Annotated in this window: 113 protein-coding genes, 3 tRNA genes and 1 pseudogene (2 of these 117 running past the window's edge); 46 read left to right on the top strand and 71 right to left on the bottom strand. The window is 61.8% G+C overall.

Features of this window, described 5'->3' with window-relative positions:
* A tRNA-Val gene (locus NKJ09_RS22540) sits at position 1 on the bottom strand (it extends 75 nt beyond the left edge of the window).
* Between the two features lie 217 nt (positions 2-218).
* On the opposite strand from NKJ09_RS22540, the gene NKJ09_RS22535 reads away from it, so the two are divergent.
* A tRNA-Asp gene (locus NKJ09_RS22535) sits at positions 219-295 on the top strand.
* A 135-nt stretch (positions 296-430) separates the two neighbouring features.
* On the opposite strand, the gene NKJ09_RS22530 is transcribed toward NKJ09_RS22535, so the two are convergent.
* From NKJ09_RS22530 to NKJ09_RS22505, 6 genes are all read right to left on the bottom strand, one after another.
* Complete coding sequence (locus NKJ09_RS22530; protein ID WP_352495333.1) at positions 431-1,636, bottom strand: GmrSD restriction endonuclease domain-containing protein; 1,206 nt, start codon at positions 1,634-1,636, stop codon at positions 431-433.
* Positions 1,633-2,280 (bottom strand): hypothetical protein, encoded by a 648-nt coding sequence (locus NKJ09_RS22525; protein WP_352495332.1) that lies wholly within the window; start codon positions 2,278-2,280, stop codon positions 1,633-1,635. Before NKJ09_RS22525 ends, NKJ09_RS22530 begins: the two co-directional genes overlap by 4 nt.
* Positions 2,281-2,463: 183 nt before the next feature.
* Positions 2,464-3,084, bottom strand: a complete 621-nt coding sequence (locus NKJ09_RS22520) for a hypothetical protein (RefSeq protein WP_352495331.1) — start codon at positions 3,082-3,084, stop codon at positions 2,464-2,466.
* Positions 3,085-3,312: 228 nt separating this feature from the next.
* Complete coding sequence (gene rbsK, locus NKJ09_RS22515) at positions 3,313-4,254, bottom strand: ribokinase (protein WP_352495330.1); 942 nt, start codon at positions 4,252-4,254, stop codon at positions 3,313-3,315.
* A gap of 4 nt (positions 4,255-4,258) precedes the next feature.
* Positions 4,259-4,711 (bottom strand): RbsD/FucU family protein, encoded by a 453-nt coding sequence (locus tag NKJ09_RS22510; protein WP_352495329.1) that lies wholly within the window; start codon positions 4,709-4,711, stop codon positions 4,259-4,261.
* A 31-nt stretch (positions 4,712-4,742) separates the two neighbouring features.
* A complete protein-coding gene (locus NKJ09_RS22505) occupies positions 4,743-5,801 on the bottom strand; it encodes an ABC transporter ATP-binding protein (protein ID WP_352495328.1) in 1,059 nt (352 codons plus the stop codon).
* Positions 5,802-6,094: 293 nt separating this feature from the next.
* Here NKJ09_RS22505 and NKJ09_RS22500 point away from each other — a divergent pair, with 293 nt between their 5' ends.
* The 4 genes from NKJ09_RS22500 to NKJ09_RS22485 all read left to right on the top strand — a co-directional run bounded on the left by NKJ09_RS22500 (position 6,095) and on the right by NKJ09_RS22485 (position 10,251).
* Positions 6,095-7,759, top strand: a complete 1,665-nt coding sequence (locus NKJ09_RS22500) for an ABC transporter substrate-binding protein (protein WP_352495327.1) — start codon at positions 6,095-6,097, stop codon at positions 7,757-7,759.
* A 127-nt stretch (positions 7,760-7,886) separates the two neighbouring features.
* Entirely contained in the window at positions 7,887-9,008 is a 1,122-nt protein-coding gene (locus tag NKJ09_RS22495; protein WP_352495349.1) for a carbohydrate ABC transporter permease, read from the top strand.
* A 13-nt stretch (positions 9,009-9,021) separates the two neighbouring features.
* Positions 9,022-9,939: a carbohydrate ABC transporter permease gene (locus tag NKJ09_RS22490; protein ID WP_023717333.1), complete on the top strand. Its 918-nt coding sequence runs from the start codon at positions 9,022-9,024 to the stop codon at positions 9,937-9,939.
* 3 nt (positions 9,940-9,942) lie between these two features.
* Positions 9,943-10,251, top strand: coding sequence for a hypothetical protein (locus NKJ09_RS22485; RefSeq protein WP_023717332.1), 309 nt, complete (start codon positions 9,943-9,945; stop codon positions 10,249-10,251).
* A 7-nt stretch (positions 10,252-10,258) separates the two neighbouring features.
* Here NKJ09_RS22485 and NKJ09_RS22480 read toward each other — a convergent pair whose 3' ends face one another.
* Both NKJ09_RS22480 and NKJ09_RS22475 read right to left on the bottom strand, forming a co-directional pair.
* Positions 10,259-11,002 (bottom strand): creatininase family protein, encoded by a 744-nt coding sequence (locus NKJ09_RS22480; protein ID WP_023717331.1) that lies wholly within the window; start codon positions 11,000-11,002, stop codon positions 10,259-10,261.
* Between the two features lie 5 nt (positions 11,003-11,007).
* Complete coding sequence (locus tag NKJ09_RS22475; protein WP_023717330.1) at positions 11,008-11,574, bottom strand: SIS domain-containing protein; 567 nt, start codon at positions 11,572-11,574, stop codon at positions 11,008-11,010.
* 184 nt (positions 11,575-11,758) lie between these two features.
* Here NKJ09_RS22475 and NKJ09_RS22470 point away from each other — a divergent pair, with 184 nt between their 5' ends.
* Positions 11,759-12,781 (top strand): aldo/keto reductase, encoded by a 1,023-nt coding sequence (locus tag NKJ09_RS22470; RefSeq protein WP_352495326.1) that lies wholly within the window; start codon positions 11,759-11,761, stop codon positions 12,779-12,781.
* 87 nt (positions 12,782-12,868) lie between these two features.
* On the opposite strand, the gene NKJ09_RS22465 is transcribed toward NKJ09_RS22470, so the two are convergent.
* The 4 genes from NKJ09_RS22465 to NKJ09_RS22450 form a co-directional block, all read right to left on the bottom strand.
* A complete protein-coding gene (locus NKJ09_RS22465; protein WP_006201846.1) occupies positions 12,869-13,141 on the bottom strand; it encodes an HU family DNA-binding protein in 273 nt (90 codons plus the stop codon).
* Positions 13,142-13,337: 196 nt separating this feature from the next.
* The gene (lon, locus tag NKJ09_RS22460) at positions 13,338-15,749 is read right to left on the bottom strand and encodes an endopeptidase La (protein WP_023674656.1); all 2,412 of its coding nucleotides are present in this window, start codon (positions 15,747-15,749) and stop codon (positions 13,338-13,340) included.
* Between the two features lie 280 nt (positions 15,750-16,029).
* Positions 16,030-17,304, bottom strand: coding sequence for an ATP-dependent Clp protease ATP-binding subunit ClpX (gene clpX / locus NKJ09_RS22455; protein ID WP_006332719.1), 1,275 nt, complete (start codon positions 17,302-17,304; stop codon positions 16,030-16,032).
* 304 nt (positions 17,305-17,608) lie between these two features.
* On the bottom strand, positions 17,609-18,238 hold the full coding sequence (locus NKJ09_RS22450; protein ID WP_023674655.1) for an ATP-dependent Clp protease proteolytic subunit: 630 nt from the start codon (positions 18,236-18,238) through the stop codon (positions 17,609-17,611).
* Positions 18,239-18,585: 347 nt separating this feature from the next.
* On the opposite strand from NKJ09_RS22450, the gene NKJ09_RS22445 reads away from it, so the two are divergent.
* Positions 18,586-19,170 (top strand): hypothetical protein, encoded by a 585-nt coding sequence (locus NKJ09_RS22445; RefSeq protein WP_352495325.1) that lies wholly within the window; start codon positions 18,586-18,588, stop codon positions 19,168-19,170.
* Positions 19,171-19,174: 4 nt separating this feature from the next.
* Here NKJ09_RS22445 and NKJ09_RS22440 read toward each other — a convergent pair whose 3' ends face one another.
* A complete protein-coding gene (locus NKJ09_RS22440; protein ID WP_352495324.1) occupies positions 19,175-20,278 on the bottom strand; it encodes an NAD(P)/FAD-dependent oxidoreductase in 1,104 nt (367 codons plus the stop codon).
* Positions 20,279-20,471: 193 nt separating this feature from the next.
* Between NKJ09_RS22440 and NKJ09_RS22435 the strand changes: the two genes are divergently transcribed.
* Entirely contained in the window at positions 20,472-21,719 is a 1,248-nt protein-coding gene (locus NKJ09_RS22435) for a cytochrome P450 (protein ID WP_352495323.1), read from the top strand.
* Positions 21,720-21,753: 34 nt separating this feature from the next.
* Here NKJ09_RS22435 and NKJ09_RS22430 read toward each other — a convergent pair whose 3' ends face one another.
* Together NKJ09_RS22430 and NKJ09_RS22425 are read right to left on the bottom strand one after the other, a co-directional pair.
* Positions 21,754-22,104, bottom strand: coding sequence for a cupin domain-containing protein (locus tag NKJ09_RS22430; protein ID WP_352495322.1), 351 nt, complete (start codon positions 22,102-22,104; stop codon positions 21,754-21,756).
* Positions 22,105-22,109: 5 nt separating this feature from the next.
* Entirely contained in the window at positions 22,110-23,393 is a 1,284-nt protein-coding gene (locus NKJ09_RS22425; RefSeq protein ID WP_352495321.1) for an O-acetylhomoserine aminocarboxypropyltransferase, read from the bottom strand.
* A gap of 360 nt (positions 23,394-23,753) precedes the next feature.
* Between NKJ09_RS22425 and NKJ09_RS22420 the strand changes: the two genes are divergently transcribed.
* Positions 23,754-25,373 carry a PLL family lectin gene (locus NKJ09_RS22420; RefSeq protein ID WP_352495320.1) on the top strand — a complete coding sequence of 540 codons (1,620 nt, stop codon included), beginning with the start codon at positions 23,754-23,756 and terminating at the stop codon, positions 25,371-25,373.
* Between the two features lie 55 nt (positions 25,374-25,428).
* On the opposite strand, the gene NKJ09_RS22415 is transcribed toward NKJ09_RS22420, so the two are convergent.
* From NKJ09_RS22415 to NKJ09_RS22400, 4 genes are read right to left on the bottom strand one after another with little or no spacing between them, the layout of a single operon-like run.
* The gene (locus NKJ09_RS22415) at positions 25,429-25,950 is read right to left on the bottom strand and encodes a CoA-binding protein (RefSeq protein WP_023717322.1); all 522 of its coding nucleotides are present in this window, start codon (positions 25,948-25,950) and stop codon (positions 25,429-25,431) included.
* A complete protein-coding gene (locus tag NKJ09_RS22410) occupies positions 25,947-26,723 on the bottom strand; it encodes an AAA family ATPase (RefSeq protein ID WP_352495348.1) in 777 nt (258 codons plus the stop codon). Before NKJ09_RS22410 ends, NKJ09_RS22415 begins: the two co-directional genes overlap by 4 nt.
* A gap of 12 nt (positions 26,724-26,735) precedes the next feature.
* Positions 26,736-27,158 carry a VOC family protein gene (locus tag NKJ09_RS22405; protein ID WP_023717320.1) on the bottom strand — a complete coding sequence of 141 codons (423 nt, stop codon included), beginning with the start codon at positions 27,156-27,158 and terminating at the stop codon, positions 26,736-26,738.
* A 9-nt stretch (positions 27,159-27,167) separates the two neighbouring features.
* Positions 27,168-27,989 (bottom strand): enoyl-CoA hydratase, encoded by an 822-nt coding sequence (locus NKJ09_RS22400; RefSeq protein ID WP_352495319.1) that lies wholly within the window; start codon positions 27,987-27,989, stop codon positions 27,168-27,170.
* 149 nt (positions 27,990-28,138) lie between these two features.
* On the opposite strand from NKJ09_RS22400, the gene NKJ09_RS22395 reads away from it, so the two are divergent.
* The 3 genes from NKJ09_RS22395 to rpsI all read left to right on the top strand — a co-directional run bounded on the left by NKJ09_RS22395 (position 28,139) and on the right by rpsI (position 29,766).
* The gene (locus NKJ09_RS22395; protein WP_023717318.1) at positions 28,139-28,603 is read left to right on the top strand and encodes a PaaI family thioesterase; all 465 of its coding nucleotides are present in this window, start codon (positions 28,139-28,141) and stop codon (positions 28,601-28,603) included.
* Between the two features lie 214 nt (positions 28,604-28,817).
* A complete protein-coding gene (rplM, locus tag NKJ09_RS22390) occupies positions 28,818-29,282 on the top strand; it encodes a 50S ribosomal protein L13 (RefSeq protein ID WP_023674645.1) in 465 nt (154 codons plus the stop codon).
* A gap of 1 nt (position 29,283) precedes the next feature.
* Entirely contained in the window at positions 29,284-29,766 is a 483-nt protein-coding gene (rpsI, locus tag NKJ09_RS22385) for a 30S ribosomal protein S9 (protein WP_023717316.1), read from the top strand.
* A 22-nt stretch (positions 29,767-29,788) separates the two neighbouring features.
* Here rpsI and NKJ09_RS22380 read toward each other — a convergent pair whose 3' ends face one another.
* Positions 29,789-30,745 carry a LysR family transcriptional regulator gene (locus tag NKJ09_RS22380; protein ID WP_023717315.1) on the bottom strand — a complete coding sequence of 319 codons (957 nt, stop codon included), beginning with the start codon at positions 30,743-30,745 and terminating at the stop codon, positions 29,789-29,791.
* 95 nt (positions 30,746-30,840) lie between these two features.
* On the opposite strand from NKJ09_RS22380, the gene NKJ09_RS22375 reads away from it, so the two are divergent.
* Positions 30,841-31,713 carry an aldo/keto reductase family oxidoreductase gene (locus NKJ09_RS22375; protein ID WP_023717314.1) on the top strand — a complete coding sequence of 291 codons (873 nt, stop codon included), beginning with the start codon at positions 30,841-30,843 and terminating at the stop codon, positions 31,711-31,713.
* Positions 31,714-31,976: 263 nt separating this feature from the next.
* On the opposite strand, the gene NKJ09_RS22370 is transcribed toward NKJ09_RS22375, so the two are convergent.
* Positions 31,977-33,026, bottom strand: a complete 1,050-nt coding sequence (locus tag NKJ09_RS22370; protein ID WP_023717313.1) for a glycerophosphodiester phosphodiesterase family protein — start codon at positions 33,024-33,026, stop codon at positions 31,977-31,979.
* 303 nt (positions 33,027-33,329) lie between these two features.
* Here NKJ09_RS22370 and speB point away from each other — a divergent pair, with 303 nt between their 5' ends.
* Genes speB through NKJ09_RS22355 form a run of 3 tightly spaced genes read left to right on the top strand, consistent with a single transcriptional unit; the run spans position 33,330 to position 36,126 of the window.
* Positions 33,330-34,337, top strand: coding sequence for an agmatinase (gene speB / locus NKJ09_RS22365; RefSeq protein WP_352481211.1), 1,008 nt, complete (start codon positions 33,330-33,332; stop codon positions 34,335-34,337).
* 22 nt (positions 34,338-34,359) lie between these two features.
* Positions 34,360-35,286 (top strand): N-acetyl-gamma-glutamyl-phosphate reductase, encoded by a 927-nt coding sequence (argC, locus tag NKJ09_RS22360; protein WP_352495318.1) that lies wholly within the window; start codon positions 34,360-34,362, stop codon positions 35,284-35,286.
* The gene (locus tag NKJ09_RS22355) at positions 35,287-36,126 is read left to right on the top strand and encodes an aminoglycoside phosphotransferase family protein (protein WP_023717310.1); all 840 of its coding nucleotides are present in this window, start codon (positions 35,287-35,289) and stop codon (positions 36,124-36,126) included.
* Here NKJ09_RS22355 and NKJ09_RS22350 read toward each other — a convergent pair.
* A complete protein-coding gene (locus NKJ09_RS22350) occupies positions 36,116-37,210 on the bottom strand; it encodes a COX15/CtaA family protein (protein WP_352495317.1) in 1,095 nt (364 codons plus the stop codon). The genes NKJ09_RS22355 and NKJ09_RS22350 overlap by 11 nt on opposite strands.
* A gap of 151 nt (positions 37,211-37,361) precedes the next feature.
* Between NKJ09_RS22350 and NKJ09_RS22345 the strand changes: the two genes are divergently transcribed.
* Entirely contained in the window at positions 37,362-37,589 is a 228-nt protein-coding gene (locus NKJ09_RS22345) for a DUF2842 domain-containing protein (protein WP_023717309.1), read from the top strand.
* Here NKJ09_RS22345 and NKJ09_RS22340 read toward each other — a convergent pair.
* Positions 37,586-38,644 (bottom strand): polysaccharide deacetylase family protein, encoded by a 1,059-nt coding sequence (locus NKJ09_RS22340; protein WP_352495316.1) that lies wholly within the window; start codon positions 38,642-38,644, stop codon positions 37,586-37,588. The genes NKJ09_RS22345 and NKJ09_RS22340 overlap by 4 nt on opposite strands.
* 89 nt (positions 38,645-38,733) lie before the next feature.
* On the opposite strand from NKJ09_RS22340, the gene NKJ09_RS22335 reads away from it, so the two are divergent.
* Entirely contained in the window at positions 38,734-39,963 is a 1,230-nt protein-coding gene (locus NKJ09_RS22335; protein ID WP_352481216.1) for a GNAT family N-acetyltransferase, read from the top strand.
* Between the two features lie 21 nt (positions 39,964-39,984).
* On the opposite strand, the gene NKJ09_RS22330 is transcribed toward NKJ09_RS22335, so the two are convergent.
* Complete coding sequence (locus tag NKJ09_RS22330) at positions 39,985-42,240, bottom strand: GumC family protein (RefSeq protein WP_352495315.1); 2,256 nt, start codon at positions 42,238-42,240, stop codon at positions 39,985-39,987.
* 255 nt (positions 42,241-42,495) lie between these two features.
* Between NKJ09_RS22330 and NKJ09_RS22325 the strand changes: the two genes are divergently transcribed.
* From NKJ09_RS22325 to NKJ09_RS22305, 5 genes are all read left to right on the top strand, one after another.
* Positions 42,496-43,059 (top strand): polysaccharide biosynthesis/export family protein, encoded by a 564-nt coding sequence (locus tag NKJ09_RS22325; protein ID WP_023717305.1) that lies wholly within the window; start codon positions 42,496-42,498, stop codon positions 43,057-43,059.
* Positions 43,060-43,071: 12 nt separating this feature from the next.
* On the top strand, positions 43,072-44,196 hold the full coding sequence (locus tag NKJ09_RS22320) for a glycosyltransferase family 4 protein (RefSeq protein ID WP_352481218.1): 1,125 nt from the start codon (positions 43,072-43,074) through the stop codon (positions 44,194-44,196).
* Between the two features lie 123 nt (positions 44,197-44,319).
* On the top strand, positions 44,320-45,855 hold the full coding sequence (locus NKJ09_RS22315) for an undecaprenyl-phosphate glucose phosphotransferase (protein ID WP_352481219.1): 1,536 nt from the start codon (positions 44,320-44,322) through the stop codon (positions 45,853-45,855).
* On the top strand, positions 45,852-47,186 hold the full coding sequence (locus tag NKJ09_RS22310) for an O-antigen ligase family protein (protein ID WP_352481220.1): 1,335 nt from the start codon (positions 45,852-45,854) through the stop codon (positions 47,184-47,186). The genes NKJ09_RS22315 and NKJ09_RS22310 overlap by 4 nt, the downstream gene beginning before the upstream one ends.
* Positions 47,177-47,253, top strand: a tRNA-Pro gene (locus NKJ09_RS22305). The genes NKJ09_RS22310 and NKJ09_RS22305 overlap by 10 nt, the downstream gene beginning before the upstream one ends.
* Positions 47,254-47,966: 713 nt before the next feature.
* Here the strand turns inward: NKJ09_RS22305 and NKJ09_RS22300 are convergent.
* The gene (locus NKJ09_RS22300) at positions 47,967-48,266 is read right to left on the bottom strand and encodes a DUF1236 domain-containing protein (RefSeq protein ID WP_023717301.1); all 300 of its coding nucleotides are present in this window, start codon (positions 48,264-48,266) and stop codon (positions 47,967-47,969) included.
* A gap of 499 nt (positions 48,267-48,765) precedes the next feature.
* Here NKJ09_RS22300 and NKJ09_RS22295 point away from each other — a divergent pair, with 499 nt between their 5' ends.
* Positions 48,766-48,999 carry a hypothetical protein gene (locus NKJ09_RS22295; RefSeq protein ID WP_031193496.1) on the top strand — a complete coding sequence of 78 codons (234 nt, stop codon included), beginning with the start codon at positions 48,766-48,768 and terminating at the stop codon, positions 48,997-48,999.
* Between the two features lie 153 nt (positions 49,000-49,152).
* A complete protein-coding gene (locus NKJ09_RS22290; protein ID WP_023717300.1) occupies positions 49,153-49,347 on the top strand; it encodes a hypothetical protein in 195 nt (64 codons plus the stop codon).
* Between the two features lie 38 nt (positions 49,348-49,385).
* Here NKJ09_RS22290 and NKJ09_RS22285 read toward each other — a convergent pair whose 3' ends face one another.
* Together NKJ09_RS22285 and NKJ09_RS22280 are read right to left on the bottom strand one after the other, a co-directional pair.
* Positions 49,386-49,844, bottom strand: coding sequence for a YbaK/EbsC family protein (locus tag NKJ09_RS22285; RefSeq protein ID WP_023717299.1), 459 nt, complete (start codon positions 49,842-49,844; stop codon positions 49,386-49,388).
* A gap of 119 nt (positions 49,845-49,963) precedes the next feature.
* Positions 49,964-50,242 (bottom strand): helix-turn-helix domain-containing protein, encoded by a 279-nt coding sequence (locus tag NKJ09_RS22280; RefSeq protein WP_352481221.1) that lies wholly within the window; start codon positions 50,240-50,242, stop codon positions 49,964-49,966.
* 316 nt (positions 50,243-50,558) lie between these two features.
* On the opposite strand from NKJ09_RS22280, the gene NKJ09_RS22275 reads away from it, so the two are divergent.
* The gene (locus NKJ09_RS22275; protein ID WP_352495314.1) at positions 50,559-50,750 is read left to right on the top strand and encodes a hypothetical protein; all 192 of its coding nucleotides are present in this window, start codon (positions 50,559-50,561) and stop codon (positions 50,748-50,750) included.
* 122 nt (positions 50,751-50,872) lie between these two features.
* Here NKJ09_RS22275 and NKJ09_RS22270 read toward each other — a convergent pair whose 3' ends face one another.
* From NKJ09_RS22270 to NKJ09_RS22240, 7 genes are all read right to left on the bottom strand, one after another.
* Positions 50,873-51,205 carry a hypothetical protein gene (locus NKJ09_RS22270; RefSeq protein ID WP_023717294.1) on the bottom strand — a complete coding sequence of 111 codons (333 nt, stop codon included), beginning with the start codon at positions 51,203-51,205 and terminating at the stop codon, positions 50,873-50,875.
* A 75-nt stretch (positions 51,206-51,280) separates the two neighbouring features.
* Positions 51,281-51,823, bottom strand: coding sequence for a MerR family transcriptional regulator (locus NKJ09_RS22265; RefSeq protein ID WP_352481223.1), 543 nt, complete (start codon positions 51,821-51,823; stop codon positions 51,281-51,283).
* Between the two features lie 246 nt (positions 51,824-52,069).
* Positions 52,070-52,393: an integration host factor subunit alpha gene (locus tag NKJ09_RS22260; RefSeq protein ID WP_023717292.1), complete on the bottom strand. Its 324-nt coding sequence runs from the start codon at positions 52,391-52,393 to the stop codon at positions 52,070-52,072.
* 104 nt (positions 52,394-52,497) lie between these two features.
* Complete coding sequence (locus NKJ09_RS22255; protein WP_023717291.1) at positions 52,498-53,469, bottom strand: beta-ketoacyl-ACP synthase III; 972 nt, start codon at positions 53,467-53,469, stop codon at positions 52,498-52,500.
* Positions 53,470-53,478: 9 nt separating this feature from the next.
* Positions 53,479-54,549, bottom strand: coding sequence for a phosphate acyltransferase PlsX (gene plsX, locus NKJ09_RS22250; protein WP_352495312.1), 1,071 nt, complete (start codon positions 54,547-54,549; stop codon positions 53,479-53,481).
* Positions 54,550-54,672: 123 nt separating this feature from the next.
* The gene (locus NKJ09_RS22245) at positions 54,673-55,221 is read right to left on the bottom strand and encodes a YceD family protein (protein WP_023717289.1); all 549 of its coding nucleotides are present in this window, start codon (positions 55,219-55,221) and stop codon (positions 54,673-54,675) included.
* A gap of 22 nt (positions 55,222-55,243) precedes the next feature.
* Positions 55,244-55,801: a ubiquinol-cytochrome C chaperone family protein gene (locus NKJ09_RS22240; RefSeq protein ID WP_023717288.1), complete on the bottom strand. Its 558-nt coding sequence runs from the start codon at positions 55,799-55,801 to the stop codon at positions 55,244-55,246.
* 114 nt (positions 55,802-55,915) lie between these two features.
* On the opposite strand from NKJ09_RS22240, the gene NKJ09_RS22235 reads away from it, so the two are divergent.
* Complete coding sequence (locus NKJ09_RS22235; RefSeq protein WP_023717287.1) at positions 55,916-56,449, top strand: outer membrane protein assembly factor BamE; 534 nt, start codon at positions 55,916-55,918, stop codon at positions 56,447-56,449.
* Positions 56,450-56,570: 121 nt separating this feature from the next.
* On the opposite strand, the gene NKJ09_RS22230 is transcribed toward NKJ09_RS22235, so the two are convergent.
* Both NKJ09_RS22230 and NKJ09_RS22225 read right to left on the bottom strand, forming a co-directional pair.
* Positions 56,571-58,712 (bottom strand): sodium-translocating pyrophosphatase, encoded by a 2,142-nt coding sequence (locus tag NKJ09_RS22230; RefSeq protein ID WP_023717286.1) that lies wholly within the window; start codon positions 58,710-58,712, stop codon positions 56,571-56,573.
* Positions 58,713-58,965: 253 nt separating this feature from the next.
* On the bottom strand, positions 58,966-59,466 hold the full coding sequence (locus tag NKJ09_RS22225; protein ID WP_352481225.1) for a DUF2165 family protein: 501 nt from the start codon (positions 59,464-59,466) through the stop codon (positions 58,966-58,968).
* 79 nt (positions 59,467-59,545) lie between these two features.
* On the opposite strand from NKJ09_RS22225, the gene NKJ09_RS22220 reads away from it, so the two are divergent.
* Positions 59,546-59,779 (top strand): hypothetical protein, encoded by a 234-nt coding sequence (locus NKJ09_RS22220; RefSeq protein ID WP_352481226.1) that lies wholly within the window; start codon positions 59,546-59,548, stop codon positions 59,777-59,779.
* Positions 59,780-59,804: 25 nt separating this feature from the next.
* Here NKJ09_RS22220 and NKJ09_RS22215 read toward each other — a convergent pair whose 3' ends face one another.
* The 13 genes from NKJ09_RS22215 to NKJ09_RS22155 form a co-directional block, all read right to left on the bottom strand.
* Entirely contained in the window at positions 59,805-60,554 is a 750-nt protein-coding gene (locus tag NKJ09_RS22215; RefSeq protein ID WP_352481227.1) for an ABC transporter permease, read from the bottom strand.
* The gene (locus tag NKJ09_RS22210) at positions 60,551-61,489 is read right to left on the bottom strand and encodes an ABC transporter ATP-binding protein (RefSeq protein WP_352481228.1); all 939 of its coding nucleotides are present in this window, start codon (positions 61,487-61,489) and stop codon (positions 60,551-60,553) included. The genes NKJ09_RS22215 and NKJ09_RS22210 overlap by 4 nt, the downstream gene beginning before the upstream one ends.
* Positions 61,490-61,494: 5 nt before the next feature.
* On the bottom strand, positions 61,495-62,661 hold the full coding sequence (locus NKJ09_RS22205) for an ABC transporter permease (protein WP_352481229.1): 1,167 nt from the start codon (positions 62,659-62,661) through the stop codon (positions 61,495-61,497).
* 42 nt (positions 62,662-62,703) lie between these two features.
* Positions 62,704-63,615 carry a glycine betaine ABC transporter substrate-binding protein OsmF gene (gene osmF, locus NKJ09_RS22200; RefSeq protein ID WP_352481230.1) on the bottom strand — a complete coding sequence of 304 codons (912 nt, stop codon included), beginning with the start codon at positions 63,613-63,615 and terminating at the stop codon, positions 62,704-62,706.
* 159 nt (positions 63,616-63,774) lie between these two features.
* Entirely contained in the window at positions 63,775-64,992 is a 1,218-nt protein-coding gene (locus NKJ09_RS22195; protein ID WP_023717280.1) for an MFS transporter, read from the bottom strand.
* On the bottom strand, positions 64,989-65,489 hold the full coding sequence (gene nusB / locus NKJ09_RS22190; RefSeq protein WP_023717279.1) for a transcription antitermination factor NusB: 501 nt from the start codon (positions 65,487-65,489) through the stop codon (positions 64,989-64,991). Before nusB ends, NKJ09_RS22195 begins: the two co-directional genes overlap by 4 nt.
* On the bottom strand, positions 65,486-65,980 hold the full coding sequence (gene ribH / locus NKJ09_RS22185; RefSeq protein ID WP_023717278.1) for a 6,7-dimethyl-8-ribityllumazine synthase: 495 nt from the start codon (positions 65,978-65,980) through the stop codon (positions 65,486-65,488). Before ribH ends, nusB begins: the two co-directional genes overlap by 4 nt.
* Before the next feature lie 130 nt (positions 65,981-66,110).
* A complete protein-coding gene (locus tag NKJ09_RS22180) occupies positions 66,111-66,728 on the bottom strand; it encodes a riboflavin synthase (protein ID WP_023717277.1) in 618 nt (205 codons plus the stop codon).
* A 30-nt stretch (positions 66,729-66,758) separates the two neighbouring features.
* The gene (gene ribD, locus NKJ09_RS22175) at positions 66,759-67,889 is read right to left on the bottom strand and encodes a bifunctional diaminohydroxyphosphoribosylaminopyrimidine deaminase/5-amino-6-(5-phosphoribosylamino)uracil reductase RibD (protein ID WP_023717276.1); all 1,131 of its coding nucleotides are present in this window, start codon (positions 67,887-67,889) and stop codon (positions 66,759-66,761) included.
* A 2-nt stretch (positions 67,890-67,891) separates the two neighbouring features.
* Positions 67,892-68,401: a transcriptional regulator NrdR gene (gene nrdR / locus NKJ09_RS22170; protein ID WP_023717275.1), complete on the bottom strand. Its 510-nt coding sequence runs from the start codon at positions 68,399-68,401 to the stop codon at positions 67,892-67,894.
* Positions 68,402-68,554: 153 nt separating this feature from the next.
* Complete coding sequence (locus NKJ09_RS22165) at positions 68,555-69,133, bottom strand: invasion associated locus B family protein (RefSeq protein WP_352481232.1); 579 nt, start codon at positions 69,131-69,133, stop codon at positions 68,555-68,557.
* Positions 69,134-69,201: 68 nt separating this feature from the next.
* The gene (glyA, locus tag NKJ09_RS22160) at positions 69,202-70,515 is read right to left on the bottom strand and encodes a serine hydroxymethyltransferase (protein WP_352495309.1); all 1,314 of its coding nucleotides are present in this window, start codon (positions 70,513-70,515) and stop codon (positions 69,202-69,204) included.
* 302 nt (positions 70,516-70,817) lie between these two features.
* Complete coding sequence (locus NKJ09_RS22155; protein ID WP_023717271.1) at positions 70,818-72,071, bottom strand: L,D-transpeptidase family protein; 1,254 nt, start codon at positions 72,069-72,071, stop codon at positions 70,818-70,820.
* A 543-nt stretch (positions 72,072-72,614) separates the two neighbouring features.
* Here NKJ09_RS22155 and NKJ09_RS22150 point away from each other — a divergent pair.
* Both NKJ09_RS22150 and NKJ09_RS22145 read left to right on the top strand, forming a co-directional pair.
* On the top strand, positions 72,615-73,295 hold the full coding sequence (locus NKJ09_RS22150) for a hypothetical protein (protein ID WP_352495308.1): 681 nt from the start codon (positions 72,615-72,617) through the stop codon (positions 73,293-73,295).
* Positions 73,296-73,391: 96 nt separating this feature from the next.
* Complete coding sequence (locus NKJ09_RS22145; protein ID WP_352495307.1) at positions 73,392-74,183, top strand: hypothetical protein; 792 nt, start codon at positions 73,392-73,394, stop codon at positions 74,181-74,183.
* 102 nt (positions 74,184-74,285) lie between these two features.
* Here the strand turns inward: NKJ09_RS22145 and NKJ09_RS22140 are convergent, their stop codons facing one another.
* From NKJ09_RS22140 to NKJ09_RS22120, 5 genes are all read right to left on the bottom strand, one after another.
* On the bottom strand, positions 74,286-74,876 hold the full coding sequence (locus NKJ09_RS22140) for a hypothetical protein (protein ID WP_352495306.1): 591 nt from the start codon (positions 74,874-74,876) through the stop codon (positions 74,286-74,288).
* Position 74,877: 1 nt separating this feature from the next.
* Entirely contained in the window at positions 74,878-75,450 is a 573-nt protein-coding gene (locus NKJ09_RS22135) for a HEPN domain-containing protein (RefSeq protein ID WP_352495305.1), read from the bottom strand.
* Positions 75,451-75,762: 312 nt separating this feature from the next.
* A complete protein-coding gene (gene ldtR, locus NKJ09_RS22130; protein ID WP_023674486.1) occupies positions 75,763-76,278 on the bottom strand; it encodes a transcriptional regulator LdtR in 516 nt (171 codons plus the stop codon).
* A gap of 203 nt (positions 76,279-76,481) precedes the next feature.
* Positions 76,482-76,904: a DUF6163 family protein gene (locus NKJ09_RS22125; RefSeq protein WP_352495304.1), complete on the bottom strand. Its 423-nt coding sequence runs from the start codon at positions 76,902-76,904 to the stop codon at positions 76,482-76,484.
* Positions 76,901-77,944, bottom strand: coding sequence for an enoyl-CoA hydratase/isomerase family protein (locus tag NKJ09_RS22120; protein WP_352495303.1), 1,044 nt, complete (start codon positions 77,942-77,944; stop codon positions 76,901-76,903). The genes NKJ09_RS22125 and NKJ09_RS22120 overlap by 4 nt, the downstream gene beginning before the upstream one ends.
* A 194-nt stretch (positions 77,945-78,138) precedes the next feature.
* Here NKJ09_RS22120 and NKJ09_RS22115 point away from each other — a divergent pair, with 194 nt between their 5' ends.
* The 3 genes from NKJ09_RS22115 (at position 78,139) to NKJ09_RS22105 (ending at position 81,125) form a co-directional block, all read left to right on the top strand.
* Positions 78,139-78,960, top strand: a complete 822-nt coding sequence (locus tag NKJ09_RS22115) for a DUF2066 domain-containing protein (RefSeq protein WP_352495302.1) — start codon at positions 78,139-78,141, stop codon at positions 78,958-78,960.
* A gap of 87 nt (positions 78,961-79,047) precedes the next feature.
* Positions 79,048-80,079 carry a porphobilinogen synthase gene (gene hemB / locus NKJ09_RS22110; protein ID WP_023717267.1) on the top strand — a complete coding sequence of 344 codons (1,032 nt, stop codon included), beginning with the start codon at positions 79,048-79,050 and terminating at the stop codon, positions 80,077-80,079.
* Positions 80,080-80,477: 398 nt separating this feature from the next.
* The gene (locus tag NKJ09_RS22105) at positions 80,478-81,125 is read left to right on the top strand and encodes a dihydrofolate reductase family protein (RefSeq protein WP_023717266.1); all 648 of its coding nucleotides are present in this window, start codon (positions 80,478-80,480) and stop codon (positions 81,123-81,125) included.
* A gap of 51 nt (positions 81,126-81,176) precedes the next feature.
* Here the strand turns inward: NKJ09_RS22105 and ppk2 are convergent.
* Positions 81,177-82,096: pseudogene (gene ppk2 / locus NKJ09_RS22100) on the bottom strand (polyphosphate kinase 2).
* A gap of 280 nt (positions 82,097-82,376) precedes the next feature.
* Between ppk2 and NKJ09_RS22095 the strand changes: the two are divergent.
* Both NKJ09_RS22095 and NKJ09_RS22090 read left to right on the top strand, forming a co-directional pair.
* Positions 82,377-83,420, top strand: a complete 1,044-nt coding sequence (locus NKJ09_RS22095; RefSeq protein WP_023717264.1) for an aldo/keto reductase — start codon at positions 82,377-82,379, stop codon at positions 83,418-83,420.
* A 123-nt stretch (positions 83,421-83,543) separates the two neighbouring features.
* Positions 83,544-83,702: a hypothetical protein gene (locus NKJ09_RS22090; RefSeq protein ID WP_023717263.1), complete on the top strand. Its 159-nt coding sequence runs from the start codon at positions 83,544-83,546 to the stop codon at positions 83,700-83,702.
* 34 nt (positions 83,703-83,736) lie between these two features.
* On the opposite strand, the gene NKJ09_RS22085 is transcribed toward NKJ09_RS22090, so the two are convergent.
* Both NKJ09_RS22085 and NKJ09_RS22080 read right to left on the bottom strand, forming a co-directional pair.
* A complete protein-coding gene (locus tag NKJ09_RS22085; RefSeq protein WP_352495301.1) occupies positions 83,737-84,012 on the bottom strand; it encodes a DUF982 domain-containing protein in 276 nt (91 codons plus the stop codon).
* A 96-nt stretch (positions 84,013-84,108) separates the two neighbouring features.
* Positions 84,109-84,771: a GntR family transcriptional regulator gene (locus NKJ09_RS22080; RefSeq protein ID WP_352495300.1), complete on the bottom strand. Its 663-nt coding sequence runs from the start codon at positions 84,769-84,771 to the stop codon at positions 84,109-84,111.
* Between the two features lie 168 nt (positions 84,772-84,939).
* Here NKJ09_RS22080 and NKJ09_RS22075 point away from each other — a divergent pair, with 168 nt between their 5' ends.
* Complete coding sequence (locus tag NKJ09_RS22075; protein ID WP_352495299.1) at positions 84,940-86,199, top strand: multidrug efflux MFS transporter; 1,260 nt, start codon at positions 84,940-84,942, stop codon at positions 86,197-86,199.
* Between the two features lie 56 nt (positions 86,200-86,255).
* On the top strand, positions 86,256-86,627 hold the full coding sequence (locus NKJ09_RS22070; RefSeq protein WP_023717260.1) for a DUF423 domain-containing protein: 372 nt from the start codon (positions 86,256-86,258) through the stop codon (positions 86,625-86,627).
* A gap of 69 nt (positions 86,628-86,696) precedes the next feature.
* Here NKJ09_RS22070 and NKJ09_RS22065 read toward each other — a convergent pair whose 3' ends face one another.
* Together NKJ09_RS22065 and NKJ09_RS22060 are read right to left on the bottom strand one after the other, a co-directional pair.
* A complete protein-coding gene (locus NKJ09_RS22065; RefSeq protein WP_023717259.1) occupies positions 86,697-86,840 on the bottom strand; it encodes a hypothetical protein in 144 nt (47 codons plus the stop codon).
* Between the two features lie 63 nt (positions 86,841-86,903).
* The gene (locus NKJ09_RS22060; protein ID WP_023717258.1) at positions 86,904-87,047 is read right to left on the bottom strand and encodes a hypothetical protein; all 144 of its coding nucleotides are present in this window, start codon (positions 87,045-87,047) and stop codon (positions 86,904-86,906) included.
* A 166-nt stretch (positions 87,048-87,213) separates the two neighbouring features.
* Between NKJ09_RS22060 and NKJ09_RS22055 the strand changes: the two genes are divergently transcribed.
* The gene (locus tag NKJ09_RS22055) at positions 87,214-88,296 is read left to right on the top strand and encodes a LacI family DNA-binding transcriptional regulator (RefSeq protein ID WP_023717257.1); all 1,083 of its coding nucleotides are present in this window, start codon (positions 87,214-87,216) and stop codon (positions 88,294-88,296) included.
* A 22-nt stretch (positions 88,297-88,318) separates the two neighbouring features.
* Here NKJ09_RS22055 and NKJ09_RS22050 read toward each other — a convergent pair whose 3' ends face one another.
* Complete coding sequence (locus NKJ09_RS22050; protein WP_023717256.1) at positions 88,319-89,491, bottom strand: OpgC family protein; 1,173 nt, start codon at positions 89,489-89,491, stop codon at positions 88,319-88,321.
* 203 nt (positions 89,492-89,694) lie between these two features.
* Here NKJ09_RS22050 and NKJ09_RS22045 point away from each other — a divergent pair, with 203 nt between their 5' ends.
* Positions 89,695-90,369, top strand: a complete 675-nt coding sequence (locus tag NKJ09_RS22045; protein WP_352495298.1) for an alpha/beta hydrolase — start codon at positions 89,695-89,697, stop codon at positions 90,367-90,369.
* 9 nt (positions 90,370-90,378) lie between these two features.
* On the opposite strand, the gene sthA is transcribed toward NKJ09_RS22045, so the two are convergent.
* Positions 90,379-91,767 (bottom strand): Si-specific NAD(P)(+) transhydrogenase, encoded by a 1,389-nt coding sequence (gene sthA / locus NKJ09_RS22040; RefSeq protein ID WP_023717254.1) that lies wholly within the window; start codon positions 91,765-91,767, stop codon positions 90,379-90,381.
* A 209-nt stretch (positions 91,768-91,976) separates the two neighbouring features.
* Between sthA and NKJ09_RS22035 the strand changes: the two genes are divergently transcribed.
* The 3 genes from NKJ09_RS22035 (at position 91,977) to NKJ09_RS22025 (ending at position 94,367) form a co-directional block, all read left to right on the top strand.
* A complete protein-coding gene (locus NKJ09_RS22035) occupies positions 91,977-92,447 on the top strand; it encodes an RDD family protein (RefSeq protein WP_023674465.1) in 471 nt (156 codons plus the stop codon).
* Positions 92,448-92,583: 136 nt separating this feature from the next.
* On the top strand, positions 92,584-93,348 hold the full coding sequence (locus tag NKJ09_RS22030; protein ID WP_352495297.1) for an arginyltransferase: 765 nt from the start codon (positions 92,584-92,586) through the stop codon (positions 93,346-93,348).
* Positions 93,349-93,470: 122 nt separating this feature from the next.
* Positions 93,471-94,367, top strand: a complete 897-nt coding sequence (locus NKJ09_RS22025; protein WP_352495296.1) for a DMT family transporter — start codon at positions 93,471-93,473, stop codon at positions 94,365-94,367.
* On the opposite strand, the gene NKJ09_RS22020 is transcribed toward NKJ09_RS22025, so the two are convergent.
* Together NKJ09_RS22020 and parC are read right to left on the bottom strand one after the other, a co-directional pair.
* A complete protein-coding gene (locus NKJ09_RS22020; protein WP_023717250.1) occupies positions 94,355-95,575 on the bottom strand; it encodes an AI-2E family transporter in 1,221 nt (406 codons plus the stop codon). The two genes, NKJ09_RS22025 and NKJ09_RS22020, sit on opposite strands and share 13 nt — an antisense overlap.
* A 308-nt stretch (positions 95,576-95,883) precedes the next feature.
* Positions 95,884-98,136, bottom strand: a complete 2,253-nt coding sequence (parC, locus tag NKJ09_RS22015) for a DNA topoisomerase IV subunit A (protein WP_352495295.1) — start codon at positions 98,134-98,136, stop codon at positions 95,884-95,886.
* A 367-nt stretch (positions 98,137-98,503) separates the two neighbouring features.
* Here parC and NKJ09_RS22010 point away from each other — a divergent pair, with 367 nt between their 5' ends.
* Positions 98,504-99,697 (top strand): aq_1923 C-terminal domain, encoded by a 1,194-nt coding sequence (locus tag NKJ09_RS22010; RefSeq protein ID WP_023717248.1) that lies wholly within the window; start codon positions 98,504-98,506, stop codon positions 99,695-99,697.
* Between the two features lie 80 nt (positions 99,698-99,777).
* Here the strand turns inward: NKJ09_RS22010 and aspS are convergent, their stop codons facing one another.
* From aspS to NKJ09_RS21990, 4 genes are all read right to left on the bottom strand, one after another.
* Positions 99,778-101,568, bottom strand: coding sequence for an aspartate--tRNA ligase (gene aspS / locus NKJ09_RS22005; RefSeq protein ID WP_352495347.1), 1,791 nt, complete (start codon positions 101,566-101,568; stop codon positions 99,778-99,780).
* A gap of 212 nt (positions 101,569-101,780) precedes the next feature.
* Positions 101,781-102,605, bottom strand: a complete 825-nt coding sequence (locus NKJ09_RS22000; protein WP_352495346.1) for a carbohydrate ABC transporter permease — start codon at positions 102,603-102,605, stop codon at positions 101,781-101,783.
* A 19-nt stretch (positions 102,606-102,624) separates the two neighbouring features.
* Positions 102,625-103,497 (bottom strand): carbohydrate ABC transporter permease, encoded by an 873-nt coding sequence (locus NKJ09_RS21995; protein WP_352495345.1) that lies wholly within the window; start codon positions 103,495-103,497, stop codon positions 102,625-102,627.
* A gap of 68 nt (positions 103,498-103,565) precedes the next feature.
* Positions 103,566-104,834, bottom strand: a complete 1,269-nt coding sequence (locus NKJ09_RS21990) for an ABC transporter substrate-binding protein (RefSeq protein ID WP_352495294.1) — start codon at positions 104,832-104,834, stop codon at positions 103,566-103,568.
* 257 nt (positions 104,835-105,091) lie between these two features.
* Between NKJ09_RS21990 and NKJ09_RS21985 the strand changes: the two genes are divergently transcribed.
* On the top strand, positions 105,092-106,354 hold the full coding sequence (locus NKJ09_RS21985) for an MFS transporter (protein ID WP_023717242.1): 1,263 nt from the start codon (positions 105,092-105,094) through the stop codon (positions 106,352-106,354).
* A gap of 57 nt (positions 106,355-106,411) precedes the next feature.
* Complete coding sequence (rnd, locus tag NKJ09_RS21980) at positions 106,412-107,563, top strand: ribonuclease D (RefSeq protein WP_023717241.1); 1,152 nt, start codon at positions 106,412-106,414, stop codon at positions 107,561-107,563.
* 11 nt (positions 107,564-107,574) lie between these two features.
* Here the strand turns inward: rnd and NKJ09_RS21975 are convergent, their stop codons facing one another.
* Genes NKJ09_RS21975 through guaB form a run of 3 tightly spaced genes read right to left on the bottom strand, consistent with a single transcriptional unit; the run spans position 107,575 to position 110,096 of the window.
* Entirely contained in the window at positions 107,575-107,994 is a 420-nt protein-coding gene (locus tag NKJ09_RS21975) for an MAPEG family protein (protein WP_023717240.1), read from the bottom strand.
* A 28-nt stretch (positions 107,995-108,022) separates the two neighbouring features.
* On the bottom strand, positions 108,023-108,562 hold the full coding sequence (locus tag NKJ09_RS21970) for a hypothetical protein (protein ID WP_031193481.1): 540 nt from the start codon (positions 108,560-108,562) through the stop codon (positions 108,023-108,025).
* Between the two features lie 31 nt (positions 108,563-108,593).
* The gene (gene guaB / locus NKJ09_RS21965; protein ID WP_352458563.1) at positions 108,594-110,096 is read right to left on the bottom strand and encodes an IMP dehydrogenase; all 1,503 of its coding nucleotides are present in this window, start codon (positions 110,094-110,096) and stop codon (positions 108,594-108,596) included.
* Positions 110,097-110,392: 296 nt separating this feature from the next.
* On the opposite strand from guaB, the gene NKJ09_RS21960 reads away from it, so the two are divergent.
* Positions 110,393-111,414, top strand: partial view of an MFS transporter gene (locus NKJ09_RS21960; protein WP_352495293.1) — the 5' portion only. 400 nt of this gene lie beyond the right edge of the window; 1,022 of the gene's 1,422 nt are visible here — the first part of the coding sequence; its start codon is at positions 110,393-110,395; the stop codon falls past the right edge of the window.

Below are 111,414 nucleotides of genomic sequence, written 5' to 3'. Positions count from 1 at the left end.
CGCCCCGGGCCGGACCTTTAAGCAGTTAGGGCCGGCTTCGCAAGGCCAAATGAGCGGCGAGTGGCTTGGCCGGGAGCCGGTTTCGGCAACAAAGTTCGGCTTGTCAAAAAACCTTCTCCTGTTTGCTGTTATGCTGTCCGGGTCCGCTTGACACCCGGTGGGTTACCCCTTATCCACCGCCCCAACGACGAACACGGCTGACACGTGCTCGTCCATGCGCGGGTGTAGCTCAGTTGGTTAGAGTGCCGGCCTGTCACGCCGGAGGTCGCGGGTTCGAGCCCCGTCACTCGCGCCATTTCTCAGTCAATTGCTGATTGAGAAGTGGCCAGTAGTCTGAATGCCAAACCGGCAATTCAGACTTTTCACGGATTCGGTCCAGCGAACCGCCTTCCTGACTTGAGAAAACGTCAAAGAGTCTGCGATCCCATTCCTATCGGCCAGAGGCTTCTGACGATCCAGAGGCTTCAGAAGATGTGGTGCCCTCTACCTCATAGTCTCCATCTTGATCCTCTGGCGGGCTAAGGCCTATGAAAATCTCTACTGCGTCAGACGCCTCGCTTGCCTCCGGCAGAGTGTGAACTGGCTCTTCCTTAAACACGAAGTGCGAGAACGCCGCCGAGCGAGCGATGCGATTTGCGCGATCAGAGGCTGCTCGGGCGACATTCCTCGCATAAGAAATCACATTGGCGTCCTGAGAACCCCAATCCTTTTCTTCCAATCGGAGCAGACTATCAACTCTATGACCGAAGGTGATGAGGTTGTTTGAGATTTCCAGCAACTTGTCCTCATTGAACGGAATCCTATCTTTTCGTCCGGCCAATTCCAAAAACATCGTGTAAAAGTCCGATTTTTTCTTCCATCGAGTCCCTGCTAATTTGGGTATTATTCTCCCCACTTCAGACGTGACCGCGCTAAAAGATTTTACAAGGTTATCTCGATCTTCAAACTGCTCTTCATAGAGCTGATAATAATGGTCGAGCCGATCTTTTTTGTTTTGAGGACCATGTAAATATGCAATAGCCAATTCGCTAATATACTCGTGATCGTTCATACGTCGGTGATCGTTTGCGGAGAAAATTCCACAGTCGGCCCAGAACGAATCCTCATCAGCCATATGTTGTATTGCCTTGATGAACGGCCCCCAATAGGTCGCGTTCCGAAGCTCTTGGTCCGTCAGTGCAACAACATTCTTATTCAACCTTGCGAAAATCCGGCGGATGTCCTCCTCTTTTAGTTCCGGTGGCAAAATACGAACGACAAACTTATAGTTAAAGATAGTTTTTTTGTCGTCGACAGACAGGTCGTCAAATTTTAAGCCGCGCCAATTTTTGGCAACATCGTTCCCCTCGAGCGAGAATGTGGCTAGAACATACTCAAGGACCGCTCGTATACGCTGCTGCCCATCGACGACGATATGCTTCTCTTCGCCGGTCTCATTTACAAGATCCTGCATATAAAGCTCAGGTATCGGCAACCCGTTCAGAACAGTGTCAAGCAAATATGATTTCTGAAGGTTCGTCCAAACCGGATTCCGTTGGAAAGGGGCGGCAAGAACAAGCTCATTGTTCGCGAACGCCTTTTTAAACCACGTAATTGTTCGATGTGTCGTATGGAGAAAGTTATCAGGCTGGGTCATTCGCCGTCCTCAATCAATATGTCGTCGCTGTCGTTATTTCCGATTGGTTCGGACTCAGCCTGCCCGCCGAGCGAATCTCGCAAACGCTCAACATTGCTAGCTTGGTAGTATCGCAAAGAATCAAAGTCCTTATAGAGACGCAGCTTGACGTCTCGCCCTTTTGTCGGATCGATCTGACTCATTGTATCAAGCGCCGCCTGCCACGTCTGGCCAAACGGAAGTATTCCAAGCATCTTATCGGCAGCAATGGTCCCTGCAAACACGTAAGTCTTACGATGGCTTGTAATTGCATTTCTAGTCGGCTGCGGGAGCGAAAGCCATGAGACTCTCAACTGCCTCAAATACCGCCAGGCTATATCAAAGTAGTAGCTGCTAACTACACCGCAATCAAAATCTGAACCGTTATCAAATGCCTTGAAATCGTTGTGCGGGTTCAGGCTGTAACCAACTGCCGCGCTTCCCGTCATCACGATATCTTGCGGATCGACGTCAAGTGCGTCCGCAAGTTTGCGTTTCCATTCAATCCACAGGGCGAGGTCATCTTTGAAAGCAAAAGGGATTGGTTCGAAAATGTGGTGCGAGACGAACGACTTCGGCTCTTTATTAAGTAAGGCAGCCTGCAAGGCTGCGACATCAGAAAACACGCAAGCTCCCCCAAGCGTTTGCAACGTTCTGTTCTACGGGATCCATATCCCAATTCTGTCGTCAGGGGCAGCTGCGAAATCGAACCAGTGAATCTTTCCGAGACGTCGTCGCCCTTAATTCTCGCTAGGCCTCTGTCGTCGCCGCTCTTAATTGTCGCTAGGCTTCTGTCGACGCGTCGGTTCCTATCCACCTATGATTTCAAACCCTTCTTCCTGCGGGAAGAGTTTCGCACGCAACAACACCTGTTTGTGGCTTTCGCCAAAAAGCTGAACGAGCACAGCTACCTGGGTGGTCATAGGAAAAGAGCTTACGATTTCGTCTCCAGCCGAAGCGGCAAGCTTGAATTGTGCGACTCTAGGTCCTCGACTTCTGTCTTCCCATCCTCGCAGGTAGTATTCACTAGGGTTCTCGATCACGTTCCCATCGATTTTGTATTCCATTACTCCTGTTGTCGAACCGTCGATCCCCTGAATTTCGAGGTCCCAGATTACCAGTCCGCGTCTATTCCAATTCACGATGCGAACTACAATCTGCTCATGGTCCTCAAGATCCAGCGTGATATCCATGGTAGGGGATGCGTCGCCGAGCTGAAACTCAGTCTGTTTCCTTTGCTCTTCAATCTGCCGGTAAAGCGGATAAATTGTGAGCGCGCCTACCAGAACAGCCAAATACCCCGCCGAAGATCCATACCATTCGCGGAAACACTCGCCAGCCGTTTCGTCGGCGCCGCAGAGATCTGCGAAATCCCAGTGGTACGTGAACCACATCGCCAGTAGGATTGCGGCAAACATCGCAATCGCCACGGCGACTGCCCAAGTCCCGTCCTTCCAAAACCCACCCATCATTCCGCAATATCACGACGGGCGATCACTTGTGAACAGGGTCAAGTGCTTACTGACCAGTTCAAAGTTCTTTCGGCTTGTCCGCATCTGTTTGAAGTAGGAGGAAATTCCAACCCGGCTTTGCATAGCCTGTCACGCGGGAGATCGCAGGTTCTAGCCGTATGAGCTTCGGCACTGACGAATCGAACTTCAACCTCTCGCCAGCAGCGCCTCGACCTCCTGCAGCGTTGGCATGGACGGCGCGGTGCCCCGGCGCGTCACCGAGATGCCGGCGACGGCGCAGGCGAAGCGCACCGCCTGCAGGGGTTCCATCGCCCTCGACAGCGCCGCAGCCAGGCCGCCATTGAAGGCGTCGCCCGCACCCGTGGTCTCGATGACCGGGCCGGCGGCGACCGCTGCGACATGCTCGGAACGGTCGGCCGTGTGCAGCAGTGCGCCCTTTTCGCCGAGCGTCACGATGACAGCGCCCACGCCCTTCTCGAGCAGGCTGTCGGCGGCACGGCGGGCATCGTCGATGGAGGATACCTTGATGCCGGTCAGTTCCTCGGCCTCAGTCTCGTTCGGCGTGACATAGTCGCAAAGCGTGTAGATACGGTCCGGAAGCCTGGCCGCCGGCGCCGGGTTGAGGATGGTGGTCACCCCTGCCCCGCGCGCGATCTCCAGCGCCCCCAGCGCCGCCTCGATCGGCTGTTCGAGCTGGGTGACGAAAACGCCGGCCGCGCGGATCAGGCCGGCATTTGCCTCGATATCGGCGGGCGAGATCAGCATCGCCGCACCAGGGCTGACGATGATCGCGTTGTTGCCGCTCGTCTCCTCGATGAAGATATAGGCGGCACCGGTGTAGCTTTCCGGCGTGTCGATGACGGCGCTCTTCACGCCGGCGTGCGACCAGGTCTGTCTCGCCATATCGGCAAAGGGATCGACGCCGAGGCGGGTAAGGAAGGTGACATCGGCGCCGAGCCGGCCGGCTGCCACCGCCTGGTTCGAGCCCTTGCCGCCTGGGCCGAGCGTGAAGGACGTGCCCAGGATCGTCTCGCCCATGCGCGGCTGGCGGGCGGCGCGGTAGGCCGTATCGGCGACGAAGACGCCCAATATGACAACCGGCTTCATGACGATCGGTTTCGCCGGCATGCCGCTACTCCGCATCCGGCGGCACGACGCCCTTGCGGAACGCAAAACAGCCATAGAAGCGGCGCTCGCCGGTCTGGATGACGCAATAGGCCTTCTTGGCGCGTTCGTAGAAGGCGTAGCGCTCGACCGAGATCATCGGCCAGGCCTTGCTCTCGGCGGCATCGATCTCTTTTTGCACTTCCTGCTGCACGGCGGGAATGTCGTCCGGCTTGCCGACGATCTCCATGCGCGCGGCCGCGTCGTCGACGAAGGTGTCCAGCGGATAGAGCGACAGTACCGCTTTGACCACGTCGGCCGCCGACGCATCGATGCGCAGCAGCCGGCCAAGCACGGTCTGGCGCGCCACCGAATCGGACGGGAAATTGGTGTCGGCGATAATCAGATCGTCACCGTGGCCCATCGCCCGCAGCGCCTGCAGCACATCGGCATTGAGCAGCGGATTGATTCCTTTGAGCATGGTATTCCTCGCGAAGTTTGCTGGGGCGAAATCAGAGACGCTTGCCGGTCTCTGCGTCGAAGAGATGCACCTGGTCGAGCCGCGGTTTCAGGTGCAGTGTGTCGCCCGGCTTGAAGTCGTGGCGCTCACGGAACAGCGCCACCATCTCGCCCTCGCCGAAGCGCAGGAACACCAAAGTCTCGGAACCGGTCGGCTCGACCACCGAAATCTTCGCTGGGACACCATCTGGATGGATTTCGAGATGCTCGGGCCGCACGCCGTAGACGACATTGCGGCCATCTTCCACGGTATTGCTCGATGCGATCGGGAACGGCGTCCCGGCGATCTCGACGACGGGCTTGTCGCCCTTGCGCACGACGCCCTTGAGCAGGTTCATCGAGGGCGAGCCGATGAAGCCGGCGACAAACAGATTGGCCGGCCGGTCGAACAATTCCAGCGGCGCGCCGACCTGTTCGATGCGACCGTCGCGCATCACCACGATCTTGTCGGCCATGGTCATGGCCTCGATCTGGTCGTGGGTGACGTAGATGGTGGTGGTCTTCAGTCGTTGGTGCAGTTCCTTGATCTCGGTGCGCATCTGGACACGCAGCTTGGCATCGAGATTGGAGAGCGGCTCGTCGAACAGGAACACCTGCGGGTTGCGCACGATGGCGCGACCCATGGCGACGCGCTGGCGCTGGCCGCCCGAGAGCTGGCGCGGATAGCGCTTGAGGTAGGGGTTGAGGTCGAGGATGTCGGCGGCGCGCTTGACCCGCTCAGTGACCACCGCCGGATCAGTTTTGCGCAGCTTGAGAGCAAAGGCCATGTTCTGCTCGACCGTCTTGTGCGGATAGAGCGCGTAGTTCTGGAACACCATGGCGATGTCGCGCTTGGCCGGCGGCAAATGGTTGACGACGCGCTCGCCGATGGCGATGGTGCCGCCGGAAACCGTTTCCAGCCCGGCCACCATCCTCAGCAGCGTGGACTTGCCGCAGCCGGAAGGCCCGACCAGCACCACGAACTGTCCGTCGGCGATGTCGACGCTGACATCGTGCAGAACCTTGACGGTTCCGAACGCCTTGGCCACATTGCGGATCGCGACTTGAGCCATCATTCCCCCTTCAGTTGCCGTGAAGCTAAACAACGCAAACGGCGAGGGCAAGTCGGTCTCTTATAGATAAAAAACCCATTCACGTTGACACCGCACTTCGTTGTGCGAATAGTGACAGTGCCCGGCTTATGACCCTGTTCCGGGCGCACCGGTACGCTTGTCCGGCACTCAATGCGAGGCGTCGCGGGAGGGAGAATTCGGGCCGCTATTTACGGGAGTCGCTGTCGTTGGGGAACATAATCGGCGCTCCATCATCTGAACCAATTCACGATTGATCTTCTGGGAGGAACGAGATGAAAGTCAGCCTTTATAACCAACTTGTCCGCGCCGGGGCCACCCGCCGCGACGTGCTGAAGGGAGCGGCCAGCATGGCCGCCGTCGCCGCGGCCTCAAGCGCCGGACTTGGTGCCCTGACGCGCCCGGCTGCGGCCGCCGATGACCTGCGCGCGCAGATCCTGCAGATCCCGGGCGTCGGCAAGGGTCAGCCGACCGATGCCGACTTCCAGCAGGTCGGCGAGCTTTGCCTGGGCGCCACCAAGGCCAATGTCAAGGAAGGCGAATTCGCCGGTGTCGAACTCACCTTCATGGGCCTCAACAATCAGAACCTGCACAATGTGCTGTTTCGCGGCTTCCTGAAGCCGTGGGAGACCTATACCGGCGCTAAGATCAACTGGATCGACCTGGCGCAGGCTGACTACAATCCGCGTCTGCAGCAAGCGATCGCTACCAACACTATCGACTTCGATATCGTCGAAATGGGCGCACCGTTCGAAGGCGACGTCTGCGGCAAGGGTCTGACTTCAGAGATGCCCGACTGGGTCAGGACGCAGATCGACATGGACGATCTGGTGGCCTATCTGAAACCCCCCGTCGGCACGTGGAACGGCAAGCAGTATCGTGTGACCGTTGACGGCGACGCGCACAACTTCAATTACCGCACCGATGTGTTCGCCGATGCCGATCTCGCCAAGGCGTGGAAGGATGGGGGCGGCGAAGGCGAATGGGGCGTGCCGAAGACCTGGCAGCAAGTGCAGGCGGTGACCAAGTTCCTAAAGGGCAAGCAAGTGAACGGCCAGGACGTCTATGGCTATCTCGATGCGCCCAAGCCCTGGGGCGGTTTCGGCTTCTACTTCCTTGGCAGCCGCGCCAGCGCTTACGCCAAACATCCCGACGACAAAGCCTGGCTGTTCGATCCGGACACAATGAAACCGCGCGTCAACAACCCGGCCTGGGTCCGCGCGATCCAGGACGTGATCGATGCATTACCTTCCGAACCGCAAGATCAGATCAATGCCGACCCGAACCAGACCTGTTTCTCTCAATTCCTCGGCGGCACCGGGTCGATGCTGGTTTGGTGGGGAGACGCTGGCTCGAACGTCAAAACCAACGACTCGTCGGTTGTAGGCGACGTCACCGGCTTCTCGATTCTGCCGGGCTCGGACGATGTCTATAACTCCAAGACCGGTCAGTGGGACAAGCTCGCCAGCGGCCCGAACCATGCGCCGAACTGCGCCTATCTCGGCTGGGGGGTCTACGTCATGGCGCGCGTTGACAGCGACGAAAAGAAGAAGAAGGCGGCCTGGTCGGCCGCCGCTCATCTCGGCGGCAAGGACCTGTCGCTCTGGTGCGCGGCCTATCCGTCGGGTTTCCAGCCCTACCGCAACTCCCATTTCAACATTCCGGAATGGGTGACGGCCGGCTACGACGAAGCGTTCATAAGCTCATATCTCAAGTCGGAAGCCGACAGTTACAACCATCCGAACGCGGCGATCGAGCCACGTATCCCCGGCATCTTCCAGTACTACAGCGCCGCCGAGGACATTCTGGCCAACACCTTTGCCGGCAAGATGAAGGCACAGGAAGGTGCCGACGCCATCGCCGCCGCCTGGGAGAAGATCACCGACCAGATCGGTCGCGACAACCAGATCAAGCTCTACAAGGCCTCGCTCGGCATGTAGGCTGAGATCGTGAAACTGGTTCGGCGGCGCACAGCCGCCGGACCTCACCTTGATCGGCCTGGCCTCGACCGGCTCGGCCGGTCATCGAGCCTCCTGTGAACGGGCAAGACGCGTGGCTGACCGGACCCTGGCTGACCAGACTCTGTCGACAAGTGAATGGCCGGCAGGCGCCGTGCCATCCGACCTGATACCGCGGAGCCGCAAACGGCTTGGCTGGGCGCTGATGGCTGCCGCGACGCTCGGCCTTCTGGCGGTGATCGCGTTGCAAATCCTCTACAAGAGCGAGGTCGGTACCATCGGCTTCGAGACCTGGCGGCCGGTCGTTTACGCCTATGTGCTGTGGGGTGTCGCACTCGGCATCGGCCAGGTGCTGACGCGCGGCGAGGACGGCCAGCGCGCGCTGTTCTTGCTGCCGGCGCTGCTGTTCACCATTGCCATGGTGATCTTCCCGACGCTGTTCGGCTTCTACATCGCGCTGACCGATTGGAACCTCAGTTCTTTCAGCGGCCGGACGTTCAACGGGCTCGACAATTTCTGGCAGATGCTGAACGACGCCTATTATCGCAACGCGCTGTTCAACATGGTGCTCTACGTGCTGGCGGTGTTGGTCGAATATGTCATCGCCTTCGGCCTGGCGCTGCTGCTCAACGCGCAGATCCGGGCGCGAAAATTCTTCCGCGTCGTCTTCCTGCTGCCGTTGATGCTGTCGCCAGTCGCGGTGTCGTGGATGATCGGCAAGTCGTTGATGGAATACCGCTTCGGGCCTGCCGCAACGCTGGCGCGGCAACTCGGCTGGGAAAACCCGGCCTTCTTCTCCAACCCGATCACCGCCCGCATCTCGATCATGGTGCTCGACGCGTGGACCTTCATCCCGTTCATGATGATCATGCTGCTCGCCGGCCTGCAGGCGATGTCGCGCGAGGTGCTCGAGGCGGCGCGTGTCGATGGCGCCACCGCCTGGCAGACTTTCTGGCAAGTCACCTTCCCGCTGATGCTGCCGGTGTCGGTGACGGCGGTCATCCTGCGCATCATCTTCAAGCTGAAGCTCGCCGATATCATCATCACTGTCACCTCCGGCGGCCCGGGCGGCGCGACTGATTCGGTGTCGAGCTTCATCTACCGCGAATATCGCGACCGCTCGAATGTCGGCTACGGCACGATGCTGGCGATGGCCTATTTGGTCATCATCATTGTCTTCGTGACCTGGCTACTGAAATTCGCCAGCCGCTTCGTGCGCAACGTCAACTGATCGGGCCGGCAAGATGAGCGTTCAAACCACCGACTTTGCCGCCTCCGAAATCCGCTCGCCGGCGGCGTTCTTCGCCAACCGCGCCTTCATCTACGGTGCCCTCATCTTCTGGGCCTTCATCTGCCTGTTTCCAATCTATTGGACGATAACCACCTCGTTCAAGACCGCGGTCGACGTCACCCAGGGCCATCTGATCCCGTTCGTCGATTTCAAACCCGACTGGAAGGGCTGGCGTTCGCTTGGCCTGTCGCCGGACTCGATCTTTCGGACGTCGACGGTGCGCGACGAATTCATCAAGCGCTTCATGAATTCGGTCATCACTTCGGTCGGCGCGTCGACCCTCGCCATCGTCATCGGCAGCCTCGCCGCCTATGGGCTGACCCGCTATCGTTACAAGTTCGCCTGGTTCAGGAACGAGGACATTTCCTTCTTCTTCCTGTCGCAGTTGATCCTGCCGCCGGTGGTATTGGCCCTGCCCTTCCTCGTGCTCTACCGGGAAGTCGGCCTGCTCGACACGCGCGTCGGGCTGATCCTGCTCTACACGCTGATGGTACTGCCGATCGTCATCTGGATCATGCGCGACCAGTTCAATTCGATCCCTGTCGAGCTGGAGGAGGCAGCACTCGTCGATGGCCTGTCGATCTGGGGTGCCTTCTTGCGCATCGTCATGCCGATCGCGCTGCCGGGCATGGTCGCGGCCTTCATCCTGGCGATGGTGCTGTGCTGGAACGAGTATTTCTTCGCCGCGCTTTTGACCTCGACCGATGCCAAGACCATTCCTGTCATGGTGGCGAGCCAGACCGGCTCACAAGGCATCAACTGGTGGTCGATGGCAGCGCTTGCCACCGCGGCCATCACACCGCTCGCCGTCATCGGCATTGCGCTCGAGCGTTACCTGATCATGGGCATGACGGCGGGCGCGGTGAAATAGGCGATGGCCAACAAATACTGGTTCGCACGCAACAGGCGCGGCAGCGGCTACGCCAAAGGCGTGATGCCGATCAGTTGGGAAGGCCGGGCCGTAGTCGCCGGTTTTGTGATGGCGATGATTGCCGGCGGCTTGATCATGCTGCTTCTCGGCCTCTACGCGAACCTGATGGCACTCGGCATCGTGATTTACGTCCTGCTGGCTATCTGCGGCGCCGGCACGTTCATCTGGGCTGCGGCGACCAAGGTCGATCCCGAAAAGACCATGGCCGACTATCAGGCGGAAAGGCTAAGAGCCCGGTCGTCCGGGATCTAGACAGCACCTAACCCAAAAGTGTTGCCCGCAAATGATCGAGGATCATGGCAACCCCTTTTTGCCCCAGTTCCGCCGAGGCTTCGGGCGCACTTGCCGTGTACCAGCCGGTGTTGTCGGCGAAGCGGCCCGCATCCACCGCTTCCGGGCACAGCGCCAGCATCAGTGACGTCTCGCCGGTGCCGGCATGGTCGAACGGGTACTGGCTGTGCATTGAAGCCGGCATCAGCGGATGCACCTGTACCCAGTTGAAGAAATTGCTGCCCTCGGCGTGCTCGGCATAATAGTCAGCCATCGCCGCAGAGCCCCACCAGCCTTCGCCGCGTTCTTTCTCCAGGAAGCGGAAGATCGCTTGTCGGCCGGCGGCCTTGAAGGCGAGATCGGTTGGCATGCCGGCAGCAAAATTCTCGGTTTGGTGGTGAATGATGGCGTGGATGTTGCGGAAGCCAATGCGCAGCAAGCTGTAGAACAATTCTTCCGCAAATGGCGCCAGCACATTGCCGCCGACCTGCACCGAGCCGCTGCCTTCCGGCGCCGCAACGGCATAGCTTGCCGCGCCGTAATAGAAGGGCGGCAGAATGACGATTTCGGCCTCCGTTTCGAACAGTTCCAGGCTCTTGACCACGGCCAGCGTGTCCATGCCGACGGCCATGTGCTCGCCGTGATATTCGAGCACACCGAGCGGCAACACGACCGGCCGGTTCTCGGCGATCGCCTTGCGGATCTGGTGCGGCAGCATCAGTTCGTAGCGCATGACACCTACTCCATATTGGTGTGGCGGGCGCGCATCGCTTCCGGCGAGACGCCGGTCAGATCCCTGAGCTTCAGCACCATCACTTCGAAGAGGACGAACAGCGCGCCTTCGAACACCGAGCCCATCGGCAGGACGGATGTCTTTTCCGGACCCTGGTCGTCGGCCATGGTCTGAGCCGGGATAAGCAGCGTGAAGTCGGCCAGCTTCGCGGCAGTGCTGTCGGCTTGCGCGGTGAGCAGCAGGACGACGGCACCGGCCTCGCGCGCGACCCGCATCAAGGTCAGCACCGTCGATGTCTCGCCCGGGCCGGAGCTGGCGAGGAAGACATCGCCCGCGCCCAGCGGCGGCGTGGTCATGTCGCCGACGACCGACACCGGCAGACCGAGATGGTAGAGCCGCATGGCAAAACCCTGGACCTGCAGCGCCTCGCGGCCGCAGCCATAGGTGACGATCTTTTTCGCGCCGGCCAAGATGGCGCAAGCCGCGTCAATGCGGCTTTCGTTGATACGCTCCAGCACGGTGCCAAGCTCGCTCAGCGCAATCCCAAACAGGTTTTCGCCGTCGTCCGTCATGACATTTGCACCAGCTTGCAGGTACCGGAGAACCACATGAACATCTCAGTCACATTTGCCCCGAACAGCTTGTTTTCATTCATGCTATCACCGCGAAAATTGGTGTCCAACGACACGCAGTGCTTTTGATGCGCTACAGCCGTGATAGTGTCACGGCAAATCGTAAATGAGGAAACGACAGCATATGAAGACACGGCATTTCGACCGCATCGGCAATGGCGGCATCAACTTCACCGAGCTCGGCTTCGGCACCGCGCCGCTCGGCAATCTCTATCGCGCCGTGTCCGATGAGGATGCCAATGCCACGCTGGAGGCGGCATGGCGGGTCGGCTGCCGCTACTACGACACAGCACCGCTCTATGGGCTCGGCCTCGCAGAAACGCGGCTTAATCCGTTCCTGCGTTCGAAGAGGCGCGACGACTACGTGCTGTCGAGCAAGGTCGGGCGCATCATGCGCGCCTGCCCGCCGGAACAGCGCACCGGCATCGGCAAGTTCTTCGACACGCCGTCGCGCCGCGAGGTCTACGACTACAGCTATGACGGCATCATGCGCTCGTTCGAAGCCTCGCTGGAACGGCTCGGCGTCGACCGCATCGACATCCTCTTCGTGCACGATGTCGACATCTTCACCCATGGCAGCAAGGAAGCCTCGGACCAGCGCATCCAGGAATTCATGAGCTCGGGCTACTATGGATTGCTGGCACTGCGCGACCAGGGCGTGATCAAGGCGTTCGGCGGCGGCATCAATGAGTGGCCGGTTGCCCAGACGCTGGCCGAGCGCGGCGATTTCGACCTGTTCCTGCTTGCCGGGCGCTATACGCTGCTGGAGCAGGAGGCGCTGCAGTCTTTCCTGCCTCTATGCCAGCAACGCGGCATCGGCATCGTTCTCGGCGGGCCGTACAATTCCGGCATCCTGGCAACCGGGCCGAAGCCCGGCGCCTACTACAATTATTCGGAGGCGCCGCAGGATATCATCGACCGCGTCACCCGCATCGAGGCCGTCTGCAAGCGCCACGGCGTGCGCCTGATCGAGGCGGCACTGCAGTTCCCGCTGCTGCATCCTTCGGTCGTGTCGGTAGTCCCGGGCGGCCAGCGGCCGGGCGAAGTCGAAAGCAATCGCTCGCTGCTCGACACAAAACTGCCATCGGCGCTGTGGGCCGATCTCAAGAAAGAAGGCTTGATGCGCACGGATGCGCCGACGGCATAGCGCCGCCTTTCCAACGACCTGCGGGCACAGAAAAGAAAAACCGGATATGCCGGCTTTTCTTTTCTCTGAAAGACTTTAGGAGGGCGCTTAGTTGACCGCGTCCTTGAGGCCCTTGCCGGCCGAGAACTTCGGCACGGTGCGCGCCGGGATCTTCACTTCCGCACCGGTCTGCGGATTGCGGCCGGTCGACGCGGCGCGTTTTGACACGGTGAAATTTCCGAAGCCGACAAGCCGGACATCGCCGCCCTTTTTCAGTTCGCCGGTGATGACGGAAAACACCGCATCAACCGCCGACTGCGCGTCACCCTTCGAAATACTCGCGGCATCGGCGACAGCGGACACCAGTTCGTTCTTGTTCATAAAAATTCCCTTCCATGAGAAAACCGGAACACTCGACTCATCCGGCAGGAAACGGACTTTAGAAAGAAGCGCTCCGCCAACCAAGTCGAAAAGCGCCAAGAAAGTCGAAAAAAGCCCGGAAATCCGGGGTTCTTCACATGAAAAAGCCGGGCTCAAGGCCCGGCTCTCTCTTTGTGCATTGCAACTTTAGCAAGAACTAATGCGCCAGCGATTTACCAGCCTCGTCTCCGACATCGACCACGGCCGGCGCATTGACGGGTTCGACCCACTGGATCGGTTCCGGCATGCGCACCAGCGCATGGCGCAACACTTCGCCAACGCGTGAGACCGGAATGATCTCCATGCCGCTCTTCACGTTCTCCGGAATCTCCGCCAGATCCTTGGCGTTCTCTTCCGGGATCAGCACCTTCTTGATGCCGCCGCGCAGTGCGGCAAGCAGCTTTTCCTTAAGGCCGCCGATCGGCAGCACCCTGCCGCGCAGCGTGATCTCGCCGGTCATCGCCACATCGGCCTTGACCGGGATACCGGTCAACACCGAGACGATCGCCGTCGCCATCGCCACGCCAGCCGACGGTCCGTCCTTAGGCGTTGCGCCTTCTGGCACGTGCACGTGGATATCGCGCTTGTCGAACAGCGGCGGCTCGACGCCGAAATCGATGGCCCGCGAGCGGACGTAAGAGGCCGCCGCCGAGATCGATTCCTTCATCACGTCGCGCAGATTGCCGGTCACCGTCATGCGGCCCTTGCCGGGCATCATGACGCCTTCCACCGTCAACAGCTCGCCGCCGACTTCCGTCCAGGCGAGCCCGGTGACCACGCCGACCTGATCGTCGCTCTCGACCTGGCCGAAGCGAAAGCGCGGAACACCAAGGTAATCGGCAAGATTGTCCGCCGTGATGTTGATCGTCTTCTTCTTTGTCTTCAGGATCTCGGTCACCGCCTTGCGCCCGAGCTTCATCAGCTCGCGCTCCAGGCTCCTGACGCCCGCTTCACGGGTGTAGGTCTGGATGATGCCGCGGATCGCGTCCTCGCCGACGGAGAACTCCTTCGGCTGCAACGCGTGATCGCGGATCACCTTGGGCATCAGGTGACGCTTGGCGATTTCGATCTTCTCGTCCTCGGTGTAACCGGCGATACGGATGATCTCCATGCGGTCCATCAAGGGCGCAGGGATGTTCAGCGTGTTCGCCGTCGTCACGAACATCACGCTCGACAGGTCGTATTCGACCTCGAGGTAATGGTCCATGAACGTCGAGTTCTGCTCGGGATCGAGCACCTCGAGCAAAGCCGATGACGGATCGCCGCGGAAATCCTGGCCCATCTTGTCGATCTCGTCGAGCAGGAAGAGCGGGTTGGATTTCTTCGCCTTCTTCATCGACTGGATGACCTTGCCGGGCATCGAGCCGATATAGGTGCGGCGGTGACCACGGATCTCGGCCTCGTCGCGCACGCCGCCCAGCGCCATGCGGATGAACTCACGACCGGTCGCCTTGGCGATCGACTTGCCGAGCGAGGTCTTGCCGACGCCGGGAGGTCCGACGAGGCACAGGATCGGCCCCTTCAGCTTCTTCTGGCGGCTCTGCACGGCGAGGTATTCGACGATGCGGTCCTTGACCTTGTCGAGGCCGAAATGATCCGTATCGAGCACGTTCTGGGCAAAGGCCAGATCCTGCTTGACCTTGGAGTTCCTGCCCCACGGGATCGACAGCAGCCAGTCGAGATAGTTGCGCACGACGGTCGATTCAGCCGACATCGGCGACATCGTCCGCAGCTTCTTCAGTTCGGCTTCCGCCTTTTCGCGGGCCTCCTTGGAGAGCTTGGTCTTCTTGATGCGCGCCTCGATCTCGGCGGCCTCGTCGCGGCCGTCCTCGCCTTCGCCGAGCTCCTTCTGGATCGCCTTCATCTGCTCGTTGAGGTAGTATTCGCGCTGCGTCTTCTCCATCTGGCGCTTGACGCGCGAGCGGATGCGCTTCTCGACCTGGAGCACCGAGATTTCGGCTTCCATGAAGCCCATCGCCTTCTCCAGCCGTTCCTTGACGGAAAGCGTGGCGAGCATCTCCTGCTTCTCGGGGATCTTGATGGCAAGATGCGAAGCGACCGTGTCGGCGAGCTTGGAATAGTCGTCGATCTGGCTGGCGGCACCCACCACTTCGGGCGAGATCTTCTTGTTCAGCTTGACGTAGTTCTCGAAGTCGGTGACGACGGAACGGGCCAGCGCCTCGACCTCGACCTCTTCCTCTTCCGGTTCGACCAGCGCCGCAGCACGGGCCTCATGGAAGTCGGGACGGTCGGTGAACGCGACGATTTTCGCGCGCGAGGCGCCTTCGACCAGCACCTTCACGGTGCCGTCCGGCAGTTTCAGCAACTGCAGCACATTGGCGAGCGTGCCGATGTCAAAGATGGCATCGGGCTCCGGATCGTCGTCGGCGGCATTCATCTGGGTCGCAAGCAGGATCTGCTTTTCCTGACCCATCACTTCTTCCAGCGCCTTGATCGACTTTTCACGCCCGACGAAGAGCGGAACGATCATGTGCGGGAACACCACGATGTCGCGCAGTGGGAGGACTGCGAAGACGCCGTCGCTGGGAGCCTTGGATAATTTGGCCATTGTCCAACCTTTCATGTCGCGGCCGCCAATCGGCCAACCGCGAATCTCATATTAACGACCGGGGATCGTTCCGCCTACCACCGTTTGTGACGGGAGTTTTACAGCACAGAATTCGGCACCACGGCCTTCTGCCTTTAGTTGGAGGCACGGCGGGTAAAGATCAAGGGTCAACACGGTCCGTCCCTCCAATCCGCAGCCATTACGCGGCGCCGTACGCAGTGTGCGACAGCAAAACGGCGCCCTGCGGCGCCGTTTCAGAAAAATCCATTGCCGGCTCACGTCAGGCGCTGACGTTGCCCTTCTTTTCCTTCTGCTCGGAATAGATGTAGAGCGGCCTGGCGTTGCCTGACACCACCTCTTCCGAAATAACCACTTCGCGCACGCCTTCGAGCGCCGGCAGCTCGAACATGGTGTCGAGCAGAATCGCTTCCATGATCGAACGCAGGCCGCGCGCGCCGGTCTTGCGCTCGATGGCGCGCTTGGCGATCGCCGACAGCGCGTTCTCGTGGAAGGTCAGGTCAACATTCTCCATCTCGAACAGCCGCTGATACTGCTTGACCAGCGCGTTCTTCGGTTCGGTCAGGATCTGGATCAGTGCCGGCTCGTCGAGATCCTCCAGCGTCGCCAAGACAGGCAGACGGCCTACGAACTCGGGAATGAGGCCGAACTTCAACAGATCCTCAGGCTCGACCAGGCGGAAAACATCGCCGGTGCGGCGATCCTCGGGCGAAGCGACGATGGCGCCGAAACCGATCGAGGTCTTCCTGCCACGATCCGAGATGATCTTGTCCAGGCCGGCGAAAGCGCCGCCGCAGATGAACAGGATGTTGGCGGTGTCGACCTGCAGGAATTCCTGCTGCGGATGCTTCCGGCCGCCCTGCGGCGGCACGGAGGCGACAGTGCCTTCCATGATCTTCAAAAGTGCCTGCTGCACGCCCTCGCCCGACACATCGCGGGTGATCGAGGGATTGTCCGACTTGCGCGAGATCTTGTCGATCTCGTCGATATAGACAATGCCGCGCTGGGCTCGCTCGACATTGTAGTCGGCCGACTGCAACAGCTTCAGGATGATGTTCTCGACGTCCTCGCCGACATAGCCGGCCTCGGTCAGCGTCGTCGCGTCAGCCATGGTGAAGGGAACGTCGATGATGCGGGCCAGCGTCTGCGCCAGCAGCGTCTTGCCGCAACCGGTAGGGCCGATCAGCAGGATGTTCGACTTCGCCAGCTCGACGTCGTTGTTCTTGCCGGCATGGGCGAGGCGCTTGTAGTGGTTGTGGACGGCCACCGATAGCACACGCTTGGCGTAGGGCTGGCCGATGACGTAGTCGTCGAGAACCTTGAGGATTTCCTGCGGGGTCGGCACACCCTCGCGCGACTTCACCATCGAGGTCTTGTTCTCCTCGCGGATGATGTCCATGCACAGTTCGACGCATTCGTCGCAGATGAACACCGTCGGCCCGGCGATCAGCTTGCGCACTTCATGCTGGCTTTTGCCGCAAAACGAGCAATAAAGCGTGTTCTTGGAATCACCGCTGTTGTTGCCGACCTTGCTCATTTTCATGTCCTTTCATGGCCGCCCGCCGATGGTCTGGTTGAAAGGGCGCATATTCAATCTATCGCGGGAATCCGCCGCCGCCAGTGCCCCGGCTCCCGCAACGCATTCCGTACGAAACACAAATCGGAAAACGGGGCAATGATTCGAACAACCCCACGCAAAGCTAAGCCGTCGAAAATCAACATAGCCTTAACGTAGGCAATTGCACCCGTCGAGGGAACAGCCAATTGTGGCCGAAATGCCGCAAGCTGCGCCAAAAGCGCGTGATCCCGCCACTCACTGCCACCGCGGGGCCACCGCGTGCCTATAAGGCAATACCTTCGACCGGCTCACGTGACGAAATGACCTTGTCGATGAGGCCGAAATCCCTGGCCTCGTCGGCAGTCATGAAATGGTCACGGTCGAGCGTTTTTTCAATCTCATCGTAGCTCTTGCCGGTGTGCTTGACGTAAACCTCGTTGAGGCGGCGCTTCAGCTTGATGATGTCCTGGGCATGGCGCTCGATATCGGAGGCCTGGCCCTGGAAGCCGCCGGACGGCTGGTGGACCATGATGCGGGCGTTCGGCGTCGCAAAGCGCATGTCCTTGTGGCCCGCCGTCAAGAGCAGCGATCCCATCGATGCGGCCTGGCCGATGCACAGCGTCGACACGGCAGGCTTGATGAACTGCATGGTGTCGTAGATCGCCATGCCGGAGGTGACGACGCCGCCGGGCGAGTTGATATAAAGGTTGATTTCCTTCTTCGGATTCTCCGCCTCGAGGAACAGCAGCTGCGCGCAGACCAGCGTCGCCATGCCGTCCTCGACCGGGCCGGTGATGAAAATGATGCGCTCCTTGAGGAGCCGCGAGAAAATGTCATAGGCCCGCTCGCCGCGATTGGTCTGTTCGACCACCATCGGAACGAGGTTCATGTAGGTTTCGACGGGGTTCTTCATGGACTATCCCTTTTTGAGGATGGGATTCCGGCGCCGGAGATTTGCAATCGGGCAGAATCGGTTCTGGATCGTTATTGTGTAAATAGGATGCCGGCTCACCCTAGCGCAAGGCCGCCTCTCCTAGCCATCCGGTTAAGTCGAATCAAGGTTTCCAAACCAAGTTTCGCCCGTCGCCGTGCCGGCAGCCCTCTCCTGCCGCCGGAAGGGACGCTCATGCTTGGCCGTTGTTTAGCAGTTTCTTAACCGCATCGCTTAACGAAAAGCGGTGAAACCGCTTTTTCCAGCCGCGGCTTGCCCTACAATCCAACGTTGAACCCGCTTCACGCAGTTCAAACAGGGGGAGTGCGATGATCAGGAAAACTGCTTCCTTGGCTCTTACCGGCATCGCCGTACTCGGCATGGCATCCGAAACGGCTGCCAGCGGACGCGCGGTTGAATGCTACGAGAAGGTCAACCGGCCGGCCGTCTACGACACGGTCTATGAGGACGTGCTCGTCAGTCCGGCCGGCCAGCAGGTGGAATACGAGGCGCCAATCTACGGGACGCGCGAGCGCGTGGTGCAGATCGCGCCGGCGCGCGTCAGCTACGAGATCGTGCCCGCCATCACCCGCACCATCTACCGGTCCGTGAAGGTAGACGATGGCGGCTATTCCTGGGGCATCATTCATGGCCGCAAGGTGCTGTGCAAGGTCAGGCACAAGGCGCGCTATGAACGCGTGGCCGAGGTCGTCGTGGTTGAGCCGGAACGCCGGCGGCGCGTTGTCCTCCCCGCCGAATACGAGAGCGTCGCCGAAGAGGTGCTCGTGCGGCCGGAGCAACGGCGCATCATCGACATTCCGGCGTCTTATCAGACAGTGGCGCGCCGCGTGGTGGTCAGGGAGGGCTCATCCAGCTGGCGGCGCGTGCATATTCCGAGGCATTGCCGATACTAGGCGCTCAGGCCGCCTCCGCCCTGAGCCATTTCTTCAGGCCGTCGACATCGCCATTGCCGACGCAGGCCGCAACCCTTCTGCCAACTGCCGCGCCGAACTTGTAGCCGTGGCCGGAGCAGGCCGAGACGACCAGGCATCTGCCTTTCTGGTGGGCCAGAAATTTCTCGTCGGCGGTGAAGGTGTAGGCGCAGGTGACCACTTCGGTGACCTTGTACTCCTCGATACGGGCAATCGGCGGCGAAAACAGATTGCGGATCGCCTCACCCTCGCCCGGTACCGGTTGACGGTTCCAGTCGGCATCGCTGGTCGGTACTCGGTGCAGGCCTGAGCCGAACTTCATGCCGGCGCCGCCGGAGGGCGGGATCACGTAGCCGTCGACGGAGCCACCGACGTCGAGCACAACCGGTGCTGCCTGCCAGGCTGCCTTCAGGTCCACTGGCGGTTCGACATAGGCGAGCGCGGTGCGCCAGGTTTTCAGCTCGCCATCCAGCTCCGGGAACAGTTTTAGCACCCAGGCGCCGGCGGCGACGACGATCCGGTCGGCCTGCATCGTCTCGCCGCTCGCAAGCACGACATGTCCGGCGTCGGCGTCGATCTCGACCACCTTGCTGTTTTCGTAGACATTGGCGCCGTTCGCGCGCAGCCATCTGGCGAGGCCCGAGGCGATCTTGCGGCAGTGCAAGGCGCCACCGTCCGGTGAAAAATACGCATAGCGAAATGAACCTGGTTCCAGGAACGGCCAGCGTTCGACCGCGGCATCCGGCTCGAACAATTCGAACGGGTAGTTCCCGGTTTCCATGCCTTCGCGGTATTCCTCGGCCTCATCTCCCGGCTCGCGCGAAATACAGATGAAACCGCGTGGATCGAGATGGCTTTCACCGAGATCGGACCACATCTCGTCCCAAGCTTGATAGGCTTCGGTGATCAGCCGGCCGTAGCCCGTCCTGGCCCGATAGGCGCGGCGAATGATGCGATGGTGGTCGCCGGAGGCGGCGAGCGGATTGGGGATCGGTTCCTGCTCGACGATCGAGACGAGGTGACCGGCCTTGACCAGCGACCACGCCGTGGAAAGCCCGGCAATGCCTGCACCGACCACGATCACATTCATGAAAACCGTCCTTCCACAACCGCTTTGGTGGCTCACCTCACGGGAGGGCCAACATACGGTCTGGCACCAGACTGGCAAGCCTTGGAGCGCGCGCGTCCTTCGACGCGCAAAGGACGCTCCAACACTTGAATCTGCGCATGATCCTTTCCGAAAACCGATTCCGGTTTTCGGGGTCATGCGCTAATGGTCTGGCATGACCGAATTGAAGCCGCCGTACCTTGCCTTTGATCCAGCCACCCGCCGACTGCGGCTCGATCCGCACGAGCCGGCTTTTTTTCAGGACCCTTACGAAGCCTACGCTTACCTGCACGGTGCATCGAGCGCCATCTTCTGGGAAGAATTTGGTTTCTGGTGCTTTGGCGGCTTCGACGACGTCAACCGTCTGCTGCGCGATCGCCGCTTCGGCCGGCAGAACCCGGCCGGCATTCCGGACAGCCGGGGCATCGGCCAGGATCGCACGCATCTCAGCGCCTTCGACGGCATCGAGGCCAATTCGATGCTGGAGCTGGAACCGCCCGTCCACACACGGCTCAGAACGCTGGTCAACCGCGCCTTCGTCTCGCGCCAGGTCGAGCGGCTCAGGCCGCGCGTCGAGGCGCTGGCCAACGAACTGATCGACCGTTTCGAACCAGGGGAAGTCGACCTGCTGCCGGCGTTCGCAGCTCCCTTGCCGATCACCATCATTGCCGAGATGCTCGGCGTACGGGTCGACATGGGTCCGCAGCTGCTCGACTGGTCGCATCGGATGGTCGCCATGTACATGCATGGCCGCACCCGCGAGACGGAGGACACGGCCAATCGCGCCGCGCGCGACTTTTCGAATTTTTTGCGCGGCTACGTCGCCGAGCGGCGAAAGAGGCCGGGCGAGGATCTTCTGTCGCTGCTGATTGCGGCACAGGAGGATGGCCAGAAACTGTCGGAGGACGAACTGGTGTCCTCAGCAATCCTTTTGCTCAATGCCGGCCATGAGGCAACTGTCCACCAAACCGGCAATGCGGTGCACTCGATCCTTGCGCAAGGCGGCGACCCACGCCGCTTCTTCGCCTCGCCGGAAGCAACAGCCGCGACAGTCGAAGAGTGCCTGCGGTACGACGCGCCACTGCACATGTTCACGCGCTACGCCTATCAGGAGGTCGAGGCCGGGCCTGGGATCATCGTTCAGCCGGGCGAGACAATCGGTCTGCTGCTCGGCATGGCCAATCACGACCCGGTGGCCTTTGCCGAGCCCTTCGCCTTCAGGCCGGACCGCGCCGACCAGAAGAACGTATCGTTCGGCGCCGGCATCCATTTCTGCATCGGCGCGCCGCTCGCCCGGCTCGAATTGCAGGTGTCGCTGAAAACCTTGTTCGAGCGCTTGCCGCGGTTGCATCTTGCCGAACAGCCGCGCTTCCAAGACAGCTATCATTTCCATGGGCTGGAAACGCTCGCCGTGCGCTTTTGAGCATTCGGTCCGGCAGGCTCAGCCGCAAGGGTGATCAAAGCTTGATCACATACTCCTTGCGAGTCGTTTCAAGCACTTCCCAGCTGCCCTTAAAGCCCGGCCTCAGCACGAAACTATCGCCGGCCCCGACAGTGCGCGCATCGCCGCCGTCTTCGGCGATCACCGAGACCCCTGACAGGATGTGGCAGAACTCCCATTCATCATACTCGATGCGCCATTTGCCTGGCGTCGCTTCCCAAATGCCGGCATAGAGGCCGCCGTCCTGTTCCTCGACATTCCAGGTGCGGAATTTCGGATCGCCCGAAATCAGGCGATCCGGCGCCGGTGCGCCAAGTTCCGGTGCGACGGTGTCGACGCCGACGGAAAGAAATCTCGGCGTGGTCATGGCGATCAGACCTTGGCGAGAGCCTGTTCCAGATCGGCGACGATGTCGTTGACGTCCTCGATGCCGACCGAAAGCCTGACCGTGTCCGGCCCTGCTCCCGCGTTGATCTTCTGCTCGTCGGAAAGCTGGCGATGCGTGGTCGACGCTGGGTGGATGACCAGCGACTTGGTGTCGCCGACATTGGCCAGGTGCGAGAACAGTTCGAGCGCTTCGACGAACTTGATGCCCGCCGCGTAGCCGCCCTTCAACCCGAAGGTGAACACCGCGCCGGCGCCGAGCGGCGAGTACTTCTTCTGCAACGCATTGTTCTTGTCGTCGGGCAGGCCGGGATAGGACACCCAAGCAACCTTGGGGTGGTTGGAGAGCCACCCGGCGACCGCCACCGCATTGTCGCAGTGGCGCTGCATCCTGAGCGGCAAGGTTTCCAGACCGGTCAGGATAAGGAATGCATTGAACGGCGAAATCGCCGCGCCGATGTCGCGCAGGCCGAGCACGCGCGCGGCGATGGCGAAGGCGAAATTGCCGAAGGTCTCATGCAGGACGAGGCCGCCATATTCGGGGCGCGGCACCGACAGCATCGGATATTTGCCCGACTTCGACCAGTCGAACGTGCCGCCGTCGACAATGGCGCCGCCGATCGAATTGCCATGGCCGCCGATGAACTTCGTCAGCGAATGCACGACGATGTCGGCGCCATGCTCGATTGGCCGCAGCAGGTAGGGCGAGGCCAGCGTGTTGTCGACAATCAGCGGCAGGCCGTGCTTGCGGGCAATGTCGCCGATCTTCTCGATATCGACGAAGACGCCGCCCGGATTGGCCAGGCTTTCGATGAAGATCGCCTTGGTCCTGTCGTCGATCTGGCTCTCGAAGGTCGAGATGTCATTGGTGTCGGCCCAGCGCACCTGCCAACCGAAATTCTTGAAGGCGTGGCCGAACTGGTTGATCGAGCCGCCGTAAAGCTTTGTCGCTGAAACGAAATTGTCGCCGGGCTGCATCAGATTGTGGAAGACCAGCACCTGCGCGGCATGGCCGGAGGCGACCGCAAGGCCTGCCGTGCCGCCTTCGAGTGCCGCGATGCGCTCTTCCAGCACCGCCTGTGTCGGGTTCATGATGCGGGTGTAGATGTTGCCGAACGCCTTCAGCCCGAACAGCGAGGCGGCATGGTCGGCATCGTCGAAGACGAAGGAGGTCGTCTGGTAGATCGGCGTCGCTCGCGCCCCAGTCGCCGGATCCGGCTTGGCGCCGGCATGGACGGCGAGCGTGTTGAACCCGGGCGTGCGCTGAACCATGTCGATATTCCTCTCCTGCCCACTGATACGGCCGGCATTGTTGGCCGATCATTGGCGCGAATGCAAAGGAGAAAAATTCCAGCCGACTTGTTCCTTCGGTGCAACCGGCTCGGGCATCGCGGGCTGAGGAGAATGGATTTGCGCCTCGCAAAAGATTGGGCCGGCGTGGCTCCCCGCCACAAGCCTGCTTCGCCGGCTCGCCACCCCGCGAAGCCGCCGCCTTCTTCCATAAGCCATCCGTAAGTCCGGCTCTGTCAGCCTGCGCGTCGGCAGCAATTTACTGCCTCCGACCATGGCAACAACCATGGGACTCCCAAGCATCCGCTGATGGACAAAGGCGATTATTCAAGGAGTATCTCAATGACGCTGCTGATCAATCTGCAAAGCATCAAGTGCCTCAACGAGACCAACGAGCTTTCGGCTTCCGACGAAGTCTACGTCCTGGTGAGCGTGGCGAACATGCGCCCCACCGCGCCGGGACTGCCCGCCGTGCCGGACCTCCAGGTCTTCAGCTTCGGCATCTTCGAGGACATGGACGACGATGACGAGCATCCCGTCACCGTGAACGGGCAACCGTTCTGGGGCACGAACGGAACCCCTCAGCCCATCCAGAATCCGGCCGACGTGGCAATTGTCGTCTCGCTGATGGAGCAGGACAACGGCTCGCCAAATCAATACCGGAACCTGGTGAGCATCAGGGGGGCGGCCTCGCTTACGGCGTCGCTCGGTGACCCCGACCCGCGCAATCGCGCGGCGCGGCTAACCAGCGACATCGGCAGCGTGTTGAACGGCATCGACCTGCCGATCCCCTTCGCGCTCGACGACGACCATCTCGGCACGCAGGAGCTCAGGCTGGAGGGGGCAGACCTGATAGATTTCGGCGTCAGGGACCGGCGCATGATCATCGAAGGCGACGGCGGAACCTACGAGCTGATCTTCCGGATCACCTTCGTCGGGACGTTGCGCGACGTGCCCGGCGTCAAGGGCATCGCATCGCTGGCCCGCATTCCGGGAAGCATGGAAATCTGGTGGGCCAGCCCCAGCGGGTCGATCGAGGTCGGCTTCTGGTACGACGGTGGCCGTTGGAACCGCTATCGCCTGGCACCGGACGGAAGTGCCGCGCCTGGCACCGCCATCGCCGCCGTCTCACGTATCCCGCAAAGCATGGAGGAATGGTGGATCGGCCCAGCTGGATCGGTCGAAGCCAACTTCTGGTACGAGGGGGGCCAGCCGACCCGCTATCAGCTGGCGCCGAACGGCAGCGCCGCTCCCGATGGCGGCATCGTAGCGGTATCGCGCATCCCGAACAGCATGGAGGTCTGGTGGATCGGTCCCAACGGCTCGATCGAGGCGGCCTTCTGGTACGAAGGGGGCCAGTGGACACGTTATCAGCTGGCACCGGACGGCAGCGCGGCGCGCGGCGGCAGTATCGCAGCCGTCTCGCGCATCCCGAACAGCATGGAGGTCTGGTGGATCGGGCCCAACGGCTCGATCGAAGTCGCCTTCTGGTATGAGGGCGGCCAATGGACGCGGTATCAGCTTTCACCGGACGGCAGCGCCGCCGTCGGCGGCACCATCGCCACGCTGTCGCGCATCCCGAACAGCCTCGAGCTCTGGTGGATCGGGCCGCACGGATCGGTCGAAGCCAACTTCTGGTATGAAGGCGGCCAGCCCACCCGCTATCAGCTCGCGCCGAACGGCAGCGCCGCGATCAATGGCGGCATTGCCGCAGTTTCCCGCATCCCTGGCAGTATGGAAGTGTGGTGGACGGGGCCGAATGGGTCGATGGAGGCCGCGTTCTGGTACGAGGGCGGACAGTGGACCCGTTATCAGCTCGCGCCGGACGGCAGCGCCGCGACCAATGGCGGTATTGCCGCGGTCTCCCGTATCCCGACTAGCATGGAGCTGTGGTGGGTCGACGGCGGCGGACGGATCTCGGCCGCCTTCTGGTACGAAGGCGGACAGTGGACCCGGTACTAGCGATCGGCGGGCGGCACGATGAGGTTCCCGCTCTCCCAGATGGGGATGCGGGAACCTACTTCTGGCGAACGCCGAAACTCTGGAATCCCGGCCGCATAAGCGGCTTCTTCGACGACAGCACGCCGGAATTGACGCCGGTCCAGCCGATCTCGCCCGACAGCTTGCCATATTCGATCTTGGGGCAACGGTTCATCACCACCTTGATGCCGGCGGCTTCGGCGCGTGTGGCCGCCTCGTCATGGCGTATGCCAAGCTGCATCCAGATGACCTTCGGCAGCGGATCGAGCCGCAGCACCTCGTCGACAATGCCCGGCACGGCAGCGGACGCGCGAAACACGTCGACCATGTCGACAGGTCCCGGAACGTCGGCGAGCCTGGCAAAGGTCATCTGGCCTAGGATCTCCTTGCCGGCCTGGCCGGGATTGATCGGGAACACCGAAAAGCCCTTGCCGAGCAGATATTTCAGCACGAAATAGCTCGGCCGCACGTCATTAGCCGACGCGCCGACCATGGCGATGGTCTTCACCGAATTGAGGATGCCGGCGATATAGGCGTTGTCGTAAGCGTCGTGGTTCATGCCTCGTCCTCATACAGCGCTTCGGCGAGAAAACCATCTGGATCGTTGCAAAAATTGCGCATCATGCGGAAATGATGGGTGTCGTGAAAATCGGTCGGGTCGAGCCCGGACCGGCTGATGCGGAACAGCCGCGCGCCGGGACAGGCCATCAGCAGCGGCGAATGTGTCGCCATGATCACTTGCGCCGTGCCGGACTGGTCCATCCGCCGCAGCATCTTGAGAAGTTCGATCTGGCGCGTCGGCGACAAGGCGCTTTCGGGCTCGTCGAGGATGTAAATGCCTTGCCGGCGGCAGCGCTCCTCGAAGAATCTGATGAAACCCTCGCCATGCGACCAGGAAAGGAAGTCGGGCGGCGCCTCATGGGCGTCGATGGCAGCCTGATCTAGATAGCGGGCAACCGAATAGAAGGATTCGGCGCGAAAGAACCAGCCGGCGGTGACCTTCGGCAGCCAGTGGCCGCGCAACGTCGCCGCCAGCGCTGCGCCGCTCTTGTCGACGGCGCGGGAGTGATCGACCGGCATGTAGCCCTTGCCGCCGCCAGCCTCGTCGTAGCCGGCCAGCGCGCCGATCGCTTCGAGCAGCGTCGATTTACCGGTGCCGTTCTCGCCGACGATGATGGTGATCGGCGTGGTGAATTCGAGCTCGAATTCATGGCCGTGAAAGATCGGCAGGTCCCAGGGATATTTTTCCCAATCGACGACCCGGCTGGGCTCGATCAGGATGCGTTTCAGATAGGGCGCCTTCAGCCGCGTCAGTTGCTTGCGATGAGCCAGAGGGGAACCTCGTCAGGCCGGCAGCGAAATCGATCCGTCTTCCGCGATCGGAAAAGCCGGATTGTGCGCCACTTCCCAGACATGCCCGTCCGCATCGGCGAAATAGCCGTACCAGCCACCCCAGAAGGCCCGTTGCGCCGGCTTGACGATACGGCCGCCGGCCTTCTTGGCCAGCGCCAACACTGCATCGACCTCGGCGTCGGAGCGGGTGTTGTAGGCGAGGTAGACGGCCGACGGCGCGTTGCCGAAGGTCACGCCTGAATCCTCCTCGGCGCTTGGGCGCGGAAACAGGGCAAGGATGGCGCCACCCATCTGGAAGAAAGCAACGCCCTCGGTGATCCCGGCATGGCGGGTCAGGCCCATCGCCTCATAAAAGCGCGTGGCGCGGTCGAGATCGTCGGTGGCGATGGTGATGATGGAGATGCGCGGTTCCATATCCGCCTCCTATTCCTCCGGCCATTCCGGCTTGCGTTTGCCAATGAAGGCGCCAATGCCCTCTTCCGAATCGCGCGCCAGCATGTTCTCGACCATAACGCGCCCGGTGTAATCATAGGCCTCGGCCAGCCCCATTTCCGCTTGCTCATAAAAGGCTTCCTTGCCGATCTTGACGACCAAGGACGATTTGGACGCAATGGTTTGCGCGTATTTGGTGACAATCTGATTCAGATATTCGCGCGGCACGACGCGGTTGACCAAGCCGAATTCCTTAGCGGTTGCCGCTTCGATCGTTTCGCCGGTCAAAAGCATCTCCATGGCGTGCTTGCGCGAGACATTGCGCGACAGCGCCACCATCGGCGTCGAGCAGAACAGTCCAATATTGACGCCCGGCGTGCAGAAGGTCGCCTCGTGCGAAGCGATGGCGAGATCGCAGCTGGCGACCAGCTGCAATCCGGCCGCCGTCGCCAGGCCGTCGACTTCGGCGATCACCGGCTTGGGATGGCGAACGATCGCCTGCATCAGTGAAGCGCAGGCGGAAAACGTCTTTTCGAAGAAGGCCCTGCCGTGATCGGCATCGGCGCGGTGCGTGCTTAACTCCTTGAGGTCGTGCCCGGCGCAGAACACTTTGCCGGCCGCCCCAAGGACGATGACGCGGACGGACTTGTCGGCCTTGGCGCGGTCGAGTTCCGCCATCAGCGCCGCCATCACTGAAAGCGAAAGAGCATTGGCCGGCGGATTGGCGAGCGTCAGGCGCAACACGCCCTTATCCAGCCGGGCGGCGACCGGCCCTTCAGCAACGGCAGGCTTGATGGCGACGATTTCGGCCATGGGTCATTCCTCCGCGATTCCGGATCGGTGATGGACTAATCTAGTATGCGGGTCTCGCTTCGTCCAACACTCCGCCTCTGCCATAATGAATGGCTGTTGCCAGAAACGGCACGCTGCGCTCAAACAGGCAGGCACAACGAGAGACCGCCATGCCTGCTCAAAGCAATCTCAAGCCGGTGCTGACGGCTGCTGACGTCAACGCGCTTGTGGCGACTGTTTTCCCGCAGCTCAACGACCAGTTCACCTTCTACGAGGCGTTGGAGGTGTTTCCAGGCGGCTGTGTTGTGCGGCTCAATGCTGACGAGCGCCATCTGCGTCCCGGCGGCACCGTATCGGGTTCGGCGCTGTTCACGCTGGCCGACATAGGCGGTTATGTCTGCGTGCTCTCGCATGCCGGACCGGATGCACTTTCGGTCACCACCAGTCTCAACATCAATTTTGTCCGCAAGGCCGAGGCCGGGCCGATCGACGGCCATTGCCGCATCCTCAAGCTCGGCAAGAGCCTGATGGTGTTCGATATCGACATCGTCGCCGGCCCGGAGGGACACACGGTAGCGCACGCAACGGGCACCTATTCGATCCCGCCAAAGCGGATTGGAGATGTGGTAAAATAATACCTTGTGCTCAAATCATTGTTTTTGCTTGATTTTACCCCAGAGATGGCTTTTCACGCGCCTTGACGTGGTCGCCGCTCTCTCCTATAAGCCCTCACGGAACAGCGGCCCGCAAAGGCCGCCGTTTTGTTATTGGCGGCGGGCAAGTGCCTTTCGCCAATCCAAGCAACAAGAAACGCCTTCTTTTGAAGGTCCGAACCGAAAGCAACAATCCATGGCAACCTTTTCGCAGAAGCCTGCGGATGTGGTGAAGAAGTGGGTGCTGATCGACGCCGAGGGTCTCGTCGTCGGCCGTCTCGCCACTGTCATCGCCAATCATCTTCGCGGCAAGCACAAGCCCACTTTCACCCCGCATGTTGACGACGGCGACAATGTCATCGTCATCAATGCCGACAAGGTGGTGTTCACCGGCAAGAAGTTCACCGACAAGGTCTATTACTGGCACACCGGTCACCCCGGCGGCGTCAAGGAACGCACCGCGCGGCAGCTGCTCGAGGGCCGCTTTCCCGAGCGTGTCGTTGAGAAGGCCGTCGAACGCATGATCCCGCGCGGCCCGCTCGGCCGTCGCCAGATGAAGAATCTCCGCGTCTATGCAGGCACGGAACATCCGCATGTCGCCCAGCAGCCCGTCGTCCTCGACGTGGCCAAGCTGAACGCCAAGAACAAGAAGGTTTCGTAAGATGGCTGAGCTTTCCTCGCTCGCAGAACTCGGAACTGCCACCGGCAACACCAACACCCAGCCGGCAGCACCCGTCCATGTCCAGAAGCTCGACAAATCGGGCCGCGCCTATGCCACCGGCAAGCGCAAGAACGCCATCGCGCGCGTCTGGGTGAAGCCCGGCTCCGGCAAGATCGTCGTCAACGACAAGGTGTTCGCCGAATATTTCGCGCGCCCGGTTCTGCAGATGATCCTCAACCAGCCGATCATCGCTGCCAACCGCGCCGGCCAGTACGACATCGTTGCCACCGTCATCGGCGGCGGCCTCTCCGGCCAGGCCGGTGCCGTGCGCCACGGCATCTCCAAGGCGCTGACCTATTACGAGCCGGCGCTGCGCGCCGTGCTCAAGAAGGGCGGCTTCCTGACCCGTGACAGCCGCGTGGTCGAGCGCAAGAAGTACGGCAAGGCGAAGGCCCGCCGGAGCTTCCAGTTCTCCAAGCGCTAAGCGCTGCGAAGCTACACAGAGTTCAAAGGCCGCCTTCGGGTGGCCTTTTTCTTTGTGCCGTGCCCGTGATGTCAGAGTTCATCGGCAATGCCTTGATGAAGTCGACGAACGCCCGCAGCGGCGCCGGTACGAGGCGCCGGCCGGGATAGTAGAGGAACGGCCCGGAGAAGCTCTGCCACCAGGGTTCGAGGACGGGTTCGAGTGCACCGCTCTCGAAATGCGGGCGAAGCCAGTCCTCGAACAGCTTCACGATTCCGGTGCCGGCGATCGCTGCATCAACGGCTAAATCGGCTGCTCCGCCGATCCCCACAATCAGTGGCCCCGTCGGATCGACCCGCACCACCTCGTCGTCGCGCTCGAACTCCCATGGCGTTATCGCACCGCTGGGAAAGCGGCCGCGCAGGCAGGCGTGGCCGAGCAGGTCGCGCGGGTGTTGCGGCCGGCCATGACGATCCAGGTAGGCCGGGCTGGCGGCGGTGGCGAAGCGCTGCACGCGCGGCCCGATCGGCACGGCGATCATGTCCTGTTCCAGCCGCTCGTCGTAACGGATGCCGGCATCGCAGCCGGCCGCCAGCACGTCGACAAAGCTCTCCTCGGCGATCACCTCCAGCCGGATACCGGGATAGGCGGCAAGGAACCGCGGCACGATGCTGGGCAGGACCAGTCGCGCCGCGCTGACCGGCACATTGAGGCGCAGCGAGCCGGCCGGCCTGTCGCGAAAGCCGTTCACCACGTCCAGCGCCGACTCCACCTCGGTCAAGGCTGGACCGAGCCGCGCCAGCAAGCCTTGGCCGGCCTCCGTCAGGACGACGCTGCGCGTCGTCCGGTTGAGCAGCCTGACACCGAGCTGCGTCTCCAGGCGGCGCACCGCCTCGCTCAAGCCGGACGCACTGCCGCCGCTGGCGCGTGCCGCATCCCGAAAACCTTTGGCGCGCGCTACGGCCACGAAGGCGTTCAGATCCCCGAGATCAATCTGCATTGTTCGTCATTCCGCACAGCCCGTGCGAATTGTACCCAATTATCGCGAGATCGGACACCGTCTATCTGTGCACCATTCCCTGAAGGAGAAAGACTATGTCCAGCGTCGACCAGTCCGGCACATTCATCCTCGGCGACCGCAAAGTCAGACGGCTCGGCTACGGCGCCATGCAGCTCGCAGGGTCCGGCGTCTTCGGCCCACCAAAGGACCACGATGCGGCATTGGCCGTGCTGCGCGAAGCCGTTGCGCAGGGCGTTAATCACATCGACACCAGCGACTTCTATGGCCCACACGTCACCAATTTGTTGATCCGCGAAGCGCTCGCACCCTATCGCGACGACCTCGTTATCGTCACCAAGATCGGCGCCCGGCGCGGCCGGGACGGAGCATGGCTGCCGGCCTTCTCGGCCGACGAGCTGACCAAGGCGGTGCACGACAATCTGCGCAATCTCGGGCTCGACGTGCTGGAGGTGGTCAACCTTCGAGTCATGTTCGACGCGCATGGCCCCGCCGAAGGGTCGATCGAGGCCCCGCTTGCAACGCTTACCGAGCTTCAGCGACAGGGCCTTGTGCGTCACATCGGGCTGAGCAACGTCACCGCTGCACAAATCGCCGAAGGCCGCAGGATTTGCAAGATCGTCTGCGTGCAGAACCAGTACAATCTGGCGCATCGGGGCGACGATGCGTTGATCGACGATCTGGCCCACGGCGGCATCGCCTATGTGCCGTTCTTCCCGCTTGGCGGCTTCAACCCGCTGCAGTCGTCGACCTTGTCCAAGGTCACCGCACGCCTCGGCGCCACGCGCATGCAGGTCGCGCTCGCCTGGCTGCTTCGCCGCGCGCCCAACATTCTTCTGATCCCCGGCACGTCTTCAGTTGCGCATCTCAGGGAGAACCTCGCCGCAGGCGATCTCGCGCTGCCGGAGGATGCGCTCGAGGCGCTAGAGGGCGTGGCGATGGCCGCTTGACCTGCGCACGAGGCGCGAGGTGCCGCCAGCCGGTGTTGGAGACTAGCGAAGGCGGTGATGAGCCAATCTCCCCCCTCGTGGGGGAGATGTCCGGCAGGACAGAGGGGGGCGCGAAGGATCGCCTGCCTCTTGTTGAACCCTGCGTGACAATTGACGCCAATTGCAATCTCAATCGACCCGATAGGCTGGAGGGACAGCGCCCCCCTCTGCCCTGCCGGGCATCTCCCCCACAAGGGGGGAGATTGGCAGCGCGACCGCCGCTCCTAGTTAATGCTGGCCGTATTCGCCGGCTCGGCCGGGCCGGCATAGGGCACGCGAAAACCGTTCGCCGCCAGCCAATCGATGGCGGCCTTCGGTTCGTCGGTCTGGATGATGGTGGCGCCGCGCTCGACCCAGAAGCCATAAGTCTCGCGCGGCAGGCTGGCCGCGACCGCCAGCTCGTCGCCGCGGCCACCGGCGAGGAAGCCACCCGGCTTGTTGACGATGGCATAGGTGTCGGCCCAGATGTGCCAGTCACCCCTCACCGCCAGCGCGCGCATGCGCGGGCTGAACAGCGGGCCGCCGGTCTCGGTCAGTGTCTCGGCGCCAGCCCGCCAATTGATCAGTTCGATCGCCCGCACCGGGAACGCCCGGCTGACTTTTTCGGCAAACATGGCGTCGTGAACCGCATCGTCGGCAATGATCGGCATGAACTGGAAGCCGCCGTCGATCGCGTCCATGGCGGCCGCAACCGTGGCGATCCTCTCCGCATCCCACAGGTTCTCCTTGACGATCACCTGTTCGGCCATGCCGAGGTCGCGCGCGACCGCGACCATGCCGGCGAGGCTTTCGGTATCGAGCTTATTGTCGAGATTGATGAGGATCCTGTCCCTGGTCGCCATCAACATTTCGCGCAACGTCGAGACTGTCTCGCCCGTAAAGGCGCCGGTGCCTTCGATCACCAACCGGCACGTCTTGAGTTCGGCCAGCGTGCGCTTGACCACCTCGCCCTTGCAGTTCGTGGTGCGGTCGAGCCAGCTGTCATGCATGACGACGAACTGTCCGTCCTTCGAGCGCCTGATATCGACCTCGACGATTTCGGCGCCCATTGCAATCGACGCCTCGACGGCGGCGATCGAATTTTCGGGATAGAGCGTCTTGCCGGCCTGCATGCCGCCGGCGCGGTGCGCGGCCACCATCACATGGTCGCGCCATTGGTTGGCGTGCTCGAACCGGTCGAGAATCTGCCTGGCGCGCGTTTCGCCTGCCGATGCATGGCCAAGGGAGGCCGCCAGCGCCGCGGAAAGCAGAAGGCTCAGCCAAGTCGTTCGCATGAGACAGGTCGTTCGCATGAGAATCGCTCCGTACCGGATCGACACCCGGTTAAGCGACGCTCGTGACAGCCTAGTGAACGAAGCCGGCTTCGCAAACGCTGGAAAATCAGGTTAATGCCGGCCGAAACGGCCGTAGCGGCTACTTTCGGTTGCTAACTAGGCAATCTCCGGGCCAGCCATGCGGGGCTCTCCTGGCAAGCAAGGATTTGTGACCGGGCCGAATAGCCATGTTCTTCCGAAGGGGTCGCAATTCTGAGAATTATGGCCAATAAGGTTGCGCGTCGACGCACAGGAGATCGCTTCATGCCGCCAAGGACCATCGATCACGCCTTCACCACCCGCTCCAGGACGGGCGCGTCGTTCGAGCCGACCTATGCCGGCGCGCTGTCGTTCATGCGGCGCAAATATTCGAAGGACGTGAAGGGCGCCGATGCGGTGGTGTGGGGCATTCCCTTCGACGCGGCGGTCACCAATCGGCCGGGCGCGCGTTTCGGACCGCAGGCGATTCGCCGCGCGTCGGCCATCCTCGACAACGATCCGCAATATCCGTTTTCGCGCGACCTGTTCGAACAGCTTGCCGTGGTCGATTTTGGCGATTGCCTGCTCGACAGCGGCAATCACCAGAAGACCCCTGCCACGATCGAACGCGAAGCGGCGAGGATCCTGAAATCCGGCGCCTTTCTGCTATCGCTCGGCGGTGACCATTTCGTCACCTGGCCGCTGCTCAAGGCGCATGCCGCCATCTACGGCCCGCTGGCCCTGGTGCAGTTCGACGCTCATCAGGACACCTGGCCCGACGACGGCAAGCGCATCGATCACGGCTCCTTCGTCGGCCGTGCGGTCAAGGAGGGCATCATCGACCCCGACCGGTCGATCCAGATCGGCATCCGCACCCACGCGCCCGATACGTTCGGCATCAAGATCCTGTATGGCCATGAAGTGGAGGAAATGCGGGCGTCCGACATCGCCTATGCCATCGTCGACCGTACGGGCGGCAAGAAGACCTACGTCACTTTCGACATCGATTGCCTGGATCCGGCTTTTGCGCCCGGCACCGGAACGCCGGTAGCGGGAGGCCCGTCTTCGGCAAAGATCCTGTCGGTGCTGCGCCAGATCAACCAGGTCGATATCGTCGGCGCCGACGTCGTCGAGGTTGCGCCAGCCTATGATCACGCCGATATAACGGCAATTGCCGGCTCGATGGTGGCCATGCACTATCTCGGGCTGCTGGCGGAACGAAAGGCCCGGCTCGAGGAAATGAACCAGGGCAATCACAGCGTTGCCGGATTGAATCAGGCAAGCGGCATATAGCTAACAGGAATTTTGGCAGGCAATGAAACCGAAAATCTTCATCGACGGCGAGCACGGCACCACCGGTCTGCAGATCAGGGCGCTGCTTGCCGAGCGCGGCGACCTGGAAATCATCTCCATCCCGACTGAGCGCCGCAAGGAAACGGCAGCGCGCGCCGAGTTCCTCAATGCCGCCGATGTCGCGATCCTCTGCCTACCGGACGCGGCAGCCAAGGAAAGCGTTTCGCTGATCGCCAATGACACCACCAAGGTGATCGACGCCTCGACGGCACATCGCGTCGCCGAGGGCTGGGAATATGGTTTCGCCGAAATGGACAAGGACCAGGCGAAGAAGATCGCTTCGGCGAAGCGCGTCGCCAATCCGGGCTGCTGGCCGCAAGGACCGATCGCGACGCTGCGGCCGCTGGTTGCGGCGGGGCTGTTGCCAGCCGATTTTCCGGTCACCGTCAACGGCATTTCTGGCTATTCCGGCGGCGGCCGGCCGATGATCGAGGATTATGTCGCCAAGGGCGAGGATGCGTCGGAATTCCTGCCCTACGGGCTGACGCTGCAGCACAAGCACGTGCCGGAGCTCAGGACCTATGCCAGGCTTTCGCAGGATCCGATCATGCAGCCGGCAGTCGGCAATTTCGCGCAAGGCATGATCACGGTAGTGCCGCTGCAACTCGGCGGTCTCGACCATGTACCGACCGGCGCTGAGCTTCACGCGGCGATCGCCGACCATTTTGCTTCCATTGATCGTGGCGTGGTCGAGGTGGCGCCGTATCTGCATCAGGAACGCATGCCTGAGATCGATCCGGAGATCTACAACGGCACCAACCGGATGAAGCTCTATGTCTTTGCCAATGACGACAGGGCGCAGGCGCTGCTGCTTGCCGTCTACGACAATCTCGGCAAGGGTGCCTCGGGTGCAGCCGTGCAGAACATGGATCTGATGCTCGGCCTCTGAATGGATGCGCCGGCATTTCCGAAGCGCTGGAAGGTCGGCGCGCCCGAACTCATCGCCGAAACCTTCAGCAGCCGCATCTGGAAGGTTGCTCGCGAGGACGACTCACCGGCAATCGTCAAGGATCTAAAGCCTTTCGACGATGTCGAGGACGAGTTGCGTGGCGAGCATTTCCTCGCCTGGCGACGCGGCGAAGGCGCGGTGCGGCTGCTCGGCCGCGACGGCCACCGCATGCTGCTCGAATACGCCGGCGACAGGATGCTGTCACACCATCTTGCCGAACAAGGCGACAATGCCGCCACCGCGATCGCGGCCGAGGTAATGGCAAGACTGGTCTCGCCGTCGAAGCACCCTGCCCCGCCGGATCTCCAGCCGTTGCGGACCCGGTTCTCCAGCCTGTTCAAAAAGGCCAAGGCCGATCGCGCCGCCGGCGAAAAGAGCCTGTATGTCGAAGCAGCCGAAATCGCGGAACGGCTGCTGTCCAATCCGCATGACGTGCGGCCGCTGCATGGCGACCTGCACCACGACAACGTCATGCACGGTCCGCGCGGCTGGCTGGCGATCGACCCGAAGGGCGTTCTCGGCGACCCCGGCTTCGACGCGGCCAACATGTTCTACAACCCACTCGACCGAGACGATCTTTGCCTCGATACGCGGCGGATCGGCCATATGGCGCAAGTCTTTGCCGCAACGCTCGGCCAGTCGCCGCCCGCGATACTGGACCACGCCATCGCCTATGGCTGCCTGTCGGCTGCATGGCATCATGAAGATCGCAATGCGGTCGACGAGGACCGCGAGCTGGCGATCGCCATGGCGATCCGGACGGTGCGGCTCAGCCTCTGAGAGCAATCTCGTGGGGCAGCGGATAAGCGCCCTTGGTGCCGCGCCAGTGCGCGGCGGCAAAACCCAGCAGGAACAGCGCGAATGCCTGATGCGTCAGGGCCATGTGCAGCGGCACATGCATCAATAGGGTGCCGATGCCGATCGACGCCTGCACCACGACAATCAGGAACAGCAGCGTCGCGCGTCGGGCATGCGTCGTGCCCGGCAGACGCCGGCGTGTCGCAATCATGTGCCAGAGCGCGACCGCGAAGATCGTGTAGGCGCCGACCCGGTGGATGAACTGCACCGTCTTCGGGTTTTCGAAGAAATTGCGCCATGCCGGCTCGAGCAGCAGCAGGTCGCCGGGGACCAGTTTGCCGTCCATCAGCGGCCAGGTGTTGTAGCTCAAGCCGGCATCGAGCCCTGCGACCAGCCCGCCGAGATAGATCTGGACCAGCGCCAGCAGCACCAGAAAGCCGGCCAGACGTTGCGTCGATCGGTCGGCGGCCGGTTCGGAGTGTGGGGCCAGTCCGCGCGCGACCACCATGGTCGCCGTGAAGATCAGCGCCGCCAGCGTCAGATGCGTCGCCAGCCGGTATTGGCTGACCGAAACCCGGTCGGCCAACCCGGACGCCACCATCCACCAGCCTATCGCGCCCTGCAGGGCGCCGAGAAGGAGGATGCCCGACAATTTCGTGCCGAGGCCGCGCTCGATGCGGCGCGTCGCCCAGAAGAACAGCAACGGCAGGGCGAAGACCACGCCGACACTACGCGCCAGGATGCGGTGCACCCACTCCCACCAGAAGATCGACTTGAACGCCTCGATGCTCATGCCCTTGTTGAGTTCGGCATATTGCGGGATCTGCTGGTAGCGCAGGAACTCCTCCTGCCACTCGGCATCATTGAGTGGCGGGATGACGCCGTGAATCGGCTGCCATTCGGTGATCGACAGGCCCGAATCGGTGAGCCTCGTAGCGCCGCCGACCACCACCAGCGCAAACAGCACGAGGAGCACGACATAGAGCCAACCACGTACCAGCGCGCGGTTGCGAAGGTCGCGATCGCGGGCTGCGAAAGGCACAGCATCGGATATGGCAGCAGCCATGGCTTTGTCCCGGCAGTTGAAGTCGCGGATTGGTGAACCATCGCAACCCGGCTTGCAAGACCGGACAGCGCGGCACGCCGTCGCGCCGTTTCTGGCGGGTTGCGCGTATTGGCTGTTCGGCTTAAGCGATAGCGATCAACGAGATCGCGTTATGCCCATTCGCCTGAAAAAGCTGATCGGAAGCTTCCTGCTGGTACTGCTGGTCGTCGTCTATGCGATGGTCGCCTCGATCGTGGCAGTCGCCCAATTGTCACAGTCCGGGCCGCTGGCGCACTTCATCTTCTTCCTGCTGAGCGGGCTTTTGTGGGTGCTGCCGGCGATGGGCATCATCAAATGGCTGATCCTGGAGCCGCGGCCGAAGGGCCGAGGCAACAGTTAGATCGTCACCACCGTCTTGCCGGCATTGGCCAGCGGCGTCGTCACGCCCGACAACATTGTTCGGATGTGGGCGACGCTCTGATAGCGGCCATTGACCGAAATGCGCGGCAGGGCATGCAGGAACCCGGCATGCTCGGCGCGGAGTATGCCGTGGCGGGTCGTCACGGCCGAGGCATAGCCGGCATCGCGGACAAGGCCCACTTCGCGACGGCCGACGGCGCTGGCATAACCGTAGGGATAGGCGAAATGGCGCGGCTCCTCGCCGAGTTTGGCCTGCAATATGCGCTTGACGTCGCCGATCTCATGCCGCGCGTCGCTCTCGGAAAGCCGCTTCAGATTGCAATGATTGACGCTATGCGCTCCGATCGTCACCAGCGGGTGCGCGGCCATGGTGCGGAGCTCGTCCCAGTTCATCAGCGTGTTCGGGCGCGAACCGCCCAACTCGATGCCGTTCGAACGCGCCAGATCGCGCAATACCGCACGCTGGTCCTGCTCGCGCACCTTCAGCGTCAGATGAGCGTGCAGGCGCGCATTGGCCTGGACCTTTTTTCCTGGGTTCGAGCAATCGATCGTCACCGGGCCGTCCGGCGTCGTCAGCGTCAGGCGATCGCGCGCATTGACGATGTCCTCGACCACGTCCCACCACAAATCGGCAGCGCCATCAATCAGTCCCGGCGCGACGTAGATGGTGATCGGCGCGCCGTGCTTCTCCAGCACGGGCAGCGCCTCGGTCATGTTGTCTCGATAGGCGTCGTCGGCGGTGATCGTCGCGAACTGGCCGTCCTTGTCGCCAGCCTTGATGCGCTCGATTGCCTCGTCCAGAGTAACGAACGTGTAGCCGTTCGCCTTCATGTCGGCGATCACGATGTCGAGGAACCCAGGCGCGATGTTCAAGTGGCGGTTGACGCCGTTCGGCTTTTCCGGCGTCGCGGTGACCCGATGCAGCATCAGGATGGCGCCAAGGCCGCCGATGAACGGCTTGGCCAGCGGCGCAAGACCGGAATAGCGGGCGAGATTGAGCGCCAGTTTGCGGATTGCCTCGCCCCCGTCGATCATTCATTCACCTTTTGCGCCTAAGCTCATCAAGCATGGAATGCGCCTGCGCGGACCCCCAATCGCGACGAATACGCCCTAAGGATTGAGGTATGGTTGACGCCACCGCGTCATTTGACGGCAATCGGCTGGCAAGCAGCGAGGCGTCGCCGTGTGCCTTGCCGGCCGGCAAAGCCGGCCTGTCGACCTCGGTTGCCGATAGTGCGGCGCTGGCGGCGTACGCCGAATTCTGCCGTTCGGCGCTTTTTGCCCCGGCGCAGAGCGCAGGCTGGATCCTGAACTGGGCCGCACATACCGGCGCCGACGTTGTCGTTGCGACGCTGCGCGCCGACGACAGGCCGGTTTTCTCGCTGGCGCTGGAGGTCACCCGCAGCGGAGCATTCCGCGTTGCGCGCTTCATGGGCGGGCGGCATGCCAACGGCAATTTTGCCGCTGCCGACCTGCAATGGCTGGCGAATGCCGATATCGCGGCGATCCGTTCGATGCTGGCCGCGATTGCCAAGGCGCGGCGCGACATCGATCTTGTCGCGCTAGAGCGGCTGCTGCCTGATCTCGACGGCGTTGCCAACCCGCTCTCCGCCTTGCCGCATTTTTCGAGCCCCAATCTGTCGCTGGCCGCCGGTCTTGTCGGAGGGTTTGATGCACTGCTCACCCGCGTGAGCGGCAAGCGCAGGCGCAAGAAGCATCGCTCGCAGGCGCGCAAGTTCGAGGCCGTCGGCAGCTATCGTCGCATCGAGGCGAGGACTGCGGACGAGGTGAACAGGCTGCTCGACGCCTTTTTCGAGATGAAGGAATTCCGCTTCCGCAAGATGGGCATCGTCAATGTTTTCGGTGAAGCGGAGGTGCGCGCCTTTTTCCGCTCGCTGTTTGCCGAAGCGCTTCAAGAGGAAAACCCGTGCTTCGTGCTGCATGGGCTGGAAGTCGCCGGCAAGCTTCGTGCGGTCACCGGGTCGAGCCGCTCGGGCAAGCGGCTGATCTGCGAATTCGGGGCGATCGCCGAGGACGACCTCGCACACACCAGCCCCGGCGACTTCCTGTTCTTCGAGAACATCCAGGAAGCCTGCGAGACGGGTTTTGAAATCTATGATTTCTCAGTCGGCGACGAACCCTATAAGCGATTGTGGTGCGATGTCGAAACGCAGCATTTCGAGGTGCTGGTTCCGCTGACGCTGAAGGGCCGCGCGCTTGCGCTTGCGCTCAGGCACGGCGCAAGCCTGAAAGCATTCATCAAGCACAGCCCAATGGTCTGGAAGCTGACCAAGCTGCTGCGCCGCAAGGCTGTGGGACAGACAGCACCGGCCGCAGGCGAAGACGACAGCTGATTTCGATTTGAGAAAACTGTCTCAGGCGGCCGAGCGCCGCCCCGGCATTGGCCCCGGCGCCACATGGCCGATTGGCGTGACCAGCGTCAGGTCGGGATAGCCGCTCTCGATGAGCGCGACTGCGGCTTGCGTCACCTCGTCGTCCGGCTCCAGCATGGAGAGCAGCACCTCGGTGCCCTCGCCCACTAGGCGGCTGATGCCTTGCGCGTCCGCTGGCCCGCATTCGACAACGACCAGGTCATAGGCGGTGGTCAGCGACTGCATGATGATCGGCAGCCGGTCGGCGGCGCGCATGGCACGGACCGGATCGGCTGTGCCGACGGGAATCACGTGGCAGTCCGAATAGAGATCGGGGTGGATCACATCGCTGAACTGCGCTTGCGAGGCGAGCAGATCGGTGATGCCCGGAAACAGCCCGCTGTCCAGCATCGGCCGCGAGGCAGCACCCGAAGCGGTGAGATCAAGCAGCAGCACGCGTAGCCCGGCGTCAGAGACTGCGCGCGCCACCAGCACCGCCGAGGCAGCCGCCTCGTCGCCTTCCGGCGACACGAATATGGCGCGGGCGGCACCGGTGGCGATCAGTTTTTCCGCGGCCTTGTCGATGTCGACCTCACCGAGGGTGGAACGTGCCGGTTCAATGTCTGCAGCAGCCATCTCAGAGTACTCCGGTTCGATTTTCTCGGCAGCCGCTTCCGCCACCGCGACGGGTTCCGGCTCCAGTTTGGTTTCAGTGACACTGTTGTCGGACTCACCGAGCCGGTCGATCACGGCGACTGCCGGTTCGGGCCGGGCAACCGGCGGGCCGGGCTCGGCCACTACGCGTTCGGCCTGGACAGCCGGCATCGCAACCTGCTCGATGCGTTCGAAATGGGCACCGGCGGCCGGACGCATGGCGCGGCCGGAAAACAGTTCCTGCAGCAACGTGACGATCGCCATGAGGAGCAACGAGCCGACAAAGGCCGCACCGACAATCGGACCAATCTTGGGGAAATAGGGTTCGGTCGGCGCCCGGGCCTCCGAAAATAGGCGAGCGTCGACAGGCAGGTAGTTACGATCCTTGCGTGCGGCCGCCTGGAGATAGCTGGACGAGTAGAGATCGAGTTGCTGGCGCTTGGTCGCGGCATCGCGCTGCAGGGCATCGAGTTCCACCTGCTCTTCGCCGGCGCGGGCGGACGCCGCCTTCAGGGTGTTGACGTCGGCCACGAGTTGAGCCTCTCGTGCCTTCGCCGTCTCGGCCTGCGCCATCAGACCCTTCATGATCTTTTCCGCTTCGTTGCGGATCTGGCGGTCGAGATCGGCGAGCTGCGACTTCAGCGCACGGATGCGCGGATGATTGTCGAGCAAGGTGGTGGAAAGGTCGGCGATGTTGTTCTTGAGTTCGACTTGCCGCTCGCGCAGGCGCTGGATCAGGTCGGAAGACAACACCTCTGGAACGGCATCCAGCGAGCCGCCATTGCGCAACGCCCTGCGCACACTGTCGGCGGTCGCTTCCGCCGAAGCGCGGTTGGCGCGTACCCGTGACAGTTCGCTCGACAATTCGGACAGCTGCTGGGTGGCAAGCACCGAATTGTTGCCGCCCATCAAAAGATCGGACTGCGCACGGAATGCGGCAACCTTGGCCTCCGCCTCCTTCACCCGGTTCTGCAGGTCCGCGATTTCCGGCGCCAGAAAGTCGGTGGCGGCGGAATTCGATTCGAGCTTGGCGTTGCCCTTGGAGGCGATATAGGCGTTTGCGATGGCGTTCGGGATTGCGGCGGCAAGCTGTGGATCCTCTGACGAGAACTCGATAGCGATCGCGCGGGTTTTTTCAACGCCATAGACGTTGAGCTTGTCATGCATTGCGTCCAGCACGCGCTCTTCCAGCGGAATCTCGAAGGGATCGCTTTTCAAGCCAACGAGGACAAGGGTGCGGCTCAGCGCCGACATCTTCAGCGCCTCGTCGAATTCGGGCAATTTCGCGAGGTTGAGCTTCGCCGCCACCTGTTTGAGGATGTCAGGGGACGAAATGATCTGGACCTCGGTGGCCACAGCCTCTTCGTCGGGAATCGACCGCTCGTTGCCGTTGGCACCGGCTGGCCGCGTGAACTCCGATTCTCGAGGCCCGATCTCCAGCTTGGCTGCCGCCTTGTATTCGGGCGTTGCAAGCCAGGCGAGCGCAAAGGCCAGGCCGGTTACAGCCAGCGCGACGACAAGGATGCGCAGCCAGTTTCGCGCCAGGCTGGCGAAAAGCTGCCTGAGATCGACGTCGACATCTGCGGCCGCGGATTGAACGGACATGCATCCCTGCTCCGGTACTGAGTCAGCATGCACCGTAAACAACTATGGTAACTCAGCCGTTAATAACGCGGTAAGCACCTGTTAGGCTCTGCTAACAAGCCGCAAACAAGAGGCTGAAAACCATCTGCATTTGTCGATCGGGCCCGCATCGGCCGCGCGCCTTTACCGGCCATTAACCCTAACAGGATGATAACCGAGCTCGATCGTTAAGGTTTGCCGCAGAGTCGCCGGCTATTCAAAGGTACGTGTCCGCTCATGAAAAGCACTGCTCCCCTTTTCCGCGCGCTGCTTGCCGTATCGATGCTTTCGGGCTGCTCAAGCTACCGGCCGACGCCGGCCGCCTTCCATGAAGTGCTCGACCAGCCCTATCGCCTCGGTGCCGGCGACCGCGTCCGCGTCACCGTGTTCGAGCAGGAAGGATTGACCAACACCTACAGCGTCGACCAATCCGGCTATCTCTCGCTGCCGCTCGTCGGCAACGTGCCGGCGCGCGGCCACACCGCCCAGCAACTCGAGGGCGAGATCGCCGAGAAACTGCGCCAGGGCTATTTGCGCGATCCTGACGTTTCGGTCGAAATCGATCGCTACCGGCCGATCTTCGTCATGGGTGAAGTGGGCGCGGCGGGCCAATATTCCTACGTTCCGGGCCTGACCGTGCAGAAAGCCATCGCCATCGCCGGCGGCTTCACGCCACGCGCCAACCAGGAAAGCGTCGACATTACCCGCGACATCAACGGCAAGGTTATAACCGGACGCGTGGTGACCTCCGACCCGCTGTTGCCCGGCGACACAGTCTATGTTCGCGAACGCCTGTTTTGATGTGCTGACCAAGTGGCGGACACACTCAGGATCGTCCACTGCTTTCGCTCACCCGTCGGAGGCATCTTCCGGCATGTGCGCGACCTGACCGAGGCTCAGGTCGCCGCCGGCCATGCCGTCGGCATCGTCTGCGATTCGACGACTGGCGGCGATTTCGAGGAACGGCTGTTCGAACAGATGAAAGGCAGCCTGGCGCTCGGCATTCATCGCACACCGATGCAGCGGCATGTCGGGCCAGGCGATCTCGCTTCGGCCCGACGCACCTATAGGATCATAAAAGAATTGCGGCCGGACGTGCTGCACGGGCATGGCGCCAAAGGTGGCGCCTATGCCCGTCTGTTCGGCTCATTGTTGCGGGTATCCAGGTCTCGCGTAGCCCGCCTTTATTCGCCGCATGGCGGCTCACTGCACTATGACGAAACCACGGCGATGGGGAAGCTGTTCTTCGCGCTCGAACGCTTCATGGCTCGCTTCACCGATTGCCTGCTATTTGTTTCCGATTATGAGCGGCGGACTTATCGCAGGAAGGTCGGCGAGCCGCCCATTCCGAACGCTCTCGTACACAACGGCCTGCGCGCCGCCGAGTTCGAGCCGGTGCAGACCGAGCACAATGCCGTCGACCTCCTCTATATCGGCATGATGCGCGACCTCAAGGGCCCGGACATCTTCATCGATGCGCTGGGGCGAGCCGCAACACGGCTCGGTCGCCCATTGAAAGCGCTGATGGTCGGCGACGGCGACGACCTGCCGCGCTATCGCGCCAAGGTAGATCAGCTCGGCCTCGAGGTCAGCTTCCTGCCGCCGATGCCAGCCAGGCTCGCCTTCACGCTGGCCAAGCTGGTCGTCGTTCCCTCGCGCGCGGAAGCCATGCCTTATATCGTTCTGGAAACGCTTGCCGCCGGCAAGCCGCTAATCGCGACGTCGGTCGGGGGCATACCGGAAATCTTCGACACCGGCTCCCCTGCCCTGATCCGGCCCGACCCGCGCGAACTTGGCGACAAGATAAGCGCCGCTCTGGCCGATCTCGACGCCTACAAAGGCCTGATGCCCGGTGCCGCCGAACTCAAGGCACGGTTCGGCGCGGATGTAATGGCCGCCGAAATCGAAAAGGCCTATTTCGCCGCGCTCAAACAGTAGAGCAACTGATATCCACTCGGCTGCAAAAGGCCCCCGGTGAAAGCGTCTCCAAAGCCATCTGTTGTTTCAAGGGTTTCTTAGCTCTCTTTTGCTATTCACCTGAGGGAAACCTACGGACGCCCCATGAACGAAATCGACCCCGCGCGCCGTTTTTCGCTAGACGCGGTGCGCAAATTCGACGCCCCTGCCGAGAACAACACGGCCGGCGGCATGAACGACGTTGCCCGCCAGGTCGCCTCGCAATACCGGCGCGATACGATGTCGCCGATCATGGTCAGCGGCGTCCTGCGCATGGCGGAATTCGCGCTGCTGTTGGTGTCGGGTCTTGCCGTCTATTTCTACTATGTCGGCTTTTTCAGCTATCTTGCCTGGCAATACTCGCTGACGATCGCCGCCACCTCGTTCCTCGCGGTCGTTTTGCTCGACGTCACCGACTGCTACCAGATCGTCGCGCTGATGCGGCCGATCGCCAATTTCGGCCGCCTCCTGCTGGTCTGGGCTGGAACCTTCGCCTTGATGGCGCTCACCGCCTTCACCATGAAAATGTCGGAAGACTATTCGCGCCTGCTCTTCGGCACGTGGTTCGTTATTGGCTTCGTGCTGATCCTGGGTCTCCGGCTGGTGATGTCGAAGCTGATCCGGCGCTGGGCGCGCGACGGGCGGATGGAGCGCCGCGCCGTCATCGTCGGCGGCGGCAAGGCGGCGGAGGTGCTGATCCGCTCGGTCGAAAAGCAGCCCTACAACGACATCCGCATCTGCGGCATCTTCGACGATCGTGGTGACAAGCGTTCGCCGCCGGTTGTCGCCGGCTATCCCAAGCTCGGCACGATTTCCGAGCTCATTGAATTTGCCCGCATCGCACGCATCGACATGCTGATCGTTTCGCTGCCCCTGACCGCCGAATCGCGCGTGCTGCAACTGTTGAAGAAGCTGTGGGTGCTGCCGGTCGACATCCGGCTGTCGGCGCATTCGAATGCGCTGCAGTTCAGGCCGCGCGCCTATTCCTACATCGGCTCGGTGCCGATGCTCGATATCTTCGACAAGCCTATCAACGACTGGGATTCGGTCGCGAAACGCGCCTTTGACATCGTCTTTTCGATCATCGGCATCATCGTGTTCTCGCCGGTGATGCTGGCGACCGCGATCGCGATCAAACTCGACAGCAAGGGCCCGGTGCTGTTCCACCAGAAGCGGCACGGCTTCAACAACGAAATCATCGACGTCTATAAGTTCCGTTCGATGTACACCGACAAGGCGGACCCGACGGCGAAGCAGACCGTGACCAAGAACGATCCGCGCGTCACCCGCGTCGGCCGCTTCATCCGCAAGACCTCGATCGACGAATTGCCGCAGTTCTTCAATTCGCTGTTCGGTTCGCTGTCGCTGGTCGGGCCGCGCCCGCACGCCATTGCCGCGCAGTCGCACAACCTTCTCTACAATGAGGTGGTCGACGGCTATTTCGCCCGACACAAGGTCAAGCCCGGCGTGACCGGCTGGGCTCAGATCAATGGCTGGCGCGGCGAGATGGACACCAACGAGAAGATCCGCATGCGCACGGAATACGACCTCTATTACATCGAGAACTGGTCGCTGTTGTTCGACCTGAGAATCCTGTTCCTGACGCCGATCCGCCTGCTCAACACGGAAAATGCGTATTGAGCGCGACGGCCTACGAATTGCCGGCGGCGGCGGTCAACGCCAAGCTCATTGCGCTGATTGCGTCAGGGGCAGTTTTCCTCGGCGTCTTCCTGTCCGGTTTCGTTATTGCCGAGCCGGCGCCATACGACCTCTATATGATCGGGCTGATCGTGGTGTGGCCCTTGTTCGGCATGCGCATACAGCGCGCGGCGGTGCCACTTCTGGTGCTGCTGATGATCATGAACATCGGCGGAATGATCTCGATGACGCAGATGCCGGACCTCGCCGCCACGCCGCTCTATCTCGCCGTCTCGCTGTTCCTGACCCTCACTGCGGTTTTCTTCGCTTCCGTAACGGCCGTCCAGCCCAGTCTCTACCGCGTGATCTTCGTCGCTTATGTCGTGTCGGCAGTGCTGACTTCGCTGGTCGGCATAGCCGGCTATTTCCATGCCTTTCCAGGAGCGGAGATCTTCACCAAATACGACCGTGCCGCCGGCGCCTTCCAGGACCCGAACGTGTTCGGGCCGTTCCTGGTGCTGCCGGGCATCTACCTGCTCTATCTGCTGCTTACCGGCTCGATCGCGCGCATGCCTCTATTGGCGGTGCCGCTGCTGATCATCACCGCCGGCATCTTCTTTTCTTTTTCGCGCGGCGCCTGGGGCATGTTCGCCGTTTCGGCGATCCTGCTGACCGGGGCCTTGTTCCTGCAGAGCGCCAGCGGCAAATTCCGGCTGCGCGTCGTCGTCATGACCATCGCCGCCGTCGGACTGCTGGTCATTGCGATGATCGTCATCCTGCAACTGCCTGGCGTGGCGGAGATGTTCTCGAATCGCGCGCAACTCGAACAAAGCTACGACACCGCCCGCCTCGGCCGCTTCGCCCGCTACACGATCGGCTTTCAGATGGCGCTGGAGCATCCGTTCGGCATCGGCCCGCTCGTATTCGGCAAGATGTTCGGCGAGGACACGCACGACATCTGGCTGAAGATGCTGATGGATTACGGGTGGCTCGGCTTCGTGTCGTTCCTGACGCTGACGTGCTGGACGATCGCCGCCGGCTTCCGCATTCTGCTGCGCGACCGGCCCTGGCAGCCTTATCTACTATGCGCCTATGTCGCCTTCATCGGCAATATCGGGCTCGGCACCTTCATCGACATCGACCACTGGCGGCATGTCTACCTGCTGCTCGGCCTGATCTGGGGCGCCATCGCGCTGGAATACCGCCATCAGTGGCAGTTGCGGGCGGCGCGGCGCCCGCAACCTCCGTTGCTGTTGCTTCAGGCCGGACAGCAGCCGAATTCGGTTGACCGGACCCAGTCTATCACGATACATCGCGACCGGTCCGGAGTGTAGCGCAGCCCGGTAGCGCACTTGACTGGGGGTCAAGGGGTCGTCGGTTCGAATCCGGCCACTCCGACCATTAAATCCAAAGGCTTAGCCAGTTCCCCCAACTGGCCATACAGAATAGCCGCATTGCAGCCAGCGCAACACGATTTCGACCAAGGGCTTCGCTCGCCAGGTCAATGTGGAATAGCCCAAACCAGCATGCAAAAAGCTCGCGCCTTCCGGGAGAAGGACGCGGGCAGATCGGTGCAACCCGATCTGGCAGCAATTCTTATGAGGAGGGACTTGCTGCGTTGAGATGAACCGTCGCGCCGGCCGGGTTGTTCCATCGAGTAAATAAAAACCCGCCGCACATGAAGTACGGCGGGGCCGATCAAGCGCTGTTGCACCAGGCGGGGGACTCGGGTGGGCGGGCTTGCCAGGTGCGCGCGGATCAAGTCGACATTAGGCGCATGAGCGGTAGCGCGTCCACCAACCGGCGGTTGGAACGAACTGGTTCAACGCCGGCGGCCGGCTTGGCCTGAAACTTTTTCAGGGCGGCAGCGACGGGGTCAGGAAAGTCGAGCAAGCGCAACGTGCCCGGCCCTCGTTGCTTGCGGGAATGCCGGAAGGATCAATGGCAGCAAGCATGAAGAACCCAACCTGGATGCTGGCGGCCTGGGAACGAAACGTGGCAGCTCACCCCGCCGGTTTCCGTGAGGACGCGAGCGCATCGTCCGCTACCGCGATTGGCGGCTGAACGCAAACAAGCCCGCCGCTTTTTCGGCACGGCGGGCTTCAGGCAGAAAATCAATCGTAGATCTTAACAATTTTGCGGGTACCTGGATCAACCAGGACGGTTCGTCCCTCGACGACTACATAGCGGTACTGAACGTCCGGCACTTCGTAAAGCTCGACTGTGTCGGGCAGAGCGGTGCCAATGTTGAGCTCAACACCGGGAAGGCTCAGGGATGCTACCGGCTTCTTCTTTACATACTCCCGGATCACCGTGTCTTGCTCAGGCTGAATGATGACGTCCTGAGCAGCGGCGGTTCCGATACCTACGAAAAGAAAGATTCCTGTCGCAGCAGATAAAAGTTGCTTTCCCATATAGCAATCCTCCAGCGAGGCAACCTTCCGCTACGGTGCTTGATGCTTCCGTGCGGGGCTACTTACCTAAACGAGCCGAAAGACTTGTTGTTCCGCTGGCGGTGGGCGAACTCCGGTGCCATGGCCATGAGGCCGCCTACAAACAAGCACCTGCTCAAGGCTTAGTTTCTTCCCGGGGAGGAGCTTTTGGGTCAGGACAATCAGGATAGGGCAATTCTTCACACGGAGAGGGCCTGTCGCCAACGCTGCCATAATGTTCCACGAGTTTTGCGAAACCGTAGGCGAAGGCGAAAAGAAGCATTAGGACAACCGCTATACGGACGGCCATACCGTATTGTAGCAGGATCCTCCCATTGGAGCGCGGGCGGCGTTTCTAATACGTTCGAATGTTGAGTTCGAAAAAGGTTGGCTCTAGTTGAATTGCCGTCGTCCGCAGTTGTAAGGGCGAGCGGACGCTTCGAAGATGACACGCCCTTTCGGCCTTTTCGGGAGAGATGCAATGTCGCTTCAAGGAGCTACCTGTCCTGCCGAGCTGACCATGTTGGCCAAAGCACTTGATGCCCGATGCCGTGAACTAGGCCTCGCTGACGGCGATCCAGGCAGAGAAGTGCTCGGCCGCAGGGTGATGGATTTGTTCGAAAGTGGTCAGCTCAGCGCCGAAGATTTGAGACTGGCTCTGAGCGGCGAGATTTTTTACGCCAAAAATCCTCCGGCCGGAGGCAGTGGGTTTTGATACGGCAAGCGGCTATCCGCGCAACCATTTGAATTATTGGTCCAGCGTAGGCTTCCGTGCACGCAAGGGCGCGCGTGAACAAATGTGATTTTGCGGTCGGTGCCAGACGGGCTAATCTTCCCAACGAATATCCAATGAAAGAGGAGAATGATCATGAAGACATTCCTCGCAACAGCCGCCGCACTGACCCTGTCCATATCCGCTGCCTCTGCGGATTGCCCCGCGCATTCAAAGGTCCAGGCATCGGTCGACACGCAGACGAGGACAGCGAGCGTCGAGAAGGCCGATATGTCGACAGCCGCGGACGCTCAGACGATCAAGAAAGAAGAGCCACAGAAGACCGAATAGCGGTAACGCTCACCGGATCCCACGACCCGGATAAAGGGCTACTGGCAGACATCCACCCACTCGGCGTCGACGAGTTCGGCCATGCGTTGCGGGCTGAGCCGGACGGCGGCGTTCGTCGCGCCTGCGGCGGGGACGACCTCGTCAAAGGCGCGCAGCGAGACGTCGCAGTACACCGGGAGCGGTGCCGGTAGGCCGAACGGGCACACCCCACCGACGGGATGACCGGTCGCGGCGAGCACCTGCTCGGCATCCAGCATTCGCGCCTTGCCGCCGAACCGGTCCTTGAATTTGCGATTGTCCAGCCTGGAGATGCCGCTGGCCACGATCAGCATCGTCTGGTCGCCGGCGCGCAGGCAGATCGTCTTGGCAATCTGCGCCGGCGCTACGCCATGCGCTTCGGCAGCCAGAGGCACCGTCGCCGAGCTGGCTTGCGTAACGATGACGTCGATTTCGGGCGCGTGGGCGACGAAGAAAGCGCGAACGGATTCGAGGCTCATCTCCGGCGATTTCCGTCTCGCGTCGCCGTGGCGGCCGGCAAGTCCGCTACGTGGCCGGAAAAACGAAGCCCGCCAGGGCAACCCATGGCGAGCTCGTCGAATAAACGCATGGCACGCCGCTACGACACGGACCGCCTTTTCGCAGGCAACACGGCTTCGTCGAACAGAGCGCTTTCCGGAAGTTGAAGCGCGGAGGCAATACGCCGACGTTTCGAAGGATCGGCATCGTTGCCGCTTTCGATGTCGGCAATCTCATAGGCTGCCAGCCCGCACGCCAGGGACAGCTCTTCGATACTGTATCCACGGGCTTCCCGGGCGGTTCGGACGGCACTGCGTTCAGGCGTAACCGCGCTCGCCGCCAGTTCGGAGTAAGGTTCGCGTTTTGCTATTTGGGGCATTGGCAACTCCGTGGGATGAAAGAGTTAGATCAAATCATGTTGTTGCCTGAGACGATCGGGAGAATGCCCGCTCCCCGGTGATTTGCCAAGCATCAAAGATAGCGTCACGGCATCGTGAACCGACGCCGGAATGAATGTGGATGCCGGGGCGCTCACATCTGGCCGGATCGTCGGCGGACACAGTTCGGAAACAAAATTCTACAGGCCGGAAAAACTGCCGAAAAACTCCAAGGCGATAGTCCCGACCGCAGTGCTCGAGTCACCGACCTGAATCGGTGACGCTCAAATTCGCCCTGCGCAAAAAGGAAACGATGTCATGAAGAAGTCTCTTCTCTCCGCCCTTGGACTTGCAATCGCACTTGCCCTCTCGATGCCGATCATCGGCGCGAGCAGCGCGAATGCAGCGACGATGCACACCACCGTCAAGAAGCATCACCGTCATCACTACCATCACCGCGTCCACCACCATCGCCATCGTCACAAGAAGGTTGTGGCGAAGACGTACTGAAAACACCCTGGGACAGACAACCGGCAAGCAGGCGTTCTTGGCCTCTGATCAAGAGCGGCCAGCTTGCCGGGGTTTGCCGCGTCGACGAAATGGCGGCGGTCCCGCTGACCACCGCATTTCCCCTACCTTGAACGCGCTCGCGGCGCTTTTTGCTGCCGGCCACCGAGAAACAGACTGGCGACCAGCCCGACCAGAACCAGCCCGACAGCGGCCGCCGTCGCCGGGTGATCACGGGCAGTCTTCTCGATCGCCCGGCCTTGCCTTCTGATTGCCGGCAAGGTGTCGCCGAGACGCTCGGCGATATCCGAATAATAGTCCGACGCGGTATCGCGACCGTCTTCGTAATAGGCGCCGCCCCGCTTCAACACGGCTTTCTTCAAAGTGGCCAGTTCCCTGGTCAGGGCCGCGACCTGCTTGTTCAGATCGGTGTCGGAGATGCTCGAAAGCGATGCCATGACGTGGTTCCTTCATCTGCAGAAGGAAGCCTAACGCATGACCCCGAAGACCGTTCCGGTCAGCCCCGGCGGGCTTTAGCGAACCTGATCGAGCAGGCGCTTGCATTCGAGCAGGTCGAACAGCGCCTCCTGCAGCAATGCGCGATTATCACGGGAAAGTTTTGACGTGTCCGGCGGAACCGGGCCTTCCTCGTCGCTCTTGCCGATGCCGAAAAAACGACGGCTGGGTTTCACCCTCGGTTGGCCGACCAGCATCTCGTCGTCGGGGCCGCGCGGCTGCGCCGCTGGCGTCAGCGGTACCGCGTCAGCCTGCCGGCGCTGCGAGATCGCCTCGACCGCCGCCATGTCGCCATTGCCGACGGCGATCAAAAACTGGTTGCCGTTCTCGCGCAACAGCTTTTGTACGCCCTTGATCGTATAGCCCTGATCGTAGAGCATGTGGCGAATGCCCTTGATCAGCTCGACGTCCTGCGGCCGGTAGTAGCGGCGGCCGCCGCCGCGCTTCATCGGCTTGATCTGGTTGAAACGCGTCTCCCAGAAGCGCAGCACGTGCTGCGGCAAATCCAGATCCTCCGCGACCTCGCTGATGGTGCGGAAAGCATCGGGGCTCTTGTCCATGGGCGAATCCTCACGCTAGAGCATGATCGCGAAAGGCGGGGACCGGTTTTGGGCAACATCACGGTAAAACAAAGAGAGCAGCTTTTCCGTCCACCGGGGCGGATCACACCCAAATACCGATCCGGCCTGCCGAATCGCATCTTATTTCAGCGGTTTATGAAACAATATTCAAGCCCGGCGTAAAAGCAGGCTTCGTTTTTCAACCGAAGCCTGAAGCATGGGTTCTCGGCAAGGGAGATCGGGAATCTACTTGCTGCCCTTGGCCTTGCTGTTTTGATGGGAGCGCAGGATGCGGTTCTTCAGCACGTTCGATGACTTGAAGGTCATCACCCGGCGCGGCAGGATCGGCACTTCCTCACCGGTCTTGGGATTGCGCCCGATGCGTTCGTTCTTGGAACGGACATGGAAGGTCGCGAAGGACGACAGTTTCACCGTCTCACCGCGAACGATCGCCTCGCAGATCTCATTCAGCACCGCCTCGACAAGCTCGGCCGATTCAGTACGCGACAGCCCAACCTTGCGGTAAACGGCTTCGGCGAGGTCGGCGCGCGTAAGTGTCTTTCCCCCCATACGAACCGTCCCATCAGCTCAAAAAATAAAATCGATACAAGCAACGGCAGAACCTAAGTAATTGATCCGTCAAGGTCAAGGACCCGAACCCGTTAGTTCGGCACTTACCAACGCAGCAGGACGGCGCCCCAGGTGAAGCCGCCGCCCATCGCCTCAAGCAGCACCAGGTCACCCTTTTTGATGCGGCCGTCGGCGACGGCCGCGGATAGTGCCAGCGGCACGGAAGCAGCCGATGTGTTACCGTGCAAATCGACGGTCACCACCACCTTCCGCTCCTCTATCCCGAGCTTTTTGGCCGAAGCATCAATAATTCGTTTATTGGCTTGATGCGGCACGAACCAGTCGAGATCAGCGGCGCTGATGCCGGCCTGTGCGAACGTCGCCTCGATGACGTCGGTGATCATGCCGACCGCATGCTTGAACACTTCGCGGCCTTCCATCCTGAGGTGCCCGACCGTTCCGGTAGTCGACGGCCCACCGTCGACAAAAAGCTTGTCCTTGTGGATGCCGTCGGAGCGCAGGCTGGCCGCCAGAACGCCTCGGTCGGCGATGCCGCCTGCCCCCGTGCCTGCTTCCAGCACTATCGCGCCGGCGCCGTCGCCGAACAAAACGCAGGTCGAGCGGTCGTTCCAGTCGAGAATGCGCGAAAACGTTTCCGAGCCGATCACCAGCACCCGTCTGGCCAAGCCGCCGCGGATATAGAGGTCGGCGGTCGTCACCGCATAGACAAAACCCGAGCAGACCGCCTGCAGGTCGAAGGCAAAACCGTGGTGCATGCCGAGCCGGTTCTGGATCTCGACTGCGGTCGCGGGAAAGGTGTTGTTGGGCGTCGAGGTCGCCAGCACGATCAGGTCGATGTCGTCAGCCGTCAGGCCGGCGCTGTCGAGGGCTGCGCGCGCTGCCGCCTCACCCAGAGAGGCCGTCGTCTCGTCGTCGGCCGCAATGTGGCGCTGGCGAATACCGGTGCGCTGGACGATCCATTCGTCCGAGGTCTCGACCATGCCTTCAAAATCGGCATTCTTCATAATGCGGCGGGGCAGCGCGGCGCCCGTGCCGCGCACGACTGATCTGATCAATGCTCTTTCCTATTCCTTTGCGTCGATGACGACGTCGGATTTCCGGATTGTCTGGGCATTCGGATTGCGGGCATGGAACAGGTCGAGATCGGCCTCGATGCGGTCAAGCAGATTGTTAAGCACCATGTCGTAGCCGAGCTCGATCGCCGCAGCGAAGCCATCCGAATCAGCCCCGCCATGGCTTTTCACCACGATGCCGTTCAATCCCAGGAAGACGCCGCCATTGGAGCGGCCGACATCCATCTTCTCGCGCAGGCGATCGAAGGCGGTCTTGGCGAAGATATAGCCGATCCTGGCCATCAGTGTCCGGTTCATCGCGGCGCGCAGGTAGCCGGCGATCTGCCTGACCGTGCCTTCCGCCGTCTTGAGCGCGATATTGCCGGCAAATCCTTCGGTAACGACGACGTCGACACTGCCCTTGCCGATGTCGTCACCCTCGACAAAGCCATGGTAGTTCATCGAGGCCATGTTGGCCTCGCGCAGCATACGGCCTGCTTCCTTGACCTCCTCCTGACCCTTGATCTCCTCGACGCCGACATTGAGCAGGCCGACGCTCGGCCGTTCGATGCCGAAAACCGAGCGCGCCATGCCGGTACCCAGAATGGCAAAATCAACCAGTTGATGCGCATCCGCACCGATGGTTGCGCCGACGTCCAGCACCACGCTTTCGCCGCGCAATGTCGGCCAGAGCGCCGCAATCGCCGGGCGGTCGATGGTCGCCATGGTGCGAAGGCAGAATCTGGACATCGCCATCAGTGCGCCGGTATTGCCAGCCGAGATGCAGGCGTCCGCCGTGCCTGCCTTGACCGCTTCGACGGCTTTCCACATCGATGACTTCCAGCGGCCATGGCGCAGTGCCTGGCTCGGCTTGTCGTCCATCCGGACTGCGATCTCGCAGTGGATGAACTCGCTCACCTCCGCTAGCTTGGGGAATTTGGCGAGTTCAGGCCTTACCGCTTCTTCGCGCCCATAGATGACGAAGCGTATGTCCGGACGGCGGGTGGCGACAGTCATGAGCGCCGGGATGACCACGCTTGGCCCGTGATCGCCGCCCATGGCATCGATGGAAATCCTGATCACGCGGTGTTCATCTCACGGTTGCTTGGCCAGCGGGCTTGCCAAGGTACGGGGCTCGCGAAGGTTCGGCGAAAATAACGGTTTTGGGCTGCCGCACAACCAACTTTTCTCAAATTGGGTCAGCCATCAGGATTTTCCCAGCAGTGATCTGAGCTTTTGCTGGAATTCATTCTCCACAGGCTCGGCATCGCCGGCGGCCTCCAGCGACACACCCGGCTTGCGCGGATAGGGATCGATCGCCAAGCCAAAGAACTGTTCGGCAAGCGCCCCGACGTCGATCGCGTCGCCGGAAAAGGTTTCCGGGCTGTCCGGCCCTTCGGCGTCGAGCAGGATCTCACCGCCACCGTCGAAACCTTGCCGCCCGAGCTTGGATTGTTCCGGCAGGAACAGCGCCTCGACCGGCTCGTCGATATGCGCCTCGACCGGGTCGAGAGTGACGATGCAGGCCTGCGTTATATCGGCCTCGACATGGCCGCTGACTTTCACCCCATTGCGCTTCCACGGCTCGATCAGAAGTTCGGCGCGATAGTTCTCGACCGAAAGCAGCTCATGCTCGACGGCCAGTATGGCGCGCTGCCCGGCGTCGGCATCGATCACCACCGGCAGCCCTTTTTGCGGCATCCGGGCGACATTTGCCAGGAATGACACTGGGCTGTGGGTATCAGGATGTTTCATCTTCGCCTCCACTTCGCCGCCTTCATTCGGCCTGCCTTCGCTCAGAGTTGGCCACTGGAAATGCCACCGTGCCGGAAACGATCGATTCGGTCGGCTGTTGCGTGAGTTGCCTTGATGCATCGGCGGCATAGAGTGCCAGTTGCGACGCTTGCGGCCAGGCGCCGGCATCCGGCCTGACATTGCGGGAAAGGGCGGCGGCAAGCGCATCATGGTCATTTCGTTTCAGCGCATCGTCATAGGCGGCGGTACGGCCATAGAACATCTTCGCCAGTTTCCGCATTCGCTTCGGCACGCCGACGTCGCCAATGCCCAATTCCCGCAACGAATGTTCGACATCCATGAAGAACTCGTCGATCAGCACCTGCGCAACCTCTGCCGCAGCACCGCCCTCGCCGCGCAACCGGTGCTGGAACAGGAACATGTGCAACGACAGCATCTCGAAGCGGCCGAGCGGCGTGTCCGGCACGTTCCAGGCGGAATAAAACACCGGTTGCCGCGCCGCCGCCACGATTTGTGCGTAAAGCGCCTCGGTGATGGCGCGGTTGGCGTGACGTTCGCGGCCAAAGAGGCGCTGGAACATTTGAGGGTGGTCTCCCGGGACCGTTTGTTGAAGTGGCCTTGTTGCATCGGCAAGCAAGCTGGTTTACCGGTTTTGCGGCCCAGCGCAAGTTGCGGCCAGCTTATGGAGTTGTAGTTGCGCGCGCTGAAATTCAAGTCGACTTTCCTGCCTAGGCCCGCCGGTGCGGTTTCGCTGCTGGTGATCGCTGCGGCGCTTTCCGCCTGCAATTCGTCCAAGATGATCGGCGATCTCAATCCGAGCGAGACGCTGACGCAGGGCTACGTCATCGACCAGCAGGCGATCGACCTGGTGCCGGTCGGCTCGAGCCGCGAACAGGTGCTGCTGGCGCTCGGCACTCCCTCGACGAAGGCGACCTTCGACAACGAGGCCTTTTATTACATTTCGCAGACGCGCAAGCGCTATGTCGCCTTCGACAAGCCGCGGCTAGTCGACCAGCATGTGCTGGCGGTCTATTTTGGCGATGACGGGCGCGTCACCCAGATCGCCAATTACGGCCTGAAGGACGGCAAGGTGTTCGACTTCATCTCGCGCACCACGCCGACCGGCGGCAAGGACCAGAACTTCCTCAGCCAGATCATCAGTGGCGCCAGCAAGCTGACGCCTGGTGTTCCGGGCGCCAGCGGCGGCAGTACGCTCGGCGGCACCTGATCCACTCGACGGTGTCGGCTTCTTTTCTTTTCGCTTCCCTGTAAGCGGCGGCACATCTCAGGCAATGAAAACCCGCGGGAGCGATCCCGCGGGTTTTTGTCTTGAGCCGTGGCGACCGAGCTTAGCCGTGCGCGAGCACGGCCAATAGCAGCAGCGCGACGATGTTCGTGATCTTGATCGCCGGGTTGACCGCCGGCCCAGCAGTATCCTTATAGGGATCGCCGACCGTGTCGCCGGTCACAGAGGCCTTGTGTGCTTCGGAGCCCTTGAGGTGCTTGAGGCCGTCCTTGTCGACGAAACCATCTTCGAACGACTTCTTGGCGTTGTCCCAGGCACCGCCGCCGGAGGTCATCGAGATGGCAACGAAAAGGCCGTTGACGATGACGCCGAGCAGCGAGGCGCCGAGCGCGGCAAAGGCGGATGCCTTCGAACCGGAGATCAGGAGGACACCGAAATAGACCACCAGCGGCGCCAGCACCGGCAGCAGTGATGGAACGATCATCTCCCGGATCGCTGCCTTGGTCAGAAGGTCGACGGCGCGCGCATAGTTCGGCTTCGAGGTGCCGGCCATGATGCCCGGATCCTCGCGGAACTGCTTGCGCACCTCCTCGACGATAGCACCGGCGGCGCGGCCGACGGCGGTCATGGCGATGCCGCCGAACAGATACGGGATCAGGCCGCCGAAGATCAGGCCGGCGACGACATAAGGATTGGAGAGGTCGAAGGAGACGTCGCCCATGCCCTGGAAGTAGGGGTATTTGTCGCTATTGGCCGCAAAGAACTTCAGGTCGTTAGAGTAGGCCGCAAACAGCACCAGCGCGCCGAGGCCGGCCGACCCGATGGCGTAGCCCTTGGTTACCGCTTTGGTGGTGTTGCCGACAGCGTCGAGCGCGTCGGTGGACTGGCGCACTTCCTTGGGCAGGCCGGCCATTTCGGCAATGCCGCCGGCATTGTCGGTGACTGGGCCGAAGGCATCGAGCGCGACGATCATGCCGGCGAGGCCAAGCATCGTCGTCACCGCGATCGCCGTGCCGTAGAGGCCGGCGAGCTGGTATGTCGAGATGATGCCGCCGACGATGACGATCGCCGGCAACGCCGTCGCTTCGAGCGAGACCGCCAGGCCCTGGATGACGTTGGTGCCGTGACCGGTGACCGAGGCCTGGGCGATGGAGTTCACCGGACGCTTGTTGGTGCCGGTATAATATTCGGTGATCACCACGATGAGGCCTGTCACCACAAGGCCGACCAGGCCGCAGATGAACAGGTTCGTGCCGGTGATGGCCATGCCGGCGACGGTGCCGATCTCACCCCAGCCGATGCATGCCGAAGTGGCGACGGCAAGGCCGACAATTGACAGCAGGCCGGTGACGATCAGGCCCTTGTAGAGAGCGCCCATGATCGAGCCGCTGGAACCGAGCTTGACGAAGAAGGTGCCGGCGATCGAGGTGAGAATGCAGGCGCCGCAGATGGCCAGCGGATAGAGCATGGTCGCGCCGAGAACGGCGGTGCCACCGAAAAAGATGGCGGCAAGGACCATGGTGGCGACCACGGTCACCGCATAGGTCTCGAACAGATCGGCGGCCATGCCGGCGCAATCGCCGACATTGTCGCCGACATTGTCGGCGATGGTGGCCGGATTGCGTGGATCGTCTTCGGGAATGCCGGCTTCAACCTTGCCGACGAGATCGCCGCCGACGTCGGCGCCCTTGGTGAAGATGCCGCCGCCGAGACGAGCGAAGATCGAAATCAGCGAGGCGCCGAAGCCAAGCGAAACCAACGAGTCGATGACGACACGGTCATCGGGCTGAAGGCCCATGAACTGGGTCAGGATCAGGTAATAGATCGAGACGCCAAGCAGGGCCAGGCCAGCAACCAGCATGCCAGTGATAGCCCCAGACTTGAAGGCGATCTCGAGGCCGGCAGCGAGGCTGTTGGAAGCCGCCTGCGCGGTGCGCACATTGGCGCGCACCGAGACGTGCATGCCGATGAAGCCAGCGGCGCCCGATAGAACGGCGCCGATCAGGAAGCCGATGGCGGCGGTGATCGAAAGCAGCCACCAGGCGAGCAGCAGGACCACGACGCCGACGATGGCGATTGTGGTGTACTGGCGCGCCAGATAGGCTTGCGCGCCTTCGCGGATGGCCGCGGAAATTTCCTGCATGCGTGCATTGCCCTGATCGGCCGCGAGGACCGAACGTGTCGCCCAGATGGCGTAAAGGACTGAAAGCAGACCGCAGGCGATGACAGCTGAAAGTATGGTCATTGCCGAATTTTCCTCGATTGGTGGCCCAAAAGAACCCCTCCCCGGGCCGTTGAGACAGGGGACGAATTTTCCGCAACCGGAATCCGTCCCTTCGCAGCGGCTTATGCGAAACAGGGCTCGGAACGTCAAGATATTGTTCGGTTTTTGTCCGGTTTTCGCTCAAAACATCCCGGGTTTCATCCAAAAGGCTGGACGGCAGCGCGCCTTTCGACACTGCCATCCGATTAGATCGATTGAAATCGGCGAACGGCCGTCAAACTTTGCGCGGGTCGCCGTCCGGCTGGACGACGAAGATCAGCACCACCAGCATTGTCATGTAGAATTTGAACGCCGCCTCCTGACCATTCCATGTCGAAGACTGCCACATGGCAAACCACTCGCCGCCAACGACCATGAAGCCGAAATACCAAACGAGGAAACCCATGGTGGCGGCTATGATGGCGAACTTCTTGGCATCGTTGAATGCCTGTCCGCTGGCGTTGCGCGCCTGCCAGAGTCGCCAGGCGGCGACTAGGTAGAGCAAGCAGGTCAGCGCCTCGCCAATGATGATCAGCCAGTAGCCCGCCGTCCACAGCGACGGGTTGGTGATCGAGCGGTACATCAGGGCGTTGCCAGGAAAGGTCGTGTCCATGCTCAGCACATGCTGGACAAAGGCGAAGTTTGAGCCGTAATCGGTGATGTTGCCGAAGGCGACAAGGAAGGCGAAAGCCGCCAGACACAAACACATGATGATCTTGGAGAAACGCGCGGTCATGGCAAGAACTCCTGCTGAAAGATCGGGGCATCGCACTCATCAATCGCCGAGTCCCGAAGATCGCGCAACGGGGGGACCAGTGATCATAGTGCTCACGACTGTCGCGAGACATTATGCCGGGAAGCAAGACATTGCCGCGATTCTCGAAACCCTCGATCTGGACAGCTATTGCGCGGTGGGCGACTTAGTCTCTGTGGTTAGAGCCGGCACACAGCACGATTTCGCCATCATCCGCCGCCGCTGGATCGCCAGCGAGACGGGCACCACGCTCGAACTGACGCTCGATCATCCGGCGCGTTCGAGTGGCCTTTGAAAGAAGCGAACTTTGCCCCGAGGGGCTACTCCACCTCGCGCCCCATGCGCCGGCCCGTGTAGCGCTCGATCGCCGACAGCCCGTCATAGATCAGCACGGCAAGGGCGGCGACGATCAGGCCGCCCTGCAGGATGAAGGCGAGGTTGTTCGACAGCAGGCCGGCGATGATCACCTCGCCCAATGTCCTCGCCGCCACTGTCGAGCCGATGGTCGCGGTGGCGAGGCTGATCACCACCGACAGCCGGATACCGCCGAGGATGATCGGCGCGCTGAGCGGCAGTTCGACCTTGACCAGCCTTTGCCAGCCGGTCATGCCGGCGCCACGCGCCGCCTCGACGACATTGGCCGGCAGCGTCGTCAGGCCGGTCAGCGCGTTCTCGAAGATCGGCAGCAGGCCATAGAGAAACAACGCAATCAGCGTCGGCTTTTCGCCGAAGCCGACGGCCGGCACGGCAAGCGCCAGCACCGCCACCGGCGGAAAGGTCTGGCCGATATTGACCAGGCTGCGCGACAGCGGCAGGAATTCGGCGCCGGCTGGCCTGGTGACCAGAATGGCGAGCGCGACCGCAACGATCGTCGCGGCAACCGTTGCGATCAGGACGGTCTGCAGATGCAGCAGCGTCAACGTCAAAAGGCTGCCCTGATTGTAGATTACCGGCGCGTTGTTCTCTGTCAGCGGCTTCAGCAGCGGTTCGAACCAGCCGGGATTGGTGACGAAGGCAATAAGCAGCACCACCAGGGCAAGCCTGAGCAGTGATGGAAGCCAGGCTTTCATGCCGGCCTCGCCGCGCGTTTAACCAGTCCATCCACAGTGACGCGGCCAAGCGATTTGCCATCAGTATCTTTCACCGGCAGTGCCGGGCGGCCCGACCACAGGAGTTCGGCCAACGCGTCGCGTTGGCTGGCATCACCGGGGATCGCCTCGCCTTCGGCCGTGCCTTTTTCCACCGCGTCGCGCACCCGGCCAAGCGATAACAGCCGGAACGGTTTTTCGCTGGCGCCAACCAGGGTCTCGACAAACGCGCTGGCCGGTTTCGCCAGTATCTCGGCCGGCGCGGCATATTGCACTACTTTGCCGCCGTCCATCACCGCGATCTTGTCGCCCATGTGAACGGCCTCTTCCATGTCATGGGTGACTAGGATGATGGTGGTGCCGAAGCGCTTCTGGATCGCCAGCAGATCCTCCTGCGCCTTGTTGCGGATGATTGGATCGAGCGCGCCGAACGGCTCATCCATCAACAGCACGTTGGGTTCCGCGGCAAGCGCTCGGGCGACGCCGACGCGCTGCTGCTGGCCGCCGGAAAGCTCATGCGGATAGCGTGGCCCGTAGGCTTGCGGGTCGAGCTGATATAGCGTCATCAGCTCGTCGACGCGGGCTTTGATGCGGTTGGCGTCCCAGCCGAGCAATACCGGCACAGTGGCGATGTTCTGTGCCACCGTGCGATGCGGAAACAGACCGTGGCCCTGGATGGCATAGCCGATGCTGCGACGCAGCTCATAATCAGGCACCGAGCGGTTGTCGACGCCGTCGAGCTTGATCACGCCCGATGTCGGCTCGACCAGCCGGTTGATCATGCGAAGCAGCGTCGTCTTGCCGGAGCCGGAGGTGCCGACGATGACGGCGATGCTGCGCGGCTCGATTACTATCGACACGTCGTCGACCACTGTCGTCTCGCCGTAGCGCTTGGTGATGCCTTCGATCTCGATCATGCCGTTTAAACCCTGCGCTTGCTGGCGCTCATTTCGATCACTGCATCGAGGATGATGGCGGCGGCGAAGGCCAGCGCCACCGTCGGCACGGCACCGAGCAGCACCAGGTCCATCGCCGTCTGGCCGACTCCCTGGAATACGAATACGCCAAAGCCGCCGCCGCCGATCAGCGCGGCAATGGTGGCGAGGCCGATATTCTGCACCAGCACGATGCGAATGCCGGTGAGGATCACCGGGAAAGCCAGCGGAAACTCGACGCCGAACAGCCGCTGGCGGTCGGTCATGCCCATGCCGCGCGCTGCGTCGTTGGCGGCACGCGGCACACCGGCAAGGCCGACCACGGTGTTGGCCACCACCGGCAGCAGTGAATAGAGGAACAGGGCGACGAAAGCCGGCGCCGTGCCGATGCCGCGAATGCCGAGCGCGGCAGCACCCGGCACATGCGAAGCGACCCAGCCGAGCGGTGCTATCAAGAGGCCGAACAGCGCGATCGAAGGAATGGTCTGAATGATGTTCAGCACGTTGAGCACGCCGGCCCGCAATTTCTCGACGCGGTGGCAGAGGATGCCGAGCGGCAGGCCGATAATCACTGCTGCCGCCAGCGAACCCAGCGCCAGCGTCACGTGCTTGGAGCCTTCCGCCCAAAAACTATCGGCGCGATTGAAATATTCCTTGAGGATCGACAGGCTGTTCCAGCTCCCCGAGACCAGCAGCAGGCCGATCGCCGCTGCGGCGACAACAAGCACGCCGACCCGTGCCTGCGGCGACAGGTTCAGCCTTGTAAGCACGTCGGCGAGCAGAAGCGTGAAGGCGAAGATAAACAGCCAGAAGCCCGAAGCCGGCGAGATACGGGCGAAGGTGTTGCCGGCGGTCGTCAGGAAGCTGCCGGCAACGCCGATCAGCAGCGCCAGCGCCGCAAGTGCAACCACACTGGCGGCGAGGCGCAGAGCAAGCGGCGTTTTCAGCAATGCAATGAGCGCCGCTGCGACAACAATCGCCATCAATAGCGCACCGACCGCCGCAGGCAAAGATTCGAGGATCGAGCGCGCCTCGCCGGGTACGATGCGATTGGCGCGGAACGTGGCGAATGGTGCCGCAAAAGCCGCATAGGCTGATATCGCCGCGATAACCACGCCGAGCTTGTCAAACCGGATGCGCACGCCCTCCCCCATCGGCCGATCCGCGCACCTCGAAAGCGGCGCGCCGGAATCGCCTTACTTGAGGAAGCCGTTCTTTTTCAAAAAGTCTTCGGCGACGCCCTTGACCGGTTCGCCGCCAACCTGGACGCGGCCATTCAACTCCTGCAGCGTGACGAGATCGAGCTTGGCGAAGACCGGCTTCAGCAGCGTCTCGATTTCCGGGTGCTCCTTCAGCACCGCCTCGCGGATGATCGGCGCCGGCTGGTAGACCGGCTGCACACCCTTGTCGTCCTCAAGCACGACGAGGCCGGAGGGCGCGATGCCGCCGTCGGTGCCGTAGACCATGGCCGCGTTGGCGCCGTTGGTCTGGTTGGCCGCAGCGGCAATGGTCGCCGCCGTATCGCCGCCCGACAGCGTGATCAACTGGTCCGGCTTCAGCGTAAAGCCATAGGTCTTCTGGAAAGCGGGCAGCGCGGCCGCCGAATTGACGAACTCGGCGGACGCCGCCAGCACCACCTTGCCGCCGCCCGAGACATATTTGCCGAAGTCGGAAAGGGTGACGAGCTTGTTGGTATCGGCGACCTCCTTACGCAGGGCGATCGCCCAGGTGTTGTTAGCCGGTGACGGGGACAGCCAGACGATCTTGTTGGCGTCGTAATCGAGCTTCTTGGCAGTCTCGTAGGCCTTAGCGGCATCCTTCCACACCGGATCGTCGGCCTTCTCGAAGAAGAATGCGGCGTTGCCGGTGTATTCCGGATAGATGTCGATCTCGCCGGCCGTAATTGCCTTGCGTACCACAGGCGTGCCGCCGAGTTGGATGCGGTCGGTGGTCTGGATATTATTGGCGTTCAGCACCAGCTGGATGATGTTGCCGAGCACGCCGCCCTCGGTGTCGATCTTCGACGACACCACCACCTGGGCACTCGCCGAGGCCACCGTGATGCCGAGCGCCAGCACGGTGCCGGCCAGAACCTTGATTGAAAACATCTCACAAATCCCTTGCTGTGAACCGGAATATGGCTGCCGCATATGAGCATGGCTTCGATGCCCCGTCGGGGTACACGGTTTCATAAGAAGGGTGATGGACGCAATAATTTTGTTCGGATTTGGGTGAATCCGCTGTTGTCTCGTCCCGACAGCGTGGCGTCAGCTGGCCGCACGCAAGCCCGTCATCTTCAACACGCCCAGTGCCACGAAGCACAGCGCGACGACCGGAAAAATCATCCAGTTCAGCATCTCCCAGCCCCAGGCATTGTAGACTGCGCCCGACATCAGCGAGGCGAAGGCGACGGAGCCGAACAGGACGAAATCGTGGAACCCCTGGACCTTGCCTTTTTCGGATGGCTGGTAGCTGTCAGCCACCATGGCGGTGGCGCCGATGAAGCTGAAGTTCCAGCCGAGGCCGAGCAGGATCAGCGTTGTCCAGAACTGCCACAGTGCCAACCCCGACAGCGCGACTATACCGCAGCCAATGAGCAGCACCAGGCCGATGGCCACGATCCGCTCCGCGCCAAAACGATAAATCAGCGACCCCGTGAAGAAGCTCGGCGCGAACATCGCCATCACATGCCAGGAAATGCCGAGCGTGGCGTCGTCGGTCGAAAGGCCGCAGCCGACCATGGCCAGTGGCGCGCCGGTCATGACGAAGCTCATCAGCGCGTAGCTGCCGATGGCGCAAAACAGCGCCGCGACGAAGCGCGGCCTGGTGACGATTTCTAAGAGCGGCCGGGCGTCGCTGTCGGCGATTTCCACCTTCTCGGTTGCCTTGGCTGGGATGCGCAATAAAGAGAGGATGGCGGCGCCAACCGCCGCCAGCACCAGGATGGACGCAAACGAGCCGGCAAACTTCACCGGCGAGAACAGGTCGCCGGTGAAAATGACGATCTGCGGCCCAAGTATGGCGGTGACGATGCCGCCGGCCAGCACGAAGGAGATGGCGCGCGCCTTGAATTCAGGCGGAGCATTGTCGGCGGCGGCAAAGCGGAATTGCTGGACAAAGGCACCGCCGATCCCGATCACGGCAAGGCCGAAAGCGAACAGCCAGAAGCTGGCATGAAACAGCGCCAACGTAGCGACCAGCCCGCCAAGCGCTGTGACCGCAGTGCCGGTCATGAAGCCGTCGCGCTGGCCGAGCCGGCGGATGATCGCCGCGGCCGGCAGGGAACCGAGCGCCACGCCGACATTGAAGCCGGTGATCGGCGCGGTTGCCAGCGACTTGTCGGCTTCGAGGAGGTACTGCCCGGCCAGTCCGCCCATGGAAATGGCGATGGGTGCCGCCGAACCGATGATCGCCTGCGAGGCTGCGAGGATGAAAGCGGTGCGACGCGCTTCCTTGCCGGCCTCAACGACGACGATAGCAGTCATGAGGCGTCCTTGCCGCGGCCCTCGCCACGCACGCGGCGCGACACGCGATCAAGCACCGCATTGACCAGTTTCGGCTCGTCTTCTTCGTAAAATGCCTTGGCGATGTCGACATATTCGGAGACGATGACCGCCACCGGCACGTCCTCGCGTTTCATCAATTCGTAGACGCCGGCACGCAATATGGCGCGCAACGTCGAATCGAGCCTCGACAGCGGCCAGTCCTCGGTCAGCGCCTGGCGGATAATCGGATCGATGGTCTTCTGGTGCTCGACAACGCCGGCAAGAATGGCGCGAAACCATTGCGCATCGGCCTCGCGATAGAGCGCGCCGTCGACTTCCTTGCCGAGCCTGAACGCCTCGTATTCGGCGGTGATCTCAAACACGCCGCTGCCGGCGACATCCATCTGGTAGAGCGCCTGCACAGCCGCCAGGCGGGCAGCACCGCGCTTGTTGGCATGGCGAACCGCAGGCTGGCCGGGCGAAGCGGGTTCGCTCACGTTCGCTCTCCCAGTTGTTCCTTTAGGGCGATCATAGTCAGCGCCGCACGCGCCGCAAAGCCGCCCTTGTCGCCTTCGGAGCGCCTGGCCCGTGTCCAGGCCTGTTCGTCGTTTTCGGTGGTCAGGATGCCATTGCCGATGCAGACTGAATCCTGCACGGACAGGTCCATCAGGGCACGGCTGGATTCATTGGCGACGATATCGAAATGATAGGTGTCGCCGCGGACCACCGTGCCGAGGGCGACGAAACCGTCATAGCTCGTCCCGCCTTCGGAAGCACCGTCGAGCGCGAAGGAAATCACCGCCGGGATTTCGAGCGAGCCCGGAACGGTGACGACATCGTATGTCGCGCCCGCTTCGTCGAGCGCGCTGGTCGCGCCTTCGAGCAACGCGTCCGCAAGGTCGTCGTGAAAGCGCGCCTCGATGACAAGAAGGTGGGCCTTCTTCTTCGGACGGATGAACGCTTTGCCGTGTTGGGATGTGCCAGCCATAGATGTCTCCGGGGATCGCCGGTGACTTAGGCCGAAGCCGGTTTGATCGCAAGCGGAAGATTGCTGAAGGAACGTTCAAGGCCAACCCGGTGGCGGCCGCATCAGGGAATGGACTTTATGGGCGATCGCCTCAAAGTCCCTCTTTGGCCGCCTCCACCAGTCGCGCCGCGTAGCGGGCCATGGTGTCGATCTCGAGGTTGACGCGGTCGCCGACCTGGCGTTCGCCCCAGGTGGTGACCGTCAGCGAGTGGTGGATCAATAGCACGTCGAAGCGGGTGCCTTCGACCTTGTTGACGGTGAGCGAAGTGCCGTCGAGCGCGACGGAACCCTTGGGGGCGATGAATTTGGCAAGCTCGCGCGGTGCTTCCAGGGTAAAGCGAACGGCGTCACCCTCTTCCTTGCGGGCCACGATCTCGGCCATTCCGTCGACATGGCCTGACACGATATGGCCGCCAAGCTCGTCGCCGATCTTCAGCGCCCGCTCCAGGTTGATGCGCGCGCCGGTTTTCCAGCCCATCGCGGTCGTCAGCCTGAGTGCTTCTTCCCAGGCCTCGACTTCGAACCAGCGTGCGTTCGCGCCGTCTTCCGGCAATCCCGTTACCGTCAGGCAGACGCCGCCGCACGAAATTGAAGCGCCAATGGCAATGGTCTGCGGATCGTAGGCGGTGTCGATGCGCAAACCGACGCCTTCCCTGAGCGGCTTCACGGCGGCGACGGTGCCGACATCGGTGACGATTCCAGTGAACATTACTTTGGCCCAGTGAACATCAGTTCGGTCCTAAATGTCTCTTGTCCATTCGGCATATGTGTCTTCGCCGAAACGCATGTCGCGCAATTTGCGAAATCCCGGCGGGATATGGTTGGCATCTATCGGCGATGCAATGCCGTCCTCGCCGATCGCATCCGGCCCCTGAAACAGCACGATGCGATCGACGAGTTGTTCGTCGAGGAACGCCTTGGCCACCTTGGCGCCGCCCTCGACCAGCACGCTCGCCATGCCCAGCGCCGCCAGATCCTCGAGCAGTTCCGGCAGCGCAATATCGCCTTCATACGTCTCAGTGCCGATGAAGCGCACTCCGGTGCGTTCGAGCGCGGCCCGCCGACGTGGATCGGCCTCGGCACACGCGGCGACATAGAGCGGGACCCGGTCAACGCCGGAAACCAGCTTCGAGGTCTCCGGCAGCCTGATCTGGCGGTCGAGCACGATGCGCGCCGGCGAACGGTTCTCAAGTCCCGGCAGCCGCACCGTCAGCGCCGGATCGTCCTCCAGCGCGGTGCCGATGCCGATCAATATGCCGTCCGCTTCGGCGCGCATCAGATAGACTTCGCGCCGCGCGATATCGCCGGTAATGGAGACCTGCCCCTCGCCTTTCACGCCGATCTTATTGTCGCTCGAAAGCGCAAGCTTCAGAATCACTTCCGGGCGTTTTTTCAGAGATCGAATCAAATAGCCGGCCATCTGCTCCGCGGCCTTGGCCGCCAGCACTTTTTCCATCACCTCGACGCCCGCGGCACGCAAGATGGCGTAGCCCTTGCCGGAAACACGCGGGTCCGGATCGCTGGCAGCGCCAACCACCCGCGCCACGCCGGCGCTGACCAGCGCATTGGCGCAAGGCGGCGTGCGGCCGTGATGGGCGCAAGGCTCCAGCGTTACATAGGCGGTGGCGCCTTGCGCCAGCTCACCGGCCTCGGCCAGCGCCTCGGTTTCGGCATGCGGCCGGCCGCCGACGGCCGTGACGCCGCTGCCGACGATCATTGGCCCGTCGCCGTCATCGCGTACGATGAGCGTGCCGACGGAAGGATTGGTCGACGTCCGGCCGGCATTTTTGCGCGACAGCCTGAGGGCTGCCGCCATATAGCGGCGATCGAGGACCTCTTGCTTCGCCGTGCTGCGCTCGGACCCTGCCATGCTCAGCCGGCGTCCTCTTCGCTCTTCAGCTCTCGGCCCCTGGGCTCGTCACTTTTGAGCTCGTCGCCTTTGAGCTCGCCCAACACGTCGTGGAAATCCTTGGCCTCGCGGAAATTGCGGTAGACGGAGGCAAAGCGCACATAGGCGACATCGTCGAGCGACTTAAGCGCCTCCATGACCAGCCGGCCGACTTCGCCGGAGGCGACCTCGGTCTCGCCCGAGCTTTCCAGCTGGCGCACTATGCCGGTCACCGCGCGGTCGATGCGCTCCGGGTCGACGTTACGCTTGCGTACCGCAATCTCGACCGAGCGCAGCAGCTTGTCGCGGTCGAACGGCACCTTGCGTCCCGACTTCTTCACCACGACGAGATCGCGCAATTGGACGCGCTCGAAAGTGGTGAAGCGGCCGCCGCAATCCGGGCAGACGCGCCGCCTGCGGATCGCCGCGCCGTCTTCGGCGGGGCGCGAATCCTTCACCTGCGTATCTTCGGACTGGCAGTAGGGACAGCGCATGGAGAGCCTTCGGTTCGCGATTCTCGTGGAGCGAAAGGCTTAGAGGTTTTTGCCACGATGGCAAAGTATGGCCGATGACCGATCGCGTCTCAGAGATAGCGAGGCACGAGGAAAATTGCGAGAGCGGCAATCAGTTGGACGGCAATCCGCCAATCAGGGAGCGACGTCGCCGGTCGGGAAGCCGCAGGACGTGCCGAGATAGCGATAGGCCTTGGTGAAGCCGTCCATCGATATGGTCGCGACCGGCTTGTCGGCGAAGCTGACATCGAGGGCGCTGGTACGGCGCATGGCACGCAGTATGGCGAGGGTTGTCTCGGGCTTGTTGTTCACTATCCACTGGCCGTCGGCGATAAGATGAAAACCAGCCTTGATCTTGTCGTTGACGTCGCGGAACACCGCCGGGATGTTGTCGCCCTTAGGCAAGTCACCGTTTCTCACGGCGATGATGAGGCTCGGATAGCCCTCGGGCGGCAGTACGTCGCCATTCGAGATGGCTAGCGTAAGGGTGCCGCTGGTGCCGTTTGCGTCGAAAAAGACCGTCGAGGCGGCGCAGGTCTTGCGCACATCCTCACCGGTGTTGACCTCGTCCACCGTGGTGGACCACCTGCCGAAGGTCTCTGTCTTGGGTGCTGCCGGGGTCGGCTCGGTCTGTGCCAAGGCGAGGCCGGACAGCTGCAAGATAGCCGATGCCAGCAAGGCACCAAAGCCGGCGAAACGGAAAGTTGGCATCATTGAGCTTCTCCGCAGGTGCCTTGCTGTCGCACCGGGATTGTCCCGCACATGGAGGTCACTAGCGTCGGTCAACCAAGATACGGATAAAGCGGAAAACGATCCGTCAATGCCGCCACCTTGGCCTTCACGGCTGTCTCGACGGCCGCATTGCCCTCATCGGAATTGGCGACCTTCAGTCCATCCAGCACTTCGGTGATCAGCTTGCCGATCTCACGGAACTCGGCCTGGCCGAAGCCGCGCGTGGTGCCGGCCGGCGTGCCGAGCCGAACGCCCGAGGTCACGAAGGGCTTTTCCGGATCGAAGGGGATGCCGTTCTTGTTGCAGGTGATGTTAGCGCGGCCAAGGGCAGCTTCGGCGCGCTTGCCGGTGGCGTTCTTGGGACGCAGATCGACCAGCATCAGATGGTTGTCGGTACCGCCGGAGACGATGTCGAGACCGGTTTCCTGCAGGCTGGAGGCCAGCGCCTTGGCATTGGCAACGACGCTCTCCGCGTAGATCTTGAAGCTCGGCTTCAGCGCTTCGCCCAGAGCCACCGCCTTGGCGGCGATGACATGCATCAGCGGTCCGCCCTGCAGGCCGGGGAAGACGGCCGAGTTCATCTTCTTGGCAATGTCCTCGTCATTGCAAAGGATCATGCCGCCGCGCGGGCCGCGCAGCGATTTGTGCGTCGTGGTGGTGACCACGTGGGCGTGCGGCAGCGGAGACGGATGCATGCCGCCGGCGACCAGGCCGGCGATGTGGGCCATGTCGACCATCAGATAGGCACCGATCGAGTCGGCGATCTCGCGAAAACGCTCCCAGTCCCAGACGCGTGAATAGGCGGTGCCGCCGGCCAGGATCAATTTCGGCTTGGTCTCATGGGCGGTCTTCTCGATCGCATCCATGTCGAGCAGATGATCTTCCCTGCGCACGCCATAGGAGACAACCTTGAACCATTTGCCGCTCATATTGACAGGCGAGCCATGCGTCAGGTGGCCGCCGGAATTGAGGTCGAGGCCCATGAAGGTGTCGCCGGGCTGCAGCAACGCCAGGAACACCGCCTGGTTCATCTGGCTGCCGGAATTCGGCTGGACGTTGGCGAAGTTGCAGCCGAACAGCTTTTTCGCGCGTTCGATGGCCAGTTCCTCGGCGACATCGACGAATTGGCAGCCGCCATAGTAGCGCTTGCCCGGATAGCCCTCGGCATATTTGTTGGTCATGATCGACCCTTGCGCCTCGAGCACGGCGCGCGAGACGATGTTTTCCGAGGCAATCAGCTCGATCTCATGGCGCTGGCGGCCGAGTTCGTTGCGGATGGCGCCGAAAATCTCGGGGTCGGCATCGGCAAGCGTGGTTTCGAAGAAGGATTCGAATTTGTTCGACACTGCCGCTGCTGTTGCCATGGGCTGAAATCCTCAAGGTTCGGGGTCTGTCGCGCCATTAACACAGTTGCTTTCGGCCCGCCACGTTTGCTGCGCGAAATTTGCTGGCCGGATTGCGCCAGAGAGACTGGCGGCCTCTATTTCCTTGCCTGCCGACCCTTCAGCAGGGCCTCGGTGAGCGTGATCTCGGTGAACAGCGCCGCGTGGTTTGCATATGGTCCGTGGCGAACCGATTTTCGGAATCATGCGCAAAGCTCAGAGCGCGACGGCGACAATAAAAAAGGCCGCCCTTCCGGCGGCCTTTTGCAAATGAACTCAGCTGTTTAGAGCGCGGATGTGATCTGCAGCTCGTTGGCCCCGTCGAGGCCGTAAATGTCGTCGCGGAACTGCACCACGCCCGGCCCCGTCGACCAGGCCGAGATGTAGAGAAAATAGACCGCCACCGGATTGGTGACCTGCACCGGGACGTTCTCGCCACTCTTGATCGCTGCCTCGAAGTGCTGACGGTTCCAACCCGGCGTATCGCGAAGAATCCAGGTGACGAGATCGCGCACATTCTGGACGCGCACGCAGCCCGATGAATCGAAGCGCATCATCTTGCCGAACAGGCTCTGCTGCGGCGTGTCGTGCATGTAGACGCCGTCCGGGCTGGGGAAATTGATCTTGACCGAGGCCATCGCGTTGCCAGCACCCGGATCCTGGCGGAAGCGGTACTTCTCGGCGTCGTCGGTCGACCAGTCAACGGTCAGCGGATCAACCTCGCTGCCATCCGGCGCGAACAGACGGATGTGGCTGTCCTTGAGATAGTTGGGGTCCTTCCGCATCAGCGGAATGATGTCCTTGCGCACGATCGAGACCGGCGCGTTCCAGTAGGGATTGACGATGATCTCGTTGATCTTGGAATTGACGATCGGCGTCTGCCGGTCGATCTTGCCGACGATTGCGGTATGGCGCAGCACGACGCGATCGTTCTCAACGGCTTCGATCTGGGCGCCTGGAATGTCGACCAGCACGTAACGGTTGCCCAGCGTGCCCGCGCGCTCGCGCAGCCGCTGCAGATTGGTCTGCAACTGGCCGAGCCGAATTGGCGCCGAAACATTCATCGCGGCATAAGAATATTGGCCCAGCGTCCCGTCGGCAGGCAGGCCATGGCGCGCCTGGAAGCGCTTGACCGCGGAGTCGACATAGGAATCGAAAGCTGTCGAAATGCCGGCGCTCTGCGCCAGATCGCCGGCAATCATCAGACGCTTGCGCAGCGGGACCACGTCGGGATCATCGACGCCGAGCTGCAATTTCTTGGTGTCGGGAACCGGCTCCCAACCGCCCTGAGCGACGATGTTCTGGTATTGCGCGACCGCCTGCTCGGTAAACGAAACGGTCTGCAGGCTGAAGATCGGCAGCGTAGAGGCCACTTTGCCGCCCTGGCTGGGGCGGGCGTCGAACTGGTCGTCCCAATTGCCGCGGGCCGAGGATTTCAGGATATCCCCGATCACATCCTGCGCACTGGCGCGGCCGGCGACCATAGCGGCTGCGAGCGCGGAGGCCCCTGAAAGGAAGAAACGGCGGCTGGTTCTCATGGACGTTCCAGACATTCTTGCTACAATTCAACTCACCGGGCGGTCTCGCCCCAACTCTAGAGTTGGCTTCTTAACAATTAGCCAACCATGGCCCGCATCACTTCGGTGTAAAAACACATGGGAAGTGACTTGGGCACAGGACAAATGCACGGCTTTGGCCCCAGCATCACCCGCATCTTCGGTTCCACTGGAATATGGCGGCAACGTGGCTGTTGCTCGAATTTGGATCGGCCGGCCTGACGAAACGGAAAGACCGGTGCTTTTCGGCACCGGCCTGTGCACGACCGCCGTCGGCGATGTAGACGATTAGGAGCGGCTTGCGGGCGAGGCTGAGGAGCACGTCGGCGAGCGACAAAGACTTGGCCTCGTCCCGCCTATCGTTGCTGTAGCTAACGGGGCGCCCAGCGGGATCGCCGGATTGTCCAGTTTAAACTGGTGCTCGATAGGAGGCACGCCCTGCTCGTTCCTGATAGCGCCCTGTTACTTCCCATTACAGGAAGCATGACGCGATACTGAACGGGTGACAAGAAAATCCGCTTGCTAATGTTGACACTGACCACTGTGGGCAAGAAGGGTGGTATCAACAAAAAAGATGGGCAGGAGGGGCAATTGACAGACAAATCACCTGAAGAGCTGGCAAAACTCTCTGCAATGGAGCGGATATACGCCTCATACCGCATCTTTCTTTCGAGCGCACTGGCGGCGGTCCTGCTAAGCGTTGCTGTCGGAGCAATCGCTGGGTTTTTCTATCAAAGAACGGCAAGTCACAATGTGTCGGTGCCTGTCGCTGACTTCGTCGCCATGAGTATGGCCATCCAGACGGCGGATAGGAACATTCAAACGCTTTCTAAGATTTTGGAAAAATACCCCGACGTTGATGCGAACGGCCCCTTGGCTGAGATGCGGCAATCAACCGACGCCGCGCTCAAAGCCCTCACAAACATACCCGGCGGCATGTTGAATGATGTCCGTGGTCCCAGCTTTGTGAATTCGGCCAACGCGGCGCCGGTAGCCTCCGACTTTACGAATCCAGAGGTCTATCGGCCAGCGGTAATGGTTTTTATGGTTGCCACGATTACGCTGTTCCTGCTCTTATTCGTTGGCCTCTATCTCTTTACCGGAGACCCCGAGAAGATCAAGTTTTCGGCCAGTATGATCCAGACCATTATCGGCTTCTATGTCGGAGTGATCACGGGAATCCTTGGACTCCCGCCAACTGGCTGACGGACTAGATGCCACATATGGAAAGGCTCCTGTGTAGGAGCCCAAAGCAATTGTCCCGACGCTGTCGGGGGTGAAGTTGGGCTTGGGAGGCTTACGATGCTTGGAACCGATTGGTTGCAGCGCTCTATCTATATGCTGGCGTTACGCCTTGCTCACTGGCGACCCGTTTCCGGTTCAATTTATACGTCCCTTCCCGAAGCGCTCAACAACGACGCGTTCATCGTCCGACTCATCAACAAGGCCGACGGCAAGAAATTCTTGGTGCACAAGCTAATCCCACAGGGCGCCGAAGACCTGTATTTTAACGTAGGCCATGCTGAAGGTTACCCAAGCGTTGTTCCGACGGTCCAGCTCCAGCATTTTCATTTCGAAGTCACCCACTACTACCACGGCCACCAGTTGGTCACGACATGGCCGAGCCGCTTCATATTGAACTGCATAGTCAATCATTCGGCGTTTTTCGCATGGCGGGAAAAGGTTGCTCAGAAACGATTCAACCGGCTCACACTCGCCCGCAAAGACCGCGTCGAAGTTTTGCAATTGTTCCAAACCGAAACCATCAAGCAGCATGGCTTCCATATCAGCGAAATCGCGCTGCTGGAGATACTGTATACCCGGCGTTCGTTTCGCCACCCCGACGAGCAAAGTACGCGGGCTTATTACAAGCTCATATTGGAATCGTTGGCCGATTCAGGCGACCTAAAGGCGCAGCAGCACAACCAATACAAGCTCCAGCCCAAAGGGCTCTCAACGCTTGCGACCTACGAACTTGAAGAGCGCCGTCATCGGGACAATATCACCCAGCAGCGCAGGATGATTACCGTGACGGCGATCGTTATCGCGGTGGGCATCGTGCAGGCAGCGGCCTCGTATTTCGGCGCCAGGTGATCAATCCCATACTTCACGGGTCCAAAGATGACGCCGCCGCTTGCACAGTCGGCATTGGTGATGCTGGCGAAACGGCGGTAGTTGCCATACCGTAAAGTAGTTTTATGGACGCTGCTCTAACGGTATGCCTTTTTCCAAATGAAGCTCGTCAGCCGAAGCGTCGGCGAAAACCGTTATTAAGCCATGTGCCTTCACTAATTCGGTAAAGGTAATATCGACATGCCGGTACTTCATGCCATCAAGGCCCTGCGGATATCGAAAACGGTCTCCTTTGGGATCGAACTGGTGGATATGCTCGACTAATTCGCGGACTTTCCAAGTCCACTCACTGTCGTTGAAATAGTCCATTGCCCTGATTTGCTGGCAAAGATGTTCGAACAGCTTCGGCAAATTGTGGCCGTCAAGAAGGGGTGGGATTTTCGTGTACGGAGGAAACTCGGCGATAGCGGCCTTCAGGGAGAGCTCCATCGACTGCCGCCCCAGCATGTACAAGGGCGGGAGCAAGTGTTCGTGCCCCTCCACTTTGCCATAAATGGCCTCCACCAAGGCGACGAAGCCGTTCTCGTAGCTGTAGCTGAAGTAATTCCAGGTCTCGGTTGAATCAGATGGGTTACGGCGCCTGGCGAGGAACGTCTTGGCTGAATACGGCAATTCATCCGACAGGAAGTCTACGATGTCGTCATAAACGCCCATCTCATGCCTCCAGCATCTCGTTGAGCATTCCGACCGATATCCGGCAGAAGTCGGTGATGTTCTTATGGGCGCCCACCAGGCCTTCCAACTCCACACGCGTGTATTCGAATTCGTTGCCCTTCAGATCGGTCGGATATCGGAAGCGGTCGTTCTTCGGATCAATGCCCTGGACGTGCCTGATGATTTCGCGACATCCAGATTCCCAGCCCTGCCCGTTGTCATTCGGAAAGTCCGTGGCTTCCCACTGCTCAACGAAGGTGTCGAAGAGTTCGAGCAGATTGTGCCCCGCAGTCTGGGCCGGAATCTGCGTATATTCCGCAAACTCAACGATGGCCGCTTTTAGCGCCAACTCCATGCTGTGGCGCCCGAGATAGAACAGCGGGATTGCGTATCGGCGCAAATCCTGCTTATCGCTAAGGGCGAGCTTCGATATGGCTTCGAAGGTCTCAGCATAGCAGTACGCGTAGTAATCCCAGTCGATTTGAAATGGCGGCGATTCCCTGTGCGCAAACTTCCTATATTCCTCCGGCACTTCAAACCAGGTGCGTGTCAGGATTTCTTCGAAATTGAGCATAGTGGCCTTCCTATGAACCAAGATCATATCTTTCGAAAGGTAGTCCGCAGGTTACCGCGTCAGTAAAGCCCCATGGCGAGACTGCAGAACGCATGATTTAGCTGTCGGGTGAGACAAAGACCAATATCTCGTCTCGCCCGAGCAGTTTACCTTCCGCCCAACAGCGAGAGCAGGGCAAAGATCGCCAGCGTAGCATGGTTTCAGTAAGCGGAAGCAAGAGAAAAGGACCGGCGCCCCTTGGCACCGGTCCTCGACTGGCTTGCTCCGACCGCGCTTCTGCGGCGCGGTTCCCCGTCATGTGGCGAATATGCCTTACATCCGGTAAGCGATCGTATCGTTCCAGAACCGATCCAGCCGCTGCAGGGCGCGATTCATCTGCTTGAACTCTTCGGTGTTGATGCCGCCGACCTGCTCGATCGAGCCGACATGGCGCTCGTATAAGCCGGCGACGACTTCCGCCACCTCATTGCCCTTCGGCGTCAGCGAAACCCGCACCGAACGGCGGTCGATGCGCGAGCGCTGGTGGTTGATGAAGCCGAGATCGACCAGCTTCTTCAGATTGTAGGAGACATTCGAGCCGAGATAATAGCCGCGCGAGCGCAGCTCGCCGGCCGTCAACTCCGAATTTCCGATGTTGAACAGGAGCAGTGCCTGGATGGCGTTGATGTCGGAGCGGCCGTTGCGGTCGAATTCGTCCTTGATCACGTCAAGCAGACGGCGGTGCAGCCGCTCGACCAGCTGCAGCGATTCCATGTACAGCGAACGGATCGCCTCGCGGCGGTCATCGGATACGTTGGCGGTCTTCGCCGCCGGACGCGAATTGATCATTGTCTTTGCCTCTCGTTTGTCGCCCGGTGATTTTTTGTTCTTCACCTTGATCGCGACACTATCGAATACTCATAAAATTCGACTTAAACGCCAAGGCTAACAAGAGCTTACCGGTAAGGGGTTTCGAAAGAGGCTTAACGGACGGTCACCCGAGCAAGGATAATTAACCTAAAGATTTAGCCACCGATCCTTGACCGGAATTGCTATCGCCGGGCCTGCCGCTTCTGGATCCAGATCACCACGCGGAATACGATGTAGAGCAGCGCCACCGCAAGATGCGAGGCGACGATCAGCAGCCGGTGGCCGAACAGCTCGGGGAAGCCGGCATACATGACCGTCTCGGTCACCGCGCAGATGAACCAGATCACCGGCCCCCAGGACGCCAGCATCCACAGGCCGGCGGCGGCGAATGGAAAAAACACCGCCAGCACCACCGCCGCCACCTGCCAGTGCACCGGCATCAGGTCGAAGCGCCACAACGGGCCGGGGTAAAAGCCGATCAGCCGGATCCAGTACAAGATGCCGAACAGCAGGCAGTAGCCGGCGATGACGCGCTGGAACCAGGCGAAGATGACCTCGACCGTCGAGGGCTGCAGCACCACGCGTCTCGAGGCGACGTCGCTCACAGCTTCAGTTCCCGTTCGCCGAGCGGTGCGAAATAGGCTTCGACGTCCACGGCGCTGACGTTATCGATGCCTGCCGGCCGCCATTGCGGCGTCGAGCCCTTGTCGATGATGGCAGCGCGGATGCCTTCATAGAAGTCGTGCCCGGCAAGCATGCGGTTGAGGATACGGAACTCCATTTTCATGCACTCGTCCATCGACAACGTCTGCCCGACGCTGATCTGGCGCCAGGCGACATGCAGGCTGGTCGGCGACCGGGTGCGGATGGTGGCCAGCGTCTTTGCCGCGAACTCGTCGGCAGTGGCTGCCCGCTCCAGGCTGGCGACGATATCGGCCAGCGACGGCTGCGCGAAATGCCTGGCGATGGCTTCGAGCGTCGGCATGTCGGTCTCGCGTTTGGCCGGGACGAAGCAGCCGCGCAGCACCGATTCCGGGTCGCCGCTTGCCGCCAGCCGGTCGAGAAAGCCAGCTTGATCCTCCGCTCTGATCGTATGCGTGGCCAGGCCCGACCACAAAGCATCGCCATGGCGGATGCGGTTGCCGGTCAGCGCCAGATACATGCCGAAGCTGCCGCCGAGATCCGGCAACAGATGGCTGGCGCCGACATCCGGGAAAAAGCCAATGCCGACCTCGGGCATGGCGAACTGGGCGTTCTCGGTCAGCACCCGCTGCGAGCCATGGAAGGAGATGCCGACGCCGCCGCCCATGACGATGCCGTCGATCAGCGCGACATAGGGTTTTTTGAAACGGGCGATACGGGCGTTCAGCCGGTATTCGTCGGCGAAGAAATCGACCGGAGGCTTTCCTGCCCGGCCGGCCTCATAGATATGAAGGATGTCGCCGCCTGCCGAAAACGCCCTGCCCTCGGCCTTGACGACAACGACATCAATGCCGTCGTCACGCTCCCAGCTGCGCAGCGCCTTGTCCAGCGCCTTGACCATGCGGTGGGTTACGGCATTGAGCGCCTGCGGCCGCGTCAGCGTGACGACGCCGGCCCTGCCCAATCTTTCGAAGCGAATCTCGTCGCCTCCGCCAAAATCCATCGCCAGAGAACCCTCCCCGCGCCCCGCCGGGAGTGAAGTGCTAAAGCGTGGCGCATGGCCGCGTCAATGGCGGGCACGCCAGCGCAGCCTCTGGCCCGGACCGGACGCCGGTGCTAACAATCGATGGCTAGAGGCAGCAATGACGAAAAAGTCATGGCAGGCGCGTTGCAACGCGCACCGACGGGACGTCGTCTATGATTCGATTTTCGCGCCCTGCGCTGATGGCAATCGGGTTGATCGGCACCTGCCTGGCTGGCCATCCAGCCTTGGCGACAAGCCTCGCCGAACTCTACCAGTCGCAAACCATCGTCAATGGTCAGGGAGAAGAACATCGTCAGGCCGGCTTCAAGGTCTGCCTCGACAAAGTGCTGGTGCGGGTATCCGGCGACCAGCGCCTGCCGGCGAAACCTCAGATGACAGCACTGCGCGACAAGGCCGGCAGCTTCGTCAGCAGCTTCCGCTACCGCGATCGCATGGAAGGTATTCCAAACCATGATGATCAAGGCACGTACGACCGGCCGCACGATCTCACTTGCCAGTACACGCCACCGGTGATCGATAAAGTGCTTGCTGAGCTCGGCAGCAAGCCGTGGCTCGGCGAGCGGCCAATCATCTCGGTACTGCTGGCTGTGCAAGATGCACGCCAGCATTTTGTCTTGGCGAGCGACGGAGACGAAAGCCCCTATATGGCAGAGTCCTTTCAATCGGCAGCCGGACCGTTGGCGATGAAGATCGTCATTCCAAGCAAGGCCGCTCTGGTAAAAACCGGGGCGATTTTCGAACAGGTGCGTGCGCTCTCACCCGAATTGCTTGCGAGAACTGTCGGCAACCAAGAGCTCTTGGCCGGCAGCCTAGTCTGGAGCGACAAGGAGTTGGGCTGGATCGCCGATTGGCGGCTTGCCATGGCCGGCAAGACCTACAAGTGGCAAGTGCGCGGCGTCAACTTCGACGAGGCATTCCGCGTCGCCATGCGGGGTGCTGCGCAGATCCTGTCAGGCAATGGCCAACCAGAATAGCGCCCGACAGGACCGCTGGCACAATCGTGTCGCATTGGTCAGCAGCGGAGGCTCGTGGTAAAAGTCGCCCGATCCGGAGTTTTGGCGATGAACAAATTCACCCCTGCAAAGCCTGCCGGCGCGCGCAGCGTCGACGAGATCACCGGCAGCCGGCGGCTGCGGCGCATGCGCAAGGCCGATTGGTCGCGCCGCCTTGTCCAGGAGAACCGGCTCTCGGTCGACGATCTGATCTGGCCGATCTTTGTCGTCGACGGCAGACAAGTGCGCGAACCGATCGCCGCCATGCCCGGCGTCTTCCGCCTGTCGCTCGACCTCGCCGTCAAGGAGGCTGAGCGCGCGGCTAAGCTTGGCATTCCGGCGATCGCCACTTTCCCCAATGTCGAGCTCGGCCTGCGCGATCAGACCGGTTCGCACATCCTCGATCCGGAAAACATCATCAACCGCGCCACCCGCGCCATCAAGCGCGCGGTGCCGGAGATCGGCATCATCACCGACGCGGCGCTGGACCCGTTCACCTCGCATGGCCATGACGGCATCTTGCGCGACGGCATTATCGTCAATGATGAAACGGTGGAGCAGGTGACGGCAGCAGCCGTCATCCAGGCGGCGGCAGGGGCCGACATCATCGCCCCCTCGGACATGATGGACGGCCGGATCGGTGCCATCCGCGATGCGCTGGACGCCAATGGGTTTCAGGATGTAGCGATCATGTCCTATGCGACCAAGTTCGCATCCGCCTTTTACGGCCCCTACCGCGAGGCGGTCGGCACCGCCGGCCTGCTCAAGGGCGACAAGAAGACCTATTACATCGATCACGCCAATTCCGACGAAGCGGTGCGCGAGGCCGAGCAGGATCTCGCCGAGGGCGCCGACATGCTGATGGTCAAGCCCGGCCTGCCCTATCTCGACATCATCCGCCGGCTGAAGGACGAGTTGCAGATGCCGACCTTCGCCTATCAAGTGTCGGGCGAATATTCGATGATCAAGGCCGCCGCCGCCAATGGCTGGATCGACGGGGAAAAGGCGATGCTTGAATCGCTGCTGGCCTTCAAGCGCGCCGGCTGCGACGGCATCCTGACCTATTTCGCGCCGGAAGTGGCTGAGATGCTGAAGGGGTGATGCGCCTCCGTAGCGCCCACATCGAGTAACGTTCCTTCGTCCAAAGCGCGACATGGCCACCGCAGGCAATCGCTTCAGGTTTGCGCTGCCCCTCATTGCCCTGCCGGGCATTTCTCCCCGTATAGTGACGGGGAGAAAGACGCGTTCGCAAAAGATTTCGCCAATCTCCAGCGTTGCAAAAACATCGCCGAGGTTGCGGCCAGCCCCTTCGCCCCGTCACTATACGGGAGAAGGTGCCGGCAGGCGGATGAGGGGCGGCGCCAACATTGAGATTGGTCATTCCAACATGATTTGGAAGCGATTGGCCCCGGCGATTCAAAAAACCGCTTGCAAAATGCAATCAGTTAAGCTACCCGATAACTGCTTGCATCTCACAATTGGTTATCAAGGAGGCTCTCATGTCCAAACTTCGCGTCAGCGCTTTCACCTTGTCGATCGACGGCTTCGGCGCCGGTCCCGACCAAGACCTGAAGAACCCGCTGGGTGTTGGCGGGGAAGCCCTGCACGAATGGATGTTCGGCACCCGCACCTTCCGCAAGATGGTTCTCGGCAAGGATGGCGGGACCACGGACACTGACGAGGCGTTCGCCGCGCGCAGCTTCGAGAATGTCGGCGCCTGGATCCTCGGCCGCAACATGTTCGGGCCGATCCGCGGCGAGTGGCCTGACGAGAGCTGGAAAGGCTGGTGGGGAGACAATCCGCCATACCACGTGCCGGTCTTCGTGCTGACGCACCATCAGCGGGATCCCATTGTCATGGAGGGCGGCACGACCTTCTATTTCGTGACCGACGGCATCCACTCAGCGCTGGAGAAGGCGAAAGCAGCGGCTGACGGCAAGGATGTACGGCTGGGCGGTGGCGTTTCTACGATCCGGCAGTATCTCAAGGAAAAGCTCATCGACGAGATGCATCTGGCGATCTCACCTGTCCTGCTCGGCGCAGGCGAGAGCCTTTTTGCCGGCATCGACATGCCCAAGCTCGGCTACCGCTGCAGCGAGCAGGTCGCGACGCCGAAGGCCACGCATGTCATCATCGAGCGCGCCTAGCTTGTTGCAGGGCGCTGCCCACGGAGGCAGCGCCCCTCCTCGCTGCTTTAGTCAGTATTTCTCCGGCACATACAGTTCGCGCGGCAGCACCTGACGTTCGTATTCGGGATTGAAGACGCGCTCCGGTAGTGTGATCTCCTCGTGCGGCACCTCCTCATAGGGCATTTGCTTGAGGAGATGGTCGATGCAATTCAGCCGCGCCCGCTTCTTGTCGTTGCCCTCGACGATGAACCAGGGAGCTTCCGGGATGTTGGTGCGGGCGAAGGTTTCTTCCTTGGCCTTGGTGTACCGCTCCCAGCGCACGCGCGACTGGAGGTCCATCGGCGACAATTTCCATTGCTTCATCGGGTCGTGGATGCGCATCAAAAAGCGCATCTGCTGCTCCTCATCGGTGATCGAAAACCAGTATTTGACAAGCGTAATGCCTGAGCGGAGGAGCATGCGTTCGAAATCCGGCACGTCGCGAAAGAACTCCTCGACCTGATCCGGCTGGGCAAAGCCCATCACCCGCTCGACGCCGGAGCGGTTGTACCAGGAGCGGTCGAACAGCACGATCTCACCGCCGGCCGGCAGATGCGGAACGTAGCGCTGGAAATACCATTGCGACTTCTCGCGCTCGGTCGGCGCCGGTAGTGCTACGACGCGGCAGATGCGCGGATTGAGCCGCTGGGTGATGCGCTTTATGACGCCACCCTTGCCCGCCGAGTCGCGGCCCTCGAATACCACGACGAGCTTCTTCTTGTGATAGGCGACCCAGGACTGCAGCTTGATCAATTCGGATTGCAGCGTGATTAGATCCCGAAATATTGCAGGCGGTCGATCGATGGCGGATGCGCATTCTTATAGATCTTGGCGATCTCCATCGACAGCGCCGGCTCAGAGATTTCCAGCTCATAATCTTCGTCGAGCGTGTCGGCGAGTTCCGCTTCCAGCCAGTCCCTGGCCGGGGAATTCTGTTTTATCTCGGTCATTTGCGCTGCTCCGCTTACAGGCCGTGTCGGCCGCTGTCAGGCGCTCTGCCGCCCGGCCCGGCGGCCGGAAATCGAAGCGCTGAACCGATGTTAGTATAGGCCAGCAATGACGGTTTTATTGCAGCCGCTGTTGCGCTGGCTGCGCGTCCAATCCGTAAGATGTGATCGATGTTGCCCTGCAACACGGGCGACAAGCGGAACGAATTATCCTACAAATGCCCGGTTCATTCAGGGCTGTCGTTTGAAACGCCCTTTCCCGATAAAATCATGAGGATACGACATGGAATACCGCACTCTCGGCCGTTCCGGGCTGAAGGTTTCGACGCTGACCATGGGCACCATGACGTTCGGCGGCGGCGGCGCGTTTTCGGCGGTCGGCAAGACCGACCTCGACGAGGCGCGCCGGATGATCGACCTTTGCATCGATGCCGGCATCAACGTCATCGACACCGCCAACGTTTATTCGAACGGGGTGTCAGAGGAGATCATCGGCGAGGCGCTCGGCGGCAAGCGCAAGGGCGACGTGTTGATCGCCTCCAAGGCGCGCATGCGGATCGGCAAAGGCCCCAATGATGAAGGCCTGTCGCGCTATCATCTGATCCGCGAATGCGAGAGGAGCCTGAAGCGCCTCAGGACCGATGTCATCGACATCTATTTCCTGCACGAGTGGGATGGCCTGACACCGCTCGAGGAAACCATCGCCGCGCTCGACACGCTGGTCGCGCAGGGCAAGGTCCGCTATGTCGGCTGTTCCAATTATTCCGGCTGGCAGGTGATGAAGGGGCTCGGTATCAGTGACCGTCATCACCAGCCGCGCTTCGTCACCCAGCAGATCCACTACACTCTGGAAGCCCGCGAGGCCGAGTATGAATTGTTGCCGATCTCGGTCGACCAGGGGCTCGGCGTGCTGGTCTGGAGCCCGCTCGCCGGCGGATTGCTGTCCGGCAAATATCACCGTGACCAGCCGACCGCCCGCCAGCTCAGCGGCTGGTCGGAACCGCCGATCCGCGACGAGGACCGGCTGTGGCGGATCGTCGACGTGCTGATCGATATCGGCAAGAACCACGGCGTGTCGGCAGCGCAGGTGGCGCTTGCCTGGTTGCTTGGCCGGCCCGCCGTCAGTTCGCTGGTGATCGGCGGACGAACCGAAGCGCATTTCAAGGACAATATCGCTGCTGCAAGCCTGGTGCTCGGCGATGAGGAGCGCACACGCCTCGACGTGGTCAGCAGGCCGCCCGTGCTCTATCCCTACTGGCACCAGCAATTCACGGCAAAGGACCGGTTCGGGCCCGCCGATCTCGTCCTCGACCGGGACGGCGCCTGAAAAAACGCCCTGAAGCGGGGCTCCCCGGACTGCGACGAGATATGGAGCCGATCGTGCCTTGCGGTGTTGTGTTTGTGGCCCAATGCTCCTAGGCAAAGGCCAAGCACAATGAAAGGAAACGATATGCCACGAGCACCGAACTACGGTCAGGAACGCAAGGAACGCGACCGGCAGAAGGCTGCCAAGAAGGCGGAAAAGCAGGCTGCCAAGGTCGCGGCCAAGGAGCGCTCGAAGCCCGAGGGCGAAAGCGAGTCCCAAACCAACACCGAAACGGCCGAGTGATGATAGCAGGCCTGTCAGGCGGCCCGGGTCTCGATCAAGTCCCCGCTATGCCTCCGGCCGGCGCCTTGTCGCTGACGAAGACGTTCACTTCGCGGGCGGCGGCAATGAAGGCCCGTCTTGCGTTCATGGCCGGCTTGTCGCCGGCCAGCGCATCATGACAGGCTTGCAGCGCTTCGCGGTGCTTGGGGCTGCGCTTGCCGGGCCAATTGTTGAGGAGGTAGTCGGAAGCCTCGCGGGCCGTACGCAAGAGCTGATTGCTTCCCGCCGCGCCCTTGACGGTCACGGGTGTGTCAAATCGGTTGTTTTCCATCGCCGCTCTTACGCCATCGGCATTTGCGAAGCGAGACCGAAAGTAGCTTTCTTCGCTCATCTGCCTTTTTCGTGATCAATGGCCGCCGATCCTCACTCAAGCGACGACGGCAAATCCCCTGGCGCGCAGGCCGCGCCGGTCGTTGCGCAACGACGTGACCAGCCGGTCGCGGCTACCGTCGATATGAGATGAAAGCACGCAGGCGGCCCCGTCGGCATCGCCGGCCCGCACCGCCGACAGAATGTCATGGTGTTCGGCCCAGGCACGGCCAAGCGCTGCCTCGTCGCGAACCTCGAGCCAGCGGGCGCGCGACAGGCGCGTCATCGCATCACGAACCGCTCTGAACAGGAACTCGTTGCCTGACAGGCGCGCCAGCTCGATATGAAAATCCATGCCGACACGATGCCATTCCTCGCGCGGCGTCTGGTCGTCGCAGGAATCGAGCATCGCCTCGATGATTTCGACGGCACCCCTGTCCTGCAAGGCACAAGTCAGCCTGACTGCCGCGACCTCGACCGCCTCGCGATAGACGGCGATCTGCTCCAGCTCGGCAAGATTGATGGGCGAGACCGTCCAGCCGCGGCCGTCGCGGCAGATCAGGCCTTCGGTCTCGAGCCGCAGTAACGCCGCCCTGACCGGCGTGCGCGAGGCGCCGAAGCGGCTTTCGACCCAGCGCTCCGTCAGCCGCTCGCCGGGACCGATCTCGAGCCCGAGGATCATCTCGCGAAGCTGCTTTTCGACGTTCTGCATCTGCGACATTGGCGTTCCGTTGTTGGAGCCGGTTCATTGGCCCTCTGCTCACCGGCCATTACTGGCGATCACTTTGCAGGGACCGCATTGACAGCGACCAGCCTTGCGTCCATGACGGATACCAGTTTGGTATCCCAAAATGGTATCCGCAGCAACCCAACGACAGCAGTCTCTGACATGCCGCAAGACGCCACCCTCGCCGTGCAAGGCACGCATAACGTCCACTGGCGCCGCAATCTCGCCGTGTGTTTTGCCGGCTCGTTCAGCACGCTCGCAGCGATGACGCTGCTGTTGCCGTTCCTGCCGCTCTACGTCGAACAGCTGGGCGCCGAGGGCCATGCGGCGATCGTGCAGTGGTCGGGCATCGCCTACGGCGCCACTTTCCTTGCTGCCGCGCTGGTCGCACCCCTGTGGGGGCGGTTAGGCGACCGCTACGGCCGCAAACTGATGCTGGTGCGCGCCAGTTTCGGCATGGCGCTGTGCATGTCGCTGACCGGCATGGTGCAGACTGTCTGGCAATTGGTGTTCTTGCGCCTGCTGATCGGCTTTGCCGGCGGCTATTCTTCGGGCTCGACCATCCTGGTTGCCATGCAGACGCCGAAGGATCGCTCCGGCTGGGCGCTGGGCGTGCTGTCGGCCGGAATCACGGCCGGTGCCCTGGTCGGCCCGCTGCTCGGCGGCGCGCTGCCGCCGCTGATTGGCATCCGCGCCACATTCCTGCTCGCCGGCGGCGTCATTTTCCTGGCCTTTCTGGCAACCACCTTGCTGATCAAGGAGGCCCCTCGCCCGGTTGCCGCCAAGGCCGCGTCAGAAGAAAAGGCGAAAGGCGGCTGGTCGCAAATTCCCGACAAGCGCCCCGTCGTCGCCATGCTGGCGACCGGGACGCTGTTGAGTTTCGCCACCATGTCGATCGAGCCGATCATCACCGTCTATGTCCAGCAGCTCATCGAAGATCCGAGCCAGGTCACGCTGGTCTCCGGCATCGTCATGTCGGCGGCAGCGCTCGGCGCCATCCTGTCGGCGTCGCGGCTCGGCAAGCTCGCCGACCGTATCGGCCACTGGAACGTCATCGTTGCCGCGCTCGCAGTCTCGGCGCTGCTCCTGATCCCGCAGGCCTTCGTCACGCAAGGCTGGCAGCTCGTCGGCCTGCGTTTCCTGATGGGCGTGGCGCTTGGCGGTCTTTTGCCCTGCATCACCAGCGTCATCCGCCACAATGTGCCTGACGGCGTCGGCGGCAATGTGCTGGGCTTGTCGATCTCGGCGCAATATGTCGGGCAGGTCGCCGGACCGTTGCTCGGCGGCTTCGTTGGTGGCCATTTCGGCATGCGCGCGGTGTTTCTCGGCACATCCGTGCTGATGGCGGGCGGAGCGGCCTATAACTGGCTGGTCCAGTCGCGCCGCGAACGCGACATGCTGGCGGAAGCCGGCAAATCCTGACACGGTTCGCGCAGCGCTATCTCAGGCGGTCGCCAGCAATTACGGAGGCCTGGAAAATGAGCACGGATGAACACGCGGCAGGCAGCCGCATTCTGATTTTTGCCGGCGGCCTATGCGGCGCAACCGGCGTGGCGCTTTCGGCGGCGTCGGCGCATCTCGGCGGCGCTTTCGTCGGTACGGCCGCGTCCTTCCTGCTCATGCATGCGCCGGTTTTGCTTGCCGTCGGGCTGCTCGGTGGCAATACCATCCTGCGAAGCGGAAGCCTCATCCTCCTCGTCGGGCTTCTGCTGTTCTCGGGAGATCTCCTCGCTCGCGACTTCCTCGGCTCGCGGCTGTTCCCGATGTCGGCGCCGATCGGCGGCACCTTGCTGATCGGCGGCTGGCTGGTGATGGCCGCCTCGGCGCTGGTGCGCCCGCGCCGCCATTGATGCGACAACCAATGGCGGCCGCTGCTCTTTCACCAGCCGCGCTCGATCCACGAGCTCTGTCTTGCCAGCTCAGTCTCGCGGACGTTCGAGCCGGACTTGCCCGTCGCGCTTGGTCGTCTTGACCACACGCCGTCGCTCCGGCCGTTCGGTAGCCGGCGAGATGCCCCAATAATTGCGATAGATGTCTTCGAACAGATGCTTGACCGGGTGCATGGCTTAATCTCCTCTAGCTTATTTGAATCGATCCAATCAGCAGGCGAAAAAATGCGCTGCCAATCAGCTCCACTCGCGTCGCTTCAGGAAACGCAGGTCGCGAATCCACGGACCGGTCCTGTCGCGCCGCTTCCGGGCCTCCGCGCTCGAGCGGATGCTCCAGTCGTTCCGGTAAATGTCCTCGAACAGATAATTGACGGGGTGCATGGCACTCTCCTCTTGTATCGATCCAATCGGTAGAACGAAAAACGCTCTTGGATCGATTCAAAGAATACGCGCCGCACCATAAATGTCAAGCAAAAATTTGAATCGATCCAAGGAAGGTGTTAGGTAATCGGCGATACTGTTGGACCGGAATCCCGGAGACAAACAAATGGCATCACTCACCGAAGGCAGCAGGAGGCCCATCCGGCTGGCCGACATCGCCAAAGCCGCGGGCGTATCACACGGCACTGCCTCCAATGTCTTCAGCCGTCCCGAAATCGTGCGCGAGGAAGTCCGCGAGCGGGTCAAGGCGGCGGCCGAGGCGCTGGGCTATGCCGGCCCCGATCCAAAGGGCCGCCTGCTGCGTGCCGGCAAGGTCAATGCGATCGGCGTCGCCACCACCGAGCCGCTGTCCTATTTCTTCGACGACCCCTTTGCTCGCGTGATGATGGCCGGCATCTCGGAGGCATGCGACGCCACCGGCGCGGGAATTGCCCTGGTGTCAGCTGGCAACGAGGAAAAACTTGCCTGGAACATCCAGAGCGCCCTGGTCGACGGCTTCATCCTGTTCTGCATCGAGGGCGGTCCGCGCCTCGTCGAGCTGACACGCGAACGAAAGCTCCCCTTCGTCGCGCTCGAGTTCGGCTCGCAGGACGACACGGTCTCGGCGATCAGTATCGACAATGTTGCCGGCGGCCGGCTGGCGGCGCACCATCTGGCGGTACTTGGACATCGCCGCTTCGCCGTGTTGTCGCTGGCCTTCGCCGACGACAGCACCGGACTTGTCTCGCCCGAGCAGGTCCGGACGGCAGCCTATACCGGGACCCGTGACCGCCTCCTCGGCTATTTCGAAGAGCTTTCCCAATTTGGTGTCGACACCGCCAAGGTGCCGGTCTACGAGACCGAAAACGACAAGGCGAGCACAAGGGCTGGTCTCGAAACCATCTTCGCCTCGGCGGAACCGCCGACCGCCATCCTGGCGATGTCGGACCGGATCGCAATGGTGGCATTGGAATGGCTCAACGCACGGGGTATCACGGTTCCCCGCGATGTTTCCGTCGTCGGCTTCGACGGCGTGCCTGAAGCCGCAATTTGCGAGCCTCCGCTCACCACCATCGCCCAGCCGATCGCCGAGATCGGCCGCCGGGCAGCGCGAAGAATCCTCGACTTCGATGGCACAGTGCGGCGAGAAACGCTCGACGTCGAACTTGTCGTCAGGGCATCGTCCGGACCGCCGCCAAGTACAGGCTGACTGGGCAGATCGGCTCCAAATCTTATCTATTGGCCGCCATGGGACCGATGCCAAAGGATGGACGGCCAGGCGGCGCGTTGCGGACCGGCTTGCCCTTGCCGGACCAGCCGATGGCGGACAGCCACTCCAGATAGAAGGCGAGCGCGAACTGCATGGCGATGCCGGCGGCGAGCAGCAGACTGTCATAGGCAATGCCGCCCGGGTTGATCAGCTTCATCACTTGCGCCGCCATGGCAATCACCGTTCCGGCAATGAAAACCGGCAGCGAGCGTTTGCCCAATATGGCGAGCGGATTGTCACGACCGGTGCGGAACAGGTTCGAGACGGAAGGCAAGGCGACGACCAGGTAGCTCATCGCCAGGATGTGCAGCAGTCGCGGCAACGACAGGAATGTCTTGTCGAAACCGGTCAGCACCACCGGCAGGTCGAGCCATGACACATGCCCCCACAGCGGGCTGTGCACCCAGACGAGCGCCGTGAGCACATAGGCGGCGGCGGCGCCGACCAGCCAGCGATTGACCGGGATGGTGCCGCCGCGCCGCACATGCAACACGCTGGCCATGCCGATATTGAACAGCAATTGCCATGACAGCGGATTGAGGAACCAGAACCCGGGCTCCGGGTAGTTCGGTGGCGCGATCTGGTAGATTCCGGCAAGCAGCCAAAGGGCTGCGGACACGGCAAGCGCCGCCAGTGGCCGATAGCTGATGAACAGCAGGAAGGCCGGCGCCATCAACAGCAGCGCTGCATAGACCGGCAGTATGTTGTTGTAACCGAGCTGATGGCCGAGCGTGACGATGCCGACCAGGACTTGTGGCGGGTTTCTGACGAGCGGCTCGATGTTGATCAGCGTCAGAAGGTCCGGCCGTTTCGCAAACACCGCCGCCGCGCAGAAGATAGCCATGACCACCATCGTCGTGACGATGTGGGTGACATAGAGCACGCCGGCGCGGCGCCACATTTTCAGCGTTGCAATCAGCCGGTTTCCCGGCTGGAATTTGGTGCCGTAGGCGAGAGCGACGGACATGCCGGAGATCAGCACGAAGGCCTCGGCCGCATCCGAAAACCCGAAATTCTTGTAGGTCAGGGTTTCGAAAACGGTGCCCGGCACATGGTCGATGAATATGGTCAGGAGGGCGAGAGCCCGGAACACGTCAATACGCGTATCGCGTTCCGGCGAAACTGGCATGGTCATCGATAAAAGGCCTTAAAGCTGGTTGTTCATGCCGGCATGCGACCACCCGGCGCACACTGCTTCGATCCCTCCCGCGGGGATTATATCGGCAAAGAAACGGACTGAAATGCGCCCGGTTCAATCAACTTTCGCGGAGCTTGAAAATATTTCGTTTTGAAGCCGGCAAATTAACGAAAGTAACGCGAAATCAAAAGGATGTGACTATGGCCGAGGAGAGCCTCGAAGACGGTATTTTGCAGGAAAATTCAGGCTTTTTCTACCGGCTCCATCGACCCGCCAATTTACCCGGTGACTGGCTGTTCCTGCAGCATGGATCGGGAGTCGATGAGACGACCTTGCTGCCGCTTGGTCGGCAAATCGCGCCGCATGCGGCGCTGGTTGCGGTCCGTGGCCGCATCCCTCAGGAGGGCGGGTTCCGCTGGTTCACGCGAATCACCCCGACGCGTTTCGAACAGGCGAGCATCCGTGCGGAGGCGGACGCATTCGCGGGCTTCGTCGACGGCATCGCGAAGCGCCACCGCTTCGATCTCAGCCGCGCGACCTTTGTCGGTTATTCGAACGGCGCCAATCTGGTCTCAAGCGTCATGCTGCTGCATCCGGGCCTGATCGAGCGCGCCGCATTGCTGCGTCCGATGCCGGTGCTTGACGAGGTGCCGCCGGCCGACCTGTCGAAGGCGCGGGCGTTGATCATCGCCGGCGCCGCCGACCTGACCTATGCGCCATTCGCGCCGGTGTTGGCCGCCCTGCTGAGTTCGCATGGCGCCAAGGTCGAGACCCAAACCATTGCCTCCGGCCATGAAATCGGCGATCCGGACGCCGAGATCGTCAGGCAATGGCTGGCGGATCCTGCGGTCGCCGTTGCAACGTCAGATCGATGAGCCTCGAAGCTATCCTCGCCCCATGCGGTTCCAGGCGTCCAGCCCGGCGATCTTGTAGGCTTCGGCCAGCGTCGGATAGTTGAAGGTGTTGTTGACGAAGAAGTCGACGGTGCCGCCGAGATTGATGACCGCCTGGCCAATGTGGATGAGTTCGGTCGCGCCCTCGCCGACGATATGGGCGCCGAGCAGACGGCGTGTTTCGATCGAGAACAGAAGCTTCAGGAAGCCGGTATTGACGCCCATGATGTGGCCGCGCGATGTCTCGCGAAACCGCGCCACGCCGACCTCGTAGGCAGCACCACTCTCGCGCACCTGCTCCTCCGACTGGCCGACGGTGGAGATTTCCGGCACGGCGTAGATGCCGTAGGGAAAGGTTTCGGGCGGCGGCGGCAAGGGCACGCCGAACGCATGGCAGGCGGCCACCCTGCCCTGTTCCATCGAGGTCGAGGCCAGGCTCGGAAAACCGATGACGTCGCCGGCGGCATAGATGTTGGGCGCGCTGGTCTGGAAGGTCTGCGGATCGACCTTGATGCGGCCCCTGGAATCGGACTCGATGCCGACCGCTTCCAAGCCCAGGCTGCCGACATTGCCGGTACGCCCGGCAGCATAAAGCACCATCTCGGAACGTATGGTGCGGCCGTCTGCCAGCATCACCTCGGCATAATCGGGTTTGGAGGCGATCTCCTTGACGGCGCTGCCCAAGCGGATGGTCATGCCGCGGTCGCGCATCTGATGGATGAAGTCGTCGACGATCTCGCGGTCGACGAAATCCAACATGGTATTGCGCGGCTCGACCAGCGTCACCGGAACGTCGAGCGCGGAAAAGATCGTCGCATATTCGACGCCGATGACGCCGGCGCCGATCACCGTCAGCGTGCGCGGCAGCCGGTCGAGCTCCAGCATCTCGTCGCTGTCGAAAATCCGTGTTTTGTCGAACGGCACGTCGCGCGGCCGGTGCGGCCGGGTGCCGACCGCGATCAGTGCATGGGCGAAGCCAACCTCGCTGTAGTCGCCGGTGTCGGTGGTCAGGCTGACCTTATTGGGGCCGAGGAATTTTGCCGCGGCGCGAGCGCTCTTGACCGTGTTGCGCATGAACTGGTGCTGCAGCACCTCGACCTCATGGTCGAGCGTCTTGTGCAGGCGCTCGACCAGATCGCCGACCGAAATGTCCTGCTTGACCCGGTAGCCGCGTCCATAAAAGCCGCGCTCACGCCAGCCGGAGAGGTTGAGCACCGTCTCGCGCAACGTCTTCGACGGTATGGTGCCAGTGTGTACCGACACGCCGCCGAGACGCCGGCCCCTGTCGACCACCAGCACCGACTTGCCGAGCTTGGCCGACTGCACCGCGGCGCGGCGCCCGGATGGGCCGCTGCCGATGACCAGCATGTCGTAGTCCATGTCGCCCCGTCCCCTCGGCTCGGCACCTTTTGTTGCGCCGCAGCAAGCTAACGCTATCCGCGCCATGAATTCAACAAGTCAGACGGCGCCGGGCACTCCGTCACCATCTACGGTGGCGAATGGTTCGATCTTGATTCCACCGCGAACCTTCACCATTTCATCAATACGCGGCCCGTGCATTAACCCGGGTTCGATTACGAGGAAATGACATGAACGCTCGCGTTCTCGACGGCGAAATCATCACCAGCAGGCTCGAAGACGTCCGCGCCTATGAGGGCGTGCGCACGCGGCGCATTCTCGCCTTCGTCATCGATTATTTCATCGTCGCGCTGCTCACCATTCCTTTCGCGATCCTGGTGTTCTTGTTTGGGCTGTTGACGCTCGGCCTCGGCTGGATGCTGTTTTCCATTCTCGTGCCGGCCGTCGCCATCCTCTACATCTGGAACACGCTCGGCAGTAAAGATCAGGCCACCACCGGCATGAAGATGATGGGCATCCGGCTCGACCGGCTCGACGGCAGCCGCATCGACGGGCTGACCGCCGTCGTCCATTCGGTGTTGTTTTGGGCCGGCAATGTCATCCTCTCGCCGCTGGTCCTGCTGGTGAGCCTGTTTTCCGACCGCAAGCGCACGCTGCACGACCTGCTGCTCGGCACGGTCGTCAGCCGCAGCGGCCGCTGAGCGGCTTTGAAGCGCGGCCGCGGCCTTTGCGCGCAAAAGTGAAGACGTCCAATCACCCAGGCTTTCACAATCCTGTTGAATTTTTCGGCGTCCGCGCCAAAGGTAGAGCGATTCGCAGGAGTGTTTCCAAGGCTCGATGACGCAGCACCCGACCCAGTCGCCACAGTTCTTTCTGACCGCGCCCTCGCCATGTCCCTATCTCGAGGGGCAGTTCGAGCGCAAGGTGTTCACTCACCTGGTCGGCGACAAGGCCCCCGAGATGAACGATCTGTTGACGCAGGGCGGTTTCAGGCGGTCGCAGAACATCGCCTACAGGCCGGCCTGCGAGACCTGCCGCGCCTGCGTGTCGGTGCGCATCCTGGCGCAGGAATTCACCGCCAGCCGCAACATGAAACGCGTCATACAGCATAATTCGGATCTGGTCGGCGCCATGCACGACGCCGAACCCTCCACCGAGCAGTATTCGCTGTTCCGCAGCTATCTCGACGCCCGCCACCGCCGTGGCGGCATGTCCGACATGACCGTGCTCGACTACGCCATGATGGTCGAGGATACCCATGTCGACACCAAGGTCATCGAATACCGTCGCCGCGGATCTGATAGCTTCATCACCGGCAAGGGCCAGGGCGAACTGATCGCCGTGGCCCTCACCGACAAGATGGCCGATGGCCTGTCGATGGTCTATTCCTACTTCAACCCGGACTTCGAGGACCGTTCCCTCGGCACCTTCATGATCCTCGACCACATCGCCCGCGCCAGGGCGATGGGGCTGCCCCATGTCTACCTGGGCTACTGGGTCAACGGCTCGCGCAAGATGAATTATAAGATGCGCTTCCAGCCGCAGGAGCATCTCGGCCCGAAAGGCTGGGAACGCTACAATCACGAAGCGGTTTCGCGCTGATTTCCGCTTTCGGTATTCACCCTTAAATTGTTTCGAGGAGGATGCCGCTGGGCTTCCGGCCGATCGGCGGAAGACCGGGCGGGTCAATTTTGCGCCTCCAAGCCTATCGCGAGAATTGCTGCATGTCTTCCCACAACGACCACCAGAGAGGCCTTCTGATCACCACCATCGGCGGGTTGACGCTGACCGTCGACATTCCGCTGATCCGGCTCGCCGACGGCGAGGCATGGACGATCCTGCTCTTGCGCACCGGCACGACCTTCGTGGCCACGCTCGTCATCTGGGCCATCTGGCGCTCGCTGAGCGCAAAGGCACCGCAGCTTATCCCGGGCTGGTCAGGGCTCATCGTTGCCGCCCTCTACGGACTCGGCTCGATCGCCTTCATCACTGGCGTCTACAACACCTCGACCGCCAACCTCGTTTTCATCCTGGCCTTCACCACCATGTTCGCGGCCCTTTTGTCGTGGCTATTCCTGAAGGAGAGGCCACAGCCCCTGACGGTCGCAGCGTTGGCATTGATGATCGCCGGCGTCGTGATGATTGTCGGTGATTCCGTCGGAACCGGGCATCTCTTCGGCGACCTGATGGCACTATGCTCCGCCTTCATGATCGCCGCGGCCATCACCATCTCCCGCGCCAGCGGCAAGGATATGGGCTTCACCGCGCTGATCGGAGTCGTGCTGCCACTGGCCATCGCCGCCCTGATGGTTTCCAAGGTGGGTTTTCACGTCAACGCACCGTGGTGGATCGTCTTCAACGGCGCCGTCATCATGCCGATCTCGTTCTTCTGCCTCGCCAACGGTCCGAAATACATTTCCGGGCCGGAAGTGGCGATGTTCTACCTGTTAGAAACCGTGCTGGCGCCGGTCTGGGTGTGGATGATCTTCGCCGAGACCCCGTCGCGCAACAGCCTGATCGGCGGCACGATCCTCATCGTCACCTTGATCGGCCATTCGCTCAGGCAGTTGCACGAGGGGCGTAAGCGCCGCGCTACGCTCGCCGTCAGTCACCCGGCCTGATTCTTTTTCGCGGCGGCGCGTTCGGCGACAATTTCGATCTGCGGCGGTGCATCTTCCTGCTCCGCCGGTTCGGCGGCAGCGAGTTCATCGGTCAGCTCCACCTCGCGCAGCCATTCGCGCCAGATCGCGACCAGCAGGGCCATCAGCACCGGGCCGATGAACAGGCCGAGAAAACCCATTGTCTTGACGCCGCCGATCAGGCCGAAGAAAGTCGGCAGGAAGGGCAGCTTTATCGGTCCGCCAACCAGCTTCGGGCGCAATGTCTTGTCGACGACGAAGAGTTCGACGGCGCCCCAGATGAACAGCGCCAGCCCGGCCATCGGCGAGCCGCTGGCGGCGAGGTAAATCGAGACCAGCGTGAACGACAGCGGCGCGCCGCCGGGGATCAGCGCCATGATGCCGGTCAGTGCGCCGAGCGTCACCGGCGACGGCACGCCGGCCAACCAGTAAGCGATGCCCAGCACCAGCCCTTCGCCGATGGCGATAACGGTCATGCCGGTGACGGTGGAGGAGATCGTCGCCGGCACCACGCGTGAGATCCGTTCCCATCTGGCCGGCAGGATGCGTTCGCCGAGGCGATCGACCTGCCCGGCGAAATGCTCGCCGTCGCGATAGGCGAAGAACAGCGCGATCATCATGAACAGCAGCGTCAGCAAAAGGCCGAAGGCGCTGCCGCCGGCGGCAAGCACGCCGCGATAGATGCTGCCGATATTGGCGCCGCTGATCAGCTGGATCAGTTCGCCGATACCGCCTGGGTGGCCAACGTTGACCGTCCATTGTTCATTGAGCCATTCGCCTACCACAGGCAGCGTGGCGATCCAGTGCGGCGTCGGCGCGCCGTAGCGGTTGGTCTCGATCGCCCAGCCGACCCATTCGCGCACCTCGTTGATGGCATAGGTGCCGGCAAGCGCGATCGGCACCACCAGGAAGGTCAGGATGAACAGGATCGCAAGGGTCGCGGCGATCGTGCGGTTGCCGCCGACGCCGGCGAGCAGCCGCCGATAGAGCGGCCAGCTGGCGAAAGCGATAACCAGGGCGGCAAGGACCGGGAACAGGAAGCCGTGGAAGAAATAAACGCCGGCGGCGACGATCAGCACCAGGAGCCAGCGCGCCGCCGACAGCGGCGGAATGACAGCGGCCCTGAGCGGCGTCGACAGGCCAAACAGGCGCTGCTGCCGCTCCGGCTTCTGTATCCTGACTTCCTTCAAGCGACTACCTCCCCAACGCCCGTGTCGTTCAGATGCGTTATCCCCGCGATTTCCCATGGCGAAGCTTATGCACTGATATAGTGCAGCAATCGTGACGGCATTCCAATTTGGTCGAAAGGAGCCCGAAACAAAAAACCCGCCTTGGGAGGCGGGTCGTCGGTGCGAATCAGCACCATAGTGAAATTAGTAGCATAGCTGCCGGCACAAAGCAAGAACAAAATGCGCCGCCGGGCGCGAAAACACGAATTCCCTTTCACCACCTCGCCTGACCGCCCCCCGAAAGGTCACGCTCCTTCGCGTTCGCGCGCCTACCCGAACTTGCCCGTGCGCGGAAAGCCCTTCGGCACCATGCGACCGGCCGAGGCGCGGGCGCCGATCCATTCGGCAAGCTCGTCACGCGATTTGGTGAAGGTGCGATCTGCCGAATCCTGCCAGGACAGGCCGCTGGCGAGCGTGAAGGTCTTGAGGTCGAGGACGCCGCCATCCTTGTATTTCTGCAGGCGCACGCCCTTGCCGCGTCCCATCTCCGGGATCTCGGCCAGCGGGAACACCAGCATCTTGCGGTTCTCGCCGACAATGGCGAGATGGTCGCCGGCGACGCTCACGCAGCGCTGGGCCTCGTCGGGCGCCTTGACATTCATCACCTGCTTGCCCTTGCGGGTGTTGGCGACGACCTCCTCTTCCTGCACGATGAAACCGTTGCCGTCATGCGAAACCAGCAGCAGCTTGCGCTTGGGATCATGGACGAAGGCGGTGACGATATCCTGGTCGTTGTCCATGTCGACGATGATGCGGATCGGCTCACCATGGCCACGCCCACCCGGCAGCCGGTCGGCGCCGATCGTGTAGAACTTGCCGCCGGTGGTGAAGACCAGCACCTTGTCGGTCGTCTGGGCATGGAAGGCGAGCTTGAGGCTGTCGCCTTCCTTGAAGGTCAGGGCAGAGTGATCGGTCAGATGACCTTTCATGGCCCTCAGCCAGCCCTTTTCCGATACGACGACGGTGACCGGCTCGCGCTCGATCATGGCGTGGGCGATATCGGTCAGGTCATGTTCGGGTGCATCTGCGAACTCGGTCCGGCGCTTGCCGATCTCGGTCTCGGGCCCATATTTCTGGCGAACATTGGCGACTTCCCACTTGATCGTCGCCCACTGCTTGGCGTCGGACGCAAGTAGCGCCTCGATCTGCTTCTTCTCGCCGGTCAGGCCGTTGAATTCCTCACGAATCTCGAATTCCTCGAGCTTGCGCAGCGCCCTCAGCCGCATGTTGAGGATGGCTTCGGCCTGGGTGTCGGTGAGTGACCAGCGGGCCATCATCACCTGCTTGGGCTCGTCCTCCTCGCGGATGATCCTGATCACCTCGTCGATGTTGAGGTAGGCGATCAGATAGCCGGCGAGGATCTCCAGCCGCCTCTCGATCTCGCCGAGACGGTGCTTGGAGCGGCGGATCAAGACGTCGCGGCGGTGCTCAAGCCACTCCTTGAGCACGCCTTTCAGCGACAGCACGTTCGGCACCTTGCCGCGCGACAACACGTTCATGTTGAGCGGAAAGCGGCTTTCGAGCTCGGTCAGCTTGAACAGCGATTCCATCATGATGCCGGGATCGACCGAGCGGCTCTTCGGCACCAGCACGACGCGGATGTCCTCGGCGCTCTCGTCGCGGATATCCTCGAGCAACGGAAGCTTGCGCGCAATCAAGAGCTCGGCGATCTTTTCGATCAGCCTGGCCTTCTGGACGCCATAGGGGATCTCGGTGACGACTATGTTCCAGGTGCCCCTGCCCTGGTCCTCCTGGCTCCATTTCGCCCTGACGCGAAAGCCGCCGCGACCCGTTTCGTAGGCTTCGAGGATCGAGGCTCGGCTGTCGACGATGATGCCGCCGGTCGGGAAATCCGGACCTTGCACGAAGTCCATCAGCTTGGTGACGGGCGCATCCGGATGATCGATCAGGTGAAGCGCGGCGTCGCAAAGCTCGGCCGCATTGTGCGGCGGGATCGAGGTCGCCATGCCGACGGCGATGCCGGACGAGCCGTTGGCAAGCAGGTTCGGGAAGGCGCCGGGCAGCACGGCCGGCTCCTCGTCTTCCTCGTTGTAGGTCGGGCGGAAATCGACCGCGTCCTCGGTGATGCCTTCCAGCAGCAGCGTCGACACGTCGGTCATGCGCGCTTCGGTGTAGCGCATGGCGGCGGCGTTATCGCCGTCGATATTGCCGAAATTGCCCTGCCCGTCGACCAGCGGGTAGCGCATCGAAAAATCCTGCGCCAACCGCACCAATGCGTCGTAGATCGACTGGTCGCCATGTGGATGGAACTTGCCCATCACCTCGCCGACGATGCGGGCGCATTTGGCAAAGCCATGGTCGGGGTTGAGCCGCAACAAGCGCATGGCATGCATTATGCGGCGATGCACCGGCTTCAACCCGTCGCGCACGTCCGGCAGCGCCCGGTGCATGATGGTCGACAGCGCGTAGGCGAGATAGCGCTCTTCCAGCGCCTTCTTCAGATCGACCGGCTCGATATTGTCGCCGCCGCCAGTTTCAGGCGGCAAAAGCCTTTTTCCCATGGGCTGGCACTAGCCGAGCGGGTGATTCGCGGCAAGAGGCGCCGGCATACGTCCTCCTAAAGCGCGTCGCGTTCGACCGGCCTTATGCGCGCGCTTTAGGTCCTTGTTTTGATCCATGTCGCGCAAAACCGCTGCACACTTTTGCGCGACCTGCACTGTGCAACAGGAATTGGAAGCGTCGCGACGCCGGCCAACATCAATCCGTTACATCCGGCTTCTATCGCAAGCCTGATGGATCGGGTTTGCCTTTGGCCGCGATTTTCGACCATTGTGCCGAGGCCCGCCTTTTTCCGGTCCAGTTCGTCGCTGAATGGTGACGACGCGACGATTTGAAAAGAATTTCAGGACACTCTCAGGGGAGCTCTCGATGACGATCAGACACTCGACACTTATTAAAAGACTGGCTTTTTCGACCTTTTTGCTGACGCTGCCGCTGAATGCGGCGTTCGCGCAGGATACCGCGGTCGCCGACCGGCTGAAGGCTGCCCTCGCCGCCCAGGGCGTCGACCTCTCCTGGACCGGAGTAACCGGCGACACCTCCAGCATGGTTCTGCAAGGCGTAGCGGTCAGACCGGCGGCCGAAAAGGAGGCGCTCAAGATCGGCGACGTCAAGCTCGAAGGCGTGACCGAAGCCAATGGCGGCTATCAAATCGCGACCGTATCGACTTCGCCGTTCGAACACAGCGAAGATGGCGTCACGCTCAATCTCAGCCCCTTCGTCATCCACGACATGACGGTTCCGGCCGAAGGCGCAAGCGGTCCGCTGGGCTCGCTGATGATGTACAAATCGGCCGAGCTCGAAAACATGACCGTCAAGGTCGCCGACAAGCCTGCCTTCTCGATGGACGGGCTTGCCATCGCAATCACGCCGCCGGCCGACGGCAAGGCCATGGCGTTCTCCGGCACCACGGAAAAGTTCACTGCCGACCTGACGCTGGTCGAAGATCCGAAGTCCAAGGAAGTCATCAACGCACTCGGCTACCAGAACATATCGGGCAATCTTGAGATGGAAGGCACCTGGCAGCCTACCGACGGCAAGATGGATTTGTCGAAATACGAAATTTCGGTCGACAATGCCGGCACATTCGGTATGACCTTCAATCTCGGCGGCTACACGCTGGATGTCATCAAATCGATGCAGGAGATGCAGAAGAAGATGGCAGCTCAGCCTGAAGGCGCCGACAATTCGGCGCAAGGCATGGCCATGCTCGGGCTGCTGCAGCAGCTATCGTTCAACAGCGCCTCGATCCGCTTCGACGACGATTCGCTGACCAAGAAGGTGCTCGATTATGCCGGCAAGCAGCAAGGCATGTCCGGCAAGGACATTGCCAACCAGGCCAAGGCGATCGTGCCATTCGGCATGGCGCAGCTCAACAATCCGGAACTGACGGCGCAGGTTTCGGCCGCGGTCAACAAGTTCCTCGACGATCCGCAGAGCATCGAGGTCTCGGCCGAGCCGCCGGCAGCGGTGCCGTTCGCGCTGATCATGGCGGGCGCCATGTCCAACCCGCTCGACCTGCCGAAAACGCTTGGCGTGACGGTTACCGCGAACGAAGACTGACCGAGACAGCCTTCAAGCAAAAAGCCCGGCAGCGATGCCGGGCTTTTTTATGAATCCACAGGACCGGTTCGGAGCGTTTCCTAAACCTCTTTCTTCGTTGCCACGACGCGCAGCGACAATTCGCGAAGCTGCTGCGGACTGGCTTCCGACGGGGCGTTCATCAACAGGTCGTAGGCCTGCTGGTTCATCGGGAACATGGTCACTTCGCGCAGGTTCCTGGCACCGACCAGAAGCATGACGACACGGTCGATGCCGGCCGCCATGCCGCCATGCGGCGGCGCGCCATACTGGAAGGCACGGTAAAGGCCGCCGAAGCGTTCCTCGACGGTTGCGCGGTCCAGCCCGACCGTTTCGAACGCCTTGACCATGGTTTCCGGCAGATGGTTGCGAATGCCGCCTGAGGCGATCTCGAAACCGTTGCAGACCATGTCGTACTGGAACGCCTTGATGCCGAGCAGATCCTCGCCGTTAAGCGCATCGATGCCACCTTGCGGCATCGAGAACGGATTGTGCGCGAAGTCGATCTTCTTCTCCTCCTCGTTCCATTCGAAGAACGGGAAGTCGACGATCCAGCACAATTCGAAGCGATCACGGTCGACAAGGTTGAGCTCCTCGCCGGCGCGGGTGCGCGCCGCACCCGCGAAGGAGACGAATTTCTTCGGGTCGCCGGCGACGAAGAAAGCGGCATCGCCATCGGCAAGGCCGAGTTGTTGGCGGATCGCCTCCGTGCGCTCCTCGCCGATGTTCTTGGCCAGCGGCCCGGCGCCTTCGAGCTTCTCGCCCTCCTTGCGCCAGAAGATGTAGCCCAGCCCGGGCTGGCCCTCGCCTTGCGCCCATGAGTTCATGCGGTCGCAGAAGGCGCGCGAACCGCCGGTCTTGGCCGGAATGGCCCAGACCTCGGCCTTCGGATCGTTGGCAAGGATGTTGGCAAATACCTTGAAGCCGGAATCGCGAAAATGATCGGAGACGGCTTGCATCTCGATCGGGTTGCGCAGGTCCGGCTTGTCGGTGCCGTATTTGCGCATGGCGACATCATAGGCGATGCGCGGAAACTTCTGCGTCACCGGCTTGCCGGCGGCAAAGGTCTCGAACACGCCCCGCATCACCGGCTCCATGGTGGTGAACACGTCCTCCTGCTCGACGAAGCTCATCTCAACGTCGAGCTGGTAGAATTCACCCGGCAGACGGTCGGCGCGCGGGTCCTCGTCGCGAAAGCACGGCGCAATCTGGAAATAGCGGTCGAAGCCGGACACCATGATCAGCTGCTTGTACTGCTGGGGGGCCTGCGGCAGCGCGTAGAAAGTGCCGGGGTGAATGCGCGACGGCACCAGAAAGTCGCGCGCCCCTTCCGGCGACGAGGCGGTCAGGATCGGCGTCGAGAATTCGGTGAAGCCGACCTCGCCCATCAGCTTGCGCATCTCGGCGATGATTTTCGTCCGCGCGACGATGTTCTTGTGCAGCGTGTCGCGCCGCAGATCGAGAAAGCGGTATTTGAGGCGGATGTCCTCCGGATAATCCGGCTCGCCGAAGACCGGCAGCGGCAATTCCCTGGCCGCCGACAGAACCTCGATCTCGCGCGCGAAAATCTCGATCTCGCCGGTCGGCAAATTAGGGTTCACGGTGTCGGCGAGGCGCGCCTTGACCTCGCCGTCGACGCGGACGACCCATTCGCCGCGCAGGGTCTCGGCAATCTTGAAGGCGGGCGAATCCGGATCGGCGACGATCTGGGTCAGGCCGTAATGGTCGCGCAAATCGATGAACAGCAGGCCGCCATGGTCGCGCACGCGATGCACCCAGCCCGACAGGCGAACGGCGGAGCCGACGTCGCTCTTTCTCAACTGGGCACAGGTATGGCTGCGGTAACGATGCATTGTCATTGCTAGGTCCGGATGTTGGTTGCGGCCAAAGCACGATGGCCCGGCCTGAAAATTTGCGCGAAAAGCACATGAGAGTGTGCATTTGTCAAGGCAAGCGGCGCCCGGGACGAGTTCGCGTTCTTCCCGCCCCTGTCCCACCGGCATCAATTTATGCCAGAGGCGTTAATCCGAGTTCGCTGCTCTGTCCAGCAGTTCAATTATGCACCTCATCCCTTGACCCCGCCTGCGGTGAGGCCGGAGATGATCTTGCGCTGGAAGATCAGGACGAGGATGACGAGCGGCACGGTGACGATCACCGATGCGGCCATGATGTTGCCCCACGGGATCTCGAACTGCGAGCTGCCGGAGAGCAGCGCAATGGCGACCGGCACGGTTCGCTGCTCGTTGTTGGAGGTAAACGTAAGCGCGAACAGAAATTCGTTCCACGCACCGATGAAGGCGAGAAGCCCGGTGGTCGCCAGCGCCGGCCACATCAGCGGCAGGAAAACGCGGCTGATGATGATCCAGGGCGTGGCGCCGTCGAGGATCGCCGCTTCCTCCAGCTCGATCGGCAGGTCGCGAACGAAGGCGGTGAGCACCCAGACGGTGAACGGCAAGGTGAAGATCATATAGGACAAGATCAGCGCGAACGGCGAATTGTAGAGGCCGAAGGCCCGGATCAGCTCGAACAGACCGGCAAGCACCGCCAATTGCGGGAACATCGAGACGGACAGGATAATGAGGAGCAGAGCCGAGCGGCCGCGGAAGCGGATGCGCGCCAGGGCATAGGCGGCGGTGACGCCGAGGAACAGCGAAATGACGACAACGGCGCTCGAGATGAACAGCGAGTTCACGAGGTTGCGCAGGAAGGTCCCTTCGGTGAAAACGGTCTTGTAATTGCTGAAGGTGATCGTCTTCGGCCAATAGTCGATCTGGAAGAGCGCCGTCCCGGATTTCAGGCTGGTGACGATGGCGTAGTAAAACGGGAATACCGCGACGACGACGATAACGGCGACGAGGAGGTAGAAAGCCGTGCGCTTGACGATCCACATGGTCAGCAGCCCCACATGATCAATAGTCCTTGTCCAGTCTTATCCGGCCGAGCCACAGAACGAGCATGGTCAGCAAAGCGAGGATGAGGAAGAGCAGCGTCGAGGCGGCGGAGCCGTAGGCAAACTTGTCGAACTCAAACAGGCTCTCGCGGGCAAACACCGACATCGACTTGGTGTGGATATTGTTTGGCGTGAGCACGTAGATCAGGTCGAAGATGCGCAGCGCATCGAGACCGCGGAAGATCATGGCCACCATCAACGCCGGCCGGATGAGCGGCAAGGTGATCTTCCAGAAAACTTTCCACGCGCCGACGCCGTCGAGCTTGGCGACCTCGTAGATTTCTTGTGGAAGCATCTGGAGGCCGGCGAGAATGAGAAGCGCCATGAACGGGGTCGCCTTCCAGATGTCGACAATGAGGATGGCGACCATGGCCGTGTCGGCGCTAGCCGTCCAGGCGATCTTGGTGCCGATCAGGCCGAGCTTGAGAAGGACGTCGTTGATGATGCCGAACTGGTCGTTGAGCATCCACTGCCACATTTTCGCCGAGACGATCGTCGGAATGGCCCAAGGGATTAGTATCGCGGCGCGCACGATGCCGCGGCCGCGAAACTTGGTGTTGAGCACCAGCGCGACGATCATGCCGAGCACCGTCTCGCAGGTTACCGAAATCACCGCGAAGCGCACCGTATTCCAGACGGCGCGCCACCAGACCGGATCGGCGAGCAGCCCGTCATAGATGACGCGGCCGCTCGGCATTTGCAGGATGGAGAAATAATTGGCGAAGCCAACCCAGCGACGGGCTTCGAGGTCGGCGAGCGAGGCATCGGTGAAGCCGAAATAGATCGTGCGCATCAACGGCCAGCCGGCAACGGCGGCGAGCACGATGAGCATCGGGGCAAGCAGCAGCCATGCCGAGCGCACACGCTGACGCGCCAGCAGCGAGCCTGAGCGCGGCGAGGTCACCAGGCGGTGCCCTTGAGCCTGGTCAAGGAGAACTCCAGATCGGCAAGGTTGTCGGCGGCCGTGCCCTCGCCGGACATGGTGTTGTGGACGGCGGTCCAGAACTCGCTCGATGCCTCATTGTACCTGGTCTTGGCCTGGGCCGAGGGACGCGGCACCGCGTTGAGGACAACTTCCTTCCAGCGCGGGATAACCGGCTGGGCGCTGGCGATGTCGGCATCGTCATAGAGCGCCTGAATGGTCGGCAGATATGCCCCCTTCAAGGCGCGGTACTTCTGCATCTGAGGCGAAGCGATCCATTTGACCAGCTCGACGGCTGCGGCCGGGTTCTTCGAATATTTGGAAACCGCAAGATTCCAGCCGCCAAGCGTTGCTGCCGGGCGGGCGCCCTCACCCGACCCGGACGGCAGCGTCGTCACTTCGAACTTGCCTTTGATGGGGGAGCTTTCGCTGTTGCCAAGCGCATAGGCGTAGGGCCAGTTGCGCATGAAGACGGCGTTGCCGGTCTGCCAGACACCGCGCGACTCTTCTTCCTGATAGGCCAGAATGCCGGGAGGCGAGATGGTTCCCACCCAGCTCCTCGCCATTTCCAGCGCCGCGGCTGCTTGCGGATTATTGATGGAGATCGTGCCGTCCGGCTCGATGATCTGACCACCGCCGTTCGACTTCACCCATTCGAGTGCATCGCAGGTCAGTCCCTCATAGGCGTTGCCCTGGAAAACGAAGCCCCACATGTCCTTGTTGCCGCCCTCGCGTTCCTTGTCCATGACAAGCTTGGCAGTATCGGCAAGCTCGGCCCAGCTGGTCGGGACCTTGGCGCCGTATTTGTCGAGGAGATCCTTGCGGTAGTAGAGCGCCGGAGCGTCGGTGAATATCGGCAAGGCGACGAGCTTGCCGTCGACGGTCTGCGATTTGATGATCGATGGGAAATGAGCGCCGACGACATCCTTGGTCGCCGCGGTCAGGTCGACGAGCTGCTTTGCAAGCTGGGGGGCCCAAATGACGTCCGTCTGATAGACGTCAACGTCGCTGTTTCCAGCGGCAAGCCACAGCCTGTATTGACTAAACTGGTCGGTCCCCGAGGGCGGCACCGGAACCACGCTAACCTTGTTGCCGGTCTTCTTCTCGTATTGATCGAGGATCTCGCGAAGGATTCTCTGGCCGTTGCCGGTATCGCCCGACACCATGGCGAGGTCGACAGCCCGCGCCGGCCCGGCCGCCAGAACTGCGGCCACGGCAAATCCAGCGAATGCGGAACGAAACTTCATGATGTCGGATCTCCCTTTGGAACTTCAGGCAGCAGCAGAAACGGACGTCGATGCCCGACACCGTCCTCAGCACACCCGCAGCTCACAAGACGCGCATTCGCCCACCAGCACTGAACTACAAAGATACGCCTTGAGTTCCCAACACGGAACGTCCGGCGCGAAGCGGCAGCCCCCGGCTGGCCCCAACGCCTCCGGGAATTGCCGCTGGCATTGGCGAAGGCGATGGTTCAAGAAGGATCAACGACAGGCTTTCCTTCATGTCCTCCATCCGCCCGCTGATCCCGCTCCTGATCGCCGCCGGCATCCTGCTCGGCGGCAACGGCCTGCAGAGCACTTTGATTGCGCTGCGTGGTGCGCAGGAGGGTTTTCCCGCTTCCTCTATCGGCCTGATGGGCACGTTCTATTTCGCCGGCTTTTTGCTCGGCTGCCTTGCCGTCACCCGCATCATGAAGTCCGTCGGCCATGTGCGCGCCTTTTCCGCGCTGGCGGCGATCGCCTCGGCGGGAACGCTGCTGCTGGTGCTGGTCATCGATCCGGTGATGTGGTGCGCCGTGCGCTTTGCCGGCGGGTTCTGCTTTGCCGGCCTGTTCACCATCATGGAAGCCTGGCTGAATTCCGGCGTCACCAACACCGACCGGGCGCGGGTGCTTGCCATTTACCGCATGGTCGACATCGGTTCGGTGACGGGCGCCCAATTCCTGATCCCGATCTTCGGCGCTGGCGGCTTTGCCATCTTCGCCATCATGTCGATGATGATCACCGTGTCGCTGGTGCCGGTTTCGCTCGGCGACCGCTCCAACCCGACGCCGCCGGAAGACGTCAAACTCGATTTGGCACGCGTCTGGCGCATCTCGCCGCTTGGCTGCTTCGGCTGCATCGCCGTCGGCGTGACCAACAGCGCCTTCCGCACCCTGTCGCCGGTCTATGCCGAGCAGATCGGCATGTCGGTCGCCGACGTCGTCACCTTCGTCAGCGTCGGCATTTTCGGCGGCGCCATCATCCAATATCCGCTTGGCTATCTCTCCGACCGCTGGGACCGGCGCTCGGTGCTGCTGATGACGACGTGCTGTGCGATGGTGGCGGCACTGGCGCTGGCGTTCGTGGCAGGCGGCAGCCCTTTCCTCAACTTCCTGCTCGTCTTTATCTTCGGCTGCTTTGCCATGCCGCTCTATTCGTTGTCGGCGGCGCATTCCAACGACCGCGCCGACAAGGGCGAGTTTGTGCTGATCAACGCAGCCTTGATGCTGTTTTATTCCTTCGGCGCCATTGGCGGCCCCTTCGCAGCCTCGACGGTGATGCAATATTTCGGGCCGAGCGCGCTGTTCGTGTTCAGCGCCACCGTCTATGCGATCTTCGTGGCGGTCATCCTTTTCCGGATGCGGGCGCGCTCTGCTGTGCCGGCGAGCCATCGCAGCCGTTTTACGGCGCTGTTGCGCACATCGACGGTTTTTGCCCGGTTGGCGAAGCGGAATGCCGATCCCGATGAACCCGCAAAGCCCGATAAAGGTGCTTGCGCTTGACGAAAGCGCGCGCGGCTGAAATTGAAAGAGACCCTATCCCTTGCCAAAAGCGATTTGATGCACGTCATCACCACCCAGAACGAACTCGAGACCGTTATTGCCGCTTTCGAAAAGGCGGAATTCGTCACCGTCGATACTGAATTCATTCGCGAAACGACCTTCTGGCCGATCCTGTGCCTGATCCAGATGGCAGCGCCCGGGGTGACGGCGCTGATCGATCCGCTGTCGCCCGACATCGACCTGAAACCGTTCTTCAGGCTGATGGCCAACGAGGCGATCGTCAAAGTCTTCCATGCGGCGCGACAGGACATCGAAATCATTGTGCATCTCGGCGATCTGGTGCCGCATCCGGTGTTCGACACCCAGGTCGCGGCGATGGTCTGCGGCTTCGGCGACAGCGTCTCCTACGACCAGCTGGTGCAGCGCATCACCGGCGCGCGGCTCGACAAGTCGTCGCGTTTCACCGACTGGCGCCATCGTCCGCTGTCCGAAAAGCAGCTCGACTACGCGCTCGCCGACGTCACCCATCTGATCGAAGTCTACAAGCACCTCAGCGCCGAGTTGGTGCGGGAAAACCGCGCCCACTGGCTGAACGAGGAAATGGACGTGCTGACCTCGCGCGAGACCTACGATCCGCATCCCGAGGATGCCTGGAAGCGGCTCAAGATGCGGCTGCGCAAGCCACAGGAACTGGCGATCGTGCAGGCGGTGGCCGCCTGGCGCGAACGCGAAGCGCGCGAGCGCGACGTGCCCCGCGGCCGGGTGCTCAAGGACGATGCGATCTACGAAGTAGCGCAGCAGGCGCCGCGCGATACGGCGGCGCTGAGCAAGCTGCGTACCACGCCGAAGGGCTGGGAGCGCTCGTCGACGGCGACGGCACTGCTTGGCGCAGTCAACGCTGCCCTGGCGCTGCCCAGGGAAGAGATGCCGAAGCTGCCGAAGAGCTTCCAGCCGCCGGAGGGGTCGAGCGCCGCGGCGGAGTTGCTGAAGGTGCTGCTGCGGATCGTTGCCGAAAAGGAAGGTGTCGCATCGAAGGTACTCGCCTCCAGTGACGACATCGATCGCATCGCTGCAGAGGGCGAGGACGCCGATGTGCCGGCATTGCAAGGCTGGCGGCGCGCCGTCTTTGGCGAGGCCGCGCTCAGGCTGGTGCGCGGTGAACTCGCGATCAGGTTCGACAAGCGCAAGATCGCGGTGTTCGATTTGTAGCTTGAGCTTGCTCAGACCAAGCCGAGCAGATGCAGCGCCAGCCATATCCAGCCAAGTGCGAGAACTACCGCGCCCACGTAGAATGCCCTGCTGCGCAGGATTAGCCGATTGCTGGTCAAGTGGACCGATGCGTGAAGATAGCGGGAGACCACAAAGATCCACATCAGCGCCAAGGTCAGATAATTGACGCCATTGGTCACGTGCAGCGTCAGGCATAAGACGTAGAAAAGCACCGGCAGTTCGAACTGGTTGCTCAGATTGTTGGCGACGGTGATGCTGGAACCAGGCTCCGTCGAGCGCGTCTTGAACTGGCCGGTCTTGGCTTCGCCCGACCTGACCGCACCATAGCGGCGCCGGCCCATTACGACATAGACGATATAGACCAGCAGCACCTGCGCCAGCATCGGCCAGAAGATCGCGGTCTGGTTCAAGACGCCCTCTGTCGTTGTCACCCAGCCTTCAAGGCCGTTTCTGAGCCATCAGAGTGAAAGCCGCAATGACGGTCACCGGCACCGCCAGAAGCGCGAATTTGGTGACGATCAGCGCCGAGGCAAAGGATAGCGAATCCGGATTGGCAGACAGGAAATCGGACAAAAGACGAGCCACGGCGATGTTCTGGGCATAGTCGGCGAGCGTGTAGGGCAGCACCAGCACAGCTGCGAATATCGACTGGGTTTGCGCAGGCAGCGAATGGAAATTCTTCAGCCGCCGGCCCGTTGCCAGGATCAGGCTGACCATCGTCAGCGACAGCAGCGCCGGAAACAGCAGGTCGAAGGTCAGGTAATGCCAGACGAGAATGATCTCGCTGCCACGCCGGCCGAGCGCCGTCAGCCAGGCCATGCCCTCATCCGGAGTGAAACCGGCATAGCGCATGTCGAGCGAGGGCAGACCGCCGCTCAATTGGCGAAAATAGAGGAACTCCATCGCCGTCATGATGATGAAAATCGCCACGGTGGCGAAACAGAGTGCGGCGGCGTGGCGCGACAGCCGCAGGATCATCGCCGCCAGATTGCGCCAATGCGCATGGCGATCAGGCTCCGCCAGGATAATTCGGGCTTTCGCGGGTAATCGTGACGTCATGGGCGTGGCTTTCACGAAGTCCGGCATTGGATATCCGCACAAAAGTGGCGCGCTCGCGGAAATCGGCAAGGTCGCGGCCACCGACATAACCCATAGCGGCTTTCAGGCCGCCCGCAAGCTGGTGCAGCACGCCAGACACAGGTCCTTTGTACGGCACCTGCCCTTCGATGCCTTCCGGGACCAGTTTCAGCGTGTCGCGCACCTCGGCCTGGAAGTAGCGATCGGCGGAGCCGCGCGCCATCGCGCCGACCGAGCCCATGCCGCGATAGGCTTTGAAGGAGCGGCCCTGGTGCAGATAGACCTCGCCCGGGCTCTCGTCGGTGCCGGCCAGCAACGAACCGATCATCGCCGCGCTGGCGCCGGCGGCCAGCGCCTTGGCCAGATCGCCCGAATATTTGATGCCGCCATCTGCAATGACCGAGACACCCGATTTTTGCGCCGTCTCGACCGCCGACATGATTGCCGAGAGCTGCGGCACGCCGACGCCGGCGACGATGCGGGTGGTGCAGATGGAGCCCGGCCCGATGCCGACCTTGACCGCGTCGGCGCCAGCATCGATCAGCGCCAGCGTGCCTTCCGCTGTGGCGACGTTGCCGGCCAGGATGCGAACCGAGTTGGAAAGCTTCTTGGCCCGCGTCACCGCATCCAGGACGCGCTGCGAATGACCGTGCGCGGTGTCGATCACCAGAAGGTCGACGCCGGCGTCGATGAGGCGCTCGGCCCGCTCGAAACCGTCATCGCCGACGCTGGTGGCGGCGGCGGCGCGCAAGCGTCCCTGCGCATCCTTGGTGGCGTGCGGGTTGAGCTGCGACTTCTCGATGTCCTTGACCGTGATCAGCCCGACGCAATTGCCGTCCCGATCGACCACAACCAGCTTCTCGATGCGGTGCTGATGGAGCAGCCGCTTGGCCTCGTCCTGATCGACGTTCTCCTTGACGGTGATCAGGTTCTCGCGGGTCATCAGCTCATAGACCTTCTGCGCCGGGTCGGAGGCGAAGCGGACGTCGCGGTTGGTCAGGATGCCGACGAGCCGGCCGACGGTGTGGCCGCCGGTGCCGCCGTTCTCGACCACCGGAATGCCCGAAATGCTGTAGGTGCGCATCAGACCCAGCGCATCGGCCAGCGTCGCCTCGGGACCGATGGTGACGGGGTTGACCACCATGCCGGATTCGAATTTCTTTACCTGCCGCACCTGCTCGGCCTGTTCGGCCGGCGAGAAATTGCGGTGGATGACGCCGATGCCGCCGGCCTGGGCCATGGCGATGGCAAGCCGCGCCTCGGTGACCGTGTCCATGGCGGCCGACAGGATCGGCACGTTGAGGTCGATGTCGCCGGCGATGCGGGTGCGGATGTCGGTCTCGCCAGGCATGACCTCGGAATGACCGGGCTGCAGCAGCACGTCGTCAAAGGTCAGCGCCAATGCGCCGGTGGACGTCTCGATGATTTTTGCCATGGCCAGCCCTCGGAATGCAGGAAAGGCGCTCGCCCTGGATGGACAGCGCCGACTCGTCTTCTTCCCTTTCAGGATTGGCGCTGGCTCGTAACACGTCCCGTCGCCGTTGAAAAGCCGATGGTTGTATAGTGGCGACGATGCATTTTGCCCCAGGTGCTGCGCACGACTTGCGGTCGCACAAACGTGACAGCAAATTAATGCGACATCCGGGCCAAGGCGTGATAACCGCCCTACGTGTCGGTTTGGCCCCAAGGCCGGCAAGCAATAGCGACGCACATTTCAAGGCCGGATCCATCGTGAACCGCACCATTCCGCTTATTCTGGCGGTCGCTCTATTCATGGAAAACATGGATTCGACCGTCATTGCGACATCGTTGCCGGCGATCGCCATCGACATCCACACCAGCCCGATCGCGCTCAAGCTGGCGCTGACCGCCTATCTGGTATCCCTGGCGATCTTCATTCCGATCAGCGGCTGGATGGCCGACCGCTTCGGCGCCAAGAATGTCTTCCGCGCCGCGATCGCCGTGTTCATCATCGGTTCGGTCGCCTGCGCCATGTCCAATTCGTTGCCGGCTTTCGTGGTCTCACGCTTCCTGCAAGGCATTGGCGGCGCCATGATGACGCCGGTCGGACGCCTGGTGCTGGTACGCGCCACGCCGAAAAGCGAGCTCGTCGCCGCCATGTCGTGGCTGACCGTCCCGGCTCTGGTCGGCCCCCTGGTCGGTCCACCGGTCGGCGGCTTCATCACAACCTATTTCACCTGGCACTGGATTTTTCTGATCAATGTACCGATCGGGCTGATCGGGATCTGGCTGGCCACGCGTTTCCTGCCGAAGACCGACGCCGCGCAGACGCCGCCGCTCGATTTCATCGGTTTCGTGCTGAGCGGGCTGGCGGCATCGGGCATTGTGTTCGGCCTGTCGGTGGTCAGCCTGCCGGCCCTGCCGCCGGCTGCCGGCTTTATCACCGTTGCCGTCGGGCTGGCATCGGCGGTGCTTTATCTGCTGCACGCGCGCCACGCCAAGAATCCGCTGCTGGCGCTCGAGCTGTTTCGCAATCGGGTGTTCCGCTCGTCAGTGCTCGGCGGCGGACTGTTCCGCATCGGCATTGGTGCCGTACCTTTTCTTTTGCCGCTGATGTTCCAGATCGGTTTCGGGTTGACGCCGTTCCAGTCCGGCATGATCACCTTCGTCTCGGCAATCGGCGCCATAGGCATGAAATTCGTCACCGCCCTGATCTTCAGGGTCGCGGGCTTCCGCCGTGTGCTGATTTCAGGCTCGCTCATCGCTGCCGCGTCGATTGCCATCAACGGCCT

The sequence above is a fragment of the Mesorhizobium sp. M0189 genome (genome assembly GCF_040322135.1).
GTDB lineage: Bacteria > Pseudomonadota > Alphaproteobacteria > Rhizobiales > Rhizobiaceae > Mesorhizobium.
This window is presented reverse-complemented; position numbering and strand designations above follow the sequence as displayed.

Bases quoted from the DNA above. Each gene is read 5' to 3' on its own strand.
- NKJ09_RS22290 (WP_023717300.1), top strand. From the start codon at position 49,153: ATGAAGACATTCCTCGCAACAGCCGCCGCACTGACCCTGTCCATATCC.
- ribD (WP_023717276.1), bottom strand. From the start codon at position 67,889: ATGGCAGGGTCCGAGCGCAGCACGGCGAAGCAAGAGGTCCTCGATCGC.
- NKJ09_RS22295 (WP_031193496.1), top strand. From the start codon at position 48,766: ATGTCGCTTCAAGGAGCTACCTGTCCTGCCGAGCTGACCATGTTGGCC.
- NKJ09_RS22045 (WP_352495298.1), top strand. From the start codon at position 89,695: ATGGCCGAGGAGAGCCTCGAAGACGGTATTTTGCAGGAAAATTCAGGC.
- NKJ09_RS22145 (WP_352495307.1), top strand. From the start codon at position 73,392: ATGCTTGGAACCGATTGGTTGCAGCGCTCTATCTATATGCTGGCGTTA.
- NKJ09_RS22010 (WP_023717248.1), top strand. From the start codon at position 98,504: ATGACGATCAGACACTCGACACTTATTAAAAGACTGGCTTTTTCGACC.
- NKJ09_RS22155 (WP_023717271.1), bottom strand. From the start codon at position 72,071: ATGAGAACCAGCCGCCGTTTCTTCCTTTCAGGGGCCTCCGCGCTCGCA.
- NKJ09_RS22115 (WP_352495302.1), top strand. From the start codon at position 78,139: ATGATTCGATTTTCGCGCCCTGCGCTGATGGCAATCGGGTTGATCGGC.
- NKJ09_RS22340 (WP_352495316.1), bottom strand. From the start codon at position 38,644: ATGATCGACGGGGGCGAGGCAATCCGCAAACTGGCGCTCAATCTCGCC.
- parC (WP_352495295.1), bottom strand. From the start codon at position 98,136: ATGGGAAAAAGGCTTTTGCCGCCTGAAACTGGCGGCGGCGACAATATC.
- NKJ09_RS22090 (WP_023717263.1), top strand. From the start codon at position 83,544: ATGCCACGAGCACCGAACTACGGTCAGGAACGCAAGGAACGCGACCGG.
- aspS (WP_352495347.1), bottom strand. From the start codon at position 101,568: ATGCATCGTTACCGCAGCCATACCTGTGCCCAGTTGAGAAAGAGCGAC.
- NKJ09_RS22070 (WP_023717260.1), top strand. From the start codon at position 86,256: ATGAGCACGGATGAACACGCGGCAGGCAGCCGCATTCTGATTTTTGCC.
- NKJ09_RS21990 (WP_352495294.1), bottom strand. From the start codon at position 104,834: ATGAAGTTTCGTTCCGCATTCGCTGGATTTGCCGTGGCCGCAGTTCTG.
- NKJ09_RS22435 (WP_352495323.1), top strand. From the start codon at position 20,472: ATGACCGAATTGAAGCCGCCGTACCTTGCCTTTGATCCAGCCACCCGC.
- argC (WP_352495318.1), top strand. From the start codon at position 34,360: ATGAAACCGAAAATCTTCATCGACGGCGAGCACGGCACCACCGGTCTG.
- NKJ09_RS22230 (WP_023717286.1), bottom strand. From the start codon at position 58,712: ATGACCATACTTTCAGCTGTCATCGCCTGCGGTCTGCTTTCAGTCCTT.
- NKJ09_RS22485 (WP_023717332.1), top strand. From the start codon at position 9,943: ATGGCCAACAAATACTGGTTCGCACGCAACAGGCGCGGCAGCGGCTAC.
- NKJ09_RS22285 (WP_023717299.1), bottom strand. From the start codon at position 49,844: ATGAGCCTCGAATCCGTTCGCGCTTTCTTCGTCGCCCACGCGCCCGAA.
- NKJ09_RS22395 (WP_023717318.1), top strand. From the start codon at position 28,139: ATGCCTGCTCAAAGCAATCTCAAGCCGGTGCTGACGGCTGCTGACGTC.
- NKJ09_RS22400 (WP_352495319.1), bottom strand. From the start codon at position 27,989: ATGGCCGAAATCGTCGCCATCAAGCCTGCCGTTGCTGAAGGGCCGGTC.
- NKJ09_RS22440 (WP_352495324.1), bottom strand. From the start codon at position 20,278: ATGAATGTGATCGTGGTCGGTGCAGGCATTGCCGGGCTTTCCACGGCG.
- NKJ09_RS22415 (WP_023717322.1), bottom strand. From the start codon at position 25,950: ATGAACCACGACGCTTACGACAACGCCTATATCGCCGGCATCCTCAAT.
- NKJ09_RS22530 (WP_352495333.1), bottom strand. From the start codon at position 1,636: ATGACCCAGCCTGATAACTTTCTCCATACGACACATCGAACAATTACG.
- rpsI (WP_023717316.1), top strand. From the start codon at position 29,284: ATGGCTGAGCTTTCCTCGCTCGCAGAACTCGGAACTGCCACCGGCAAC.
- NKJ09_RS22490 (WP_023717333.1), top strand. From the start codon at position 9,022: ATGAGCGTTCAAACCACCGACTTTGCCGCCTCCGAAATCCGCTCGCCG.
- NKJ09_RS22035 (WP_023674465.1), top strand. From the start codon at position 91,977: ATGAACGCTCGCGTTCTCGACGGCGAAATCATCACCAGCAGGCTCGAA.
- osmF (WP_352481230.1), bottom strand. From the start codon at position 63,615: ATGTTTTCAATCAAGGTTCTGGCCGGCACCGTGCTGGCGCTCGGCATC.
- ldtR (WP_023674486.1), bottom strand. From the start codon at position 76,278: ATGATCAATTCGCGTCCGGCGGCGAAGACCGCCAACGTATCCGATGAC.
- NKJ09_RS22180 (WP_023717277.1), bottom strand. From the start codon at position 66,728: ATGTTCACTGGAATCGTCACCGATGTCGGCACCGTCGCCGCCGTGAAG.
- NKJ09_RS22060 (WP_023717258.1), bottom strand. From the start codon at position 87,047: ATGCACCCCGTCAATTATCTGTTCGAGGACATTTACCGGAACGACTGG.
- NKJ09_RS22240 (WP_023717288.1), bottom strand. From the start codon at position 55,801: ATGTTCCAGCGCCTCTTTGGCCGCGAACGTCACGCCAACCGCGCCATC.
- NKJ09_RS22140 (WP_352495306.1), bottom strand. From the start codon at position 74,876: ATGGGCGTTTATGACGACATCGTAGACTTCCTGTCGGATGAATTGCCG.
- NKJ09_RS22380 (WP_023717315.1), bottom strand. From the start codon at position 30,745: ATGCAGATTGATCTCGGGGATCTGAACGCCTTCGTGGCCGTAGCGCGC.
- NKJ09_RS22505 (WP_352495328.1), bottom strand. From the start codon at position 5,801: ATGGCTCAAGTCGCGATCCGCAATGTGGCCAAGGCGTTCGGAACCGTC.
- NKJ09_RS22195 (WP_023717280.1), bottom strand. From the start codon at position 64,992: ATGACTGCTATCGTCGTCGTTGAGGCCGGCAAGGAAGCGCGTCGCACC.
- NKJ09_RS22135 (WP_352495305.1), bottom strand. From the start codon at position 75,450: ATGCTCAATTTCGAAGAAATCCTGACACGCACCTGGTTTGAAGTGCCG.
- NKJ09_RS21985 (WP_023717242.1), top strand. From the start codon at position 105,092: ATGTCCTCCATCCGCCCGCTGATCCCGCTCCTGATCGCCGCCGGCATC.
- NKJ09_RS22335 (WP_352481216.1), top strand. From the start codon at position 38,734: ATGGTTGACGCCACCGCGTCATTTGACGGCAATCGGCTGGCAAGCAGC.
- NKJ09_RS22275 (WP_352495314.1), top strand. From the start codon at position 50,559: ATGAAGAAGTCTCTTCTCTCCGCCCTTGGACTTGCAATCGCACTTGCC.
- NKJ09_RS22480 (WP_023717331.1), bottom strand. From the start codon at position 11,002: ATGCGCTACGAACTGATGCTGCCGCACCAGATCCGCAAGGCGATCGCC.
- lon (WP_023674656.1), bottom strand. From the start codon at position 15,749: ATGGCCAAATTATCCAAGGCTCCCAGCGACGGCGTCTTCGCAGTCCTC.
- NKJ09_RS22260 (WP_023717292.1), bottom strand. From the start codon at position 52,393: ATGGGGGGAAAGACACTTACGCGCGCCGACCTCGCCGAAGCCGTTTAC.
- NKJ09_RS22355 (WP_023717310.1), top strand. From the start codon at position 35,287: ATGGATGCGCCGGCATTTCCGAAGCGCTGGAAGGTCGGCGCGCCCGAA.
- NKJ09_RS22150 (WP_352495308.1), top strand. From the start codon at position 72,615: ATGTTGACACTGACCACTGTGGGCAAGAAGGGTGGTATCAACAAAAAA.
- NKJ09_RS22215 (WP_352481227.1), bottom strand. From the start codon at position 60,554: ATGAAAGCCTGGCTTCCATCACTGCTCAGGCTTGCCCTGGTGGTGCTG.
- NKJ09_RS22425 (WP_352495321.1), bottom strand. From the start codon at position 23,393: ATGGTTCAGCGCACGCCCGGGTTCAACACGCTCGCCGTCCATGCCGGC.
- NKJ09_RS22025 (WP_352495296.1), top strand. From the start codon at position 93,471: ATGTCTTCCCACAACGACCACCAGAGAGGCCTTCTGATCACCACCATC.
- NKJ09_RS22095 (WP_023717264.1), top strand. From the start codon at position 82,377: ATGGAATACCGCACTCTCGGCCGTTCCGGGCTGAAGGTTTCGACGCTG.
- NKJ09_RS22000 (WP_352495346.1), bottom strand. From the start codon at position 102,605: ATGTGGATCGTCAAGCGCACGGCTTTCTACCTCCTCGTCGCCGTTATC.
- NKJ09_RS22430 (WP_352495322.1), bottom strand. From the start codon at position 22,104: ATGACCACGCCGAGATTTCTTTCCGTCGGCGTCGACACCGTCGCACCG.
- NKJ09_RS22405 (WP_023717320.1), bottom strand. From the start codon at position 27,158: ATGGAACCGCGCATCTCCATCATCACCATCGCCACCGACGATCTCGAC.
- NKJ09_RS22370 (WP_023717313.1), bottom strand. From the start codon at position 33,026: ATGCGAACGACTTGGCTGAGCCTTCTGCTTTCCGCGGCGCTGGCGGCC.
- NKJ09_RS22500 (WP_352495327.1), top strand. From the start codon at position 6,095: ATGAAAGTCAGCCTTTATAACCAACTTGTCCGCGCCGGGGCCACCCGC.
- NKJ09_RS22165 (WP_352481232.1), bottom strand. From the start codon at position 69,133: ATGATGCCAACTTTCCGTTTCGCCGGCTTTGGTGCCTTGCTGGCATCG.
- speB (WP_352481211.1), top strand. From the start codon at position 33,330: ATGCCGCCAAGGACCATCGATCACGCCTTCACCACCCGCTCCAGGACG.
- NKJ09_RS22080 (WP_352495300.1), bottom strand. From the start codon at position 84,771: ATGTCGCAGATGCAGAACGTCGAAAAGCAGCTTCGCGAGATGATCCTC.
- NKJ09_RS22055 (WP_023717257.1), top strand. From the start codon at position 87,214: ATGGCATCACTCACCGAAGGCAGCAGGAGGCCCATCCGGCTGGCCGAC.
- NKJ09_RS22105 (WP_023717266.1), top strand. From the start codon at position 80,478: ATGTCCAAACTTCGCGTCAGCGCTTTCACCTTGTCGATCGACGGCTTC.
- NKJ09_RS21995 (WP_352495345.1), bottom strand. From the start codon at position 103,497: ATGCTCATCGTGCTCGCCGCCGTTGCCGGCTGGCCGTTGATGCGCACG.
- NKJ09_RS22315 (WP_352481219.1), top strand. From the start codon at position 44,320: ATGAACGAAATCGACCCCGCGCGCCGTTTTTCGCTAGACGCGGTGCGC.
- NKJ09_RS22030 (WP_352495297.1), top strand. From the start codon at position 92,584: ATGACGCAGCACCCGACCCAGTCGCCACAGTTCTTTCTGACCGCGCCC.
- NKJ09_RS22205 (WP_352481229.1), bottom strand. From the start codon at position 62,661: ATGGGGGAGGGCGTGCGCATCCGGTTTGACAAGCTCGGCGTGGTTATC.
- NKJ09_RS22280 (WP_352481221.1), bottom strand. From the start codon at position 50,242: ATGCCCCAAATAGCAAAACGCGAACCTTACTCCGAACTGGCGGCGAGC.
- NKJ09_RS22065 (WP_023717259.1), bottom strand. From the start codon at position 86,840: ATGCACCCGGTCAAGCATCTGTTCGAAGACATCTATCGCAATTATTGG.
- NKJ09_RS22330 (WP_352495315.1), bottom strand. From the start codon at position 42,240: ATGTCCGTTCAATCCGCGGCCGCAGATGTCGACGTCGATCTCAGGCAG.
- rnd (WP_023717241.1), top strand. From the start codon at position 106,412: ATGCACGTCATCACCACCCAGAACGAACTCGAGACCGTTATTGCCGCT.
- NKJ09_RS21970 (WP_031193481.1), bottom strand. From the start codon at position 108,562: ATGATCCTGCGGCTGTCGCGCCACGCCGCCGCACTCTGTTTCGCCACC.
- NKJ09_RS22265 (WP_352481223.1), bottom strand. From the start codon at position 51,823: ATGGACAAGAGCCCCGATGCTTTCCGCACCATCAGCGAGGTCGCGGAG.
- sthA (WP_023717254.1), bottom strand. From the start codon at position 91,767: ATGGACTACGACATGCTGGTCATCGGCAGCGGCCCATCCGGGCGCCGC.
- clpX (WP_006332719.1), bottom strand. From the start codon at position 17,304: ATGAGCAAGGTCGGCAACAACAGCGGTGATTCCAAGAACACGCTTTAT.
- rbsK (WP_352495330.1), bottom strand. From the start codon at position 4,254: ATGCCGGCGAAACCGATCGTCATGAAGCCGGTTGTCATATTGGGCGTC.
- NKJ09_RS22345 (WP_023717309.1), top strand. From the start codon at position 37,362: ATGCCCATTCGCCTGAAAAAGCTGATCGGAAGCTTCCTGCTGGTACTG.
- NKJ09_RS22375 (WP_023717314.1), top strand. From the start codon at position 30,841: ATGTCCAGCGTCGACCAGTCCGGCACATTCATCCTCGGCGACCGCAAA.
- rplM (WP_023674645.1), top strand. From the start codon at position 28,818: ATGGCAACCTTTTCGCAGAAGCCTGCGGATGTGGTGAAGAAGTGGGTG.
- NKJ09_RS22210 (WP_352481228.1), bottom strand. From the start codon at position 61,489: ATGATCGAGATCGAAGGCATCACCAAGCGCTACGGCGAGACGACAGTG.
- nrdR (WP_023717275.1), bottom strand. From the start codon at position 68,401: ATGCGCTGTCCCTACTGCCAGTCCGAAGATACGCAGGTGAAGGATTCG.
- NKJ09_RS22245 (WP_023717289.1), bottom strand. From the start codon at position 55,221: ATGAAACATCCTGATACCCACAGCCCAGTGTCATTCCTGGCAAATGTC.
- NKJ09_RS22075 (WP_352495299.1), top strand. From the start codon at position 84,940: ATGCCGCAAGACGCCACCCTCGCCGTGCAAGGCACGCATAACGTCCAC.
- NKJ09_RS22085 (WP_352495301.1), bottom strand. From the start codon at position 84,012: ATGGAAAACAACCGATTTGACACACCCGTGACCGTCAAGGGCGCGGCG.
- NKJ09_RS22445 (WP_352495325.1), top strand. From the start codon at position 18,586: ATGATCAGGAAAACTGCTTCCTTGGCTCTTACCGGCATCGCCGTACTC.
- NKJ09_RS22475 (WP_023717330.1), bottom strand. From the start codon at position 11,574: ATGACGGACGACGGCGAAAACCTGTTTGGGATTGCGCTGAGCGAGCTT.
- NKJ09_RS22225 (WP_352481225.1), bottom strand. From the start codon at position 59,466: ATGACCGCGCGTTTCTCCAAGATCATCATGTGTTTGTGTCTGGCGGCT.
- NKJ09_RS22450 (WP_023674655.1), bottom strand. From the start codon at position 18,238: ATGAAGAACCCCGTCGAAACCTACATGAACCTCGTTCCGATGGTGGTC.
- NKJ09_RS22120 (WP_352495303.1), bottom strand. From the start codon at position 77,944: ATGGATTTTGGCGGAGGCGACGAGATTCGCTTCGAAAGATTGGGCAGG.
- guaB (WP_352458563.1), bottom strand. From the start codon at position 110,096: ATGGCAAAAATCATCGAGACGTCCACCGGCGCATTGGCGCTGACCTTT.
- NKJ09_RS22300 (WP_023717301.1), bottom strand. From the start codon at position 48,266: ATGGGAAAGCAACTTTTATCTGCTGCGACAGGAATCTTTCTTTTCGTA.
- NKJ09_RS22470 (WP_352495326.1), top strand. From the start codon at position 11,759: ATGAAGACACGGCATTTCGACCGCATCGGCAATGGCGGCATCAACTTC.
- ribH (WP_023717278.1), bottom strand. From the start codon at position 65,980: ATGGCTGGCACATCCCAACACGGCAAAGCGTTCATCCGTCCGAAGAAG.
- NKJ09_RS22325 (WP_023717305.1), top strand. From the start codon at position 42,496: ATGAAAAGCACTGCTCCCCTTTTCCGCGCGCTGCTTGCCGTATCGATG.
- NKJ09_RS22420 (WP_352495320.1), top strand. From the start codon at position 23,754: ATGACGCTGCTGATCAATCTGCAAAGCATCAAGTGCCTCAACGAGACC.
- hemB (WP_023717267.1), top strand. From the start codon at position 79,048: ATGAACAAATTCACCCCTGCAAAGCCTGCCGGCGCGCGCAGCGTCGAC.
- NKJ09_RS22350 (WP_352495317.1), bottom strand. From the start codon at position 37,210: ATGGCTGCTGCCATATCCGATGCTGTGCCTTTCGCAGCCCGCGATCGC.
- glyA (WP_352495309.1), bottom strand. From the start codon at position 70,515: ATGGCAACAGCAGCGGCAGTGTCGAACAAATTCGAATCCTTCTTCGAA.
- NKJ09_RS22465 (WP_006201846.1), bottom strand. From the start codon at position 13,141: ATGAACAAGAACGAACTGGTGTCCGCTGTCGCCGATGCCGCGAGTATT.
- NKJ09_RS22510 (WP_352495329.1), bottom strand. From the start codon at position 4,711: ATGCTCAAAGGAATCAATCCGCTGCTCAATGCCGATGTGCTGCAGGCG.
- NKJ09_RS22050 (WP_023717256.1), bottom strand. From the start codon at position 89,491: ATGACCATGCCAGTTTCGCCGGAACGCGATACGCGTATTGACGTGTTC.
- NKJ09_RS22270 (WP_023717294.1), bottom strand. From the start codon at position 51,205: ATGGCATCGCTTTCGAGCATCTCCGACACCGATCTGAACAAGCAGGTC.